The 115,343-nt window shown below is 45.2% G+C and carries 97 protein-coding genes and 1 other annotated feature (1 of these 98 only partly in view); of the genes, 17 read left to right on the top strand and 80 right to left on the bottom strand.

Features of this window, described 5'->3' with window-relative positions; genetic code table 11:
* A protein-coding gene (locus tag DW931_RS08395) for an aminotransferase class I/II-fold pyridoxal phosphate-dependent enzyme (protein WP_118468156.1) crosses the window boundary here: on the bottom strand, positions 1–1,068 show its 5' portion. 219 nt of this gene lie to the left of the window's left edge; the window shows 1,068 of its 1,287 coding nt (coding positions 1–1,068); the start codon lies at positions 1,066–1,068; the stop codon falls past the left edge of the window.
* Positions 1,069–1,337: 269 nt separating this feature from the next.
* Here DW931_RS08395 and DW931_RS08390 point away from each other — a divergent pair, with 269 nt between their 5' ends.
* Positions 1,338–2,258, top strand: coding sequence for a polysaccharide deacetylase family protein (locus tag DW931_RS08390; protein ID WP_243036933.1), 921 nt, complete (start codon positions 1,338–1,340; stop codon positions 2,256–2,258).
* Between the two features lie 2 nt (positions 2,259–2,260).
* Here the strand turns inward: DW931_RS08390 and DW931_RS08385 are convergent, their stop codons facing one another.
* The 10 genes from DW931_RS08385 to DW931_RS08340 all read right to left on the bottom strand — a co-directional run bounded on the left by DW931_RS08385 (position 2,261) and on the right by DW931_RS08340 (position 12,184).
* Positions 2,261–3,361 carry a zinc ribbon domain-containing protein gene (locus tag DW931_RS08385; protein WP_118468158.1) on the bottom strand — a complete coding sequence of 367 codons (1,101 nt, stop codon included), beginning with the start codon at positions 3,359–3,361 and terminating at the stop codon, positions 2,261–2,263.
* Positions 3,362–3,466: 105 nt separating this feature from the next.
* Complete coding sequence (locus tag DW931_RS08380; protein WP_118468160.1) at positions 3,467–4,300, bottom strand: RNA methyltransferase; 834 nt, start codon at positions 4,298–4,300, stop codon at positions 3,467–3,469.
* A gap of 533 nt (positions 4,301–4,833) precedes the next feature.
* Positions 4,834–5,793, bottom strand: coding sequence for a LysR family transcriptional regulator (locus DW931_RS08375; RefSeq protein ID WP_118468162.1), 960 nt, complete (start codon positions 5,791–5,793; stop codon positions 4,834–4,836).
* Between the two features lie 94 nt (positions 5,794–5,887).
* Positions 5,888–6,301, bottom strand: a complete 414-nt coding sequence (atpC, locus tag DW931_RS08370; RefSeq protein WP_107000516.1) for an ATP synthase F1 subunit epsilon — start codon at positions 6,299–6,301, stop codon at positions 5,888–5,890.
* Between the two features lie 6 nt (positions 6,302–6,307).
* Complete coding sequence (gene atpD, locus DW931_RS08365) at positions 6,308–7,708, bottom strand: F0F1 ATP synthase subunit beta (protein WP_117796308.1); 1,401 nt, start codon at positions 7,706–7,708, stop codon at positions 6,308–6,310.
* 41 nt (positions 7,709–7,749) lie between these two features.
* Positions 7,750–8,652 (bottom strand): ATP synthase F1 subunit gamma, encoded by a 903-nt coding sequence (gene atpG, locus DW931_RS08360; protein WP_107000517.1) that lies wholly within the window; start codon positions 8,650–8,652, stop codon positions 7,750–7,752.
* Between the two features lie 14 nt (positions 8,653–8,666).
* Entirely contained in the window at positions 8,667–10,736 is a 2,070-nt protein-coding gene (atpA, locus tag DW931_RS08355) for a F0F1 ATP synthase subunit alpha (protein ID WP_118468164.1), read from the bottom strand.
* Complete coding sequence (locus DW931_RS08350; RefSeq protein WP_118468166.1) at positions 10,723–11,211, bottom strand: ATP synthase F0 subunit B; 489 nt, start codon at positions 11,209–11,211, stop codon at positions 10,723–10,725. Before DW931_RS08350 ends, atpA begins: the two co-directional genes overlap by 14 nt.
* Positions 11,212–11,242: 31 nt before the next feature.
* On the bottom strand, positions 11,243–11,467 hold the full coding sequence (atpE, locus tag DW931_RS08345) for an ATP synthase F0 subunit C (RefSeq protein ID WP_022359062.1): 225 nt from the start codon (positions 11,465–11,467) through the stop codon (positions 11,243–11,245).
* A gap of 39 nt (positions 11,468–11,506) precedes the next feature.
* Positions 11,507–12,184 carry a F0F1 ATP synthase subunit A gene (locus DW931_RS08340; protein WP_107000520.1) on the bottom strand — a complete coding sequence of 226 codons (678 nt, stop codon included), beginning with the start codon at positions 12,182–12,184 and terminating at the stop codon, positions 11,507–11,509.
* 393 nt (positions 12,185–12,577) lie between these two features.
* Between DW931_RS08340 and DW931_RS08335 the strand changes: the two genes are divergently transcribed.
* Complete coding sequence (locus DW931_RS08335) at positions 12,578–13,522, top strand: LysR family transcriptional regulator (protein ID WP_118468168.1); 945 nt, start codon at positions 12,578–12,580, stop codon at positions 13,520–13,522.
* Between the two features lie 68 nt (positions 13,523–13,590).
* On the opposite strand, the gene DW931_RS08330 is transcribed toward DW931_RS08335, so the two are convergent.
* The gene (locus tag DW931_RS08330) at positions 13,591–14,256 is read right to left on the bottom strand and encodes a Crp/Fnr family transcriptional regulator (protein ID WP_182429129.1); all 666 of its coding nucleotides are present in this window, start codon (positions 14,254–14,256) and stop codon (positions 13,591–13,593) included.
* A gap of 244 nt (positions 14,257–14,500) precedes the next feature.
* Between DW931_RS08330 and DW931_RS08325 the strand changes: the two genes are divergently transcribed.
* Positions 14,501–16,447, top strand: coding sequence for a DEAD/DEAH box helicase (locus tag DW931_RS08325; RefSeq protein WP_118481954.1), 1,947 nt, complete (start codon positions 14,501–14,503; stop codon positions 16,445–16,447).
* Positions 16,448–16,456: 9 nt separating this feature from the next.
* Here DW931_RS08325 and DW931_RS08320 read toward each other — a convergent pair whose 3' ends face one another.
* Positions 16,457–16,774 carry an EamA family transporter gene (locus DW931_RS08320; protein ID WP_182426640.1) on the bottom strand — a complete coding sequence of 106 codons (318 nt, stop codon included), beginning with the start codon at positions 16,772–16,774 and terminating at the stop codon, positions 16,457–16,459.
* Positions 16,775–16,939: 165 nt separating this feature from the next.
* On the opposite strand from DW931_RS08320, the gene DW931_RS08315 reads away from it, so the two are divergent.
* Positions 16,940–18,307: an NAD(P)/FAD-dependent oxidoreductase gene (locus DW931_RS08315; RefSeq protein ID WP_118481955.1), complete on the top strand. Its 1,368-nt coding sequence runs from the start codon at positions 16,940–16,942 to the stop codon at positions 18,305–18,307.
* Positions 18,308–18,437: 130 nt separating this feature from the next.
* Here DW931_RS08315 and DW931_RS08310 read toward each other — a convergent pair whose 3' ends face one another.
* Both DW931_RS08310 and DW931_RS08305 read right to left on the bottom strand, forming a co-directional pair.
* Entirely contained in the window at positions 18,438–18,782 is a 345-nt protein-coding gene (locus DW931_RS08310) for an MGMT family protein (RefSeq protein ID WP_347472251.1), read from the bottom strand.
* A 20-nt stretch (positions 18,783–18,802) separates the two neighbouring features.
* A complete protein-coding gene (locus DW931_RS08305; protein WP_118481956.1) occupies positions 18,803–20,560 on the bottom strand; it encodes a SulP family inorganic anion transporter in 1,758 nt (585 codons plus the stop codon).
* Positions 20,561–20,873: 313 nt separating this feature from the next.
* Positions 20,874–21,128 (top strand) — a binding site (T-box leader).
* A 113-nt stretch (positions 21,129–21,241) separates the two neighbouring features.
* On the opposite strand from DW931_RS08305, the gene DW931_RS08300 reads away from it, so the two are divergent.
* Both DW931_RS08300 and thrH read left to right on the top strand, forming a co-directional pair.
* Positions 21,242–22,978, top strand: a complete 1,737-nt coding sequence (locus tag DW931_RS08300; RefSeq protein WP_117796188.1) for a carbon starvation CstA family protein — start codon at positions 21,242–21,244, stop codon at positions 22,976–22,978.
* 336 nt (positions 22,979–23,314) lie between these two features.
* Entirely contained in the window at positions 23,315–23,917 is a 603-nt protein-coding gene (gene thrH / locus DW931_RS08295; RefSeq protein WP_022359071.1) for a bifunctional phosphoserine phosphatase/homoserine phosphotransferase ThrH, read from the top strand.
* 105 nt (positions 23,918–24,022) lie between these two features.
* Here thrH and DW931_RS08290 read toward each other — a convergent pair whose 3' ends face one another.
* The 5 genes from DW931_RS08290 to DW931_RS08270 all read right to left on the bottom strand — a co-directional run bounded on the left by DW931_RS08290 (position 24,023) and on the right by DW931_RS08270 (position 29,111).
* Positions 24,023–25,048, bottom strand: a complete 1,026-nt coding sequence (locus DW931_RS08290) for an NrtA/SsuA/CpmA family ABC transporter substrate-binding protein (RefSeq protein ID WP_333489837.1) — start codon at positions 25,046–25,048, stop codon at positions 24,023–24,025.
* Between the two features lie 13 nt (positions 25,049–25,061).
* Positions 25,062–25,775 carry an ABC transporter ATP-binding protein gene (locus DW931_RS08285; RefSeq protein ID WP_118468179.1) on the bottom strand — a complete coding sequence of 238 codons (714 nt, stop codon included), beginning with the start codon at positions 25,773–25,775 and terminating at the stop codon, positions 25,062–25,064.
* Complete coding sequence (locus tag DW931_RS08280) at positions 25,762–26,559, bottom strand: ABC transporter permease (protein WP_227589725.1); 798 nt, start codon at positions 26,557–26,559, stop codon at positions 25,762–25,764. The genes DW931_RS08285 and DW931_RS08280 overlap by 14 nt, the downstream gene beginning before the upstream one ends.
* A gap of 64 nt (positions 26,560–26,623) precedes the next feature.
* Entirely contained in the window at positions 26,624–27,268 is a 645-nt protein-coding gene (locus DW931_RS08275) for a hypothetical protein (RefSeq protein WP_118468181.1), read from the bottom strand.
* A 445-nt stretch (positions 27,269–27,713) separates the two neighbouring features.
* Complete coding sequence (locus DW931_RS08270; protein WP_118468183.1) at positions 27,714–29,111, bottom strand: sodium-dependent transporter; 1,398 nt, start codon at positions 29,109–29,111, stop codon at positions 27,714–27,716.
* Positions 29,112–29,423: 312 nt separating this feature from the next.
* Here DW931_RS08270 and DW931_RS08265 point away from each other — a divergent pair, with 312 nt between their 5' ends.
* Positions 29,424–29,693, top strand: a complete 270-nt coding sequence (locus DW931_RS08265) for a hypothetical protein (RefSeq protein ID WP_118468185.1) — start codon at positions 29,424–29,426, stop codon at positions 29,691–29,693.
* A gap of 53 nt (positions 29,694–29,746) precedes the next feature.
* Positions 29,747–30,772 (top strand): transglutaminase domain-containing protein, encoded by a 1,026-nt coding sequence (locus DW931_RS08260; RefSeq protein ID WP_338126575.1) that lies wholly within the window; start codon positions 29,747–29,749, stop codon positions 30,770–30,772.
* Positions 30,773–31,006: 234 nt separating this feature from the next.
* On the opposite strand, the gene yqeB is transcribed toward DW931_RS08260, so the two are convergent.
* From yqeB to DW931_RS08225, 7 genes are all read right to left on the bottom strand, one after another.
* Positions 31,007–31,822 carry a selenium-dependent molybdenum cofactor biosynthesis protein YqeB gene (gene yqeB, locus DW931_RS08255; RefSeq protein WP_118468189.1) on the bottom strand — a complete coding sequence of 272 codons (816 nt, stop codon included), beginning with the start codon at positions 31,820–31,822 and terminating at the stop codon, positions 31,007–31,009.
* 114 nt (positions 31,823–31,936) lie between these two features.
* Complete coding sequence (locus tag DW931_RS08250) at positions 31,937–32,167, bottom strand: DUF3343 domain-containing protein (protein WP_118468191.1); 231 nt, start codon at positions 32,165–32,167, stop codon at positions 31,937–31,939.
* Positions 32,168–32,235: 68 nt separating this feature from the next.
* The gene (locus DW931_RS08245; RefSeq protein ID WP_118468193.1) at positions 32,236–33,375 is read right to left on the bottom strand and encodes an aminotransferase class V-fold PLP-dependent enzyme; all 1,140 of its coding nucleotides are present in this window, start codon (positions 33,373–33,375) and stop codon (positions 32,236–32,238) included.
* Positions 33,372–33,989 (bottom strand): sulfurtransferase-like selenium metabolism protein YedF, encoded by a 618-nt coding sequence (gene yedF, locus DW931_RS08240; protein WP_022359082.1) that lies wholly within the window; start codon positions 33,987–33,989, stop codon positions 33,372–33,374. Before yedF ends, DW931_RS08245 begins: the two co-directional genes overlap by 4 nt.
* Before the next feature lie 12 nt (positions 33,990–34,001).
* The gene (selD, locus tag DW931_RS08235) at positions 34,002–35,036 is read right to left on the bottom strand and encodes a selenide, water dikinase SelD (RefSeq protein WP_118468195.1); all 1,035 of its coding nucleotides are present in this window, start codon (positions 35,034–35,036) and stop codon (positions 34,002–34,004) included.
* 5 nt (positions 35,037–35,041) lie between these two features.
* Positions 35,042–35,878 (bottom strand): selenium cofactor biosynthesis protein YqeC, encoded by an 837-nt coding sequence (yqeC, locus tag DW931_RS08230; RefSeq protein ID WP_227589724.1) that lies wholly within the window; start codon positions 35,876–35,878, stop codon positions 35,042–35,044.
* Positions 35,857–36,207 (bottom strand): arsenate reductase family protein, encoded by a 351-nt coding sequence (locus DW931_RS08225; RefSeq protein WP_118468197.1) that lies wholly within the window; start codon positions 36,205–36,207, stop codon positions 35,857–35,859. The genes yqeC and DW931_RS08225 overlap by 22 nt, the downstream gene beginning before the upstream one ends.
* 417 nt (positions 36,208–36,624) lie before the next feature.
* On the opposite strand from DW931_RS08225, the gene DW931_RS08220 reads away from it, so the two are divergent.
* Positions 36,625–37,566: an ion transporter gene (locus DW931_RS08220; RefSeq protein ID WP_022359086.1), complete on the top strand. Its 942-nt coding sequence runs from the start codon at positions 36,625–36,627 to the stop codon at positions 37,564–37,566.
* Between the two features lie 231 nt (positions 37,567–37,797).
* Here DW931_RS08220 and pheT read toward each other — a convergent pair whose 3' ends face one another.
* From pheT to DW931_RS08205, 3 genes are read right to left on the bottom strand one after another with little or no spacing between them, the layout of a single operon-like run.
* Positions 37,798–40,218, bottom strand: a complete 2,421-nt coding sequence (pheT, locus tag DW931_RS08215) for a phenylalanine--tRNA ligase subunit beta (RefSeq protein ID WP_118468199.1) — start codon at positions 40,216–40,218, stop codon at positions 37,798–37,800.
* 20 nt (positions 40,219–40,238) lie between these two features.
* Positions 40,239–41,282, bottom strand: coding sequence for a phenylalanine--tRNA ligase subunit alpha (pheS, locus tag DW931_RS08210; RefSeq protein WP_022359088.1), 1,044 nt, complete (start codon positions 41,280–41,282; stop codon positions 40,239–40,241).
* Between the two features lie 16 nt (positions 41,283–41,298).
* On the bottom strand, positions 41,299–41,511 hold the full coding sequence (locus DW931_RS08205; protein ID WP_147353103.1) for a hypothetical protein: 213 nt from the start codon (positions 41,509–41,511) through the stop codon (positions 41,299–41,301).
* 352 nt (positions 41,512–41,863) lie between these two features.
* Here DW931_RS08205 and DW931_RS16085 point away from each other — a divergent pair, with 352 nt between their 5' ends.
* Positions 41,864–42,160, top strand: coding sequence for a transposase (locus tag DW931_RS16085; RefSeq protein ID WP_227589624.1), 297 nt, complete (start codon positions 41,864–41,866; stop codon positions 42,158–42,160).
* A 266-nt stretch (positions 42,161–42,426) separates the two neighbouring features.
* On the opposite strand, the gene iadA is transcribed toward DW931_RS16085, so the two are convergent.
* From iadA to DW931_RS08100, 22 genes are all read right to left on the bottom strand, one after another.
* Positions 42,427–43,575, bottom strand: a complete 1,149-nt coding sequence (gene iadA, locus DW931_RS08195) for a beta-aspartyl-peptidase (protein WP_118468201.1) — start codon at positions 43,573–43,575, stop codon at positions 42,427–42,429.
* Between the two features lie 86 nt (positions 43,576–43,661).
* Entirely contained in the window at positions 43,662–45,182 is a 1,521-nt protein-coding gene (gene yfcC, locus DW931_RS08190) for a putative basic amino acid antiporter YfcC (protein ID WP_118468203.1), read from the bottom strand.
* Between the two features lie 167 nt (positions 45,183–45,349).
* Positions 45,350–45,472 (bottom strand): hypothetical protein, encoded by a 123-nt coding sequence (locus DW931_RS16380; protein ID WP_022360385.1) that lies wholly within the window; start codon positions 45,470–45,472, stop codon positions 45,350–45,352.
* 25 nt (positions 45,473–45,497) lie between these two features.
* Positions 45,498–45,761, bottom strand: coding sequence for an acylphosphatase (locus DW931_RS08185; protein ID WP_182426641.1), 264 nt, complete (start codon positions 45,759–45,761; stop codon positions 45,498–45,500).
* Positions 45,762–45,764: 3 nt separating this feature from the next.
* Entirely contained in the window at positions 45,765–46,739 is a 975-nt protein-coding gene (locus DW931_RS08180; protein ID WP_118468207.1) for a Gfo/Idh/MocA family oxidoreductase, read from the bottom strand.
* A 25-nt stretch (positions 46,740–46,764) separates the two neighbouring features.
* Positions 46,765–47,799: an alcohol dehydrogenase gene (locus DW931_RS08175; RefSeq protein WP_118468209.1), complete on the bottom strand. Its 1,035-nt coding sequence runs from the start codon at positions 47,797–47,799 to the stop codon at positions 46,765–46,767.
* A 21-nt stretch (positions 47,800–47,820) separates the two neighbouring features.
* Positions 47,821–48,177, bottom strand: a complete 357-nt coding sequence (locus DW931_RS08170) for a hypothetical protein (protein WP_118481957.1) — start codon at positions 48,175–48,177, stop codon at positions 47,821–47,823.
* A 295-nt stretch (positions 48,178–48,472) separates the two neighbouring features.
* Positions 48,473–48,736 carry an IS66 family insertion sequence element accessory protein TnpB gene (tnpB, locus tag DW931_RS08165; RefSeq protein WP_227589623.1) on the bottom strand — a complete coding sequence of 88 codons (264 nt, stop codon included), beginning with the start codon at positions 48,734–48,736 and terminating at the stop codon, positions 48,473–48,475.
* A gap of 1,106 nt (positions 48,737–49,842) precedes the next feature.
* Positions 49,843–55,644, bottom strand: coding sequence for a serine protease (locus DW931_RS08160; RefSeq protein ID WP_118468213.1), 5,802 nt, complete (start codon positions 55,642–55,644; stop codon positions 49,843–49,845).
* Positions 55,645–55,657: 13 nt separating this feature from the next.
* The gene (locus tag DW931_RS08155) at positions 55,658–56,860 is read right to left on the bottom strand and encodes an MBL fold metallo-hydrolase (protein ID WP_118468214.1); all 1,203 of its coding nucleotides are present in this window, start codon (positions 56,858–56,860) and stop codon (positions 55,658–55,660) included.
* 319 nt (positions 56,861–57,179) lie between these two features.
* Entirely contained in the window at positions 57,180–57,644 is a 465-nt protein-coding gene (locus DW931_RS08150; RefSeq protein ID WP_227589622.1) for a hypothetical protein, read from the bottom strand.
* 24 nt (positions 57,645–57,668) lie between these two features.
* Positions 57,669–57,863: a hypothetical protein gene (locus tag DW931_RS16215; RefSeq protein ID WP_227589621.1), complete on the bottom strand. Its 195-nt coding sequence runs from the start codon at positions 57,861–57,863 to the stop codon at positions 57,669–57,671.
* Between the two features lies 1 nt (position 57,864).
* Positions 57,865–58,266 (bottom strand): ATPase, encoded by a 402-nt coding sequence (locus DW931_RS08145; RefSeq protein WP_118468216.1) that lies wholly within the window; start codon positions 58,264–58,266, stop codon positions 57,865–57,867.
* The gene (locus DW931_RS08140) at positions 58,256–58,708 is read right to left on the bottom strand and encodes a DUF4869 domain-containing protein (RefSeq protein WP_118468218.1); all 453 of its coding nucleotides are present in this window, start codon (positions 58,706–58,708) and stop codon (positions 58,256–58,258) included. The genes DW931_RS08145 and DW931_RS08140 overlap by 11 nt, the downstream gene beginning before the upstream one ends.
* A gap of 52 nt (positions 58,709–58,760) precedes the next feature.
* Entirely contained in the window at positions 58,761–61,511 is a 2,751-nt protein-coding gene (locus tag DW931_RS08135) for an ATP-dependent RecD-like DNA helicase (RefSeq protein ID WP_118468220.1), read from the bottom strand.
* 29 nt (positions 61,512–61,540) lie between these two features.
* Positions 61,541–64,978: an HsdR family type I site-specific deoxyribonuclease gene (locus DW931_RS08130; protein WP_118468222.1), complete on the bottom strand. Its 3,438-nt coding sequence runs from the start codon at positions 64,976–64,978 to the stop codon at positions 61,541–61,543.
* Between the two features lie 3 nt (positions 64,979–64,981).
* The gene (locus tag DW931_RS08125; protein ID WP_118468224.1) at positions 64,982–66,121 is read right to left on the bottom strand and encodes a restriction endonuclease subunit S; all 1,140 of its coding nucleotides are present in this window, start codon (positions 66,119–66,121) and stop codon (positions 64,982–64,984) included.
* Positions 66,108–67,715, bottom strand: a complete 1,608-nt coding sequence (locus tag DW931_RS08120) for an N-6 DNA methylase (RefSeq protein ID WP_118468226.1) — start codon at positions 67,713–67,715, stop codon at positions 66,108–66,110. Before DW931_RS08120 ends, DW931_RS08125 begins: the two co-directional genes overlap by 14 nt.
* A gap of 1 nt (position 67,716) precedes the next feature.
* Positions 67,717–67,938, bottom strand: a complete 222-nt coding sequence (locus tag DW931_RS08115) for a helix-turn-helix transcriptional regulator (protein ID WP_118468228.1) — start codon at positions 67,936–67,938, stop codon at positions 67,717–67,719.
* 146 nt (positions 67,939–68,084) lie between these two features.
* Entirely contained in the window at positions 68,085–69,788 is a 1,704-nt protein-coding gene (locus DW931_RS08110) for a relaxase/mobilization nuclease domain-containing protein (RefSeq protein WP_243036932.1), read from the bottom strand.
* Positions 69,789–69,793: 5 nt separating this feature from the next.
* A complete protein-coding gene (mobC, locus tag DW931_RS08105; protein WP_118468232.1) occupies positions 69,794–70,147 on the bottom strand; it encodes a plasmid mobilization relaxosome protein MobC in 354 nt (117 codons plus the stop codon).
* Between the two features lie 386 nt (positions 70,148–70,533).
* Positions 70,534–70,929, bottom strand: a complete 396-nt coding sequence (locus tag DW931_RS08100; protein ID WP_118468234.1) for a hypothetical protein — start codon at positions 70,927–70,929, stop codon at positions 70,534–70,536.
* Positions 70,930–71,211: 282 nt separating this feature from the next.
* Between DW931_RS08100 and DW931_RS08095 the strand changes: the two genes are divergently transcribed.
* Together DW931_RS08095 and DW931_RS08090 are read left to right on the top strand one after the other, a co-directional pair.
* Positions 71,212–71,796 (top strand): helix-turn-helix transcriptional regulator, encoded by a 585-nt coding sequence (locus tag DW931_RS08095; protein ID WP_118468236.1) that lies wholly within the window; start codon positions 71,212–71,214, stop codon positions 71,794–71,796.
* Between the two features lie 186 nt (positions 71,797–71,982).
* Positions 71,983–73,233, top strand: coding sequence for a site-specific integrase (locus DW931_RS08090; RefSeq protein ID WP_182426642.1), 1,251 nt, complete (start codon positions 71,983–71,985; stop codon positions 73,231–73,233).
* A 161-nt stretch (positions 73,234–73,394) separates the two neighbouring features.
* Here DW931_RS08090 and guaA read toward each other — a convergent pair whose 3' ends face one another.
* The 8 genes from guaA to ftsH form a co-directional block, all read right to left on the bottom strand.
* The gene (gene guaA / locus DW931_RS08085) at positions 73,395–74,936 is read right to left on the bottom strand and encodes a glutamine-hydrolyzing GMP synthase (RefSeq protein ID WP_107000558.1); all 1,542 of its coding nucleotides are present in this window, start codon (positions 74,934–74,936) and stop codon (positions 73,395–73,397) included.
* A gap of 667 nt (positions 74,937–75,603) precedes the next feature.
* Positions 75,604–78,456 carry an excinuclease ABC subunit UvrA gene (uvrA, locus tag DW931_RS08080; RefSeq protein ID WP_118481917.1) on the bottom strand — a complete coding sequence of 951 codons (2,853 nt, stop codon included), beginning with the start codon at positions 78,454–78,456 and terminating at the stop codon, positions 75,604–75,606.
* Between the two features lie 300 nt (positions 78,457–78,756).
* Positions 78,757–79,560 carry a formate/nitrite transporter family protein gene (locus DW931_RS08075; RefSeq protein ID WP_182427373.1) on the bottom strand — a complete coding sequence of 268 codons (804 nt, stop codon included), beginning with the start codon at positions 79,558–79,560 and terminating at the stop codon, positions 78,757–78,759.
* Positions 79,561–79,889: 329 nt separating this feature from the next.
* Complete coding sequence (locus DW931_RS08070) at positions 79,890–80,852, bottom strand: ABC transporter permease (RefSeq protein WP_022360158.1); 963 nt, start codon at positions 80,850–80,852, stop codon at positions 79,890–79,892.
* Positions 80,849–81,925, bottom strand: a complete 1,077-nt coding sequence (locus DW931_RS08065) for an ABC transporter permease (RefSeq protein WP_022360157.1) — start codon at positions 81,923–81,925, stop codon at positions 80,849–80,851. Before DW931_RS08065 ends, DW931_RS08070 begins: the two co-directional genes overlap by 4 nt.
* Positions 81,922–83,478: an ABC transporter ATP-binding protein gene (locus DW931_RS08060; protein ID WP_118481916.1), complete on the bottom strand. Its 1,557-nt coding sequence runs from the start codon at positions 83,476–83,478 to the stop codon at positions 81,922–81,924. The genes DW931_RS08065 and DW931_RS08060 overlap by 4 nt, the downstream gene beginning before the upstream one ends.
* Before the next feature lie 192 nt (positions 83,479–83,670).
* Positions 83,671–84,864, bottom strand: coding sequence for a BMP family ABC transporter substrate-binding protein (locus DW931_RS08055; protein ID WP_118626945.1), 1,194 nt, complete (start codon positions 84,862–84,864; stop codon positions 83,671–83,673).
* A 428-nt stretch (positions 84,865–85,292) separates the two neighbouring features.
* Positions 85,293–87,170 carry an ATP-dependent zinc metalloprotease FtsH gene (gene ftsH / locus DW931_RS08050; protein ID WP_118468261.1) on the bottom strand — a complete coding sequence of 626 codons (1,878 nt, stop codon included), beginning with the start codon at positions 87,168–87,170 and terminating at the stop codon, positions 85,293–85,295.
* 260 nt (positions 87,171–87,430) lie between these two features.
* On the opposite strand from ftsH, the gene DW931_RS08045 reads away from it, so the two are divergent.
* The 3 genes from DW931_RS08045 to DW931_RS08035 all read left to right on the top strand — a co-directional run bounded on the left by DW931_RS08045 (position 87,431) and on the right by DW931_RS08035 (position 90,002).
* Positions 87,431–87,931 (top strand): MarR family transcriptional regulator, encoded by a 501-nt coding sequence (locus DW931_RS08045; protein WP_118481915.1) that lies wholly within the window; start codon positions 87,431–87,433, stop codon positions 87,929–87,931.
* A gap of 211 nt (positions 87,932–88,142) precedes the next feature.
* Positions 88,143–89,081, top strand: coding sequence for a tyrosine-type recombinase/integrase (locus tag DW931_RS08040; RefSeq protein ID WP_118481914.1), 939 nt, complete (start codon positions 88,143–88,145; stop codon positions 89,079–89,081).
* Between the two features lie 21 nt (positions 89,082–89,102).
* Positions 89,103–90,002, top strand: a complete 900-nt coding sequence (locus DW931_RS08035) for a tyrosine-type recombinase/integrase (protein WP_118481913.1) — start codon at positions 89,103–89,105, stop codon at positions 90,000–90,002.
* 477 nt (positions 90,003–90,479) lie between these two features.
* Here the strand turns inward: DW931_RS08035 and DW931_RS08030 are convergent, their stop codons facing one another.
* The 13 genes from DW931_RS08030 to DW931_RS16475 all read right to left on the bottom strand — a co-directional run bounded on the left by DW931_RS08030 (position 90,480) and on the right by DW931_RS16475 (position 105,191).
* On the bottom strand, positions 90,480–91,232 hold the full coding sequence (locus DW931_RS08030; RefSeq protein ID WP_118468269.1) for an amino acid ABC transporter ATP-binding protein: 753 nt from the start codon (positions 91,230–91,232) through the stop codon (positions 90,480–90,482).
* Entirely contained in the window at positions 91,222–91,911 is a 690-nt protein-coding gene (locus DW931_RS08025; protein ID WP_022360148.1) for an amino acid ABC transporter permease, read from the bottom strand. The genes DW931_RS08030 and DW931_RS08025 overlap by 11 nt, the downstream gene beginning before the upstream one ends.
* Positions 91,912–92,085: 174 nt before the next feature.
* Positions 92,086–92,919 (bottom strand): basic amino acid ABC transporter substrate-binding protein, encoded by an 834-nt coding sequence (locus tag DW931_RS08020; protein WP_117796215.1) that lies wholly within the window; start codon positions 92,917–92,919, stop codon positions 92,086–92,088.
* A gap of 692 nt (positions 92,920–93,611) precedes the next feature.
* Positions 93,612–94,964: a TRAP transporter large permease gene (locus tag DW931_RS08015; protein WP_117796216.1), complete on the bottom strand. Its 1,353-nt coding sequence runs from the start codon at positions 94,962–94,964 to the stop codon at positions 93,612–93,614.
* A complete protein-coding gene (locus tag DW931_RS08010) occupies positions 94,961–95,587 on the bottom strand; it encodes a TRAP transporter small permease (RefSeq protein WP_117796217.1) in 627 nt (208 codons plus the stop codon). Before DW931_RS08010 ends, DW931_RS08015 begins: the two co-directional genes overlap by 4 nt.
* On the bottom strand, positions 95,541–96,602 hold the full coding sequence (locus DW931_RS08005; RefSeq protein WP_117796218.1) for a TRAP transporter substrate-binding protein: 1,062 nt from the start codon (positions 96,600–96,602) through the stop codon (positions 95,541–95,543). The genes DW931_RS08010 and DW931_RS08005 overlap by 47 nt, the downstream gene beginning before the upstream one ends.
* Before the next feature lie 15 nt (positions 96,603–96,617).
* Entirely contained in the window at positions 96,618–98,279 is a 1,662-nt protein-coding gene (locus DW931_RS08000) for a hydantoinase B/oxoprolinase family protein (RefSeq protein ID WP_118626944.1), read from the bottom strand.
* Positions 98,280–98,295: 16 nt separating this feature from the next.
* Entirely contained in the window at positions 98,296–100,374 is a 2,079-nt protein-coding gene (locus DW931_RS07995) for a hydantoinase/oxoprolinase family protein (RefSeq protein ID WP_118468272.1), read from the bottom strand.
* A gap of 19 nt (positions 100,375–100,393) precedes the next feature.
* Positions 100,394–101,473, bottom strand: coding sequence for an SIS domain-containing protein (locus DW931_RS07990; RefSeq protein ID WP_118468274.1), 1,080 nt, complete (start codon positions 101,471–101,473; stop codon positions 100,394–100,396).
* 38 nt (positions 101,474–101,511) lie between these two features.
* A complete protein-coding gene (locus DW931_RS07985) occupies positions 101,512–102,657 on the bottom strand; it encodes an ROK family transcriptional regulator (protein WP_117796220.1) in 1,146 nt (381 codons plus the stop codon).
* Positions 102,658–103,485: 828 nt separating this feature from the next.
* Positions 103,486–103,956, bottom strand: coding sequence for an LURP-one-related family protein (locus tag DW931_RS07975; RefSeq protein ID WP_118468278.1), 471 nt, complete (start codon positions 103,954–103,956; stop codon positions 103,486–103,488).
* Positions 103,953–104,552, bottom strand: coding sequence for a methyltransferase domain-containing protein (locus DW931_RS07970; protein WP_107000571.1), 600 nt, complete (start codon positions 104,550–104,552; stop codon positions 103,953–103,955). Before DW931_RS07970 ends, DW931_RS07975 begins: the two co-directional genes overlap by 4 nt.
* 393 nt (positions 104,553–104,945) lie before the next feature.
* Positions 104,946–105,191: a hypothetical protein gene (locus DW931_RS16475; RefSeq protein ID WP_338126566.1), complete on the bottom strand. Its 246-nt coding sequence runs from the start codon at positions 105,189–105,191 to the stop codon at positions 104,946–104,948.
* Positions 105,192–105,218: 27 nt separating this feature from the next.
* On the opposite strand from DW931_RS16475, the gene DW931_RS16470 reads away from it, so the two are divergent.
* A complete protein-coding gene (locus DW931_RS16470) occupies positions 105,219–105,641 on the top strand; it encodes a hypothetical protein (RefSeq protein WP_338126565.1) in 423 nt (140 codons plus the stop codon).
* Positions 105,642–105,798: 157 nt separating this feature from the next.
* Here DW931_RS16470 and carB read toward each other — a convergent pair whose 3' ends face one another.
* Both carB and DW931_RS16080 read right to left on the bottom strand, forming a co-directional pair.
* A complete protein-coding gene (gene carB / locus DW931_RS07960; RefSeq protein ID WP_118626943.1) occupies positions 105,799–109,011 on the bottom strand; it encodes a carbamoyl-phosphate synthase large subunit in 3,213 nt (1,070 codons plus the stop codon).
* A 60-nt stretch (positions 109,012–109,071) separates the two neighbouring features.
* Positions 109,072–109,215, bottom strand: a complete 144-nt coding sequence (locus DW931_RS16080) for a hypothetical protein (protein WP_182432162.1) — start codon at positions 109,213–109,215, stop codon at positions 109,072–109,074.
* A 206-nt stretch (positions 109,216–109,421) separates the two neighbouring features.
* Between DW931_RS16080 and DW931_RS07955 the strand changes: the two genes are divergently transcribed.
* The gene (locus tag DW931_RS07955) at positions 109,422–109,847 is read left to right on the top strand and encodes a DUF3842 family protein (protein WP_107000574.1); all 426 of its coding nucleotides are present in this window, start codon (positions 109,422–109,424) and stop codon (positions 109,845–109,847) included.
* Positions 109,848–109,868: 21 nt separating this feature from the next.
* On the opposite strand, the gene DW931_RS07950 is transcribed toward DW931_RS07955, so the two are convergent.
* The 5 genes from DW931_RS07950 to infB all read right to left on the bottom strand — a co-directional run.
* Positions 109,869–110,795, bottom strand: coding sequence for a bifunctional riboflavin kinase/FAD synthetase (locus DW931_RS07950; RefSeq protein WP_118468282.1), 927 nt, complete (start codon positions 110,793–110,795; stop codon positions 109,869–109,871).
* A 1-nt stretch (position 110,796) separates the two neighbouring features.
* Positions 110,797–111,774, bottom strand: a complete 978-nt coding sequence (truB, locus tag DW931_RS07945) for a tRNA pseudouridine(55) synthase TruB (protein WP_022360142.1) — start codon at positions 111,772–111,774, stop codon at positions 110,797–110,799.
* 82 nt (positions 111,775–111,856) lie between these two features.
* The gene (locus tag DW931_RS07940; protein WP_118468284.1) at positions 111,857–112,828 is read right to left on the bottom strand and encodes a bifunctional oligoribonuclease/PAP phosphatase NrnA; all 972 of its coding nucleotides are present in this window, start codon (positions 112,826–112,828) and stop codon (positions 111,857–111,859) included.
* Positions 112,821–113,213: a 30S ribosome-binding factor RbfA gene (gene rbfA, locus DW931_RS07935; RefSeq protein ID WP_022360140.1), complete on the bottom strand. Its 393-nt coding sequence runs from the start codon at positions 113,211–113,213 to the stop codon at positions 112,821–112,823. Before rbfA ends, DW931_RS07940 begins: the two co-directional genes overlap by 8 nt.
* 16 nt (positions 113,214–113,229) lie before the next feature.
* A partial coding sequence (infB, locus tag DW931_RS07930; RefSeq protein ID WP_243036931.1) for a translation initiation factor IF-2 occupies positions 113,230–115,343 on the bottom strand: 2,114 nt, incomplete at its 5' end.

The raw sequence follows: 115,343 nt of genomic DNA, 5'->3' as shown, positions 1-115,343 counted from the left end.
TGAATCAAAGGAAATGAAGTAGCCGCCGTGCGGTTTTGTCCAGGTACCGATCTCCAGTCCGCCCAGCTCACGGTCGAGAATGTTCTCAACTGCCTCGAATTTCGGGCGCAGGATGTTGGCATGCTTTCTCATGTGCTCTACCATGCCGTGGATATCCTTGAAGAAACGCACGTGGCGGAGCTGATTCACTTTATCATGACCGATAGTCTGAATCTTTAACTGCTTCTTGATATCATCCAGGTTATTGTGGGAGGTTGCGATTGCCGCAATGCCGGAACCCGGGAACGTAATCTTGGAGGTTGAAGAGAATTTGTAAACCATATCCGGGTTGCCGGCTTTCTTACATTCTGCCAGAATCTCCAGCACATGATCCTGCTCATCATCGTATAAATGGTGGATGCCATAAGCATTGTCCCAGTAAATACGGAAGTCCGGAGCTGCCGGATGCATGCGTGCCAGACGGCGTACCGTCTGATCGGAGTAGGAATTGCCGGTCGGGTTGGAGTATTTTGGAACACACCAGATTCCCTTTACGGTCGGGTCGGTGGTCACATACTTCTCCACCAGATCCATATCCGGACCATCTGCGGTCATCGGAATGTTGATCATCTCGATACCAAAATATTCAGTAATGGAGAAATGTCTGTCATATCCCGGTACCGGGCACAGGAATTTAACCTTGTCAAGCTTGCACCACGGGGTATTTCCCATAACGCCATGAGTCATAGAACGGGAGATGGTGTCGTACATTACGTTCAGGCTGGAGTTTCCATAGATAATGATATTGTCAGCCGGAACCTCGATCATATCCGCTAACAGCTCCTTCGCCTCGCTGATACCGTCCAGGCCGCCATAATTGCGGCAGTCTGTCCCATCTTCGCAGGTCAGATCACTGTCGCTGCTCAGTACGTCCATCATTCCCATCGATAAGTCAAGCTGCTCTGCACTTGGCTTACCGCGTGACATATCCAGCGTCAGATTCTTGCCCTGAAACTCCCGGTACTGATCGCTCAGATCACGCTTAAGCTCCAGAAGTTCTTCTTTCGTCATCTCGCTATAAGGCTTCATCCTTCAACATCCTCCTTGTTTCTCTTATTTATTTCATCATAATTTCATAATCTGCTTTTCATCCAGCTCCCCTTGTTCAAGGGTTCGGAGCATCTCATCTAAGCATCGTTATAATAATAACATAGGTACAAAGGGCATGACAAGCATTAATTTGTTATGTCAGCACATAAAATTTGTTATATGGTACCGCTTGGTTTTTCCGATTCGGTGCATTTCACGGACACCAAATTATAATAAAAACATGATGTTCCCCCTTCTTTCATATATTTATGAAAATATATCTTTCAGGTCACATCATGTTCATTCATTTTCCCATGCATTTTGTTCCATCACGTTTCCGGCACATCATTTCCCCGCTGCTGGTTCCCGCCCTGTTTGCCATTTCTTTCTTCGCCGGGCAGACTGCCGCACATTTCCTGCGCCGTCCATCCGGGCACACGGTTTCAGCGCCTGTTATCGCCTGTGGCTCGCTCCCGCCTGCCTTTGATTCCGATTCGATTCCGGTTTCCGCAGATGGAAACTGGGGACTTGGATTTCCCAGTCCAGGGCAGACACCGGTCGGCAATGCCTCCGCCGACACTTTAAAAAATTTTGATGCTTTCTATGTAGGCGATACCTCCAAGCCCGTCATCTATCTGACCTTCGACGCCGGATATGAAAACGGCTGCACACCTGCCATTCTGGAAGCACTGAAAAAACACCATGTCCCGGCAACCTTTTTCGTCGTCGGCAACTATCTCGAAACCAGTCCTGAACTGGTAAAACAGATGATCGCAGAGGGTCACACCGTCGCCAACCACACGTATCACCATCCCGATATGTCCCGCATTTCCGACAAAGCAGCATTTGAAAAGGAGCTGACTGCCCTGGAAACACTCTACCAGTCCGTCACCGGGCAGACAATGAAAAAATATTACCGTCCGCCACAGGGCAAATACAGTGAATCGAACCTGCAGATGGCAAAGGAGCTCGGCTACAAGACCTTTTTCTGGAGTCTCGCCTATGTGGACTGGATGCAGGATCAGCAGCCATCCAAAGAAGAAGCATTTTCCAAGCTTCTGACGCGCATCCACCCCGGCGCGATCGTCCTTCTGCACAGCACTTCGCAGACCAACGCTCAGATTCTCGATGAACTTCTGGCAAAATGGGAGGAAATGGGGTATCAGTTCGGGCAATTAGATGAATTATAAAATTATACCAGCAGCATTTTCCGGATAAACGAAAGGATCGCGCCTCCGATGCTGCAGAACAGCAGAAATCCGTGGTTCGCATTGATCGCCTCCAGCGCCGCATAGCCGCCGTCCACAATCGGCTGTAAGCTGCCCGCATTCTTCGGCATCAGGTACGCTGCCGGACCGGCTACTAATACCAGAACAAGGATGATTATAAACGGGATAAATCCGCGCCCCGTATCGTATTTTTGCAGCCGTACTTTACCACCCGCGTGCTTGCCTGAAAGAATCCACAGGCACCAAATCGCGCCCATCAGTACCAGAAATACGCCAATCCCTACATACAGCCCCAGACCATAATTTTCCTCGGTAATCATAGTTCCGATATAGCCCAGATCGTCGCCGCCATACCGAAATGCCTTCGCATTCGCCCAGGTGATTCCCGCCATCAGAAGAAAACTGGCTGCCTGCATCACGCGCGCCATCAGCACAACCACGCCGGTTACTCCGGCTGCCGTCACATCCAGCACGGACGGACCGTCATTTGAGTCACTCTGCGTATGCGCCTCACTGCGCTCCGCCGCCCGTCTGGTGCGCTCTGCCTCCCGGGACTGGCGTTCCAGTTCCCGCTGGTGGCTGCGCTCCATCCGATTTTTCTGACGCTCTGAGCGCTCCCGCTCCGACTCCAGAGCATGAAGGCGTTTTTCCATCTGCTTCTGCTGTTTTGCATCCCGCTTATCCTCTTTCGCGCTGGAAGAAGAACGTCTCGCGTCCTGTCGTCTGCGCGATGCCGCTTCACGGTCGCGGCGGGCATCCTCCTGTGCCTGGGATTGGCAGCGTTCATTGTCGCGGCGCTCTTCCTCACGCTTCTGTGCGTCCTGACTCTGGCTGCTCCGCTTTTCCTGACTGTTTCGTTTCGATCCAGAGCCAGATTCCGCCTTTTTCTCATCCGATTCCATCCGAGCTGGATTCCGCTGTTCTGAATCACCGTCGTCATAGCTATTTTCCAGCTTTCTTCCCACCGTTTCCTGTTCTCGGCGTACTGTATCATTTACAAGCGGAGTTCCGCAGTTACTGCAAAAATTTCCAACTGCTTCCTGTCCGCATTTTGGACACTTCATTCTATTTTCTCCTTCCTCCAAACGATTCTTTCCATCCATTTCCGCACTCATTTCTGGCATTTGAAACACATTTAAGCAATGTACATTTTTTACACAGCCAGAACTTTATTTCCTGTTTCCCATGCCCAGCTGCCAGAACGCCACTGCACTCGCTGCTGCCACGTTGAGCGAATCCACGCCGTGTGACATCGGGATTTTCACGGTGTAATCGCACGCCGCGATCGTCGATGCCGCCAACCCGTCACCCTCGGTTCCGAGAATGATTGCTAATTTTTCTTCCTGCGAAAGCGCCGGATCCGCGATACTCACGGAACGGTCACTGAGCGCCATCGCCGCCGTGCAAAATCCCAGCTTCTTAAGCGTTTCCATACTGTTCTCCGCCCAGTCGCCCTTCGGAATGTACGTCCACGGCACCTGAAACACTGTTCCCATACTGACACGGCTTGCGCGGCGGTACATCGGGTCACTGCATCCCGGTGTCAGAAGCACCGCATCCATAAAGAGCGCCGCCGCTGACCGGAAAATCGCCCCCACATTCGTAGGATTTTCTACATTCTCAAGAATCGCGATCCGTCTGGCACCTGCACAGATTTCCTCGATCCCCGGCATTTTCTTCCGTTTCACCGCACACAGCATCCCGCGCGTCAGTTTAAAGCCGGTCAGGCGCGTCAGCACATCAAATGGTGCCGTAAACACAGGCACTCCCGCACACACCGGGCGTTCCAGAATCTCCCGCCCTTCTGTCTCGATATGGCGTTCTTCCATCAGAAAAGAAACCGGCTCATATCCCGCGTCGAGCGCCCGCCCGATGACCTTAGGGCTTTCCGCAATGAAAAGACCTTCCTTTGGTTCATTATAATGAAATAACTGCCCCTCGCTCAGCCGGGCGTAGATATCCAGCTCTGGCGCTTCCAGGGTTGTAATTGAAATATGATTCATTCTGCTTTTCACCTTTTTTAATATGGTTTTCATGTTCTATCGAGTATACCACATTTCTTACAAAAAGGAAGTGCCGATTATGGACGCTGACATGAAATCATTCCTCTATTCTGCCGCATTCTATCATCCTCTTTCCGATTTCGTTCCTATTTTCATACAAATCTATCTTCGGCAAAAAATTTCGATTTGTCACGTTAAAAATGGCATCAAATAAAACGGTTTCAACAATAAATTTTCCTCTTTCCCCACATCTTTCTGTGACAGCAAATATAGGTTATGCACATTCCTTGAATATTTTCTGTAAGACTCTCGGATTGACTCATGTTTTCCCATTCCGGAAGACTTTATTTCAAAAGCATTTATTTTGCAACACACTTTTTAATGGCATTTTTATGAAATTTAATAAAAAATGCACCTTGTCACATTCTTTATGGAATAATAAAAAAAGAGCAGCAAAAACTGGATTTACGCTCGTTTGCTACTCGTTTCGGTATTATTATATTTCCTGTTTTAAAAAAAGTCAAACCAAAAAATCACCTGTCGGAAACAGGAATTCTGGTTATTGGTTCACGGGTAGACACTTTGGAAACCGGCACTCCCACTCTCCGCTTCAACGCCTCAATATATAGCCCCGCAAACCGTCCCGGTGTCACGCGATTGTGGGTAATGTAACCGATCTCCATATAATCGTCCACATCAAGCGGAATCGCTACAATATTCGGTCCGTTCAGTTCCTCATTGATGACACCGCTGCAGATCGTATACCCATTCAGCCCGATCAGAAGATTAAACAGGGTCGCGCGGTCGGACACCAGGATGTCCTTGCGGCTGTCCAGAGTGCTTAGGATCTCCTCGGAGAAATAAAAGGAATTGTGCTCGCCCTGCTCATAGGACAGACGCGGATAAGGTTCCAAATCCGACAGGGTGATGGAACTGCGGCTTGCAAGCGGATTGGCTGCACCGATAAATACATGCGGTTTTGCCATAAAAAGCCGCGTAAATTTGAGGTCGTGTTCCCGCAGCGTCTTGCGGATCACCGTCTCGTTAAAACGGTTCAGATACAGCACGCCAACCTCGCTCCTAAGCTTCGCCACATCCTCAATCAGCTCATACGTCTGCGTCTCGCGGATACGGAAATCGTACTCTTCTCCGCCGTACTCGCGGATCAGATCGACAAACGCCTCAACGGCAAAGGAATAGTGCTGGGTGGAGACGCAGAACTGGCGTTTCTGCGGCACAGCGCCAAAATAGCGCTCCTCGATCAGGTTTGCCTGCTCGATCACCTGTCTCGCATACCCCAGAAATTCTTCCCCGTCCGGGGAAATCACCACGCCCTTGTTCGTGCGGGTAAACAGGGAAAATCCAATCTCATGCTCCAGTTCCTTGATCGCCGCCGTGAGGCTCGGCTGTGCAATATAAAGTTTTTTTGCCGCCCCGCTGATGGTTCCGGCTGCCGCCACCTCCACCACGTATTTTAACTGAAGTAATGTCATGCCCTGTTCTCCATTCTTACTGATTTTCTGTCATTTCTTTCTGAACCGCATCTGCCACAAAATTACATCAGGCTCAAATCCGCCTCTAACGCACCTAGTCCACAAATTTTTCCGTCTCTTTCAGACGAACCAGCGCTCTCGCCATCGCCGCGCGGGTGCTGTAATACTCGGAAATACTCTGTTTCTGGCGCAGCCGCTCTTTCGCACGCTCTAATGCCTCCTGCGCCCGGATCCGGTCGATCTCCTCCGGTTTCTCGATCGTATCTGCCAGCAACATAACACGGTTGTTGGCGATCTCACAGAAGCCCTGCCCGACGACTGCCGCCTCCCACGGACCGTCCTCTGTCACCTGGAAACGCATTTCTCCCGCTTTGACTGCCACGATCTCGCTCTCATGGTGCGCCATGACAGCCATCTCACCGTCCACCGCCGGAAGGATCAGACAGTGGCAGACTCCCTCATAGAATGTCCGGTTGCTGGATATGATTTTTACATGAAAATCTGCCATCCGTTCCTACGCCTCCTGTTTCTCTAAAGCCTTCGCCTTTGCCACTACATCCTCGATCGTTCCGACATTGAAGAATGCTGCCTCCGGGTACGCATCCATCTCACCATCCAGAATTGCCTTAAAGCCCTTGACGGTATCCTTTAACGGCACATACTTGCCCGGTACACCGGTAAAGTTCTCCGCCACGTGGAACGGCTGGGATAAGAAACGCTGTATCTTTCTTGCGCGACCGACGGTCAGCTTATCTTCCTCAGACAACTCGTCCATACCCAGAATTGCAATGATATCCTGCAATTCCTTGTATTTCTGTAAAATCTCCTGCACCCGTCTGGCCGTCTCATAGTGTTCTTCTCCGACCACATCCGGTTCCAGAATACGGGACGAGGATTCCAGCGGATCGACCGCCGGGTAGATACCCTGTTCTACGATCTTTCTGGAAAGAACCGTAGTCGCATCCAGATGGGTAAAGGTAGTCGCCGGTGCCGGATCGGTTAAATCATCCGCCGGTACATAGACTGCCTGGATTGAAGTGACCGAACCATCTTTCGTCGAGGCAATCCGCTCCTGCAGCTCGCCCATCTCATTCGCTAACGTTGGCTGATAACCAACCGCCGACGGCATACGCCCAAGCAGCGCTGAAACCTCCGAACCTGCCTGTACATAGCGGAAAATATTATCGATAAATAGTAACACATTCCGGTGCATTTTGTCACGGAAATATTCTGCCATCGTAAGCCCGGTCTCTGCAACTCTCATACGAGCTCCCGGCGGCTCGTTCATCTGTCCAAACACGAGCGCTGTCTTTTCCAGAACACCGGATGCCTTCATCTCACTCCAGAGGTCATTGCCCTCACGGGAACGCTCACCGACACCCGTAAAGATAGAATAACCGCCCTGCTCCATCGCAATATTCCGGATCAGCTCCTGAATCAGGACTGTTTTTCCGACGCCCGCGCCGCCAAACAGACCGACTTTTCCGCCCTTGGAATACGGCGCCAGAAGATCAATAACCTTGATGCCCGTCTCCAGAATCTCCGCGACCGGGCTCTGATCCTCAAATGGCGGCGGATCCCGGTGAATACACCAGTGCTCCTCACCATCCAGCTTTTGTCCTCCATCTACCGTCTCACCTAAAACATTAAACAAACGTCCAAGCGTCTTTTCGCCAACCGGAACGGAAATGCCTTCTCCCGTCGGTGTTACCTTCATGTCACGGCTCAAGCCCTCGCTTGCCGACAGCATGATGCAGCGGACGATATTATTTCCCATGTGCTTGGCAGCTTCCATCACACACGTCTTTCCCTGATTTTCTACTGTGAGCGCGTCCCGGATCTCCGGAAGGGGACCGCTCTCAAATTTCACATCGACAACCGGACCGGAAACCTGGACAATCTTGCCTTCCGGCAGGCTGGTTTCGGTCTTTTTTGTCTTTGCCGCCTGTTCTCCCATCACACTCTCATCTCCTCTTCTCGTTCTCGTCTCTGTGCAGCCGCGCCGCCGCATACTTCGGTGATCTCCTGTGTGATCGCCGCCTGCCGCGCCCGGTTGTACATCGTATTCAAATCTTTTAAAAGTGCATCCGCATTATCCGTCGCCGCATCCATCGCCATCATACGGGCATTCTGCTCGCTGCAGAACGACTCAACCAGAGCGCCGTAGATAAATCCGGCTACATAGTTCGGAACGATCGCATTCATCGCTTCCTCCGGCGTTGGCCGGAGGGAAAACTCCTCCAGCCGCACATCGACCGGAATCGCCATTCCATGCATATCCGGCTTGGTAATCGGAAGCACTCTTTTATCCTTCGCCACACTCTGCATCACATTTTCCATTCTTGTATACAGGACATGGATCTCATCCAAATCACCCGACAAATATCGTTCCAGAAGCATTCCAGCAATCCACCTTGCCCGGTTAAACGTCGGATCCTGCGCCGTATACTGGAAATTTTCTTCAATCGGGATGTGCTGGGAGGCAAAAAACTGCCGCCCCGTCTCACCGATGACAAACAGATGTACCTCGCGGGAAGGATCCTTTAAAAATGTATCCGCCATCTTCATGATATTATGGTTATAAGCACCCGCCAGCCCTTTATCACCGGAAATAACCAGCAGCCCCGTTTTTTTCGACTGGTGTCCTTCTTTTTCAAAATAGGGGCTTTCCATGTTTGGCAGATGCCTCTGGATACGCCGGATGACATTTTGCAATGCATAGAAATACGGCTCCGTCTCTGCCAGTTCTTTTCTGGCTTTCTTTAATTTTGTCGAAGATATCAGGTACATCGCATTCGTGATCTTGCGCGTATCCTGAATACTCCGGATCCGGTTCTGGATCTCTCTGAGTCCTGCCATCTTCCATCACCGCCTTACTGCTTATCCGGTTTTGCATCCGCTGCTGCCTCCGGCGCATTTCCCTGTGCTTTCAGGAATTTTGCCTTGTACTCGCCCACCGCCTTCGCAATCTCTCGCTGGATATCATCGCTGAGTGTCTTCGTCGTGCGGAGTGCATCGCCCACCTGCGGGTAGAAACTTCTCATATATTCGTAGAGCCCGCCCTGGAATGCTTTCAGCTTTTCCTTCGGAATATCTACCAGCAGATGGCTCGTCGCCGCATACAGAATCACAACCTGTTCTTCCATCGAGAGCGGATGCTCAAGCGGCTGTTTTAACAGCTCCATCAGACCGCTGCCGTAGGTAAGCTGTGCCTTAGTTGCCGGATCCAGATCGGAGCTAAACTGTGTAAATACTTCCATCTCGCGGTACTGTGCCAGGTCGATACGTACGCTTCCGGCTGCCTTCTTCATAGCCTTGGTCTGCGCTGCGCCGCCGACACGCGATACCGAAAGCCCTACATTGACCGCCGGGCGCATGCCCTCGAAGAACAGCGAACTTTCCAGGAAAATCTGTCCATCTGTGATGGAAATAACGTTGGTCGGGATATACGCCGACACATCGCCCGCCTGTGTCTCGACAATCGGCAGCGCTGTGATTGAACCACCGCCCAGCTCATCCGAAAGCCGCGCCGAGCGCTCCAGCAGACGGGAATGCAGATAGAATACATCGCCCGGATATGCCTCACGTCCCGGGGAACGTTCCATCAGAAGAGACAGTGCACGGTACGCAACCGCGTGTTTCGATAAATCGTCATAGACAATCAGAACATCTTTTCCCTGATGCATAAAATATTCTGCCAGCGCCGTTCCTGCATACGGCGCGATATACTGTAAGGACGCCGGATCACTCGCCGTCGCTGCCAGCACGATGCTGTACTCCATCGCCCCGTGTTTTTCCAGTGTATGAACCAGTCTCGATACCGTTGAAGCCTTCTGACCGATCGCCACATAGATGCAGATCACGTCTTTTCCCTTTTGGTTCAGCATCGTATCTACCGCGATCGAGGTCTTACCGGTCTGGCGGTCACCAATGATCAACTCACGCTGTCCGCGTCCGATCGGGAACATCGAATCGATCGAGAGGATACCGGTCTCCATCGGGGTATCAACTGACTGACGCTCGATAATACCCGGCGCCGGTGATTCCACCGGACGGTATCCGGCTGCCTCAATCTCCCCTTTATTGTCGATCGGATTGCCCAGCGCATCTACAACACGCCCTAAGAATCCCTCGCCAACCGGGATACCTGCCATCTTGCCGGTCCGCATCGCGCGGCTTCCTTCTCCGATGGTGTTCGCATGTCCAAAGAGGATGCAGCCGATCTCCTTCGACCGGATATCCTGTACCATGCCTCTCACATCGCCGTCAAACGCCACAATCTCACCGTACATCGCATGGTCGATTCCATCCACATAGGCGATGCCGTCGCCCACCCGGCTGACCGTACCGATCTCACGGGCTGAAATGTCGATTCCATCCAGATTTCCTTTCAGAATCCCGATGATTCCCTTCTGGGTAAGGAAATCACCCGAATCCGGCTCTTTTACCAGATTCTTTAATTTATCTGCCAGTGCCCGTTTTCTTCCCTCCGTGCTCCAGTCATATTCCTCACTTCCGACCCGGAGGATAAAACCACTTCCAAGCTCCGGCTTTTCTTCCTTCACAATCCGGAGTTCCCGTCCCGGATATTTCTCCGAGAGAAATTTCCGGATTCCGGCTGCCTGTTTTTCATCCGGCTCTTTGACATATTCCAGCACACAGCGCAGATATTTATCCGGCTTTTCAAACGTCTCCGCTTCCTTAATCAGATCCGGCATCATTTTCATTGTCTGATCCTGTGCCAGCACCTCGATGATTCCCCGGACTGCCAGCGGAAACAGGCTACGAACCAGATCTTCCCGCTTCTCACGGGTCAAATCCGGATTTTCAAGCTCTGCCGGAAGCTGCGGTGTCGCAGCCAGTATCTCAGCCGCATGCTGCAGATCATCGACAGAAATCTTCTGCCTCTTTATTTCTTGTAAATAGACATCAAGTTTCTTCATTCTCCGTCGTACCCGCTTTCTTCAAAAACTCATCATAAAGAGCGCTGTCATCCGACTTCTTGTTCATCGAACCAGCCGCCGCGTCCAGAACCAGCGACAAAATTTCATGCTTCGCCTGTTCGAGCATCTTATCCTTCTCCCGGCGTGCATCCTCGCCCGCCTTACGGATGACTTTATCTGCCTCTTTCTGGGCGTTTTCAATCAGCTGGCGTCCTTCCTCACGTGCACTCGCACGCGCCGCATCCAGCACCTTGTTTTTCTCTGCTTCTATTTCATCCTGGCAGGCTGCGTATTTCTCTTTCTCCGCCTGCGCTTCTTCCTGCATCTTTTTTGCCTCATCATACTTTTCCTGAATGGCTGCATTCCGTTTATCGATCACTTTGTTGATCGGCTTAAAGAGGAAAATACGGATAATCGCATACCAGATTAAAAGGTTGATGATCGTAAAAACCAGGTTGATGTCCAACCGTAACATAGCCTTGCCCCACCTTTCGTTTTCTATCGTATCAGCTTAAAAGAATAATAATCAAAAGGGCAATAACGAAACCATAAATAGCAGTTGCCTCGGCAAGTGCCGCACCTAACAATAGAATCTTTGTGATTTTTCCCTCTGCCTCCGGCTGTCTTGCGACTGCCTCAGTCGCCTTAGATGTGGCGATTCCGATACCAATTCCGGCTCCTGCGCCTGCAAGAACTGCCAGACCTGCTCCGATTGCAATGATTGTACCCATAATAAAGTCTCCTTTTTGTAATTTTCTATTTCTCTTCTATTACTCGATTGATTCCTTGATAAAAAGCCCTGTCAGAAAGACAAATACATACGCCTGAATCAGACCGTCAAAAATATCAAAGTAAGCGCTGAACAATACCGGAAGCCCTACCGGAAGGATGTATTCAATCAATTTCATGATGACGAACGCGCCCAGCACGTTTCCGAACAGTCGCATACACAGCGACAACGGTTTGATAAATACCTCCATGATATTGATCGGTGTCACGATGGCGATCGGCTCTGTAAAGCTCTTTAACCATCCTTTTAAACCTTTGACCCGAATCCCTGCTGTCTCAATCAGCACAATACTCATCAGCGCCAGTGCTGCCGTGACGTTCAAATCCTTGGTTGGCGGCTTGAATCCCAGTATACCAAGCAGGTTCGCCACGCCCAGATACATCAGCACGGATGTCAGATACGGCGCATAGCCTTTTCCTTCCTCTCCGAGGATTCCCTCGCCAATGCCCTGCAGCCACGTAACAGCGTTCTCCAGAAGGAGCTGTCCGCGTCCGGGATGTTCAACTTTCAGACCGTGCGTCACAATCAGTGAAACCACGAGCACCACTGCCATCATGATCCATGTAACCACAACGGATTCTGATATGCCGATCCCGCCAATTGTAAAGGCTGTCTCACAGTTCAATTCCTTGATCAGGGTCGCACCCAGATCTCCCATACTGTCACTTCCTCTCTCCGGGTTGTTCTCCCGCGGCTGCCCCGGCTATTGTTCTTTCATTTCCCGATGCCGCCACGTGTTCTAGTTACTGTTCACGCATACGTGCCCAGTAACGTTTTCTCCTGTGTCTCCACATTCTTCCCGTCTGTTCCCGATCTTACTCCCAGAAATACAAATGGTAAAATTATATTTTTTTCCTATATCCATAGATAAAATGAATGGTGATAGTTATTGGTAATCGTTATTGCGGCTGGACATTTCTGGAAAAATACGATAAAGTGTGACTATATTTGGTAAATAGACATACAGATAAGTACAGATATAAAATCAGATAAACACTGTTTCAATCAGGCAGAAACAGCCCGACATACAGAAAGGATTTCAACTACATACATGGACATCAGTTTTGACTACTACAAGGTTTTCTATGAGGTGGCTCGGTGCCAGAATATTACCCAGGCGGCTTTGAATCTCTGCCTCACGCAGCCAACCGTAACAAAATACATTCATAATTTAGAAGATATGCTTCAGTGCAAACTTTTCAACCGCTCCCAAAAAGGCGTGACCCTGACCGATGAAGGGCGGATCCTGTTCCGCCAGATCAACCGTCCCTGCCAGCAGATGGGACGCGCGGAAGAGATTTTAAAAGAATATACGAACAGTCAGAGCGGCAGGGTTTCGATCGGTGCGAGCGAGCTGACGATGCGCTTCTTTCTGCTTCCTTATATTGAACAGTTCCAGCAGCGTTTTCCGAATGTGACCGTACAGATTCATTCCAACTCTGCGCCGATCACCGCTTCTTCCTTAAAGGCCGGGGAAAATGATTTTGCCGTCATCATCTCTCCGATCCACGAGATCATGAAGGAGCTGGATCTGGTTCACGTGATGCCGGTTGCCGAGTTCCAGGATATCGTCATCGCCGGAAACCGTTTTTCCGAGCTGCAGAACCGCACACTCTCCCTTGAAGAGCTCTGTATGCACCCGCTTGTCAGCATGGAGTCCGGCACGACGACGCGGCTTTTTTGGGACAATCTCTTTGAGGAACAGGGGCTGGATCTGCACCCGAGCATCGAAGTTTCTTCCAACGATCTGATCGCCCCGACCGTCTCCCACAATCTGGGAATCGGCTTTGTTCCCTCGGAATTTGCCCGGAACTACCTGCTCAACTACCGCGTGTTCCAGCTTCACTTAAATATCCCTATCCCGAAGCGCCAGATCCTCATCCTGCAAAACCCGATGCGCCCTCTGACGCCGGCGGCACAGGCATTTCTGGATATGCTGAAACAGCCGGTGCAGGAAAGTATAGGGAATGGACAGCCGGTCTTGTTACACCCATAGGGATTTTCACTAAAAATACCCTGTCGATCGGATTTTAATGCTCCTGACAGGGTATTTTTGTTTGTAATCTACAAGCTTCTAACCTCTTCATATAAATGAAAGTGATTTTTTCTAAATTCCAGAAGCCCTTCCCGCTGCATTTTCCCCAGCTCTGCCGACAGCGCCGATCGGTCCACGCCCAGATAGTCGGCGAGCTGCTGGCGGTTGAATGGGATATCAAATCTCTCGCTCTCATTTTTTACCGCCTGATCGGAGAGGTACGACAGAAGCCGTCCCCGGATGGATTTCGACGATGTATTGAAGATCCGGCGGGACAGCTGCAAGTTTTTCTGCGCCGAGATTGCAAGCAGGTTGCGGATAAGCTGCGTGTGATGTCCGCAAGAATTGGGACACTTCGACAGCATTTTTCCAACATTTAAAAACAGCACTTCCGTCACCTCCGCTGCAAACACATCGACCAGCAGCTTTTCCCCCGGCACGCACGCATATGTCTCCGCAAAAATCTGTCCCGGTTCTACCCGGTCTAGAATGCTGCGGTTGCCCCACAGATCATCGTTGACAATCATCACACTTCCGTGCATCACCACACCCAGAGATGTGACCGTATTCCCCGCGCGATAAATCATTTCTTCTTTTTCATAACTGCGTTCCTCCGCCCCCAGACAGGACAGCATCTCCCCGATTCCGGATTCGCCCGCGCCTCGAAACAGGGGGCTGCGGCTTAGAAGCTGCATTTCGAAGGGAGTTAAATTCAGGCTGGCGCCCGTTTTATAGTTTGATGCCATATAGATGTTGACCTTTCTGTTTTAACTAAGTGTTCTTATTATATCAAATATTTTTATATTTTTCTGCAATCTGATTTCCCGTTCTTGCACATCCATGCAACTTCTGCGATAATAGAAACATTCCTATATCAAATGAAGCTTTAAACCAGAAGATTTATCGGACAGGATATTTACATAAAGAGGAGACTTTCAAATGATCGAGCCAAACCAGCTTCTTCAGACATATATCCGCCAGTATCAGGCGGCAAGCAAGAAAAAAAGAAAGACCAGTTCCCGCCCCCGCGATCTGAGCGAGCGGACCAACCGGCTGTTTAAAACACTGAAACGCACCAAACCGACACAGGTCACCAGCCTCTCGCTGGAGGAATGGCACCGCCAGATCAAAAATCTGGCTTATTTTGCGTACCGTTCGCACAACGATGCTGTCACAAAGCTCATTGAAACCAGCCTGCTGCCACAACTCATCCGCCTGGATGAGGCAATGTTTCTGCCCGCCCAGCGTGATGATATTTCCGTGGATTTTCTGAATTATCTGGAAACAGAATTGGATGGTCAGCTCTGCACGCAGACACTTCTGGAGCTTTACCAGATCTATAAGCGCTACGTCATCCAGTATAAAATCATGGATCTCGTCCCATCCCGCCCAGAGCTGGAATTTCCGGAGACTATGGCGATGAACCGCCGTTTCATTCTCCACATCGGACCGACCAACAGCGGTAAAACATTTCACGCGCTGGAACGCTTAAAAACAGCGAAAAAAGGCACTTACCTCGGTCCGCTGCGCCTTCTGGCGCTTGAGGTATATGAAAAAATGCACGACTGCGGCGTTCCCAGCACCATGCTGACCGGTCAGGAGTGTATCGCCGACGATGACAGCCGGATCACAGCTTCGACGATCGAGATGGCAGATTTCTCCGAGGAATACGATATTGCCGTGATTGATGAGGCACAGCTGACCGCCGATCCAGACCGCGGGCATTGCTGGACAAAGGCGATTCTGGGACTGAAAGCCCACGAAATCCATGTCTGCATGAGTCCCGCCGCTGAATCTGCTGTCACACACCTGATCCATCTGTGCGGCGACAGCCTTGCCATCTGCCGGTATCAGCGCAAAACTGCGCTCATCTGTGAGGACACGCCATTTTCTTTCCCGGAAAGTGTTCTTCCCGGCGATGCACTCGTCGTATTTTCCAAAAAATCCGTGCTGGATGTGGCGGGACGTCTGGAAGAAGAAGGTATCAAGGCAAGTGTTATATACGGAAGCCTGCCGCCGGAGATCCGCCGCCGCCAGATGCAGCTTTTTACCAGCGGCAAAACCAAGGTGGTCGTCGCCACCGACGCGATCGGCATGGGACTCAACCTGCCTGTCCGGCGTATCGTATTTGTCCAGACCCAGAAATTTGACGGTACCACCCGGCGCGGTCTGTCCGTACCGGAGATCAAGCAGATCGCCGGACGCGCCGGACGCTTCGGACTCTTTGACACCGGCTACGTCAATGCGATGGGACAGGAATCCCTCGATTATATCCGGGAACAGCTTACTCAGGAGGAAGAACCGATCGAAAAAGTCAGCCTCGGTTTCCCGCAGATTCTCCTCGATCTGGACGAGCCGCTGGACGTTATCATCAAAGTCTGGAAATCCGTTGAGCCGACGCCTCCGTTTGAAAAGGTCAGCGTCGATGAGATTTTAAGCCTTTATGCGCAGGCAGAACGCTACAGAAACGATATCTACGGATTCGATGACAAACGGATTCTCTACCGCATGATCAGCTGTCCCATCGATATCAAGGATCATCAGGTTGTCCTGCAATGGCTGCGCTATTGCAAGGATTACCCGGCGGACAAGCGCCTGAAACACCCGGACAAAGGCGCCGGCTCCAAGCTGGGGCTGCAGAAATACGAAACATATTACCGCAAGCTCGACCTCTACTACCAGTTTTCCCACCGTTTTGACAAGATCATCGACGAGGACTGGCTCGAACAAGAACGCAGCCGCACTGAAGGTACGATCATGCAGTATTTGTCCAAGGGCAAAAAAAGCTACATCGCCCGCTGCCAGCGCTGCGGACGGATGCTGCCGGTTGGATATCCGTTTAAGATTTGTGATCCGTGTTTTCGTCACAGTTCCATTATCGCTTAGCCCCTGATTTTACCGTTTTACGTTCCGGCTGTTCAACACCACCAATGCCGTAAAAATCAAAAGAATGCCCAGCACATTTTCAACCCGCAGCATTTCTCCAAATACCACAATCCCAGCCACAGCTGCCACCATCGGCTCAGAGAACGCCAGAACCGAGGCTTTTCCTGCCTCCATCTGGCGGAGTCCCAGTGTGTAGCTTACAAACGGAAAAAAGGTAGATACAAGTCCCAGCGCCAGCCCTTTGCCAAGAAGCGCCGGAGAGGTCATCAAGCTCGAAAACACCTCCGGTAATTTTACAAAGGGAATCAGGCTGATGGTTACAGCCATAAAAAAAGCTTTATTCTGAGGTGATGATATGATAACGGAAGATGCCATGACGACATGGGGGATACTGTTTCGGGGCAGCGCATGACGCGCTGCCTATTTTTTCGAATTTATGCTATAATACAGAAAGAGGGAATCAAATTTTAGGAAAACAAGGAGAATTTCAATATGTATGATGTGTTAATTATCGGCGCCGGTCCCGGCGGTATCTTTTCTGCCTATGAGCTGATGGAACGTAAACCGGATTTAAAGATCGCTGTTTTTGAGGTAGGACATCCGCTGGAGCACCGTAAATGTCCCATTGATGGTGATAAAATCAAGTCCTGTATTCACTGCAAATGCTGCTCCATCATGAGCGGATTCGGCGGAGCCGGTGCATTTTCTGATGGAAAATACAACATTACCAATGATTTCGGCGGCACTCTCTATGAGTATATCGGAAAAAAGACAGCCATTGAACTGATGGAATATGTGGATGGAATCAATCTCCGTTTTGGCGGGGAGGGCACGAAGCTGTATTCCACTGCGGGAACAAAATTTAAGAAAACCTGTATGCAGCACGGCCTGCATCTTCTGGATGCTTCGGTCCGCCATCTGGGTACGGATATTAATTATATTGTTCTGGAGCACCTCTATGATCATCTGAAGAATAAGGTGGATTTCTATTTTGACTGTGCCATCGAAACCGTGGAGAAAACGGAGAAGGGTTACAAGGTTTACAGCGATGATACAACCTTTGAGGGTACGAAATGTATCATTTCCGCCGGCCGAAGCGGCAGTAAGTGGATGCAGAAGGTATGCAAGGACCTGGATATCCATACGAATTCCAACCGTGTGGATCTGGGTGTCCGGGTTGAACTGCCGGCTGAGATCTTTTCGGATCTTACAGATGAACTCTATGAGAGCAAGATCGTGTATCGTACGGAAAAATACGAGGATTACGTGCGCACCTTCTGTATGAATCCCAAGGGAGCTGTGGTAAATGAGAATACCAACGGCATCGTAACGGTAAATGGTCACAGCTACGAGAATCCTGCAAAGCAGACCCATAACACGAACTTTGCCCTTCTGGTAGCGAAACATTTTTCAGAGCCCTTCAAGAATTCCAATGAATATGGAGAGAGTATTGCAAAACTCAGCAACATGCTGGGCGGTGGCGTAATTGTGCAGCGTTTTGGAGACCTGATCCGTGGAAAAAGAAGCACGCAGCAGCGAATCAATGAATCTTTTACGGTTCCAACCCTCAATGCGGCTGCCGGTGATCTGAGCCTGGTTCTCCCAAAACGGATTCTGGACGGTATTATCGAGATGATTTATGCCCTGGATAAGGTGGCACCGGGTACGGCGAATGATGACACGCTTCTCTATGGAGTGGAGGTAAAATTCTACAACATGGAGGTGGAAGTGGATCACAACCTGATGACCTGTCATGATGGACTCTACGTCATCGGTGACGGCAGCGGTATTACCCATTCCCTTTCCCATGCATCTGCCAGCGGTGTCTATGTGGCACGGCAAATCGCGGAGGCAATTTAATAATAAACGGTCAGAAATGTCTATTAAAAATGGATAAGATGCAGCCCCTATCGTCTGCCATCTTATCCATCTCATTTCACTTCTTTCGCTTACCAACATCTCATTCAGATGCATTTTCCTTGATTCCCACTCAGATCCCCAACTTCCGAAACAACGCATACAATTCTTCTGCCTCGTCCATCGAAGGTTTCCATCCATATTGTTTCAAATCGACGCGGTCGCCGTCCTCGGTGGAGTCCACCCGTATTCCATCCTGTTCCAGCAGTTTTTTCTGCTGTCCCGGATAGTCGAATGCCGCCGCGCCGCTTAGAAAGCCCTTGGAATTAATCACCCTGAATGCCGGGACATCGCCCAGGCGGTTGGTGCGGAGTGCATATCCCACCTGGCGGGAATGGCGCGGCGCACCGCACAGGAGCGCGACCTGACCGTAAGTCGTCACGCAGCCGTCCGGAATGCGCCTAAATACTTCTTCCATTCTCCGATAGATGTCCATAATTATTTCCCCATCACCTCGTCCGCATGATCAAGTGCTGCCTCGATATTCGGGCAGAAATGATCGCGTCCGATCATATCCACAAATCCTGCCTTCTCCATCACGTGCATCGGCTGCTCGTTGACATGGGACAAAATCAATGTAACGCCGTTCTTCTGGCAGCGCTCATAGAGGGCAACCATCGAATTCATCGCTGTACTGTCAACCGCCGGAACGGCACGCATACGAAGAACCAGGCATTTCGTCTCCTCGCGGGTTTCAATCTGGTTGATGCGGTCTGCTGCACCGAAGAACAGCGGTCCCGTAATCTCATAAACAGCCAGTTCTCTCGGGATCTCCCGCAGACGTGCCTGTTCTTTCATGGCTGCTTCTTCATCTTCTGCAGCTGCCGCTAAGAGCTGTGCCTCTTCCACTGAAAGCTCTTTTCCGGCTTTTTTCGCTTTTCTTGCTTCCTGCTCTTTGCGCTTCTGCTCCTCTACTTCTTCGACATAGAGCCAGCTTCTGACGCCCGTCTCATCGCTCATCCGCTTCATAAACAGCAGGCAGGATAACAGCATACCGATCTCGATCGCTACAACCAGATCGAAGATAACGGTTAAGAAGAAGGTCATCACCAGAACCGCAATATCACTCTTCGGAGCCGTCTTGGTCAGACGGACGAAGGTTCTCCACTGACACATATTGTAGGCAACCATAAACAAGATTGCCGCGATGGTCGGCATCGGGATCCAGCTTGCACACGGCATCAGAACTACCAGAATCAGAAGCAGGACAACCGCATGAACCATGCCTGCAACCGGGGTACGGCCGCCATTTTTGACATTGGCTGCGGTACGCGCGATCGCGCCCGTCGCCGGAATACCGCCAAACAGGGCGGAAATAATATTACCCGCGCCCTGTGCCACCAGCTCCGTGTTGGAACGGTGTTTTCCGCCGATCATGCCGTCCGCTACCACGCAGGAAAGCAGAGACTCAATCGCCGCCAGAACTGCAATCGTAAACGCATCCGACAGGGAACCCTGAATCACATCGTAGCTGAACACCGGCAGACGGAACGCCGGAAGCTTGTTGCTGACCGTGTAAAGGTCGCCGATCGTATTCACATGCAGCGGCAGGAATTTTACCATTAAAATACCTGCAATAACCGCTACCAGCGATCCCGGAATTTTTTCCGTGATCATCGGCATCACGATCAGAATCGCCAGACACACCACGCCGACGATGATCGCGTGCAGGTTGACACTTCCGAATCCAGCCGCGAACGCTTTCAGCTTCTGCATCGTCTCGATCGTCTCCATGCCTGCCGGATAGGTTACGCCAAAGAAATCCTTCAACTGACCGATGACGATCGTCACCGCGATACCGGAGGTAAAGCCGGTCGTGATTGTAAACGGAATAAACTTAATCAGTGAACCAAAATGGCAGAATCCCATGATAACTAGGATGATACCTGCCATGATCGTCGCAACTGCCAGTCCTTCCACGCCGCTCTTCGCCACGATACCTGCCACGATCGTTGCAAATGCCGCCGTTGGACCTGCAATCTGTACCTGGCTGCCCCCTAAAAATGAAATCACAAATCCGGCTGCAATCGCCGTGTAGATACCCTGTTCCGGACCTACCCCCGAAGCCAGCGCCAGCGCGATCGAAAGCGGCAGCGCGATGATCGCCACGATGATACCCGCTACCACATCTGACATCAGCTGTGCGCCGGAATACTTCTTCAATGTTGTAAACAACATTGGACGTATTTTTTCCATACCCAAAACTCTCCCTTTTTCTTCCCAATTTAAATAAAAAGTAATTGCCAGCCCTAAAAAGAACCGACAATTACCTATTATACAGCAAAATAAGGGTGTGTCCAGTTTTTTCGAAGTTTTAACACAGGAATGCTTCCGACTTGTTACTGGGCACGTATGCGTAAACAGTAACTCAGACTTCTAGATAAGCAGTTGTTAAATTTCTTAGTTGTGATTTTTTTGTCAAAATGACGGATTTGTAAAATTTCTGTCACAAACTTCCGGCTATTTTTTCGATTGACTTTCCTTCAAAAAAGTCTATAATTCGTACTTGTAAAAAGCATTGAGCAGGACACGATTTCCAATTTTCCACGTTTTCAGAGAGCTGTCGGGCGATGAAAGACAGTAACGCCGATGGAAGTTATCCCCTGTGAGCTGACCGAACAAACGCATGTAGGATACCAGTAGTCCGGTCCGGATTCCTACCGTTAAAGAGGAACATATTCAGAATGATGGATATGGCTGAGAGATCGGCTTTACAGCCGGTAAAAGAAGTGGTACCGCGGATGCTTATGCCTCCGTCTTCTTGAACTTTTAAAAGTTTCAGGAGGACGGAGGCTTTTTTGTTTCCCCGCTCCCGAAACTCCGGCAAACTGCCGGGACACTAAAAACCATTTGACCTATGGGAATGGAGGTATCTTTATGAACACATTAGTTATCGTAGTTATCGCAGCCTGTTGTCTGGCGGCTGGTTATCTGCTCTACGGCAGATGGCTCGCCCATAAATGGGGCATTGATCCAAACGCAAAAACACCGGCCGTCACAAAAGAAGATGGTCAGGACTATGTTCCGACCGATGGCTGGGTTGTATTTGCCCACCAGTTTTCATCCATCGCCGGTGCCGGTCCTGTCACCGGTGCTATTCAGGCGGCTGTCTTTGGATGGGTTCCGGTCTTTCTCTGGATCATCCTCGGCGGCATCTTTTTCGGCGCTGTTACCGATTTTGGTGCCCTGTACGCCAGCGTTAAAAATGAAGGCAAATCGATGGGACTTCTGATTGAACAGTACATCGGCAAAACCGGTAAAAAGCTGTTTCTTCTGTTCTGCTGGCTCTTTACTTTAATTGTAACCGCCGCTTTTGCCGACATGGTTGCTGGTACATTCAATGCATATGAGACGGTAGACGGCGTGACCAGCTTATCCGCCGCCGCAACTGTTAACGGCGCAGCCGGAAGCATTTCCCTTCTGTTCATTGCCTTTGCCGTTGTATTTGGACTGATTCAGAAAAAGGCTCAGTTCCATGGCTGGAAACAGACCTTGCTCGGACTTGTCTGCACGGTAGCTGCTTTCGTCATCGGCATGAACTGCCCGCTCATTACCACCAAGGCGAACTGGTCCTACATGGTATTCGCTTACATTTTCCTCGCAGCCGTTCTTCCGATGTGGCTTTTGATGGAACCGCGTGACCTGATGACAACCTTTATGTTTGCCGGTATGATTATCGGTGCCGTCGTTGGACTGCTTGTCGCACATCCGGCAATGAACCTGGCGCCTTACACTGGTTTCCACAATGAGAAATCCGGTGACCTGTTCCCGATTTTGTTTGTAACCGTTGCCTGCGGCGCCGTATCCGGTTTCCACAGCCTGGTTTCCTCGGGTACTTCCTCCAAGGCAATCACCAATGAAAAGGATATGCCGAAAGTTGGCTTCGGCGCTATGCTTTTGGAAAGTTTACTGGCTGTCCTGGCTCTGTGCGTTGCCGGTGCTGCCGCTTCCGCTGATGGCACGCCTGCAACCGGTACTCCGTTTGCTATCTTCTCCTCCGGTGTTGCCGGATTCCTGGAGATGTTCGGCATCCCGGTTTACGCCGCCCAGTGCTTTATGACGATGTGCGTCTCCGCACTTGCCCTGACAAGCCTGGATTCCGTTGCACGTATCGGACGTATGTCCTTCCAGGAGCTGTTCAGCGTTGATGACATGGAACACGCCGAAGGATGGAGAAAACTTCTTTGCAACAAATATTTTGCAACGGTTATCACCCTGGTATGCGGCTACATTTTAACGCAGATCGGCTACTCCAACATCTGGCCGCTGTTTGGCAGCGCCAACCAGCTGTTAAGCGCCCTGGTTCTCATCACCCTGTGCGTCTTCTTACGCGTCACCGGTCGTGAAAACCGCACGCTGCTGGTTCCACTGGTTGTTATGCTGTGCGTTACCTTCACCGCACTCGTTGAGCGCTGCATCGCACTGGTAAAGGCTTACAATGCCGGAACCGCTGTCTTTATGGTAGAAGGACTGCAGCTTATCATCGCGGTTCTGCTGATGGTTCTGGGTGTGATTATTGTGGTTCATTCCGGTAAAGTACTGTTTTCGAAATCGACTGCTTCGAAGACAGAAAACGATAAAAGATCTGAAATGAATAAACCGGCGCATTGCTAATGATTTCATCAAAATCAAATTATAACCCGACTATAGGTGCCAAAAAGGGTGTCTCTCGCTCACGAAAAGAGACTCCCTTTTTTGGTATTTTTTAATTCTATTGATAACCACTCTGCTGCTATATGATGCCAACTCTTCACTTCTGAATCTTTCTCACCGCGAATAATTGGTACTTTTGTTACTGTTCACACATACGTGCCCAGTAACGCACTTTTTTCTATTCTTTCATCTTTTCTCAAATTTCTCTGGTATTTCCCCTGCATTTCGTCTATAATAGGAAGCAAATTTTTCAACCGAGCACAGCGCTGACAGGCGTTGTATCAGACAGGAGGAGACATGGATATTGTATGTTTAGATCTAGAAGGTGTATTAGTGCCGGAAATCTGGATCGCATTTGCTGAAGAAACCGGAATCCCGGAGTTAAAACGCACCACCCGCGATGAGCCGGATTATAACAAACTGATGAATTACCGTTTAAACATCCTGCGCGAGCACGGACTGGGACTCAAGGAAATTCAGGAAACGATCTCTAAAATTGATCCGCTTCCGGGCGCAAGGGAGTTTTTAGACAAATTAAAAGAAATCACTCAGGTAATCATCATCAGCGATACCTTCTCCCAGTTTGCCGGACCTCTGATGAAGAAACTTGGCTATCCGACCATCTTCTGCAACTCTCTGGTTGTCAGCGAAAATGGTGAGATTACCGATTTTAAGATGCGCTGTGAGAAATCCAAATATACCACCGTCAAAGCACTCCAGTCCTGCGGCTTCGAGACGATCGCCAGCGGCGACAGCCACAACGACCTCGCCATGATTGAGGCAAGCAAGGCGGGCTTCCTCTTCCGCACGACGGAGGAGATCAAGGCAGAATATCCGCAGATTCCGGCCTATGAGACGTATGATGAGCTGTTAGAAGCGATTAAAAAGGTATTAGCGTAAACATTCCGTATTTTCATAATTGCATATGCAATCGTAAAAGCAGCCCCCGGAATCCACACTCCGGGAGCTGCTTTTCAATCGTTTATCCTCTCAAATGTTCACTGATTATTTTTCAATAAATAACTGTTTTACATCAAATGCCTCGTCGATCATGCCGGATTCATACATGAAATCAGCGGTCTTCTGGAAGCCTTCTTTGTCATCATCTGTGATCTCGGTAGAGAAATCATAGAGATCGTACATGCTTTTGACTGCATCGGTGTCCAGATCCAGCTCATCGGCTACGATCTGCATCGTCTCATCCGGTTTTTCTTCCATGAAATCAGCAATCTCGGTCTGTGCTTCTTCCAGCTTCTCGATGATCTCCGGGTGCTCGTCATAGAATTTCTGCGTCACTGCCACTGCAATGATCGCCTTAATCAGGCCTTCGCCGTCGGCTACCAGGTGGTAACCCTGCTTCCCTGCATTGTAAGCAGTTGCGCCAGCAACCAGAGCCACGTCTACACTGCCGCCGTCCAGACCTGCTTTTGCATCCGGGATCGACATATTGACATAGTTGACATCGTCGATCGTCATGCCAGCCGTTGCCAGATAGGAAACGAGAAGCTCATGCAGGTTGGTTCCGGTCGGTCCTGCGATTGTCTTTCCTCTCAGGCTTTCCGGCGTCGTCAGGGACTCATCCTTAGAATACATACAGAATGCCTTCGGAGAACGGCTGTACATATTTAATACCTTGATATCCGCTCCATTTGCTGCAGACAGAATCACCGAAGTACCGCCAACCGCATACAAAACCTGCACATCGCCGGAAGCCAGCGCCTGTGTCTGATCTGCCCCGGAGGTCAGCTCCGCATAATCAACCTCAATCCCCATATCGCCAAATGTTTTTTCAAAAATACCCTGATTTTTCTCGATGATCGTCGGCACATTGAGCGGAGAAGTTACATACGTAAAGGTCAGCTTATCCAGATCAGATTCTTTCGCTGTCTCCTCCTCGGCTGCCGCCTCCTCTGCGCTGGTTTCTGCCTCTGCCTGCGTGCTCTCAGCCGCATCTTTTGTACCGGAGCAGCCTGCCAGGGAAGCTGCGGTAAGGCAGAGTGCCATTCCCATTGCCATCCATCGTTTCATCATAATCGTTCCTCCTCTAAATAAAATGTAAATTATTTATAATATCCCTTTTCAGGGTTATCATCTCATCCTCCAAAAGATTCCTCTCTTCCTGCGGCGTCTTGACCTCATAGAGCGCCTTGACCATGCCCTTTTCAATGACCGCAATCTGGCTTCCCAGAATCAGTGCCTCATCGATGCTGTGCGTCACAAACAGAATGCTCGCACTGCGCTCCTGCTGGACGCGCAGAAGCTCTTTCTGCATCTGTTCCCTTGTAAAATAGTCAAGCGCGGCAAACGGCTCATCCATCATGATAAAGGTCGGCTCATACGCCAGCGCCCGCGCGATCGCCGCCCGCTGCTGCATTCCGCCGGAGAGCTGTGCCGGATATGCTTTTTCAAATCCAGATAATCCGACCGTGCGTATAACCGCCTCTATTTTCCCCGGATCTGTCTCCTTTTTTGAAAGCCCGAACACCACATTTTCCCAGACGGTCAACCACGGCATGAGGCGCGGTTCCTGAAAGACAAATGCCGTCTTGTGGGCGCTCTCCCAGCGGATCTCTCCGCTGTCCGCCGTCTCCAGTCCTCCGGTCAGCCGCAGAAGCGTCGTTTTCCCGCATCCGCTCTGCCCCAGAATCACGGTGATTCTCCCCGCCGGAAGCGACAGGTTGATCCCGTTTAAAACGGGAATCTCCCGGTTATCCACCCGGTATGTTTTATGAATATCAATCAGTTCAATTCCAGCCATTTTCCCCGGATCCTTTCAGCACAAATCCTATCATCCATCCAAACAGGCGGTCCGTCACATATCCGACTGCCCCGATCGCCAGAATCCCCACGATCACCTTGTCGGTCCGCGACATCTGCTGTGCAAATAAAATCATATGTCCAAGCCCGGTGGACGCCGCCACCATCTCCGCACCGATAATGGCGCGCCAGCTATATCCAAGCCCGATCCGCATTCCGACCAGAATATCTGCCATCGCATAGGGCAGAATGATGCGGAAAAATTTGCGGCGCTTCGAGTAGCCGAACATATCGCCCACTTCCAGAAGTTTCGAATCGCACCCGGTAAATCCCTTCACGATATTTAAGTACATCGGGAAAAATGACGCCAGCACAATAATCACCGTCTTCGTCGTCTCTCCGATTCCGCACCAGAGAATCAGCAACGGAATCATGCTGAGCGGCGGGACATTGCGGAAAAACTGCACAATATACTCATAGTAAACGCTGCTGCCCGGAAACAGCGCCCGGAACATTCCCAGCACAAAGGCAAACAGGAACGCAATCGCAAATCCCTTCATGACACGCAGGAAACTGATTGAAATATCCCCCCACAGTTCCCCGGTTTTCACCATTTTTAAAAAGCTCGTCCACACCCGCGCCGGGGACGGCAGCACATACGCACTGACCATCTCCATGCGGCAGACCAAACACCAGATCAGAAATACCGCTCCGATTCCCAGCGCCGGACCGAAGTATTTCTGCCAATTATCCTTGAATTTCTTCGTTTCTTTCATTCTTCCCATTCTTTTGCCGCAATTCATGCATTTTCCGCTTCCTCAAGCGTTTTCCATGAACCGCAGATTTCTCTCACTCTGTCTGCACGCCATCCCCGTGATGGCATCCATCCTTACAATACAAAAGTTCCAGCAGATCCGCCTGCTTCCAGCTTCCGCTCTCCACATATGCCCGGATTTTCTCCGGACTGCTGACACTCTCTACCTTCGCCGCCTGCCCATCTTTCCGGCAGATTCCCGCAAAATACCCCGGCGGAATCGGGCTGTCTTCGATCGCCCGGACGCGCACCTCACCGCCTGCCAGACGATTCCATGCGATAAACCGCGTATTCTCAAGTCCCAGCGAATTTCCAAGCACCGCAAGACTCTGGCATGGCGTCGTGATGATCTTCTCCCCATCCGCCAGATCCGGACGCGTGCTTAATTCCCGCGCACAGTGAAGTAAAATCGGCTCGATCGGGGCAACTTTCAGGTTTTCAATTCCAGATTCGTTTTCCGGCTCCTTCTGTATCTCTTCAAGCAGCCGAACCGCCTCCGGACAGCGCGCATCCGCAAGCGTCACGCCCGCCCGCAGACTAGCTTCATATCTTTCCCGGACGATCCGTCCCCAATCGCCCCGGCACTCGACCCGCGTCAGACCATGCCGTTCTAAAAAACGCTTCAGCGAATCTTCCTCACACATCCCGGCAGAAACCGGATTTATCCACAAATACCGCATTGTTTCTCCACTCTATCCAATCAGGCTGCCTAGCTTTCACACCTATGCACCTAATTTACTGCGTTTTCACGTTTCCTGCAAGTTAGTTCTTTCTAACTAGCTTATCATAGCAAAAAATCGATATATTGTCCAGTTTTGATTGTAAACTTTTACAATTTTATAAGTTGACACTAGCCGGTAAAAATGATAAAATCGGTTTTAATAGTTCCTATTTTCCTACGTATTTAATAGGTTTTATTCCGAACAGATTCCTGTTTTTATTGAATCCTATAAAAAAAGCAGGCGGACAGGGCATCAAGGATACAATTCAGGCGATCGAAAATGCCGGATATACCTATGAGATCGAGTCGGATGACCGTGAAGAATAATGGGACGCATTTTTCTATAAAAAAGGTTTTAACCAATTCTCGCACTTTCCGTGAAAATCGGCTAAAACCATTTTTCATTACAGCATATTAATAAACCCGGTCGATACCAGGAAAAGAACCAGCATGACAGCCGGCACAATATACCGGATTAAGAAGCTGTACATACCTGCTCTTGAAAAATGTTCCCCATTTTTCTCGACTTCTTCCACGATCCACTTCGGTCCGACCACCCATCCGATCAGGATGCTGGTTAAGAAGGAAATGATCGGCATAAGGAAGCTGTTGCTGATATAATCCATCACATCAAGCAGCTGTCCGGTGGAACCGTTCGGCAGCTTCAACTCAAAATACAGAACATTGTAGCCCAGACAAATGAGAACTGCCGTGATCAGGGAATAGATTCCGACCATCACACACATCTGTTTTCTCGTCTTTCCAAACACTTCCATGCAGTTGGCAACCAGCGTTTCCATGACAGAAACGCAGGATGTCAGCGCCGCAAAGCCAAGCATCAGGAAAAATGCAAGTCCCACGATATGACCGGCGCCGCCCATCGCCTGAAATACCTTTGGAAGCGAAATAAAGGTCAGACTCGGACCGGACGCCATGCCATCGCGTCCTAAAAATACAAAGACCGCCGGAATAATCATCATACCGGACAGAAGCGCCACACCTGTATCAAAAAATTCAATCTGATTGGTCGCCTTGTTCAAATCGATCTCATCTTTGACATAAGAACCATATGTTACCATAATTCCCATCGACACACTCAGTGAGAAAAAGAGCTGGCTCATCGCATCCAGCAGTACTTCCAGAAATCCTCTTACCGTCAGTCCCGTAAAATCCGGGCGCACGTAGACGAGGAATCCCTGTATTCCCGTCCGGACCGTCCCATCCGCGTCCGTGTAGGAAAGCGTCAATGAAAAAATCGCGATTCCGATGACTAACAGGATCAGTCCCGGCATGATAAAACAGGAAAATTTCTCAATTCCCTTCTCTACACCTCTGTATACAACCCAGATTGTGAGCGCCAGAAAGATTCCCGTGAAAATCAGCGGCGCATTCTTTTCCGTGATAAACGATGTAAAATATCTGTCCTCCGCCACATCCCTGCCGGATGTCGTCAAATACTCAAAGAAATATTTCGTGATCCATCCGCCGATGACCGAATAATACGTCATAATTAACATCGGAACCAGAAACGTCAGGTATCCGACAAACTTCCACTTCGGATGCAGCGTTCCAAACGCCTGCAGCGCATTCTCCTTCGTTCTTCTGCCGATCGCCACATCCGTCGTCAGAAGTACAAATCCAAATGTCGCCACCAGCACCAGATACACCAGCAGGAACAGTCCGCCTCCGTCTTTCGCACATAAATACGGAAAACGCCAGATATTTCCTACACCGACGGCACTTCCGGCTGCTGCCAGCACAAACCCCAGCGAACCGCTGAAGCTGTTTTTCTTTTTTGCCATTTACTTATAACCCCCGTGATTGTAACTTTTATGTCCGTCTCCCGAGGACATAGACAGCTTCTATTCTACCTGTTTTTATTAGAATTACAAGTATCTGCCGGCAATTTTCTCCTCAAATTTCTCCCCCTCCCGCTTTTCTTCCCAGCCGCCCCATCGTTACTGTTCACGCATCATGCCCAGTAACGGAATTTGCCGTGGCTTCGCATTTAATTTATTTTCCCCCCTTCATCTCTACTTGCCTGCCTTATCATCTTCTGCTAAAATTAAAAAGACAAAAACAGGAATTTTCCCATGGAATGAGGCATATACACAATGAACAGCAATCAAACATTCCTGCGTCTTTGCCGGGTTTTAGAAATATACGAAGCCGATTTTGGCTGTGAAGAACGCCCGGACGGACAGGAAACGATGGTCTGTGTCCGTCTGCTGGACACAACTGAAAATGCAAACCTCTCAGAGCATCCAGAATACACGATACGCACCGCGGATCAGGCACTCTATGATGCCGGAATCAATGAGGGCGATCGCGTCTGGTTTGACCCGGAATCCGGGCAGATTGAGAAAGCGGCTGAATCACACTAAAATATAAAGAGTTACAAAGGAATATCAAAATGGAACCATTTTACTATAATCACATGAACAAGAACCAGCAAGCCGCCTACCGCGCCATGCAGCAGGGACTTACCAATCTCTCCGACGAATTTCAGATTCCGCGCCTGGAGGGAAAGGATTTAAGCAATGTATTTTTTGAACTGCGGCTCGATCACCCGGAGATTTTCTGGGCTTCCGGCTTTAAATATAAGTATTACCCAGATTCCCCGAACCTGATCCTGATACCGGAATACCTCTTTGACAAGGGCAAGATCCGCGAACATCAGAAAGCGATGGGCGCCCGCGTCGAAAAACTTGCCCGCCCGGCAATGAAGCTGACTGAACTGGAAAAAGAACGCTATATCCACGATTTTATCTGCGAACACGTTCACTATGACAAATTAAAAAAGCCCTACTCCCATGAGATCATCGGACCTCTGGGACAGGGCGTCGGCGTCTGCGAGGGCATCGCCAAATCGGTCAAAATTCTTTGTGATACGCTCGGCATCTGGTGCATGATCGCGCTCTGCGGCAATAACCCTGAAAAGGGCATCAAATACCGCCATACCTGGAACATCGTCAAGATCGGGAAAACGTACTACCATCTGGACGCTACCTTCGACAACAGTCTCGGCAAATGTCTCCAGACCGGCGAGGAAATCCGCTACGATTACTTCAATCTCGACGACAAGGCGATCTTCCGCGACCACGAACCGCTCATCGCCCCGGCGCCTGCCTGCACGGACAGCGACCATTTCTATTATAAAGAAAAGAAGCTCTCCTTTACCAAACAGGAGGACGTTTACAAGCGCTCCTTACAGGCGGCCAAAAAAGGAAAAACACTGACGTTTCACTGGCGCGGCGGCTATCTGACAAAGGAAGTTCTGCGTGAACTGCTCGACCTAATCGAAAAAGCCGGAAAAGGACGGCAGAAAACAGCCCTCATTAAGCTTAACTGGCCGCAGGCAGTTCTGCGCGTCCGCTACACCGATGAGGCCATCCAGCCGATTGTCACCATGGAGGAAGCAAATGAAGGGGAAGAAACCCCGGAAGGCACAGCGTCTTTATAGTTCGCTGTGCTTTTCCGCGGAGCATTTTTGTGTCATAGGACGAAGTTTCCTATGACATGAAGATTCTAACAATCATAGAGATCATCTTCCAAAACCAGATCCTGATGTTTATCAAAGCTGCCTGCCAAAGGAGCTTATCCAGAAAGTTTTACGCTGTTTTTTTGCTATACGTCAATGATTAGGATGAAATTTCTTAGAATTTTTCTCAAAGGAACTATTGCTATAGTCTCTCTTTTACTTCCATAACTGGGCACACACCAACTCCAGTACACTTCCCGCGATACATCTCGCCTTGTCCGAGATCAGAAAACAGTTGGAAAGTTCCTCTTTTCTCGGATCGACATCTGCTACCTTGAAATGTTCCGTCACCAGATAACCATCCCGCAAAAGACCTCGCAGAATGCCCGTGATCTGTGTCTGAACCAGAAGTTTCGTTCCGTCCTCCTGCCAAATCTCCGCGATCGTGTCCCCGGCTTCGACGATATCACCGATCACACGCACATTTTTGAAAATACCCGCTGCCTGTGCGTGAATCACTCGCTCTGCACCGTATCCACCGATCACGCCCGGAATCCCCGTATTCGGGATTGCCGCACCCTCGCGGATAATTCGCCCCAGCCGGTGACCGCGCTTTGTCTCCACCACAACATCCACATCCTCACCTGCCGTAAAGCCCGGACCAAGTGCAATCGTGAGCGGTGCCATATCCCGGCGGGTTCCAAGATTTCGCTTTGCCAGAATCGCATCGATCACAACAGCCGGTTTCAGCGCTCCAATCGACACGCCTTTCGGATCAATCAAAATCGGCACGCTATTTTCCCGCCAGACCGCTTCTGCCTCCTCATATCGATCAATCCGGACAGCACGAAGCCCCTCGACCTCAGTTGTTTTTGTATAAACCGCCTCACACAGAGCTACCTGTCGCCGGATCGCTGCCGGATTTTCGATCTCCAGCACCAGCACCCGAAGCCCTGCCGCCCAGAGCCGATGAATCGTCCCAGTTGCCAGGTCACCGCCGCCGCGTACAATAATTAAATCATCTCGTTTCATGAGGATGCCTTCTCCTATCTCACTTTTGTTACTATTATTTCCATTACCTGTTTATGCAGCTTCTTCTTCAAATAATTCTTTTGATTGTGTTTTCTGCTTTTAGAGTAATTCTTTTTACTGCCACACACACGACACCTTATCATAAACAGAAGTGTCTATCCGTCCGCTCCACTGCTCCCACTCTTCCGGACGCATCCGCCACGCAAGACCACAGCCAGCAGAAATCTCCCTCGGAAGTGGAATTAAACGTCCCGGAATGCCCGTTTCCATACATCGTTTTTCCCATTCCATCGCCGCCACGGTCGTGTGAAAAGATAGAACAATAAATGGATGTTTTTCTCTCATACTGCCGCTTTCTCCTCATTCCCTACTTTTTTGCAGACCCATTGAAAACCCGATTTTTTCCCCAGTTTTTACGCTTCCTCTGCCAGTGCCCGAACTGCTTCTGCTGCCCTCTCAATCTCCTCTTCCGTATTAAAATGCGAAAAACTGAACCGCACCACTCCCTGACCTACCGTTCCAAGCGCCCGGTGCATGAGCGGCGCACAGTGTGCCCCCGCGCGGACGCAGATGCCGTATTCTTCCCAGAGTGCATCCGCCACACGTGCCGAATCTTCCCCGGCAAGGTTGAGGGAGACGATCGGCGCATGACATTTTGCCGCCGGATCTCCATACACAATGATGCCCGGAATTTCCTTCACCTGTTCGTAAAAACGGCGTGTTAAATCCCGCTCCCGTTTCTGCAATTTCTCGATCCCCTGATCCATCCGGTAACGGATGCCTGCTGCCAGCCCCGCCAGACCATGGACATTGAGCGTCCCGGCTTCGAGTGCCGTTGGCATTTCCTTCGGATGGTGTTCATCATAACTGTGAATGCCGCTGCCGCCAACCAGAAGTGGTTCCACCGAAAGTCCCGGCTTCACATACAGCCCGCCGGTTCCCTGTGGTCCCAGAAGCGCCTTATGCCCGGTAAAACAGAGCACGTCGATTCCGAGCTTCTGCACGGAAAACAATTCTTCCCCTGCAGTCTGCGACGCATCCACAATCAGAAGCAGTCCATTCCGTTTAACAAACGAAGAAATATAGGAAAGATCCGTCACATTTCCTGTCACGTTGGACGCGCCGGTAATTACCACCGCACGCGTCTCTGGGCGCAGACATGCTTCCAACTCTTCATATTTTAGATTTCCACGCGCATCCACACCCACAAAACTAAGCATCGCTCCCTGATCACGCAGACGATAAAGAGGGCGCAGCACCGAATTATGCTCACAGACCGTCGTGATCACGTGATCGCCCGGACGAATCAGCCCGGAAATGGCTATGTTCAGCGCCTCCGTTGCGTTTGCCGTAAAGGCAATCCGCGACGCATCTTCCGCATCAAACAATTCTGCTGCTGCCGCACGTGCCCCGTACACCAGTCTTGAAGCATGTAAGGTTGCCTCATGCGCGCCGCGCCCCGGATTTCCTGCGGTGCGAAGCGCCTCAAGGACTGCCTGTTCCACCTGCAGCGGCTTTTGACGCGAAGTCGCCGCATTGTCCATATAAATCATGGTTTTACCACATTTCCAGCGCCCAGCATTTTTTCAGCGATGACATACATGTTGGTTACACCGCCGACTGCCAGCTTCTCGGTCAGACCATAGAAATTCAGGCAGGTGCCGCAGGTCAGGATCTCCACACCTTCTGCCTCCAGTGTCTTCAGATCCTCCAGCATCGGAGATCCTTCACAGGTCAGACTGGCTCCGCCGTTATAGAAAAGAATGGTTTTCGGCAAGTTGTCCTGCTGGGTCAGGGCAAATGTAAATGCCTTCAAAAGCGTCTTTCCAAGTTCCTCACTGCCCTCGCCCATCTTATCATTGGCAATCACAACCACGGTATCGGTACGGCTGTCCGGAATACAGGCTTCGCATCCGGCTCCTGCCTGTGCTTTTTCCTCTTCTGTCTGTTCACCCACCGTAAAGATAACCTGATATTCCTGATCCGCCAGCTTCTTTGCACTGCTCTGATAGCCCTTCTGCTCTGCCATTTTCGTCAGATTCTGAACTGCAATCTCATTATCCACCAGCACTTCCACCTGTCCGGCACCCGAAAGTTCCTCTATCGCGTGTTTTGCCTTTACGACCGGAATCGGGCATGCGTCTCCTCTTGCATCTACTTTCTTCATTTCTGTTTCCTCCTATCCTCGTACAAAAATTTCAATCTCTCCCGGTTCCGTGATCGTTCCCACGATCCGCGCCGGAAGCCCGGCGTTCTGCAGCTCCTGTTCCAGTTTCTCCGCCTCATCCGGGGCAGCTGCCATCAGAAGTCCGCCGGAGGTCTGCGGGTCAAACAAGACCTCTTCCATTGAAAACGGTACATTTTCAAACTGCACCGCCGCCCCGACATGGTTGCGGTTTCTCTGTCCTGCCGCCGTGTATAAAAACGCATCTGCCGACTCACGTGCGCCCGGAAGCACCGGAATATGGTTCACATCAATCTCGCACGACAGCCCGCGCCCCATCATTTCATGCAGATGCCCCAGAAAACCAAACCCAGTCACATCTGTGCACGCGTGAACCGTGTACTTCCGGCTGATTTCCGCCGCTGTTTTATTGAGCGTCGTCATCGACTGTACCGCCCCGTCCATCTGCTCTTTTGTCACTTCTCCGACGCGGTTTGCCGAACAAATCAGCCCAACCCCCAATGCCTTTGTCAAAATCAGGCGGTCGCCCGGCTGTCCGGCATCATTGGCGTACAGCTTTTTCGGATTTACCAGTCCCGTCACGGACAAACCGTATTTCACGCCCGTGTCCGCGATCGAGTGACCGCCCGCGAGAATGCCGCCTGCTTCTGCCACCTTCTCCGCGCCGCCCTGTAAAATCTGTCCCAGAACATTCAAATCCATTGATTCCGGAAAACACACCAGATTCAGCGCCGTCTTGACCTCACCGCCCATCGCGTACACGTCGCTCAGCGCATTTGCCGCTGCAACCTGTCCAAAAATATACGGATCGTCCACCATCGGCGGGAAGAAATCAACCGTCTGCACCAGCGCCAGATCCTCTGTGACCTGATACACTGCCGCATCGTCCCGGCTGTCATATCCGACTAAAAGATTCGGATCCTTCTCGCCGCGCGGTAGTTTTTCCAAAATGCGGCTTAAAACACCGGCTCCCAGCTTTGCCGTACAGCCGCCGCCCGTACAAAATACGATATCCCTTTTCTCACTCATCTCTCTCACTCCTGATTTCGTTCTGGTCCTGAAAAGGAAGTTAAAATTCCCTGAATTCCGTAGCTATGTTTCAGGATATCCAGTACCTTTCTGCCATCCTCCCGGCGCTCTGACGTGTCCGCCTGGTTCAGAACCACAAAAAACAAACGCCCCGATATATCTTTTCTGGCACCGTTTTCGCTACCAAGAAGCCACGCCAGAAGTTCTGGGGTCAAAGGCGTATCTTTCGAAATGGGCACTTCTTTGAGCAGTCTTTTTCCTTCTTTGGGATAAGCTGCGTCCCCATACTCGCACACATCCCTGTTCCACGCCTCAATCGCCAGCTCCGCCCGGAAGCACACCTCCCCCAGCGGACGATACAGGGCACTCAGCCCCGCGACCGCCAGCACGATATCGCTCTGCGGCAGTATCACCGGCTCATGCGCCGCCGGAAATTTACACGGAAGACATTTCGCGCCATCCGCCTCCAGAAATGTGATATCTGCATCCGAAATCCACTCGCTTCGAATCGCTTCTGGCAGAATTGTCAATTTTTCGTGTGGGGCTGGGGTTCCGGCTACGACGTAGGTTCCCTGCTGCCAGAGACGATCGCGCTCTTTTCCGGCATTCTCCCACGCGGTATTTTCTTCCTCATTTACCGCAATCCACGGCACATTTACCGGCTTCCGAATATGCGTCGTCGTCGCCATCAGCACCCGCCATCCCTTCGCCGTGCAGTACGCCGACAGCGCATACAGAAGCGTCGTCTTTCCGCCTCCGCCAATCAGCGAGACCACGTGTCCTTTTTCACGTAAGAAAGGAAACTTCTGCTCCCAGTCCATCACCGCAGCTTCTCTTCCCATTCCTTCTCCCGAAATCCCGTTAAAACAGTATCTCCATCCACAATGACAGGGCGTTTTACCAACATCCCATTGGTGGCAAGCAGCTTCAACTGTTCGTCCTCGCTCATCTGCGGCAGCTTATCCTTTAACTGCATTTCCTTATATAGCATCCCGCTCGTATTGAAAAATTTCTTGATCGGCAGCCCGCTTCTCGCCTGCCACTTCTTCAATTCCTCATACGTCGGATTTTCCTCCACGATATGGCGCTCTGTATATGAAATTTCCTGTGTATCCAGCCATTTTTTCGCTTTCTGGCAGGTACTGCATTTTGGATAATAAATAAACAGCATCGTATTCCTCCTTTGTGAGCATGCTTGCTATTATACGGCACCTTCTATTTTAAATGCGGCCGTTTTAAACAAAGCATTTTACCTTTTTAAATTACCTACAGAAATTATACCCAGACACCAGAAAGATTGCAAGGGATGCCTGAAAATGATACAATAATAATATCTGCAACTATATTCAAGTCGAACGTCCGTGAGACTTGGCGCGTGATCCTGGTCAGCGAAGCTGACATATTCCTATCAGAATCACTGCGCAACCTCGCGGAGCGTTTATCTCAGTCGGAGACAAGGCTTCCACTGAGATAAATTTGCTATTACTCACCACCTGAAGAGGTGGGAGTCTTCTCGACTGAGATACCCCCCTCTTTTATACCAACAGGGAAACACATTCACCCAAAAATTATTATAAAAATATCCACTATGAAAGAAAAAATATTTAACATCATCCAGATCGGCGACAAAAGCAACCGTATCAGCCGTGCATTCGATATTTTCATCACCTTCACGATCATCTGCAATATCATTGTCACGTTTCTGGAAACATTCGATCAATTAACATCCTTCGGTGGTCTGTTTACCATGCTGGAACATGCCAGTGTCCTGATTTTCTGTATTGAATACGCGCTGCGCATCTGGACTGCCGACTATCTCTATCCAGAAAAAACGCCGGGACGCGCCCGATTCTGCTTTCTCATTTCCTTTGATGGAGTGGTGGATCTGCTGACGATCATCCCGGTCTTTTTTCTTTCGGGCTTCATCATTTTCCGTATGCTGCGCGTGGCGCGGATTTTCCATCTGTTCCGGCTCAATGCGAAATACGACTCGTTCAACATCATTACCACCGTACTCTATGAAAAACGGAACCAGATCATTTCCTCTGTGTTCATCGTCATGGTGCTGATGCTGGCGAGCAGCATGTGCATGTATAGTGTCGAGCACAACGCTCAGCCGGACATTTTCCGCAATGCATTCAGCGGCATCTGGTGGAGTATGTCCACGCTGCTGACCGTCGGTTACGGCGATATTTACCCGGTCACAACGCTTGGGCGCGTGATGGCGATCTGCATCGCCTACCTCGGAGTCGGTGCCGTCGCGATCCCAACCGGTATCATCAGCGCCGGTTTCGTCGAACAGTACCAGCGCAAGAGCAGCCTGTCCAGCATGAAGGACGCGGATATTCAGGAAATTGCCGAGGTTTTCGTCGATAAACGATATGCCGGAAAAACCATTGAAGAGATGGAAGAAGAGCAGAATATCAAGATATTTCTGGTGCTGCGCGATGATCTGTCGGTGCTTCCGCAGAAAAATATGGTTTTGAAATTAAATGATATTGTGATTATACGAATAGAAAATGAAGCGTAATCAAACTTATCATCAAACATTTTTTTATGAACGTGAAAAAGAATGTGCCTTGGCACATTCTCGCGCCGAGCGCGGTCGCTTGCGACATGTTTCTGCTTCGCGCGAGTGCGCATCATTGGCACGTTAGTGCCTTTTTGTGTAATAGGGAATTCCAAGGAATTTCCTATTACACAAAAAGACTGCCGTCCAAATTTTCTCTCTCTGGACAGCAGCCTTTTCTTTCCTTCAAAATCAGCTTCTCAGCTCAATTCCATACATCTTATTCAGCTGTTTCAGCACTTTCTTGACATATCCGTCAACGGTATCTGCCTTGAACGCCTCTTCCTTCGGAGTGAAGAGAACGGTAAATGCCATCGATTTCTTATCGGCTGCGATCTGTCTGCCCTCGTATACGTCGAACAGACTAACATCCTTGACGTAAGCACAAGCCTCGCGGATACAGCCCTCAACCTGTCCGCAGGTGATGTTTTTGTCCATAACCAGCGCCAGATCACGTTTTTCCTCCGGGAATTTTGGAAGCGGCTCAAATACTTTGGCTTTTCCATACCATTTCTCCAGCGCTTTCATGCTGATCTCCAACACATACGCATCTTCGCGCATTGCCTCTTCCTTCATGATCTCATATTTTACCTTACCGAGGTAACCAATCTCCTCGCCCTCGCAGAAGATCGCTGCGGTCTGATACGGATGCAGGAACGGTTTCTCTGCTTTTTCATAGTTAAAAGTAATATTTAAAACATCGGCAACTGCCTCTGCCATTCCCTTTAAGGTAAAGAAGGACTCTTCCTTACCAAATGCACCGATGCACAGCGTCTCTCGCTCTTCCGGATATTCCGTCAGAGGTAGGGACTTCGGAATAAATGCATTTCCAATCTCGAAGATACGTCCCTCGAAGATGCCTCTCTTCTGGTTGCGTCCCATTGCATGAATCATCTGCGGTGCCAGTGTTGTTCTCATCAGGGACAGATCCTCGTTGATCGGATTCATGATGCGGATCGCCCTGCGCTCTGGCGCGTCCTCTGCAAATCCCATTTCATCCAGATCCGACGGGGAGAAGAAGGAATAGTGTATTCCCTCAAATGCGCCAACACTGCACAGCGTTCTCTTTACTTTCAGAATTGTTCTCTGACGCAGGTTGCTTCCACCGATCGTCACCTTAGCACTCGGCATGAAGGTCGATGTGATGTGATCGTAGCCGTACATACGGATCACTTCCTCGGCAACATCCGGATAATCTTCCATATCCTCGCGGTATGCCGGGAAATGCATGGTCAGTTCGTCGCCGTTGATCTCCGGCTGGAAGTTTAAGCCAGTCAGGATGCGTAAAATATCCTCGTCCGGAACGGTAATACCCAGAACAGCGTTTACTTTCTTAACACTTGTCTTGAAGGTAGCCGGCTCTAAGGAGTTTCCGGTATTTACATTTTTATGGGTCTTGGAAATCTTACCAACTCCCAGCTCCTCAACCAGGTGCAGGGCACGTTTCATCGCCATCTCGGTTGTGTACTCATCGACGCCCTTAGAATATCGCTGGCTCGCGTCGGATCCCTGTCCTAATGCACGGGAGCTTCTGCGGATGTTGTCACGGGCAAATTTAGCTGCCTCGAACATCACTTCCGTCGTGGTATCACGGATCTCAGAATTTAAACCACCCATGATTCCGGCAAGTGCTACCGGCTTTTTGCCGTCGCAGATAACCAGATTGTTCGGATTTAAGGTAAATTCTTTCTCATCCAGCGTCACGATCTTCTCGCCCTCGGCCGCGCGTCTTACGTTGATCGCATTGCCCTCCAGATAATCGCAGTCAAACGCATGAAGCGGCTGACCTAACTCACGCATGATATAGTTTGTAATATCAACAATATTGGAAATGGAATTATTCCCTACCAGAGCCAGACGGCGTCTCATCCATGCTGGGGACTGACCCAGTTTTACGTCATATACATAGTGTGCAATGTAACGCGGGCAAAGATCCTGTGCCTCTACCGTTACGTTGAAGCCTTCTTTCTCAACTTCTGTCTCAGTGTAATCCAGTGCCGGTGTCTTGAGCGGCTCGCCCAGTGCGGCGGCAACCTCTCTTGCCAGACCGAAAATACTCTGGCAGTCCGGACGGTTTGCCGTGATAGAAACATCGAAGATCCAGTCATTTAAGCCGGTCAGCTCTTTGACATCCGAACCAATTTCCGCATCCTCCGGCAGAACCAGCAATCCGTTGTAACCAGCACCCGGATACAGATCCTCGTTTAAGCCAAGCTCGGTACCGGAACACAGCATACCCTGGGACTCATAACCTCTCAATTTACCCTTTTTAATGGTGGCCACGCCCTCGATCGTCACATGGTCTTTTGCAGTTGCATATACTTTCGCGCCAATCATGGCAACTGGGAATTTTCCGCCAGTTTTTACATTGTCAGCGCCACAGCAGATCTGTAAGAGTTCCGGACCACCTACATTGACCTGGCACACATGAAGATGTGTTTCCGGAATCGGCTCACAGGAGTCAACATAACCAACGACGATGCCGCTGATATCCTTGCCAACCTGCCATTTTTCTTCTACCTCAAATCCACAGTCAAAAAGCTTCTTCTCCAGCTCATCTGCGGAAATATTAATATCTACATAATCTTTTAACCAGCTTAACGGTACAAGCATTTCTAATCCTCCTGTCCTGATCAGTCATCGATCTGATCCAGCACACGCAGATCAGACTCAAAAAGCATCTTGATGTTGTTGATGCCGTATTTCAGCATTGCGATACGCTCCAGACCCAATCCGAATGCGAATCCACTATATTTATTGGAATCAATGCCGCAGTTTTCCAGTACCTTCTTATTTACCACACCAGCGCCGAGAACCTCGATCCAGCCTGTTTCCTTGCACAGACGGCAACCCTTGCCGCCGCACTGGAAGCAGCTTACATCGACCTCAACAGACGGCTCCGTGAACGGGAAATAGGACGGACGAAGTCTCGTTTTTGTCTGCTCACCGAAAATTCTCTGAACAAACATATCCAGCATACCCTTTAAATCACACAGGGTGATGCCCTCATCAACAACCAGACCTTCCATCTGGCTGAACATCGGAGAATGGGTCGCATCATCGTCAGAACGGAATACTTTACCCGGGGAAACAACCTTGATCGGCGGTTTTTTCGCTTCCATGACATGAACCTGTCCAGCCGATGTCTGGGTACGGAGCAAGAATTCCGGAGACAGATAGAATGTATCCTGCATATCGCGCGCCGGATGATCCTGCGGCGTATTTAATGCTGTAAAGTTATAATAATCGGTCTCGATCTCGGTTCCCTCATATACCTCAAATCCCATAGAGGTGAAGATATCCGTCAGCTGATTGCGGACCGTCGTAACTGGATGCAGATTACCGTAACGGATTTTAACCGGCGGCATCGTGATATCAATCTTCTCCGATTCATAGCGCTGCTGCTGCTCTTTCTCTTTTAATTTCTGATCCAGCTCGTCAAAGAAATTGTTTGCCCACTCCTTGGCGCCGTTGATAGTCTTACCAAATTCCGCTTTCTGGTCATTGGCAACATTGCGCATTTCTTTCATCAGCAGACCAATTCTGCCCTGCTTATTATCCAGAAAGGTCTTCTTAAACTCATAGACACTCTTGGAAGTCGTCAGAGCATCCGCACCCTGGCGGATTTCCTCTTTGATCGCAGTGATCACTTCATTCAGTTCTTTTAAATCCTGCATGATTTCTCTCCTTCTATTACTTTTGTTGCTTTTTATCTTGATATTGCTTTAACTTGTGGACACGAATTTGTGCATAAAGAATGTTCTCTGGCACATTCGGGCGTCTCGCGCGGTCGCTTGCGACATGACATAAAAAAATCCCTTCGCACAAAACGTGCAAAGGGACGATCATATCTATACCGCGGTACCACCCAGCTTCCTGTCGGCAGGTCATTTCTTCGTCTGCCACAGACACTTTCCGGTATGTAACGTACACCAGACGGCAATGCCTACTCTAAATTTCAGCAATGCAGCTCCCGTGGGAAATTCGGATATCTGTCTGAACGGAAAAAGGCTCACAGCCGCTGACCTCTTCTCTCTGACCGGAAACAGTATCTTATAAAACACGATCATAGCTTTTGGTTTGTTTGGTTTGATTGATTTCATGTATGCAATCTGTTTATTATTTTAGGCATGTTGGTGGGAAATGTCAAGGGATTTCTTTCCTTGATATTTTCATCTTGGTATTTTCAAATTATAAGAAATTTTACTTACTGCAAGCATTTTGCAAGCACAAAGCCCAGAAACCTCTAAAAAAGCAGATGTTTCAGTTTGAAAACTTCCGTGTAAGGAAGCTCACTGCAATCAATGCCCTAAATTTTTATATTACCCTGTGCATGGCATTTCTGGCACATATATCCATGAAATCAGAAACGCATGCCCTGAAGGTTGCAATCATACAGAAAGCAGACCCTATAAAAGAAAAAATCCATTTCAGCTATTATCGGCTGGCTAAAGGTATCTCAGGCATACTGTCGTATGTAAAAGAAGGGATCAGGCTATGGTTTCGGACAAAACGTCCGATATACCGTCAACTTTGCCTTAAGTTGGTCGCTTAAATAGATAAAAGAATAACTCTCCCAAGTAGTGAAAGGAATCATCCATTTATTATTTATCTCCTTCTTCTATCATATAGAATAATTACAATTCAAACATTTAGAATGTGTAATTATATTTGTGGTGTATGTCAACAACTTTTTTTCTTTTTAATTCTACCAGTAGACAGCATCTCTTTTTATGCAAGGTTATCATTTTATCAACTGTATAAGCACGCAAAAAAGCACCAGCCAACTAAGTGACTGATGCTTCTCACATCTGATATCCTTTATTTTTTATAAACTGTATTCCCTTTTGCAATCACTTCAACAAGCTGAAGTTCCTGGTCGAGAATACAAAGATCCGCATCATAGCCCTCTTCAACCTTACCTTTTTCCTTAAGACAAAGAATATCTGCTGGATTCGATGTAATTGTAGAAATTGCTATTTCTAAAGGAATTTCTGTTTTAAATACACATTCCTTTACTTCCTTCAGAAGGCAGCTGGACTGTCCAACGCCCATTCCAAGGAATTTGCCATCACTACTGTACATCGGAAGGCTTCCCTGCCCGTCAGAAGAAATTGTTATGCGGTCAGGATTTACTCCTGCATCTAACATCCGTTTGATACCATTACATACACGTACCTCATCACAGATAGTTTCCCAATAGTCCATATCTTCATTTCCAGTAAAGTCTACTGCTCCGCCTTTCAGTGCATACTCAATCGACTTGCCAAAAAGCATCTCATTTCGATTGATATGTGTTGGCAGTATTTGAGTTGCCGGTATCTCTGTCTCATCGACTACTCGTTCAATCAGATCTAAGCATCTCGGACTATCGCCCAGATGAACATTTACAATGCCAGCTTTCCCGGAAAGAACACCACCAAGCCTTGTATCCGCAATGACACGTGCAAATTCCTCGAAAGTCGGCTGTGAAGAACGATGATCAGAGATCGCGATTTCTCCCGTTCCAATGATTTCCTGAATCATCATAATATCTTTCACAATACTGTCAGTCAACGTGCGGACCGGAATCTGATAACTTCCGGTATAACAGTATGCAGACATTCCCTGCTCATTCAATCCTTTTGTCTTTGCAACCAGTGCACACATATCACGACCGATTCCATCTGTTCCAAGGCAGCCAACAACGGTTGTCACTCCAAACTTCGTAAGTCCTTCCATGGTTGCTTCCGGAGTACGATTGGCGAATCCGCCTTCGCCACCGCCTCCGAGTACATGAACATGACTATCAATGAATCCCGGAGTTAAAAGTAGCCCCTCTCCATTGATCCTTTCTGCCTCAGAAAGAAATCCGTCTGCGGATATAGAACCCGCATCTTTAATCTTAACAATCTTATCATTGATTATAAGTACATCTTTTTTCCCCAGATGCTGTGGAGCATAAACATCAATATCCTGAATTAATTTCATCACAAATCACTCCCACTAAGACAAATTTGCTATTACTCGCCACCAAAAGAGGTGGGAGTCTTCTCGACTGAGATAAAATACATATTTTAGAATCCAATTCCAACTGCAACAAGAACTGTAATGATTGCACCAATCATTAAGACACCAAGGAATTTCCACATGAATTTAATCCAGTTAGACCACTCAATCTTTGCAATTGCAAGAGATCCAATCAAGCATCCGGATGTAGGAACAATCAGGTTTGTAAATGCATCACCAAGCTGGAATGCAACTACAGCTGTCTGACGCGAAACACCTAACAGGTCTGACAGCGGAGCCATGATAGGCATTGTGATGGCAGCCTGTCCTGTTCCGGATACAACGAAGAAGTTAAATACGGACTGGAACAGATACATAAGTACGGCTGCAACTGCTCCGGAAACTCCAGACAATGCATTTGAAATATTATACATAATTGTATTAATAACTGTAGGTGTTGTCGGATCAGAACCACCAAGAACCTGCATGATTCCCTGTGCCATAGCAACGACAAGGGCAGCACCGATCAGGTCTTTTGCTCCATCTTTGAAAGATGTTGCAATATCATTCAGTTTCATATCATTCAGTTTAAAGATAACTCCAAACACACCGGAAACAATTCCCATAATAAAGAACTGTGTTGCAATCTCCGGCATGTAGTATCCCTGAGTCATAACTCCCCAAACTACCCATACTACTGTAACAGCCAGTGTCAGAAGGACTAAAATGTGTCCAAGACCAAATGAATGTCCTTCGTCAATTCCTGTTGTTTCATTCTGCTCACGGAAATATGAATCCGTCTTATATGCGATTGAGATTGTCGGATTCTTTTTAATCTTTGATGCATAGAACATAGTCATTCCACAGCCGAGTGCTGTAAATACGACCCACATTACCATACGGAATCCTGCACCGGAGAATACGTCAATACCTGCAATACCCTGTGCAATGCCTACAGAGAACGGATTCATCCAAGATGAACCGAAACCAATCTGTGTGGCAACATAAGTAACAAGAACTGCGATAACTGAATCATATCCAACTGCTACAAACAACGGACAAAGAATCATAGTAAACGGAAGCGCTTCTTCTCCCATTCCGAAAACTGCTCCACCAAGAGAAAACAGTACGAAAAGTATCGGAATCAGTAGTTTTTCTGCTCCCTTGGCCTTACGGATCAATCCGATCAATCCAGATTCAATCGCACCTGTACGGATCATGATACCAAATGCACCACCTACTACCATAAGGAATGCGATAATCTCGATTGCAGAACTATTTACGATTCCGTTATACATATAGTTGAAGAATCCTGTTCCACCATCTCCGCTAAAGAGTGCTACTCCTTCTGTTACTACATTTCCTGCATCATCTGTCAGATACTGGAAACTTCCGTCCTTGATTACTGTACGGGTTTTCTCAACACCATTGATCATATATGAAATATCCTGTGTTTCGTAAAATCCCTTTGGTACAAGAAATGTCAGAAGTGCTGCGATAACGACTACTAAAAAGATAATAATGTAGGTATCTGGCACTTGGAATCCCTTGTTAAAGGACTTTAGCCCTTTTTCTTCTTTTTTGCTCATTTTTGAGTCTTCCTCCCATTTTTTGATGTACCATATTAGTGTACCATAGAATGCTAAAAAGCCAACTAAAAATTTACATGTTTTTTGTCATTTTCCTGTATTTTTATACACCCAAAAATGGAATTGGCTCTGGTAATGCAAATCATGACCACTGGCTTAGCCAGTGATTAGACTGCGCCTTCCGGAACCTGCGGAAAGGCCAGATCCTCAATCGTTCCATACTGAAGAGCCGCATTTCTCTCTTCCTCTGCCCAAAGTCTGCTTGGATGATTGGAAAAATTGATAAACATAGTAACATCCCCCTCATTTTTATCTCTATCTTATCTTAAATCCTCTTTCTTCTTCACAGGGAATCTCTGTGATCTCCATATCCGCCACGTTGATCCATCTCTGTTGCTGAATCCGATCTAACATTTCCCGAATGGAAGCTTCGCTTCCCTGCACTTCCATCTCCACTCTTCCGTCCCACAGGTTCTCCACCCAGCCGGCCAGGCCAAGGGACTGGGCGATATAAAAGGAGCGGTAGCGGAAGCCGACGCCCTGGACATCACCTGAAAAAAAGATGTGTTTTCGTACCATAATTTACATCTCCTCCGGATACTGAAATTCCCATTCTTTTCTGAATTCCGTCATCATACCCATCACATCTTTTGTATAATCCAAATGCATGCATTCTGCATCCCCACGGATGGCTTTCTCCATATCCGCCAGCTCATAGGCCAGCGCATCTGCATGCTCACCGGTCTGAATCACTTCCGTTTCTCCGGAATCTGTATAGGTGATTCTCGCTTCCCAGGCTCTCGGATATTCCATGATTTCTATATATCCCTTTTCACAGGATACCATGCCTCTTTTCGGCTGCTTGGAATGCAGCGACAACATGACAGATGCCATCTGGCCTTCCTGATTCATCAGCAGCAATCCTGCCTGTTCATCCACTCCTGTAGGTGCCGGTTTTACCTGGGATAAAAGCTGATCCGGCTTGGAATCCATAAACCAACGGATAAAGGAAAGCGCGTACACCCCGATATCCAGCATGGCACCTCCTGCCAGGTTTTTATTAAAAAAGCGGTTGTTCATATCATATTCTTTGAAGCTTCCAAAATTCATAGTAATCAGATTCACCTTTCCAAGTTTCCCTGACTCAAGAATTTCCTTCAGTTTTTTATAAATCGGCATATGATAAATCGTCATGGCCTCACCTATGACAACACCCTTTTTATCCGCCAGAGCAATTGCCTCATCCAGTTCCCGGCTGTTTAAGGTGATAGATTTTTCGACCAGAATGTGCTTTCCATTCTCAATTGCCCTGCGCATAAAATTAATATGGGTATTATGGGGAGTTGTGATATAGATTACATCAATATCCGGGTCTGTAAACATGTCATTATAATTATCATATACCTTTTTTATCCCATATTTTTCTGCAAATGCAACCGCTTTCTCATGGGTTCTGTTACCCACCGCATCGATGTTTCGCCCGTTTTTCTTTAAGGCCACGGCCATTTCATTTGCAATCACTCCGGTTCCAAGAACTGCCCATCTGATGTTCTGCATGTATCTCTTACCTTTCTTTATCCAACTAGCACTCCACCGCTACCTTAATCACTCCATCTTTCTTGTTCTCAAAAAGCTCGTATGCATCTTCGATCCGGCTAAGCGGATAGGTATGGGTAATAAGCGGTTCCGTATCGATCTTGCCCTCTGCAATGAGGCGAAGCGTCTCCTCACAGTCGCATCCATCTACACCGCCGATTTTAAAGGTAAGATTCTTGCCATACATATCCGGAAGCGGCAGCGTCTGGGCTTCGTCATAGAGCGCTACCACCGTGACGATTGCATTAGGCCTTGCACATTCCCAGGCTAACCGGAAAGTAGAGGATGCTCCTGCCACCTCAAGAACCACATCGGCTCCGTCATGATCACTGTTTTTCTGAACATATTCCAGACATTCCTCCGGTAAAACGGTGTATACATCCGGATAGTGCTCCTTTATAAAGCGGACGCGGTTTTCATCTTTCTCGCAGACAATAATTCGTTTCGGTTTCTTTAACATTACGCAGAGAAGGGTACAGATACCCGTCGGACCGGCACCGATGATCAGAACTGTATCTTTCTCCGTGATCTCAGAGATTCTCGACGCCCAATAACCGGTCGCCAGCACATCTCCCACAAACAGTGCCTGCCGGTCTGTCACTCCATCCGGAATCTTATTTAATCCCTGATCTGCAAATGGAACCCGCACATATTCGGCCTGTCCGCCATCGATACGGCATCCCAGGGCCCAGCCGCCATTCTCGTCCGTACAGTTATTTACATATCCATTTTTACAGAAAAAGCATTCACCGCAGAAGGTCTCTACGTTTACAGTGACCCTGTCCCCCGGCTTCACATGGGTCACCGCTGCCCCAACTTCTTTCACAATTCCTACCATCTCATGGCCGACTGTAATTCCAGGGACCGCCCGCGGCACACTTCCGTGTTTGATATGCAGATCACTGGAACAGATGCTGGCCAGTGTTACCTTTACAATCGCATCCCGTTCGTGCATAAGCACCGGTTTTGGTTTTTCCACTAATTCAAACTTTCCCTTAGAAATATATGTATATGCCTGCATTGCTTAACCCCCTTCTTTCTATTATTCATACTGAATCCTATTATAGGCGAAACCTGGGGTTATTAGCAAGATTTGCCGTAAAAAACATGCTTCTGCTTCATTGAAACATTCCGCGTACATGATGGCTAGTTCCAACTGCTGGCAGGCTCCGGTATCATATGTCATTTTTTCAGAAGAACGTCCAAAGCGAGTTGCCTGCGCAAGGTTCCATTTTTCAAGGATCACCTGCATCTGCTGGTTTGTCCGTTTCAACTCATCCGTAAGAACAGCCAGCTGGCTACGTAATTCTTTTTCCTGCTCCATGCTTTCAAGCAAGAGCTGCAGGATATCTCTTTTATTCAGTTTTGCCAGCTGTTCTTTTGATAACGCAAGTGCCATACGGACGATCAGTCTCCTTCGCTTTTATGGATCCAGTATAACAGAAGAAGCGAAAAAACACAAAAATCAGACCGATATCTTTTCGGTATTTTGACGGTGGAAAACTCCTGCTCCAAAAGCAGTTCTTTCTGTAGAGAATACCTTCCAGGCTGCCTGAAAACAGGTGGATCCGGCTTACTTTTCATGTAGCAGAGAAGACTGTCCACAATTCATGTTAAGCGGATAAAAAACAGAACTTTTTATCCCCATACAGGCTTTCGAATCAAACAGAAAACTTCTCTGTTTTGTACCAAAGTCACACTGGATGTTTTGGATCGATCTTATGGACAGATGGAGCTATGGAGTATCCGCTCATGAGCAGATGATACTGCTCCGAAGTGATGTTCCGGGCTTCCGCTTCCGATCGGGGCCATTGAAAAGTTCCCGCCTCCAGCCGCTTATAAATAAGCAGGAAGCCGTCTTCCTCCCAGACCAGCCCTTTGATCTTCCGGTTACTGGAACCACAGAAGAATTTGAGCGTTAACATTTCATTTGGATCAGCTGTTACAGACCTCTGCACAGGGAACTGCTTTGGCTGCGTTACTTCAGCAAAGCCGCTTTCTACAAGCAGGGCCTCTTTCACTTTGCGGAGCCAGTAATAATAAGAGTCTCATGAAAGCTGATGCTGTGCACAATAATCTTTGACAGACAGACCAGATTCGTTGCGCTCCTGAATAATAGCAGCCCAGTTTTTTACACGGATCTGTGCTGTGGCAAGTTTGGTGTTCATAATTGACCTCCTAGTGTGAAAAATGGGAAAAGTGTATTGTACAACTTTTCCAACATTATCTCAAACTTGGAGGTGTAGTTCTAGAGATGTGTGGTTTACTATTTACGATCGAAATGTTCCAAGACAAACTCAAACCAGATAAATAAGCACGACAAAAGCCCTTAGCTATGAGTTTTATACCCACAGCTAAGGGCTTTTTAGATAAATATGGATTTATTTGTTGCACAACCACCTGTCAATCATTCTCTAACCCTAAAACCACTGGATTACAAGAATAATGGCTCTCATGCAACCGTTATCAAATTGTTATCAAAAGACTTTTAAAAGTGCTGCAAACCCGCATAAACGCTGGATTTACTAAACATTTTTGTTTATTCAAACTCAATATGTCCCAGGTCGCACTTAACTTATTTTGTTTAAGTTTTAGTCTTATATGGGGCATATTTATATATCAATTACACTATTTATTTTGACCTACTGAATGGTTGTTGCCAAACTGTTGCCACGAGGATATTATAGTGTGGATGAGGATGAAATGCAACTGAATTATTTAGAAATTATCTGTTATCTTTACCCATTGGTATGACGTTAATGCAAAAGCATTATCACCAATTTTCGCCTTAAACCTATTGAATTAAATAGATTTAGAATTAGAATTATTCGTTTACTATCACATGCTAAACAAATCCGCTAGCATTCCTATATCAATCAAGGTCAGCGTCAAGACATCTTCTTCATATGTAAAGCTTGCTTCACACCGCTTACACGGCAAGATCTTGACAAATGAAGCCAATATAAGTTTATGTCACCTAAGCAGAATTAAGTTGGTTTCTAACATCCGGAATATCGGTTTCCAATTTTCCAGAATTGTGGTTTCTTGAATCAAGAATATTCATTTACCTTTGTAAACTTATCTTTTCAATAATTTTTCTCATCCTTATTCCTTGTTCGAAACTAAAACCCGTAATACATCTTCGAAGTATATACATCGAGCTCCTTGACAGTTCAATATGAATACCTTGATTTAAAATTTCCTCCCATAATTCAAGATAGCTATTAACAATTTGATTTGGCTTTTCTTTATTTACAACACACACATAATACTCCATAACACTTAGGAGTTCCTTTTCCTCATCTACTCCTTCTTTTTCTTTTTTACAATGTTCTATTATCCATTCTTTTATTAACAATAAATATGTTTGTAAATCCTCGCCTTCAAAAAAATACATTTTTTTACAAATACTTACTATCTCATTACCACTTGCATGTTGTAAATTGGTTAAACTAAAATACTCAGTTATCTCTTGTTCTATTCCAGCTTTTTCTTCTTGTGAGATGACATTATTTTTAAAATTATCAAGGAATCCCATACTATCATTTAGCTGTAACAACCAATTTGACAATTCTTGTAAAGTATACTTTAGCCTCTTGCTTTCATTTAATTGAGTAATTTGTGTTAGTACAATATCTGAAAAATAATTTGCAACAACAAGAGAATCTTTTTCTGTAAAAGTCAAATAAGTCTCACTTCTCCTAAAATAATTATATATGTATATAATCAATTGACAAAATATATTAAGGACATTTTTGTCACTATCTTGTAACCATTGATTCCCCCTTTTAAATACATCATCCTCTGAATTATTCGCTAGTACATTCTCAAATAATTCTATACTATCCGGAAATAAATCTTCTATGGAAAACAATTGAGTTTCATTTTCCAACATATAACGAATGATGTATACAATATAATCTTCTCTCGATTTTATTTCTGACACAACCTTATCAACTATCTCTCCCCAATTTTTGCGATTTAGATTTCTCTGGCATTCTTTCATATCTAAATCCGTAATAAAGCTACTCAGAGAGAGCAATCCTTTTGTTCTCAACAGAGCATCTTGACAGAGTAACATTGCTTGATCAATTCTAAAGTAATATATTCTCTTATTTCTAGCATCGTCAATGTATTCAATCCTAAACCCTTGGTGAAACAACTCATTTACAATGAATGTTATTGTATATTCTCTCTTCGTTGTTTCGTTTGTTCTTATGATACTACAATCAATTCCCTGTTTCATTGCATCCTCAAGCCATTGATTAAAATGTTCTCGTAGAATAAAATCTTTTTCTCCTAAATAAACAAAATTATCCTCAAATTTTTCTATTATTGGTGCTATTGATGCATTTTTTCTGATCAGATTTCTATAGTATTCTGGCATATCAGCTGTTACAGATAAAACTAACATTCCAATCCCAATATCTTTATATGGAGTGCCACTTTCATGTCTATATACTTCACTTATAAGATTAGCTAATGATTGTATTAGTCTATCCTCTAAACCATTTTTCCATTGATTATTTTTGCTAAACCAGTTAAATAACCAACTATAATATTCTTTCCTATATGAATTACCCGGAATTTCACAAAAACCTGAAAACAAGAAATTTGAAAGTTCTAACTCATAATAATTTTGATTACCACTGTCAACACTCTCGTTCATCACTGTGCGATATGAAAAGACAGAATAATTAGCTAATAACCAATCTGATACTTGGCATTTCCATAACTCACCTCGTTCAGTACACCATACATATTTCATAAGCTTTGTTAATTCTCTTTGCAGGTTATACATGTATCCGGCAGATTCTGGCATTACACCCTGATGTATCATATCATCATCTAATTTGCTTTCTGATGCCGTTATATAAACCAAATAATCACACATTATAGAGAGTTCTTCTGGAATCTCTTGACTAACATCCTTTCCATCTGGCACTTGTTCCAATAACAATTTCATATATTCAAATGGCGGAACAATATATGCATAACCTTCATTAAACATTTGTGTAATAACATTAATATACTTCTCATCCGAAATAATTCTTTGCTCATGTAGTAACTCTACAATATCAGTAACGGAATAGATAAAACAATCATTAAAATTATTGTAACTATTTGCCCATCTATCATCACAAACAAGTATATGGCTATTTAAAGATGCATAGTGAAATAAATCCAGAAAATCATTAGTAAATATTTCATTCTTTCTTTTATGTTCATCTTCGTAGAAGCCATAATAACCAATATATCCAGCTTCTTTATTCTCTTGAATATCGTTTTTTAAATCTTCCAAAAAAACATAAGCTTCCTTTGCCAATTCGACTCGCTTCATTTCACTCTCAATATTATCAAAAATATTGCTAATTACATGAATATTACATTTATGCGAAATAACTGACACTCCATCCATTTCGAACATTTCTCGCAAAAAATTTTCACCAACTAAAATAGGCAACTTTCCATTATAGCCAACAAGTGTATCAATTAATTCATTTCCTTCTCTTAGTTTTCTACCTCCCTTATATTTATTTTTAAATTCACTATTAATATCTCCTCTCTTTTCTAAAATGGCTAATAATTCATAGGGCGAAATAACATCATTTCTCATTTCGTCTGTTATTTTATATGACTCTTCTAATAAATCAGATATAAAATTATCAGAAACTAAAATCAAATTATTACACTTTGCAAGCTCATACGGAACAATATCACCCAGATTAATTCCAGTTTCAACCCAGTTTTTCAAATCGTTTTGTGAAGGTAATTCAATGTAATTAAGCGTTTTTCTTCTCCATGTAGCCACCATTTTTTCCTTTGCTGCTAACATATCAGGTTGACTTGGCAAACATTTATTTTGTTCTGAAGCAATAATATTGCTAATATTTCCCGATATAACTATTGGGTTCCAACACGATTTAATATCATCTAATATCTCAAAATGTTTCAAATGAATTAACGAAGAGAAATCAATAGTTATTGCTTGTCCCAATGTTTTCTTTATTTCTTCAATTGAAGCATGATGCCCTCCGAACGTTGTTAATAACAATTGTTTTCCTACTGAATTATTAATATTGTTACTCCATAACTGCTGACAATACAATGTATAACTAGCATTCCCTGAGTGGTCAAAGAATAAGTGATATGGGAATTGACACTTCATATACATTTCATATCGTTTTTTACTTTCTTCCTCAACTTTCTCAATCCATTCCTTAGCTTCTTTAAAAGTCAATGTTCTAAAGCAATCCACTTTGTCTAAAGCTTGTAGTTTAACAAATAATTTGGATGCACTATCACTCTTTCCAATTGAATAGAGGAAATTCATTGCCCACATCATTACATTAGGATCGTTATCCGATTGTATCAACGCTTTTTTTACATATTTCTCAGACTCGCTAACACTAATTCTTTTATTGAATTCCGCATACATCTGATATACTTCAACATTTTTTATTCCCTTTTTAATGCCGTCTCTTAAAGTGTAAATTGCCTCTTGTTCCTGAACATTCAAATAATAACATTCCGCCAGCAAAAAAAGTATTTTAGGAGACACTTCTTTACTCCATAAGTTTTCACCTTTTTCTATCGCTTCACTATATTTTCTCAAAATTTTAAGTGCCTGAACTTCATAAAACAAGACCTCTTTTGTAAGACATTCTTCCTGTCCAGATTTTCTAAGCTCGCATACCTTATTCAAACATTCTTCTTGTCTATTTTGTAATGCAAGATATCTTACTATTTTTATGTTTGCCATAGGATTATGAAATTTTTTTAACCAATCGTTGCAATAATATTCAGCATTCTTCCAATCCTGATTTTTTTCATAACAATTAATAAGATTTATCAAATCTATTTCTAGATTTGTTTGCTGATATAATGACAATGCATGATTTATGAGCTTTTCATTTTCCCCAAGCGCCTCTAAAATCATTCCGTCAATTCTCTCTTTTGTAGTTAAATCCATGTCGAATTTATCTAAACTATCTTGCATTTGGCTCAACTCTTTTGAATCATCACAGCATCGTACCGCCAGTTCAAACCAATGACTCATCATGTGCATCTCTTCAAATTTAAAACGATACTCTTTTAACTTTTTATATGCTGACACATAATCCTTTTTGTTCATGAACAAATACACACAAGAAATCATTGATTCAATATTGTTTCCTTTTTTTTGAACAATCTCTGTTGGGTTAAAATCTTTTCTAAGTGGTATTTCCTTTCCAGTAACGCAAAAGAAAATAACTGCTTGACACTGATATGGTTCTAATTCCATTAGTTTAGAGGCAATTTTATAACCTTCTTCTCTATATTCATCAGATATCGAAAGTGTATTCAACCATACAGCTAATATCTGTTTCTGTAATTCCGTGTTTTCTGCAATTTCAGCCAGTTCATATGCTTTTTGATATAAAGACACTATTTCATCGACTTTTTGCTTCAATTCGCTATTTAGCAAAAGCATTGAATTTACATACATAGAAGGCAACAGACTATCTCCATATATCATATTTGACGGAAGTAACTCCCAATACAAAATTACTCCTTCCATCATAATATGAAGTGGCATATCCTTATCTTCTTCATTTGCCTTCTTCATATACTGATGCGCTAATGCATAATCTCCGTCCAAGATACATATTAAGGACATCAAATAGTAAGTCCCATCATTAGCCAAGTGTTTACTACTTTCAAAAACTTCATACGCATCTTCAATTTCGATATTATATACACATAGTTGTATGTATGTATTTAATATAGATACATTATCAATTGGATAGAGCTCTTTCTTGACTTCAACAACATTTCCCTCTTTAAAGAGTTTTTTCGCATTATAATTTCTACAATCATAATCCGGGTTTATTTCCAAAGCTTTCTTGATATATTTTTGTGCATTGCCACTATCCTCATAATCATCAAGATACCAACATGCTTGTAAATAATATAAACGTGATAGCATTTTAGATGGTTTACTTTTACTTCCTCTCACCATCGCTGTCAACTCTCGCAATTCATCCCAGGCCTTTTTTATATTGCCCTTATTCTTAATTGAGAAAATACTTTTCAATTTAATTTCAATTGATTTTTCATAATCTTCAATAGCACCATCTAATTCACAGTAATCCGCAACGTATTTTTCTTTGTAATTCTTTTTTCTTTCATCATAATAACAACCATCTTCACGATACTCCTTTGGTTGTTGCATCTTTCTTAATTCATCTTGTAATTCCGCGTACTTTATTGATAAATACTGAATTCTAACATTGTCGAGCAAATTTTGTATTCTTTTAATACTAATCATTTTTACATCGACAGCTTTTCGGTTATTACCTATTGATTCTATTCCCTGCTCAATCAATATTCCTATCACATTGTTTCTATAAACAACTGGACTTCCAGACATTCCTGCAAAGTTTTCTATTCGAATTTTAGGATCAATTACTAACGTCACATCACCATCATTGACTACATTTTCACTCAAATAGTCATTGATAAATATATTAATAGGATATCCCTCATCCCCTTTTACATGAGGATATCCATACGCTATAAGTTTTTCTTCTTGACTAATGTGATCTTCATAACAAGATATACCCAATGGTTCAATTTGAATTTCATTATCCAATCTTAAAACTGATACAGGATAATCTTCTTCATATGATACAATAGATGCCTTTATATTTATTTCATCTTGACCAGGAATATTTTTAAAGGCAAGTTTTATATCCTCTCCATTTTCAATTGCATCCTCAACACAATGTGTCATCGTTAGTGCTAATATGTTGCTAATTAGAAATGCTGTACCTTGTTCTTTTCCACAGATGAGTAAAGCTACAGCAGATTTTAAATTATCCATTTCAGTTCACCTTCTACAGATATATTTTCTGCCCTTCCCCTAAATAAACAAACTCTATATCATTCATTCCATAAATTTTCTTTTCAAAATCTGCAACTTTGTCAATTTTATAATTAAAATATATTCTCTTAACATACTCTGTTCTCTTACATGCAATCTTTGCCAATGTTTCTATATCAGGATGATTATACTTTTCTGAATTTGTTGAAACCAAATATGTATCGGATTCTATACATTCAACAAAATCATCACTAATATTATTTGCGGAACCATGATGTGGTAATTTTACTAATGAATACCCCCTGTCTTCTTGTGATAAATACTCTAGAACATCATCAGCTATATTGTCCGCCAAAAACAAGAGCTTCTTATTTCTATATCTAATTATTACTGAAATAGAAGACCTATTCGTAATAGAATTATCTTCACTCATTGGTTCCCTAGAAATTTCTTCAATAGTCATTTCTTCTGTATTATGGTTCGAGTAACATATCTTTTCATTATTTCCATTTCCATCTGTTGGCATACAACGACAATAGTATTCGAAAGCGTCATCAAATAACTTATCTTCCGAAAATACAAATGAGTATTTTGATTTCTTTAAATCTATCTTCCATTTCTTACCAAGTTTCTCTAAGTCAGAAATATTGGGTTTTAATACTGATATAAAACATTCTTTTCCAAACTGATAATTTATTCCATTATTAATGATAGCCTGCCCTTCAGATTGTTCATTCCAATGATAGTAGCCTTCAAATATTAACCCAGCAAGTGTTGTTCCCTGTATTGCACTAATCGGACTACTCTTACCAACATTGTAATTTAAGGAAACTTCCCCATTAGCAATAATCTTATTCAATATATTTTTTTCAGATTTACCTAACGTCTGATTTTTATCAAACTGTAAATGCCTGTAACTATTATGCCATATATTTTTAATTCTGATTATTTTGGAATCCATATCTGAGCCATTTTCCTTAAGCAGCTCAATTATTCCTCCTATATGATCGTTATCAATATGTGTAACAATTAATAAGTCAATTTCCTTTCCTTCATTTCTTAACTGTATCAAACGAGTTTTTAAATAATTTCTATATGTCTCTGCAGTTCCACCATCTATAAGTATATGTATATCTTCTTTTTCAATTGTAATTAATATACAGTCCCCCTCATTCGCTGGTAATACTTCTATTTCTATTTCACTTTTCTTATACATATATAAATTTCCTCTAGATAATAATCACATGAAATGCAATATCTCATACTTGCAAACAAATACTACAATCCGTGTAATTACTATTGTTGCTATAATTTGTTTCACTTTATATTGATGTATTGACTCTAATCTTCTTTATAAAGTATACCTCCATATATATCAAATTAAAAACTTCAGTCTTCTTCCATAGATAGTGACAAAGCTCCCCCTCTGCACTCTTTTCAATGCTTCATAAAGAAGGTACTTCTCTGATTTCATTGCATCTTCTTTTGTTACTGGACCCAAAATCAAAACTACATTTTTCAAAGTACGCCTATCATCAACAACTACTACAGATAGCCTTTATTTTCCTCTGTACTTCCTCCGACTCTATCAACGCCCTCATCTTCTCACTTCCATCCTCAACCTCTGGCTTTCCACACCTAAGACTATCCATATGTTCAGATACACAACAATCCTTATACCAGCATTCACCCATAAGCTGCCCCTTAACAGACCACTTCTCGTTTTGTATAAATTCACCTACCAACGTTTTCATCACTCGTTCTGTAGAATATCTCTTAAATCCAAACAAATACTGCATTGTCTTCTGATTCTCAATCTTCGACAAATCTATTCTGTGATCTTCTATTGCTGCAAGAATATCTTCGCGCATTTTTATCTTATCCGTCTTACCGGTTCCAGTCCAAGACACCAACTTATCGAATGCCAATATAAAGTATTCAAAGCAAATCATATCAAGAATAATAATCTTTGCTTCTGACTTTTCCACTAATTGTTTCAACTGGCGATACTTATTTCCAATATCCTAATTATCTGGCACATAGTCAAATGCTATGTAATATTCATCTTCTTCCTTTGCATTCAATGATGTCAAGGAATACAAGACGCCTTGGTTACTCTCTTTACTTTCAACTACAAGTGCATTATCAAAGAAAAGCTGATTGACTAACTTCCAGAAGTGGAGTCCAGCACCTGTGTCCTCTGTCCATAAATACTTCATATCACAACTCCTCTTCTAAAGTAATCCTATTACTCTTAAACTTCATTACCTTAAAACTCTTATCTGAGACGTTCAGTCCATCGCAATTTCTTAGGAATAACATATACTGATTCGAAAATTCAAAATTGATGAATCGCCTTACCTCGTCATCCATCAAAATATCAGCATTATCAATAACAACAAAATTGTTTCTGCACTGTTTCAATTTCTCTAATACATCCTCAGATTTATAATTGAATAGTTTAATTGCATTATATTCTTCGGTTTGCTTCAAGTCCTCCAACATGTCATAAAGTACCGTCTTTCCAGTACCACTATCTCCGCCAACAAGAGTAATACGATCTTCGAACACCAAATCATATGAAAAAGGATCTGCTTGAAATGCTATTTTATTATAAATCATTCGCCTCTCTCCTTTCATATTCCTTACTCCACCACGCATTGTATCCAGCACTTCCTGTCACAACATCCGTATCATTAAATCTAATAATTGCATCATCCGGAATATCTGCAAGAGATGGTCGTGACATATAAATCTTTATTTTATCCATGGCAAATATCACCTTAAGCACATTCGGTCCACATTCCTCTACGCACACCACTTTTTCGGGATGCTTTACTATATTGAGCAATGTCTTACATCCAGAAGAAAGATTACGGATAGTTCCCAATCCATACTTGGTTTCTATATGCTTGTCTGGTTTCAATTTTGCATCATCGATTTGCTTAATTAATGCTACTTCATTATCAGACATTTCTTCATTACTTGTATTTAAATTAAAGAATAAATCATTCTTGATAATCCAATCTTTTGTATCCTTTTTTTCTGTGTATATATCAATCATTCGGTGTCACTCCTTTAACAAATTATATTCTTGATTATTTACACTGACTCACTTATGAGGACAATTTATTCTTCAATTTCAATCCAGCATGTCCTGCAAATAATTGTGCCTGCTGCAAGCCTACATTACTTTTTACAAACTTCTCTGCCAGTTTATTCTGTGTTTCTTTACTCATATATATTTTAAGCCTATCTGTTGTCCTTGTAATTGCAGTATAGAAAATATTATGTGATATTCTTTCGTCAACATCCTCTGTAATTACAACCTTCACAGATTCATATTCCAAACCCTGTGCTTTATGTATAGATACCGCATAAGCAATTTGAAATGGTACGATTTCTTCAGAATAATCAGCATCAGAATCACGCTCAACTCGCCTTTTCACATTAAACTCAACAATGGATTTATCATCATAAGCACACTCAACAAGTTTAATACCTGCAAAACCAGCCTCTGTCTTATCAATAACTTTATCAACCAATACTTGAAATACTATTTCATCCGTTTTCTTGTCAATTGATAGTATACGGCCTTTCAAATTGTTATATAAGACGTTTCCAAATCTTCTACTCTCATTGAACAAAACTTTATCTCCGATCTTATATGTCCAATTCCCCCATTCAATCGGCTTAGACGGGTTGATTTTCTGCATATATCTATTAATATTATTGACTCCATACAATCCATCATATCCTAAACATAAAATGATTTCCTCATCATCTTTTTCAAAAATAGATTCATTTAAAGTTGATATAAATCCATTTGCTTGTAGTCTTTCAAACATATTTTCATCAAATTTCCTCACGCAAGTCCACATATCAAGCAAAATTGCTTTATCCTTTGCCCTGTACGGAGTTGATAGCTCATAAACAGATTTTTTATCAACAAAATATCTTGCAAAACTAAACCAATTTCCAAACTTTATTGCTTCTATCTGGTATATATCTCCAAGAAGTAAATATGCTTCCGCATTACACTTTTCAAACAGATTAAAAACATCTTCATTACATACTGTACTACACTCGTCCAAAATAACCAGATCATACCTTTTCCAGCTATATCCATTTTTCAAATAGTCATATACTGTGTAGCAATCACAAGAAGAATTTATTCTTCTCTCCAAATTATTTTTCGCAGCATTTGTGTTAGCAAGCAAAAGAATATTCTTATCATCAAATAATTTCGCAATATACTCTGCTACTCTTGTTTTACCTGTTCCTGCTGCACCATAAACCATTCCTAATCTAGAATTTATAAAGATATTTTCTAATATTTTTTGCTTTTCAACATCATCAATTTCATTCATAAATTCTGCTTTGTCTGCAAGCATATCAGAATAACCATCGACAGCTTCCGAAGTATATTGCTGTAACTTTTCTATAACAGATTTGGTTATCTCATAATAATTCTTAACATACAAATGGTTTGTAAATGTCTCAATTTTTCTAAGTTGCTGTTTCGTGCTTTCATACAAGTTTTGATTAAATTTCTCCACCTCATACTGATAATAATCCAATTGATTTTCATCCACCGTTACATATAATGTATTACTATCATATGCTTCTCTATTGACCATTGCCGACACATATTGATGTTCGCAATTATATATCTCTAAACATTTATTCAATCTTGATTTTAGTAAATTATGTCCACATAAACTTGAAGCATACGGCATTTCATCAAATGGTATTGCCTCATTCTTCAGATATAAATACGATAGACGATTATTTGAACGATCCGACAACTGGTCTCTAATTACATCATTCTTCAAATAAGCGGTGATGTATCTTAAAATGTTACTTCCTGGTTTTTCACCAATGATAATCTCTCTTATTTTATCAAAAGTTTCTTCCAATTCAGGTTTCTTACTCAGTTCCACTTGCTGAATATAAATCTCATAGTCCCCCTCATCTGCCAAAAGAATGTCCATCAGATTCATTCCAGTTCTACTAAGAAATTTCATCAATGCTTTGTAATACAAATCATCAGATCTTACTTTAATTTCATATCCACATATTGCAGCTAACTTCTCCAATTCGCACGGACGTATAGAAACATTCCAAGCAATGAGGCACTTTATGTCAATATCAACTCCGTTAAAATCTACATTTGCTTGAGCGAAATCACATTGAATAGAATAATTATCCGGAATATCATTAAATGAATATGCAACAAATCGATCAAATTTAGTTATTTCTTCCTGTGCATATGACAGTGTATATTCAAAAAAGCCTTTTCCATTTACCGTTCGGTATTTTTTCCTTGTAATGTAATATCTATCGTTAGTATGTTTTGTGCCATATTCCAAATGTATACCCTTTAATGCAAAATAAATTTTTTCATAATATGGATCTAATTCAGAATTCTTCTCCTGCGGATACTCGTCGAGATTACTCATCAGAACTAATCCAAACTTTTCTCTCATCTGATCTCTTAACTGATATAATTGAGATAAATAACCATCCATTAAACGAATAGCCCCATCCTCTGCAGGTACATAATGAGATGTCGTAATCTGGAGTGAATGATGTAAATTCCATATATATCCATATTCATTATTCTCTTTGAGCGGTTTCATATATTGGGTATACCATTTATCTTTTCCTCTAATTGGTACTTGTTTATTAGGATTTTCATGAGCATATATACGTGCTGCAATATGTTCTAAATAAGTGCGAAAAAATTGAATTACATAGTCTGCAACTTTTTGAGAATCTTGCAATACTTTATAGTCATCAATTATTCCACAGATTTTTGAATCAATATTATATATACTCTTTTCAATAATATCTATGTAATCCAATTTAACTCCTCCTAGAAATAATACTTCATTTAATCTTTTCCATATTTTGCCGAATCTTCCGCAACCTTCATCACCCTATACTCTGGCTCATATTGATAAATCTTTGCAGAATTATCTACTTCATTTCCTATATCTTCTGTTATGGAATACTCCTCAAAATTCTCCACCTGTTCCATAACTTTATTGAATACTTCCGGACTATACTGTGGTGGATAACCATTCTTCACCAAGCAGATTTTTATATCAAGTTTTAATTGGTTACGAACATTCTGATTATTGAGCCAATCAGCAAATGAGGATTTTGTATCAATAATATCCTTTATCTTCTTAGCTAATGCTTTACATTTATCATTGACTGCAACACCATCTACCTCTTTATCTGTTCCGTACTCAAAGTTATATTGGTCACGCAGAGAAATCAAAATATCATAGAATGCTTTTTCCTCAAATGTTAAGCCAATTTTTCGAAAACTCTCTCTATTTTCGTTCATCTGACGAAGAATAGCTAAAGCCTGTTCCGTTGCAATCTTAATGATATCCTCTGATGCCTTTTCCTGTGTCTCACCGGCTTCTTCAGCAGTAAGATGTTTACGTCTTTCATGATATTCTGCAATCGTCTTTTCCAACATTTCCTGAAATGATTTTGCAGCTAACTGATTAACTTTTCCATATTCCTTAATTTGTTTACGGAGCATTTTCACAAGAAGTTCCAATTTAGTTGCTGGCATTTTGACATCAGATAATTTTTCAAAATATTCCGGAGAAAAAATATCTTCTTCCTCTCCGCTTTCAAGAACACTTTCCACCTGATTATATTTTAATGCTTCTTCAACCATCTTTGAAACTGCACGATTCATCGTATCAGTGTCTACTTCACTTGTTCCGCTCATCTTACGAACAAAACCTGCTATAGCCATAAAGCATTGTGCAAGTGCAGATTCTTCTTCCCCAAGATAACCGGAAGGCTGACAAATATCAAAAGCTGCCCTCATTCGTTTTACTGTCTTTAAAAAATAGGTTTTAAATGAAACCTTCTGAGTCCCCTTATTTCCTTCTGTTTGTAATTTCTGCGTTGATGCAAATACATACTCGGCAGCTTTAGCAAGAAGTCTGTAACGCTCGATAGGAGCACAATCTGGATTTAAGAAAGGTGATAAATCATAATCACTAAACAGCGTTTTTAAAATTTCTAACTCTTCCCTGAACACTGATGTAGCCTGTTCGACATCATCAGATGTAGGTGCAACAGAAGTATCTCCACCATAAACCTTCATTGCTTCACGCATATTGTTGCGAATGCCGATATAGTCAATTACCATACCAAATTGTTTTCCAGGATATTTTCTGTTTACACGACTAATCGTCTGTATCAACAAATGCTTCTTAAGAGGCTTGTCATTATATAAGTATGTAAGACAAGGAACGTCAAAGCCTGTAATCCACATATCTACAACAATAACAATATGGAAGTTTGATTTTTCCTGTTTAAAAGCAGCGTCTAGTTCTTCAGAACGCTTATCATTCTTAACACCGCCCAAATAATTATACATATCTTTTTCATCGTTACTACCAACACTAGACACCATTGCGATAAATGGCATTGGCTTCAATTCTTTCAATTCTTCTTCGGTTACAGCAACTCCGTCAGGTGATTTCTTTTCTTCAAACCATTCTGGATATTTATCCTTGAATTTCTGAAGTAACGCATACGCAATCTTTCTGTTTGAACAAACAACCATTGCTTTCTGTATTCTATCCGGATCACCTGCACAGGAAGAAATATAATGATCATGAATGTCTGTAGCAAGACGTTCTAATCGTGAAGGTTCTCCGAGAATTACCTCCATAGAACTCATTGCTTTTTTACTTGCTTCGATATCCTCATATGTTGCACCATCATTAGCACATTTTTTATAGTAATCTTCAATCTCTTTTACTTTTACTTTATCAAGTAAAACCTTTGCAATACGAGGATGATATTTGATAGAAACAGTCAATCCGTCTGCAACTGCCTGATCCATGGTATATCTATCAATTTCATCACCAAAAGTCTGATAAGTCTCTGCAATAGGAGTACCGGTAAATCCAACAAAAGTAGCCTGTGGGAATGCTTCTTTCAAAACCTTTGCGTATGGCTTTGAAACCATAGCTTTCATATTTTCATCAGCATCCTTGCTGAATTGAATCTTCTTAGAATGTTCAAGCTGAGTTCTGTGTGCTTCATCAGAGAAACATATAATATTCTGTCGGTCATTAATAAGACCGATTTTGTCATCTTCCCGGTCGCAGAACTTCTGAATTGTGCAAATGTAAAAGCCGCCACTTTGCCTTGCGCCAAGTTCCTGTCTTAACTGTGCTCTGTTTTTTACAACAGCTACTTCACCAAGGTTCAAAAATTCCTTACTCTTTGTAAAAAGCTTTGCTCCCTGCTTTTGAAGTTCATCTCGGTCAACAATCAGGATAATTGTCGGTGAGCCGATTTCCGGTATATCTGTACAGCGAAGTGCAAGCTGACGGGCAAGAAAAGCCATAGTATATGTTTTTCCGAATCCTGTCGCACCAAAATATGTTCCACCTTTACCGCTTTTTTGAACAACAGAATTAATAATACTTTGCCTGAGTAATCTTGCAGCAAAAAACTGTGGATAACGACATACAATTTCAACTTCGTCACTATCGTAAATGCTATCTTGAAAATAAATATAATCTCTGAAAATCTCTAAGAATCGCTCAGGTGCATAAACACCCTTTATCATTGTTTCGGTTTCTTCAAAAGGCAAAGTATATACTGCATCACCATCATTCACACGCCTCCATGCATAAAAATGCTCATAAGGAGTATGGACTGTTCCCAGTCTTGTTTTAACACCGTCGGAGATACAAGCCAAAGTACAGTAATGCAAAAGATGTGGAATATCTCTCCAATAGCGGATATTAATTTGCTCCCACGCATCATAAATGGTCGCATTTGCATCCGCAGGATTTTTTAACTCAATAACACACAGTGGCATACCATTTACAAATAAGAGTACATCCGGTCTACGATTTTCTTTCTGACCGTTGTTTGTATATTCCACTGTGAACTGGTTTACTACTCGAAAAATATTCTTATTGCTATCTTTTTTAAAATCGATGAGAGGTATCATCCTTGCAATACCATCTTGAGGTGTAAACTGAATGCCATTAACCATCCAGCCATAAACCTTATGCAAGGTAGCAAAGTCACTTTCGCTTCCGACAAGTCGAACATTATCAAAAATCTGAGTCACCTCATCTTCGGTTAAATCTGGATTTGTATCGACTATGAACTTCTTGAAATCATCAGCAATCAGCACATCTCTCTTGGTTACGCGAGAAATGTTGTTACCAGAAGAATATATCCAGCCCTCAGTCTCCAAAAAACCAATGAAGGCATACTCATATTCCGATTCACAATAGTAACCATTGTATTCTTTTAACCTAGCCATAGATTACGCCTCCTTTGTTTTTCTCGCCTCTTCGATAGAACCCTTAATAAGAATCGGGCAGATATCTTTTATTTGCGCTTTGAGTTTTTCGTTAATCTCTTTACGCGTTATATATGCTTCGTGTATCTCCACAATAGATTTCTGAATCTCCAAATTTGGTATTGGAATCGATACATCTTTCATGTCCTCAAAACTAAATGTTTCTCTTGCACTCCCCCATGAATGAAAACGAGCATAACGATCAAATTCAGCTCTACAAAAGAATAAAAACAAATACTTAGGAAGTAGCTTAGCACTATCAGTTTGCATTACAGTTGATATTGAGGATACCAAATAGTTCTCATCTGACTGATTCAAGGCTAGCGACATTTTATCTGCTCTTCGCGAAGTGTCAGAAATAAAAGCAATCATCCCAGGCTCTACTACTTTATAATTATTCAGAGAAACTCCATCCATATTAGCTTTAGTATTTATAAATTCTTTACTTGTTGCAATTCCTCTTACAGAATCTAAAGTCAGACCACCTCCATTTTTCTGATTAAATTCCTCAATATACGCACCAATAATCTCACAAGGCAATTTTCGTCCTAAATTTTCAATATACGCATCACAAACCAGTTTTAAATCCTCCAACCCACGCTCATAGCTTTGCTGATTTGCAAGCATAGCATTGTAAATGTCAACATACTTTTGCTGAATTGGAAGTGGTGGGAGGTCGATTTCTATATCACACATATCTTCCCAACTAAAAGTTTCTCTTGCAGACCCCCAAGAATTAAATCGTGAATAACGATCAAATTCAGAACGATTAAAAAACATAAATAAATAGTCGGAAAGGAGTAATTCTGGATTACTTACATAAAAAACGGTATATATTGAGGAAATCAAAATATTGCCTTCATTTCTATTAAATGCAACAGCAATCTTATCACCACGCCTTGAGGTATCTGCTACATAAGCAAATTCATTCTCTTTAACTATCTTATACGATGTTAAGCTAACTCCATCCATATTAGCTTTAGTTTCAATGAATTCCTTACCTGTAGAGATTCCCCTAACATCATCAGCCGTATATTCTTCATCGGTATTTCGATTATCACATTGTTCAATCAGTTTCCCAAGTTTATATTTAGTCAATTCCATAACCAATCCCCCTAAATGCATCTTCCAGCATCTGCTGGGATTTCTTTTCCTGCGCCAAAACTTCTTTCATTTCCGCCTGAATACGAGCCATTTCCTTTTCATAATCTATATCCAAATCACGGTCAATAAATTCTATATATTTGCTCGGAGTAAGTGTCCATCCCTTGCTTTCAATCTCATCAATACCCACACTACGACAAAGTTCAGGCACTTCATAATTCGTACCATCAGTGCCTTCGCTCTGCCATGTATGGTATATGTCTGCTGCTCTTTCAATCTGCTCCGTTACCAAACGTACCTTCTTTTTGTTCTCGCCTTTAACTGGGTTTTCCCTCCACTGACGTAAATCCATAAAAAGAATTTCATGTTCACGATTACGAAGATTTCTACCGTGATATTTACCGCCTTTTTTATTCTGATTCAGTATCCAAAAGGTAACACTGATATCAGTAGTAATGAACAATTCTCTAGGAAGAACAATAATAGCTTCCACCTTATCTTTCTGAATTAATTTTTTACGAATTTCTAAAGTGTCACTGTCGTTTAATGCACCATTTGCAAGAAGAAAACCGGCAACTCCGTCAGCTTTCTTCAAATGCGAAAGCATATGCAGAATCCAGGCATAGTTAGCATTACTTTCCGGTGGTGTTACATAGTCTGTCCAACGAGCGTCATTTTTTAAATTGTCGTTATACCAGCCTTTAAGGTTAAATGGGGGATTTGCCATTATATAATTAAAATACAATCCCTTATGCAAGTCATGAGTGAATGAAGAATCAGCTTCATCACCAAGATTATGGCTAATTCCTCGAAGTGCAAGATTCATTTTTGCAAGACGATATGTTGCTGGTTCTTTTTCCTGACCATAAATATTGATGCCATTTAAGTTTCCCTGCTTTGACTTTACAAGTTCAGCACTCTGAATAAACATTCCTCCCGAACCACAGCAAGGGTCATATAAAGTGCCATCATAAGGCTCAATCATAGTTGCAATCAATTGAACCACGTCATGCGGTGTATAGAATTCTCCTTCTTCTTTTGTTGCATTTACTGCAAATTCTTTAAGAAAATATTCGTATACACGACCAATAAGATCCTTCTCTTCGCCAAATGCCTTATGGTTGATTTTGTTTACCTCATCAACAATTTTCTTTATATCATTGGCAGCTAGATTTCGTGCAATAAATGTTCCTTTAACAAAACACCCCTTTAATTGTGAATCTTCTTCCTCGAGTCTTTGCAAAGCAGTATCAAGTGCAACATTTAATCCCGGAGCCGGTGTATTAATGATTGTCGACCATCTTGCTTCTGGTGGTAAATTATATGTTCCATCTGCGAAAGTAGCATCATCAAAAAAGGCTGCTCTTATATTTTCATCTTCCGGGTCTAATCCCTGTTCTATCAGCGTTTGCTTTAACCTTTCAATTCCGTCTTCATACTTTTCTCCAATAAATCTTAAGAATACAAGTGTAAGCATCATATCTCTCTTTTCAAAGAATGAGCCTGAGTTACGTGCCGCACGTAGGTAATCCCTACAATTAAATAAAATACTATCTAAGTTCAATGCTTTTTCAACTGTTTTCTTCTTAGCCATATTACTTTTCTTCCCTTTCCTCATCTGGAACGAATTCCATAATGTCTTGTATCTCACAATGCAATACGTTACATACTTTTTCCAATACTTGTGTACTCACATGTTCATTCTTCCCTAGTTTTGCCAACGCATTTGTTGTAATTCCTGCCTGGTCTCTAAGGTCAACTTTCATCATATTTTCATCTATTAATCGTTTCCATAATTTATTGTATCTGATTGCCATTATTAATCCCTTTCATGACATCACAACTATTTATTACTTCTTTAGTATATCATTTGAATTATTCTATTTCAATCTCAAATTGATTTTTTCAATCTGTAGTATATTTGACCTGCTCCACCTATCCTAATAGAATAAGAGCAGAGGAATCATCTCCCTCTTCCCTTATTCCACAACCTATTTTCGGCCTTTACTTTATCAGCATTTCTAATAACACACTCATCGTAAATTCTCTGAAACTCCTCATAAAGCTCATCTCCGTCTAGTTTTATCCCCAGCCTTTTCATTACATCCGAGAACAACCTTATGCTTCCACTAACATCAGCAATATCAAATCCGAATATATCAGCCTTAACGGAATCACTGACATTCTCATAATCACCAAGTTCTGATATTTTCTTAACAATCCAACTTGCTTTGCCCACAGGCACAGTTTCTTTTGTTCCCCCAAATTCACTTTTACCCGTTATATTAGTTTGCTCCTTCTGCCCATTTCCATCATTATGAATATTGGCAGAATTCATTCCCGTTACATTTATATCCGGATAAACAACTGCTCCTGTTACTTTCTCAACCTCAGTCTCTTCTTCCATCCCCGGTATCTCAATTTCCCTATCACCAACAATCTCCTCATCCTCCGATACCACATAATATGCCGTATACAAATCCTCTTGCATAATACCTTCCACAAGCTGTATCTGCCTCTTAATTTCCCTTTTCTCCTGCTTCAACTCGTCCAGTTCTTCCTGCACTCCCACATGCCATATCTGATACTCGCGATACTGCTCATCCGTCTTAATCTTCCGTTTCCGGCTAGAACTTTCTCTGTATATCTCATGCTGTCTGTTCTCAATCTGCTGAATCTTTTCTTCCTGCTGACTTATGAAATCCACAAGCTCCACAACACTTTTGATGTCATTATTCACAAGCAGCAGATATTCATCCTGTAACTGATGAAACCTCTTCAAATCCTCTGTGTACTTTGCTCCACCAACTACAAAGCGCTTCTGCTCTACAATCCTTAACTGATACAGCTTTGCATAAAATCGTTTCTGGTATGGTGATAGTTTCTCCCTATGCAATCCTCTAATATCCGACGAATAAAAATAAGGCTTTGCCATCCAAGGCATATCCACATGATGTCTAAGCCTATCCTCTGCAAACATTTCATCCATCTTTGCCAGACTATGATAATATCGGAATCCCGGTGCCTGCACCTCCATCCACGCATCTTTCTTGAATACATATCCAAGTCTTTTCATCAGATATTTAAAATGCTCCACATTCCCGGCAGCATATGCACGCATCTTAGCATCTCTGAGAATTATCTCTTTCATTGACATTTCCTTTTCCCATTTGTCCCTGCTGATATTCTTTGGGTTTCTGCTGTACTCTGCCGGCATGACGGAAAGTCCCAGCTCATCACAATATTTATTTGTAATAGGCTGGAGATGATTTTTCCAATTGTTTTTAGGTGAATTGTATTTCTTACCGGTTGTCATGCTGACACTGTTCCAGATCAGATGCCCATGCATATGTTCCCTGTCAGTATGGACTGCATACACCGCCTCATAATCATCACCAAGCACATCCTTTGCGAAATGCTCGAGTACATACATTGCCTGCTCTGCTGTTACTTTTTCCTCCGGTGAAAACGATATAATCACATGATAGCCCTGCCTTTTACCTGTCTTATGAAATATATTCTTTGTCTCTTCCATCTGCTCAAATGCTGTATCCGGCAGGCAGTTAATACCGCCCACCAGTACACATTCTTCTGTCTTATCCGGATTCTGAATATATTCCAAAGCATTCTTCAGGTGCGATGCCGGATTTCTGCCTTCCGATTCCATGATATTCAGGATCTTTGTAATCGCCATATTTCCAGCACTGTTTTCTTTACATCATCCAGACCGCTCTGCAGTTTATCAATATCGCTGTAATATAACTTTCCCTGTGAATTGCCAAGCTTTACTGCCTGATTAATATTATTTGCAATACCGGCAATAACACGGATTACTCTTGCCCTGTCCTCTGGATAACTTGTATCTATATTGCCACCTGTCCGTATTAATTCTCTTATATAAACACTTGCTGTCATTCCTGTCCGTTTAAGTGCCTCTTTTAGAATATCCATATCTTTCTCCGACAGCTTCACAGATACCTTATAATCTTTCCTGTCAGACTTGTATCTTCTCTTTCCATCTGCCATGCGTTTCTCCCCTTTCGTAGTTTTCTAATGCTGTATCAAACCAATCTCTTTTTATCTGTACCATTGCTTTTCCAACCTTTCTTAAAAATGTGTTCATAGGTTTTGCAAGATGTGGAAAAGGTCGGACCTTTTCCCGAAAAAATATAAACGCATCAGCGTTTACACAGTTTTCCGTCTTGGCAGGAGCACCTGCACCCTGTATATAATATGTGGTGGTTAATATCCCACCACAATTACTGATATGGTGGCGTTTTTTGCCATCATTTTACTGTTTTAGTGGCGTTTTCCGCCACCACTTTTCCATTTTGATGGCACTTTCCGCCACCATGACTTTTTTCTCGCTTATCTGAGTGGTGGCGCTTTTTGCCCCCACTCGCTGGATTCACCTATTCAGTTGTCTCTTTCACCATTACATCTGCATCCAACATCACATTTTCTGCTATCTCAGCACCATCTTCCGACAATTCATTTGTTTCAGGCGGTATATCCACTTCATCCTGTTCACTTATCACAGAATCCCCAACTGCCGCTTCATAATCCATTTCTTCTACAACCTTGCTTCGGTTACGCTGTGGCTCATAATCCGGATTGTAATAATCTTCGTAACCATAGATTTTCTGTTCAAAGTACTTCCTTGGACATTTGCCCCGCATGGTGAAATAACCTTTTGCCTCAAGCTCTGCATTATATTCCTTTATAATCGCATATGCCTTTGTCATCCCGATACCAAGCATCTGGCTTATCTCACCTGCATCTATGAATGCTTCCTTTATACCCTTCATGCAGCTCCTCCTTTCATAAATTGTTATTTTAAATACGTTTTTTCACAAAGTCACTATCCTGTTCTTTATCTAATCCGCATTTCTAATTCGTGTTTATCTTAATATCCTTTTCAAAATTTGTCAATAAAATTTTTTGTAATTACGCACTTGCAATTCGTTTTTGCTTATGATAAAGTAATCTTACAATCATAAATAAGTCACTTACTGATACGTATTTCATTTATTATCAATCTTATACGCATCTTTACAACGGACTATTTCATATAAAGGAAGGTGGACAGAATGACTAATTCTCATTCCATTAAAATCACTATGTCTTCTCCAGAAGAAATCGGGAAGGCAATACAGAAACAGCGCAGAGCACAGAAGATTACTCAAAAAGAGTTTGCACAGCATCTTGGTAAATCAGAACGCACTATCCAGAAATATGAGTCTGGTGAAATACTAATGAAGATAGATGTTTTAAAACAGATTGCTAATGAATTAAATGTTCCATGGCAGGAGCTTTTATCTCCAGAAGATAATAATATTCCCAAAGATAATACGACTACTAAATATCCGGCATATGAATTCCACACTATGTCAGATGTTATCAACGCTCTCTTTGCCATAACTGAACTTACTGATTTTTCATTTGAGCTGACCAACACCAAACCTCCTGAAAATCCTGAATGGACTGCCGGGATCAAGGTTAATGGCAAAGGCAATGGAAAATATGATGCAGACTTCTGTCTCTTTATGGAAAACTGGATAGAAAAGAAGAATATGCTTCAGACAGGAAAAATTTCAAAAGAAAAGTTTGATTCATGGAAATCAGATATGTTGGCATATTATAAGGATTCCAGACTGGATAATGAAGCCGATTAAAAACTGAATAATTGCAGGCTTACACCTTTAGTAAAGAAAAAGCTCCGGCACACTCCTTCTCGCAAAAGGAATAACCGAAGCTATGTAAGTGATTGACCCGAAGGCTTTATAATCACCCTGAACAAGTAGATTATATCATAGCCTTTGATGATTGCACAACAATTTTACAAAAAGGAGATGATATTTATGCCAGCTTACAAAGATGAAAAAACTGGTAAATGGTTCGCCAAGTTCTATTATACGAACTGGCAGGGAATCAAAAAACAGAAGTGGAAAAGAGGCTTTGCCACCAAAAAGGAAGCCTTAGGATTTGAAAGGGATTTTCTGGAAAAACAGTCTGCCAACCCTGACATGACATTTCAAAACCTTTATGAAATTTATATGGAGGATATGGTTGCAAGACTTAAGCAGTCAACTCTTCTGACAAAAAAGGCGGTACTACAGACGCATATTCTTCCATTCTTCGGTAGCAAGCCGATAAATGAAATCAAAGCCTCTGATGTACGAAGATGGCAGGCGAAGCTTATGAGTTCGCCGAATAATTACTCCCAGACCTATCTGAAAAAGATTAACACGGAGCTTAACAGCATCATCAATTACGCCAAGCGTTTCTATGACCTTAACACCAATCCCTGCAGCAAGGCAGGCACCATTGGAAAAGCAAAGGCTGAGGAAATGGATTACTGGACTTACGATGAATATATTGCTTTCCGTGAGGGTGTAAAAGACAAGTCGCTATCGTATATATGCTTTGAAGTCCTGTACTGGACTGGTATGCGAGAAGGTGAACTGCTTGCTCTATCACCTGTTGATATTGACCTTGATAACAAGACAATATCCATCAACAGAACATATCAGCGGATAGAAGGAAAAGATGTATTTACATCACCTAAGACAAGAAAAAGTAAGCGAAAGATTCCGATTCCGGATTTTCTCTGCCAGGAGCTATCAGACTATATCCAGTCAAGGTATATGCTTGACGCAGATGAAAGGCTGTTCCCGGTAACAAAATCATATCTCTCACACGAGATGATAAGAGGTTGCAAAAAAACAGGTGTAAAGAAGATACGAATCCACGATATCAGGCATTCGCACGCCAGCTTACTTATTAATCAGGGCTGTGATGCGCTGATGTTAGCAGACAGGCTCGGACACGAGAAAGTATCCACAACACTTAACACATACTCTCATCTGTTTCCACATAAACAGCAGGAGCTTGTGCATAGTCTGGAATCATTGCAGGCGACAGATTCGCCAACACCTGAACCACCATCTGATAACCCTCTGCTTAAAGCAGCAGGTATCACATGTGAAGTGTCTCAGACTCAAGACAACGGCTCAGATGTAACAATCCGACCTCAGTTTGGACCTGCGTTAGTACCACCAAATACCGCATCAGGGAAAATCATCCAGATGCCACAAAGAAAGATCATATAAAAGAAACCCAGCAGTCATCAGGGTTTCTTGCTATTAAAGTTAATGACAACCAACTGAAAACGATAGAAAAAGAGTAGTTGCTATTAGTAGCAAATTAGTAGCAGAGCAAAAGAAAAAGTCTCGGAATCCGCTTGTTTAGCGGATTCCAAGACTTGTGGCTCTTATTCAAACTCAATCGTAGCCGGCGGTTTCCCCGTACAATCATACAGTACGCGGTTTACACCTTTTACCTCATTGACAATTCGGCTTGTGACTTTTCCAAGTACTTCCCACGGAAGTTCTGCGGATTCTGCGGTCATGAAGTCGGATGTGAGGACGGCACGAAGTGCGATGGCATAGTCATAGGTTCTGACATCGCCCATGCAGCCTACGGAACGCATATTGGTCAGGGCTGCGAAGTACTGACCGAGTGTGCGGTCGATACCTGCTTTTGCGATCTCCTCGCGGTAAATAGCGTCTGCATCCTGTACGATGCGTACCTTCTCTGCGGTTACCTCACCGATGATACGAACGCCAAGTCCCGGACCCGGGAACGGCTGACGGTATACCAGATTTTCCGGAATACCAAGCTCCAGACCGGCGCGGCGGACCTCATCTTTAAACAGCATACGCAGAGGCTCGATGATCTCCTTGAAATCTACGTGTTCCGGAAGTCCGCCTACGTTGTGGTGGGACTTGATAACAGCGGATTTTCCAAGACCGGACTCAATCACATCCGGGTAAATCGTACCCTGTACGAAGTAATCTACTTTGCCAATCTTCTTTGCTTCCTCCTCAAATACGCGGATGAACTCTTCGCCGATGATCTTACGCTTGCGCTCCGGATCGGTTACACCTGCCAGCTTATCGTAGAAACGCTGCTGTGCATTGACACGGACGAAGTTCAGCTTGTACGGACCGTTCGGACCAAATACTGCCTCTACCTCGTCACCCTCGTTTTTACGAAGCAGACCGTGATCGACGAATACGCAGGTCAGCTGGTCGCCGATCGCTTTCGCCATCAGGACGCCTGCTACGGAAGAGTCTACACCGCCGGACAGAGCCAGAAGGGCACGACCATTTCCTACTTTTTTACGGATTTCTTCGATGGATTTCTCTACGAACGCATCCATCTTCCAGTCACCTGCACAATGGCAGACACTGTATACGAAGTTATGCAGCATCTTGGAGCCTTCCTGTGTATGAAGTACCTCCGGATGTGCCTGGATGCCGTACCAGCCTTTTTCTTCATTTTCCATACCTGCAATCGGGCAGACCGGAGTATGGGCTGTCACACGGAAACCTTCCGGCATCTTGGAAATATAGTCGGTATGGCTCATCCAGCATATGGTCTTCGGGGATACACCCTCATACAGCTTAGATGTTGTGTCTACCTCTACCTCAGTCTTTCCGTATTCGCTGACCGGTGCTGTGGCAACCTCGCCACCTAACAGGTAGGACATCAGCTGTGCGCCATAGCAGATACCCAGTACCGGGATTCCCAGATCAAAGATTTCCTTTGAACATCTCGGAGATTCCTCCTTGTATACACTGTTCGGTCCGCCGGTGAAAATGATACCCTTCGGGTTCATCTCTTTGATTTTTTCCAGCGGCAGGGTGTAAGGATGAACCTCACAATATACGTTACACTCTCTTACTCTTCTGGCAATCAACTGATTGTACTGTCCGCCAAAGTCCAGTACAATGATCATCTCTTTCTCCACGAGTATTCCTCCTATAATTTTATGCTGCGATCCGTACTTCATCAACTTGTAGCTTCGAATCAACTTCCAGGATTTATGGTCACACGCTTGCACAACATGTGAACTGTAACAGTCATACTGCTGCCGCAGGTAATCACTCCGTTCCAGCCCCATCGCCGCCAATCGAAAAATAACCGGTCGCAATCTGTTCAGCAGCTATACCACGTTCTCTTCCTGTCAATTCCTGTAACTTTTATTATAAAATACCCGGCAATTAAAGACAAGCCATTTTTACGGTATTTTCAGGCACTTTTTTCAGAAAAATGCTTTTCGATTCAATTCAAGTCGAACATCCGTGAGACTTGGCGCGTGATTCTGGTCAGCGAAGCATCGGCAAAATCCGCTACCAGTATGATATCGTACGGAATTTTCAGTGCAGAAAATTCCTATCCGCAAGTAAAAATGCATATTCTATGCAGAATCACTGCGCATCCTCGCGGAGCGTTTATCTCAATCGGAGACCTAACTCCCACTAAGACAAATTTGTTATTACTCGCCACCTAAAGAGGTGGGGCTTCTCAACTGAGAGCAAAGGATGAGAATTATTATACTATTTGCATTGTGCAGATATGCACACCCTGCGCTTTCATATCGGTAATTGAATTGCCGAGGATTCCCGCTTATTGTCCTAAACATTTAAATATTTCTTCACATACTTCCCCGTATACGATCCCGGCGTCGCTGCCACCTCTTCCGGTGTTCCTTTCGCAATCACGGTTCCGCCGCCCTCGCCGCCTTCCGGTCCGATGTCGATCAGGTAGTCAGCAGTTTTGATGACATCCAGGTTATGCTCAATGACAACCACGGTATTTCCACCATCCGACAAACGTCTTAATATCTCAATCAGACGGTGTACATCGGCAAAATGAAGTCCCGTAGTCGGTTCGTCCAGAATATAGATCGTCTTGCCGGTTCCACGCTTGCTCAACTCCGTCGCCAGCTTGATTCGCTGTGCCTCTCCACCGGACAGCTCGGTGGATGGCTGTCCCAGACGGATATAGGAAAGTCCTACATCGTAGAGTGTCGCAATCTTCCGGTGTATGGACGGCACATTTTCGAAGAATTTCATCGCCTCCTCGACCGTCATATTGAGGACATCATAGATGCTTTTCCCCTTATATTTGACCTCCAGCGTTTCCCGGTTATAGCGCTTGCCGCCGCAAACCTCACACGGCACATAGATATCCGGCAGGAAATGCATCTCGATCTTGATGATTCCATCGCCGGAGCACGCCTCACAGCGTCCACCTTTTTTATTGAAGCTGAAACGGCCTTTATTGTAACCTTTAGCTTTCGCATCGGTGGAAGCGGCAAACAGATCGCGTATCAAATCGAATGCCCCCGTATAGGTCGCCGGATTGGAACGCGGTGTCCGTCCGATCGGAGACTGATCGATCGCGATGATCTTGTCAAGCTGCTCGACGCCCTCAATGGACTTATGTTTTCCCGGAATCGTGTGTGCGCGGTTCAGCTTCTTTGCCAGCGCTTTATAAAGAATCTCATTGACAAGTGAGCTCTTTCCCGAACCAGAAACGCCCGTCACGCAGGTCATCACGCCCAGCGGAAATTTAACATCGATATTTTTCAGATTATTTTCTGCCGCTCCTCTGACAGTAAGCCATCCCGTCGGTTTCCGCCGCTCGGACGGCACCGGAATCTGAATACGCCCGCTCAAATATGCACCGGTAATCGATTTTTCATTTTTCATGATCTCTTCCGCTGTGCCGATCGCCACGACCTCGCCGCCGTGTTCGCCCGCGCCCGGACCGATGTCCACGATACAGTCTGCCGCGCGCATCGTGTCTTCATCGTGCTCAACCACCAGAACTGAATTTCCCAGATCCCGCAGGTGTTTTAGGGTATCCAGAAGCTTGTCGTTGTCCCGCTGGTGAAGTCCGATACTCGGCTCGTCCAGAATATATGCCACACCGACCAGACCGGAGCCGATCTGGGTTGCCAGGCGGATTCGCTGCGCCTCGCCGCCGGACAGCGTGCCAGTCGCACGCGACAGGGAAAGGTATTCCAGACCGACATTGATAAGGAAGCTGATCCTCGCCCGAATCTCTTTCAAAATCGGCGCACCGATCGCCTGCTGCATCGGCGTCAGCTCCAGCGCATCGATAAATTCGCGGAATTTGACGATCGACATATCGGTCGCCTCGAAAATATTTTTCCCGCCAACCGTGACTGCCAGAGATTCCTTCTTTAATCGCTGCCCCTTGCAGGCTGGACACGGCGTGATCCGCATAAATGTCTCATATTCCGCCTTCATTGAATCAGAGAACGTCTCACGGTATTTGCGGTTCATGCTCTGAATCAGCCCCTCAAAGGCAATATCATAAATTCCCTCGCCACGCTGTCCACGGTAATACACCTTCACAACCTTGCCGCCGGTTCCGTAAATTAAAATATCATGGATCTCCTTCGGATAATCTTCAAACGGGGTATCCAGACTGAAATCGTATTCTTTTGCCAATGCATTTAAGATCGCGCCGGAAAAGCTCGTTTTGTCCGTGCAGGACTGCCATCCCATCGCCGTGATCGCACCCTGATTGATGCTCAGGCTCTTGTCTGGAATCATCAGATCCTCGTCAAACTCCATCTTATATCCCAGACCGAAACAGTCCGGGCACGCACCAAATGGGTTGTTGAAAGAGAAGCTGCGCGGCTCGACCTCATCCACGCTGATACCGCAGTCCGGGCAGGAAAAATTCTGGCTGAACGTCAGGGTATCGTGCTTTTCTTCGCCATTTTCATCCCGCACCGCCGTATCGGTCAGCATCAGACCATTGGAGAGACCCATGACCGTTTCAATCGAATCCGAAAGGCGTTTCTCAATCCCCGGCTTGACCACCAGGCGATCGACCACAATCTCAATATTGTGCTTGATATTTTTATCCAGCGTGATCTCCTCGGAAAGCTCGTATAAGCTGCCGTCCACCCGCACACGGACATAGCCGCTCTTCTTTGCCTGCTCCAGCACTTTCTCGTGGCGTCCTTTCCGCCCGCGCACGACCGGGGCAAGAAGCTGGATCTTCGTGCGCTCCGGCAGCGCCATGATCTGGTCAACCATCTGATCGACCGTCTGGCGGCGGATCTCACGACCGCACTTCGGGCAATGCGGAATACCGATCCGTGCGTACAAAAGACGCATATAATCATAGATCTCCGTCACTGTGCCGACCGTCGAACGCGGATTCCTGTTCGTCGATTTCTGGTCGATAGAGATCGCCGGGGACAAGCCCTCGATGCTCTCGACATCCGGCTTTTCCATCTGACCTAAGAACTGACGCGCATAGGACGACAGGGACTCCATATACCGCCGCTGCCCTTCAGCATAGATCGTGTCAAATGCCAGAGATGATTTACCCGAACCAGAAAGTCCGGTCAGGACGACCAGCTCATTTCTCGGAATATCAATGGAAATGTTTTTCAGATTGTGCTCATTGGCACCTCGTATCTTTATATATTGCTTCGCCATATCTGTACCTCAATTATCATTGACTCTGCTCTGTTTTATCATGTCGCTGCTGACTTAATTTATAGTCATTATAGTCACAGTCTTCCCTGTAATTATGCTTAGTATAACACATTCCAAAAGTCTTTGCAAACATTTGTTCTGTTTGATAAAATTGAATCAGCTAAACATAGATATTCCTTGGGAGTAGAAGTCAAACTTTTCATCAATTCTAATACAAAAAGGGCACCTCCGCCCGGCTCCAAACCTAGCATGGAGACCAGACAAAAATACCCTTTCGCCCTATTTCATTTTTTCACGCATTCATTTTATTTCACGATTTTTCGTTCCCCGAAGATACACCAGCCAGTATCCGCCTCCAATCACCAGCATCCCGCCGATCATATTTCCGATCGTAGCCGGAATCAGATTATTGAGAATAAATGTTCCGATCGTCAGCCCTTCCGCTGCCAGACCGTACTCGCCCATGATCATCAGCCCCGCCGGGATGTAAAACATATTGGCGATGCAATGCTCGAAGCCGCAGAGAATGAAAATCGCCACCGGCGGATAAAGCGCCAGAATTTTGCCAGATACCTGCTCGGAGCTCATCGCCGCCCAGACTGCAATACAAACCAGCACATTACAGAGGATCGCACGGCACAGCACCTCCGGCAGAGTCAGGGTCACCTTGGAAACGGCTGTATTCAGAAGAACCTGCGCCAGATCGCCACCGTACAGGCTTGGAATATGCCCGTAGACAAATAAAACCGCCACAAAGATCGCGCCAATCAGATTTCCCAGATAGACAAACAGAAGATTTTTAAACAGCCCGCCCACGGAAATCCGTTTCTGCAGCGCCGAGATCGTCATCAGGCAGTTCCCAGTGAAAAGTTCCGCCCCGGTGCAGACCACCAGCGCCAATCCTGCCGGGAATACAAGTGCCGAAGCAATCCGCGATGCCGAGGCATTTGTCATTGCTGCCGAGGCGACCGAAGCCCCCGCGCCTGCCAGCGCGATGAACATTCCGGCGAAAAAGCCGAGTATCAGCATATGAGACACCGGAAGTTCCGCCTTTTTTCTGCCCGTCTCCACATAATTTTCTGCAATCTGTTTCGATGCAATCATAGATTTTCCTCCCATCAGCCTTTCTATGTCCAAAATTCATTTTTCAAATTCTTCCTTTTATCTTCTGAATTTCCGAACCTGCCACATCGTTTTATAACCTTTCCTTCCATTTCAAACAGAAAAAGACGGTTTTCGTCCGATCTTTCTGTTCTATCCCTTTAAAACCTTTGACAAACAACCGTCTTTTCTATTATTTCTATATCATTTCTGATGTCGTCCTATCATCTCAAGCCGCCATCTGACATCACCTATCAAGGGCTTCCCTTATTATTTCATGTAACTACTTTTTGCAGCCCTCCCACAAATCCTATAAGTTCCCCTTCATTTTCCTACCGTTCCTCCCGGAAATAATTCTCGCCCAGATGCGCCGGGATATGTGCCCCTTTATTCTTACGCATCGACGCGATCACCAGCACCAATGCGGTGATAATGAACGGAAGGGCATCGAAAAATGCCGTTGGAATCGCATACGTGTTTTTCGGCACATAGTATTTCAGCACGCGCAGAGCCCCGAAAATAAAGGAACCGTAAATAACATTGATCGGCTTCCACGCCGCGAAGATAACGAGGGCAACGGAAATCCAGCCAAGACCACCGACGCTGTCGCGCAGCCACACGCCGCCGTTGATGATCATCGAACAATACGCTCCGCCGATACCGCAGATCGCACCGGATAGCAGGATATTAATGTATCTCCACTTTGTAACTTCGATACCTGCCGCATCTGCTGCGCCCGGATTTTCTCCGATCGCCTGCACATTTAAACCAACCTGTGTTTTATATAAGTAGAAACTCGCCACAATCGCGATGATGATTCCAAGATAAACGAACGGGTTATAGGAAAATAATAATTCTCCGACCACCGGCAGATCACTGAGTCCCGGGATGTGGATGTTACGCATCTGTGCTGTCACCGCATCCGGAAGTTTCAGGGTGCCGTTCTCTGATTTTTCCAGCATAAAGACGCCGATAAAATTGGCTAATCCGACGCCGAAAATCGTCAGGGTCAATCCCGTTACGTTCTGATTTGCCATAAATGTGACAGTCAAAACACCGTAAATCAATGCCGACAGCATTCCAGCCACCGCCGCAGCTAACAGCGCTGCAACAAAGTTATCCGTCTGATAGCCGACCATGAATCCGGCGCACGCGCCAATCGACATCATGCCCTCGACGCCCAGATTCAGGTGTCCGACCTTCTCACTCAAAATTTCGCCAACCGTGCCAAACAGGAAAGGCGTACCCGCCAATACAGCCGCCACCAGAAATTTAATTACGATCTCGCTGCTCATGCGCGTGTACCTCCTTTTCCGCGAAATACAAATTGATACCGTATAAACAGTTCACATCCCAGAATGAAGAACAGGATGATTCCCTGCAGCACATCCGCGCAGTCCGAGGACAATCCGAATGAAGACTGAACTACGCTGCTTCCTTTTTCCAGCACGCTGAACAAAAAGGTAACCAGCAGAATCACAGGCGGATTCAACTGTGCCAGCCATGCCACGATGATCGCCGTAAATCCGACCCCTCCGGCAACTGCCGTCGTCAGCGTGACATCCGAACCGGTCGCCTGCACCATGCCGCCGATGCCGCAGACAGCGCCGGACAGAAACATCGTCCGCAGAACCACTTTTTTCACATTCATGCCGGCATAGCGGGCCGTCTCCTGGCTCTCTCCCACGACGCTGATCTCATATCCCTGCTTGGAACGATTTAAGTAAACCGCTATCACTACCACAAGAATCAGCGCAATCACCCAGCCGAACTGGATGCCGAACACCTTATCGAGCGCCGCGTTCTTATTGAAACGGGCAATCTTCGCATATCCCTGGGAACCTGGGTCACGCCATGCGCCCTCTCTCAAAAATACGATGACATTCAGCGCGATATAGTTTAACATCAGCGTAAACAGCGTCTCGTTCGTATCATACCGGGTCTTAAACCACGCCGGAATGAGTCCCCACAGACCTCCGCCGATCGCGCCTGCCAGAAACATCACGATCACCAGCAGCCAGTGATTCCAGTTCGCATGGAACAGTGCAAAATACGAGGCAAAAATACCGCCCATAATGATCTGTCCCTCGGCTCCGATGTTCCAGAATTTCATTTTAAATGCCAGCGTCACGCCCAGCGACGCAATCAAAAGTGGAATCATGATTTTGACCGTCGCCTGTATCGCCATCTCGCTTCGCAGCGCTCCGGTTACAATCGTCTGATAAATGACAAATGGATTCTGCCCAATCAGCAGGATAAAGAATCCGCCTGCCACCAGAGCCAGCACGATCGCCTCCAGACGGAGGATCAATGTTTCTCTTTTTCCAAGTTCCGCCTTTTTTACAACGCGGATCCACGGTTCTTTCATGCCTGTTCCCCCTTCTTTTCGGATGCCATACTCTTATCCAGCCCCAGCTCGCCCGCTTCGGTACCGGTCATCATCAGTCCCAGCTGTTCTTTCGTGAGCTTCTTAGCATCCACGATACCCGTGATCTTTCCATGGCAGAGTACCATGATCCGGTCTGAAAGCTCCAGAAGCACATCCAGATCCTCACCGATATAGACAACCGCCACGCTCTTTTTCTTCTGCTGGTTCAGGAGGTCGTAAATCAGATAGGAAGAATTAATATCAAGCCCTCGCACCGGGTAAGCCGTGATCAGCACCTGCGGGCTCGACTCAATCTCACGTCCCAAAAGTACCTTCTGGACATTGCCCCCCGACATCATACGCACCGGCGTATCAACGCCCGGCGTCACGATTCCCAGTTCTCCGATCAGGCGTTCTGCCATCTCCCTTGCCGGTTTCCGGTCTACAAACAATCCTTTCCCTTCCGAATAGGACTTGAGCAGCATATTATCAACCATACCCATTGAAGCAACCAGTCCCATGCCGAGACGATCCTCCGGCACGAAACTCATGCTGATTCCGAGGCGGATGATCTCCGCCGGAGTCTTACCGATGATATTTTCCTTACGGTACAAAATAGCGCCCTTTTTCGCGTCCATCAACCCGGTCAGCGTCTCGCAGAGTTCTTTCTGGCCGCTTCCGGCAACACCGGCAACGCCCAGAATCTCGCCTGTTTTAATCTCAAAAGAAATATCATCCAGCGCCACGCCGCCGTCACTCTTATCGACGGTCAGATCGACAATCTTCAAAATGGTCTCTCTCTTCTCCATCTCCGGGCGCTCGATATTCAGGCTGATTGGTCGTCCAACCATAAGCTCCGTAAGTTTCTTCTCATCACATCCGGCAGTTTCCACCGTCTCGATGCTCTTTCCTTTTCGCAGAATCGTGACACGGTCACTGATAGAAAGGACCTCATTTAATTTATGGGTAATAATAATAATCGCACAGCCCTGTTCCCGCATCCGGCGCAGGATTTTAAACAGCCGCTCCGTCTCCTGCGGCGTCAGGACTGCCGTTGGCTCGTCCAGAATCAGGATCTGGGCGCCTCTATATAATACCTTCAGGATCTCGACCGTCTGCTTCTCGCTGACCGACATGTCGTAGACCTTTTTCTCCGGTTCAATTTCAAGTCCAAATGACTGTCCAAGCGCTTCAATTTTTTCCCGCAACGCCTTTCTTCCCAGCCGTTTTCCCTTGGTTCCCAGCACGATATTATCCATCGCACTGAACACATCCACCAGTTTGAAATGCTGATGAATCATACCTATTCCTAAATTTCTCGAATCTACCGGCGAATTTATGGAGACTTCTTTTCCTCCAACCAGAATCGAACCGGCATCTGGGTGGTAGATACCGGAAAGCATGTTCATGAGCGTTGTCTTACCGGAACCATTTTCTCCCAAAAGTGCCATAATCTCGCCGTACCGGACGGTCAGATCAATCTTATCGTTCGCCACGACGCTTCCGAATGCTTTCGTGATCTGCCTACACTCAATGGCATACTGTTCTGTCATATCGTCACCTCAAATGAATATTTAACCAATTTTTTAATCAATTTTCTAAAAAAGAAAAAAGAGGTGCCGCAAATGAAAGTGGATCCATTTGAAGCTGCCTCCTTTTATCTGTTATATACTCTTGGAATCTGCAACACCCGGAAGCGTTTCCGAACCTGTTTCAGCATCGCTTCCAGGTATATAATTCCGTGATTATTTCTCTACGATGTTCTTGAAGTACCAGTGGATATTGCCTGTGATATCTGCATCGGACATATGCTCGCCCTCGGTGCCAACGGTGGTTCCGTCGTTGCACTCGATCACGCCATCAAATACATCCCAGTCGCCAGACTCGATCTTCGCACGTGCCTCATCGATCTTCTCCTGCGTACCATCTACGCACAGGTCAGATAACGGGGAAATGTCTACCAAACCTTCCTCCAGACCGCCGAAGTAGTTCTCGCCTGTCCATGTACCATCAATCAGATCCTGTACAGCTTTGGTATAGTAAGCGCCCCAGTTCCAAACGGTGGAGGTCAGAACTGCCTTCGGAGCATCCTTGCTCATATCAGAGTTGTAACCAACACCAAATACGCCAGCTTCCTCAGCTGCCAGCTGCGGGTTCGGTGTATCGCAGTGCTGTCCAATGACATCACAGCCCTCGTTGATCAGGGCTACGGCTGCCTGTTTCTCACCTTCCGGATCGTACCAGCTGTTGGTGGTCTTGATGTAAACGGTTGCATCCGGGTTTACAGAATATACACCCATTGCAAATGCGTCACATCCGCCGGTAACCTCGGCATTGTCCTTGCCCCAGGCGCCGACATAACCGATCTTATTGCTCTCTGTCTTTAAACCAGCCGCGATACCAGTGAGGTAACGGGACTGATAAATCCGTCCAAAATAATTGTTAAAGTTCACACCGTTGGATTTGTAGCCGGTTGCATGGGAGAAGATAACGTCCGGATATTCTTCTGCCAGTGCCTCGCATGCATCCATGTAGCCCCAGCTTGTCGCGAAGATAATCTGGCATCCTTCCTCGACACACTCGCGCATTGCTGTCTCGATGGCAGTCTGATCATCGTCCGCTACGTTGTTCTTGCGGATAATCTGATCATCCTCCAGACCAACGGCTTTCTGCATCGCTACGATACCCTGATCATGCGTATAGCTGTAACCGGAACCATCCGCCGGATTTCCAATATGAATCACTCCGACCTTCAGATCCTCTTTAGCAACTGCCGGCATCACGCCCTCTGCTGCCTCGCCTGCTTCTGTGTCTGCCGCGTCAGCTCCCTTTTCCTCCGCTGCCTTCGTATCTGCTGTATTAGAAGACGAAGAAGAACAGCCTGCACACAGGGACAGCGCCATGGCAGCGCTCAGTAACACGCTTACTACTTTTCTCATAACATTTCCTCCTAAGAATGCCTGCGAATGCGGTTCTCTCCCTTTCTCATCGTTTGTCAGAATTCCCTCGCAGAACCTGAAATCCGAAAATAAAACCGCATTCCCGAAAATTTAGATCGATACAGGAGATATTATTGCATATTTACAGACGCTTTTCAAGGAATTTGCCTGATTTTTACTGTGATATTTATTAATCTCTTTTCATAAGTTTTACTTATTTCTTTTTCTCTCCTGTAATCCCCCGATATGCAGGAAGGGAACACCGGAGGAATCAGCTGCCAGCATCTTTTTTCGACGCAGACAACACAAAAACAGGCACCAGACATTTCCTTTCAAAATGCCTGATACCTGCTCAGCTCACTGTAACTGATTTCTCTTATAACTTCGGCAAACACGTAACCGTCCACCTTATAATACACGGCTCTGTTTTAAGCCTCTGCCTCGCCATCTTCTTTCTTCTCTTCCAGAATCTTCATAAACTCCTCACCGGTGATCGTCTCCTTATCCAGAAGATAGTCTGCCAGCTCATGAAGCTTATCCTCATGCCCGGAAAGAATAGCTTTCGCTTTCTCATACGCGCTCTTTACCAGCGCAATCACTTCCTCATCGACCCTCGCCGCCGTCTCTGCCGAACAAGCCAGGGAAGTATCGCCGCCTAAGTAGGCGTTGTTGACCGTCTCGAGCGCTACCATGCCGAAATGGTCACTCATGCCGTAACGCGTCACCATCGCACGGGCGATCTTGGTTGCCTGTTCGATATCATTCGAAGCCCCTGTCGTGATAGAATGGAAGATCAGCTCCTCCGCCGCACGGCCGCCGGTCAGTGTCACGATCTTGTTGAACGCCTCTTCCCTGCTCATCAGGAAGCGCTGATCCGCCTCCACCTGCATCGTATATCCGAGTGCCCCGGAGGTTCGCGGCACAATCGTGATCTTGTGGACCGGAGCCGAGTGCGTCTGCAGCGCCGCTACCAGCGCATGACCGATCTCATGGTAGGAGACAATCTTCTTCTCATCCCCGGAAACACCGGCATCCTTCTTCTGATATCCGGCAATAACCGTCTCGACACTCTCTTCCAGATCCTGCTGGGACACGGTCTTTCGTCCCATCCGGACTGCCCGCAGCGCCGCCTCATTGACAATGTTTGCCAGCTCCGCGCCGCTCGCACCGTTGGTGGCACGGGCGATCTCATTGTAATCCACACTCTCATCCACTTTAACCTTTTTGCCATGGACTTTCAGAATTGCCTCACGGCCTTTCAGATCCGGCAGCTCTACCGGAATCCGGCGGTCAAAACGTCCCGGACGAAGCAACGCCGGATCGAGGGATTCCGGACGGTTGGTCGCCGCCAGAATGACAACACCCTTCTTGCCGTCAAAACCATCCATCTCAGTCAGAAGCTGGTTCAGCGTCTGCTCGCGCTCGTCATTGCCGCCCATGCCGGCGCCGTCACGCTTCTTACCAATCGTATCGATCTCGTCGATAAATACGATACACGGCGCTTTTTCATTGGCCTGTTTAAATAAATCACGCACCTTCGCCGCACCCATGCCGACAAACATCTCAACAAATTCCGAACCGGAGATCGAGAAGAACGGAACGTGTGCTTCCCCGGCAACGGCCTTCGCCAGCATCGTTTTACCGGTTCCTGGAGGTCCGACTAACAGGGCGCCCTTCGGCAGCACCGCACCGATCTCCGAGTATTTTTCCGGCTTATGCAGGAAATCGACAATCTCTTTTAATGCATCCTTCGCCTCTTCCTCGCCAGCCACATCTGCAAATGTGATACCCGTCTCGGATTCTGCATAAATCTTCGCATTCGACTTGCCAAACGTCATTGCGTTGCCAGGTCCGCCACCCATCCGTTTCATCAACGAACGTCCCATGAGCTGTCCGATTCCCACAAAGAGAACCAGCGGCAGGATCCAGGTCAGCAGGAAATTCAGCAGCGGTGACGCCTGTGTGTTGATCTCCGCACTGTATTTCACATCCTTACCATCCAGCAGATCATACAGGTTGACACCCGGAATCTCGCCGGTTTTATAGGTGACATTCCACGCTGTGTTTTTATTGTCATTTTTTAGCGTATAAACGATCTCATTGTTCGTCGTCACATACACTTCATCGACATTATCTTCCTTCAACTGATCGCTGAACTGGTCAAACCGCACCTGCTGCGTCCGATCCATCATAGATGGAAAGAGGAAAATATTTAACAGCATGACAATCAGCATAACCAATCCATAATAATATAAAAATGATTTTCTGGGCGGCTGCTTTCCGCCGCCGTTCGTGTTCTCTACCATAGATTGTTCTCCTTATTGTGAGTCTGTGACAGATGGTTTCTGTGTTTCTGTCACATCGTTTCGTGATACATTAACATATACAGCATTCTTTGTTATTTGTCAATCCAAAACAGTAAATATTTATTTACTTTTTATATTTGTTGACCTTTTTGTCTGAATGTGCTAGAGTACAAGTAAATTGATGTTTCCTTGTTTGCAATTTATGTTTGTGAAATGAACCGCATTTTATTACTTTGATATTTAAATTTGGAGGTTTTCCTATGAATCCAGGCAAAAAAAATTCAAATCTTTTAAAAAACACCGGTATCCACTTCCTGGAGTTTGCACTCGGCTTTCTCTCCCTGGCGAAATGCCACTACCAGCCAAGCCATGATATGAAAGTCAACTCGCTTCCATTTTTTGCCCTGATCGCGCTCGACAGCTGGGCAGATCAAGACTATACCATGTCTGAGCTGGCGGACAAGCTGAGTATCACAAAGCAGCAGCTCTCCCATATGATCAAGGTTCTTGAGGAACGCGGTCTGGTCGAGCGGATCCACGATACAGCCAACCGCCGCCGCGTCTACATCCGCATCTGCGATTCCGGTCGTGAGATGATGAACCAGATGAAGCAGGAAATGCTGTCTTCCACCCTGTTTGGGCTGCGCGCTTACACCCCGGAAGAACTGGCATCGATGGACGAGTGCCTGTGCCGCCTGATGGAATTAATGAAGAAATTCAACTGTGAAACCGATGAACCTGTAAAGAATGTATCCGTATGATAAAGACACCGGAGACACTTTTTTCTCCGCTTTCTTTTAAATCCTGTATAATTGACTTTTGTAACGTCCAGCAGCATTCCGGATTGATTTCTCTGCCATTTCATCCTTTCATCCGTTCCGGTGTGTTCCACGCCTCGGCAGAGTTTTCTTTCTGTGCCAATGGACGTTTCTCAATGATACAGAAAGAAGGTTCCTACATATTATGCCACAAATGATAGAAAATCATATTTTTCCACACGCTGCTCATAGCAAACACACTCTCCCCCTCTCATCCAGGCAAACTTCTGCTGCCATTCCACGCCTTTCCGGTCAAACGCGTGCTGCCGCACCTGCAAGAGCCCAAAAGGCCGCGGACGAATTTGCCCGCTACCTGCTCACGCGCAACCTTGCCGATGAGACACTCCGCGCTTACACTTATGCTGTACGGCAGTATTTTACCTATTACCGTGACATTACTTACCCCAATTTAAAGCTATACAAAATCTTTCTGCTCGAGCACTACAAGCCGCAGACCATCAACCAGCGGATCCGGGCTTTGAATGCCTACCTGGATTTTAAAAAGCTCTATCCCGGGCATCTTCCCATGGTAAAAATCCAGCAGAAAACATATCTGGATCACATGATCAGCGAGGCGGATTATGAATACCTGAAACGCTGCCTGCTTCGGGATGAACGGTACACTTACTATTTTCTCATCCGTTTCATGGCGGCAACCGGCGTCCGGGTCAGCGAGGTGATTCAGTTCCAGGCAGAAGATATTTTCTCCGGCTATAAGGACATCTATTCCAAAGGAAATAAAGTCCGGCGCATCTACATTCCACAGTCACTCCGAACCGATACCCTCAAATGGCTTTCCTTTCTCCACAAATCCCACGGTCCCATCTTCCTCAACCGCTTCGATTCCCCCATCTCTCCAGGCGGCATCCGCAGCCAGCTCAAAACCATCGCCCTCTCCTACCACATGACACCGGAAATGGTACATCCGCATGCATTCCGCCACCGGTTTGCCAAGAGTTTTATCGAAAAATGCGGCGATATTTCCCTGCTCTCCGACCTGCTTGGACACAAAAATCTCGAAACAACCCGGATTTACCTGCGTCGTTCCAGCGGCGAGCAGTATGAGATTGTCAACCGGGTAGTCACCTGGTAGAGAGGAGTAAATGAAGCACATATGAATTTTGAAACACTTATTTCCGACTTTGGCATTTACCTTGAAAAACAGGGGCACGCCGCCATCACCATCCGGGTCTACAGCTGTTCCGTCCGGCTGTTTTTTTCGCATTATAACAGCCTTTCAGTCGAGCACCTGCAGTCGTACCGGCGCTGGCTGCTGGAATGTTATAAGCCATCGACAGTGAATACGCGGATTCTGGGGATGAACCGGTTTCTGGATTTTATGCAAAACAGAGGATTGTTGGATAATGAAAAGGCGAATTTTCAATCCCCCATATCCGCCCCCACAGATTCACTCCGCATCACTCCCACGGGTCACTACCGCTTGCGCCCCATCCGGGAGCAGAAGCACACCTACCTTGATACAGTGATCTCCCAGAAAGATTATGACCGGCTCAAACGGCGGCTAAAAAAGGATGAAAATTACTTCTGGTATTTCATCGTGCGTTTTCTCGCCTCCACCGGCGCGCGCGTCAGTGAACTGCGCCAGATCAAAATGGAGGATCTGCAGCTTGGCTATCTCGATCTCTACTCCAAAGGCGGCAAGATACGGCGATTGTTCTTCCCCCTCTCCCTCTGCGGGGAAGCAATCCCCTACTTTGCCTCTCGCGGCATCGACAGCGGCTTTCTCTTCCTGACCCGCCGCCGCACCTGCATCTCCGCACGCGCCATCGAGATGCAGTTAAAAAATATCGCAAAGCGCTACCGCATCAATCCGGCAACAATGTACCCGCATTCTTTCCGGCACCGCTACGCCATCAATTTTTTGAAACGGTTCAATGACATTTCCCTGCTGGCGGATCTGTTAGGACACGACAGCATCGAGACAACCCGGATTTACCTGATGAAATCGAGTCAGGAACAGCAGACAGTGATTGACCGGGTGGTGACGTGGTAGGCACAGGCGTGTGAAAACCATAAAAGGGGAAAGAACTGCCATTTTCCACAATTCTTTCCCCTTTATTATAGATTTATTTTTTCTCTGCCTCCACAATCACGAGCTCATATGGAAGTGCTTCCTCAGCGCTATCGGTTCTAATGTTTTCACCCGACCGTTCTACCGCATTCTCTTTTTTCTCCTGCTTCCCACTGTCCAGCTTTGTCTCAACATTCTGTTCCGCCTTCTTTTCAGAATCTTCCTCCTTTTCTGCTGTTCTACTAATAAGACGATGGGAGATTTCATTTGGTTTTATATATTTGCAATTTTTTTAACAACTTTTCTTTCCAAATAAACATTTTTCAAAACGGAAGTTAGAAGAACCAGATGGATAATAGAAAACGCATAAAGATATTACAGGCATAAAAAAAGCCCGGCAGAAAGAAAATGTGCTATGACATTCTCTCCCTACCGGACTTTTCCTAATATTAAATTTCCTTACAGCACCTTACTCAAAAATGCCTTCAATCTTTCGCTCTTTGGATGCTCGAAAAACTCCTTCGGTTCGTTTTCTTCGATGAAGTTGCCGCCCTCCATGAACATGACGCGGGTTGCCACCTCGCGGGCGAAGCCCATCTCATGGGTAACCACGACCATCGTCATGTGCTCCTCGGCAAGCTGGCGCATTACATTTAATACCTCACCTACCATCTCCGGGTCAAGCGCGGAGGTTGGCTCGTCAAAGAGCATCACATCCGGATGCATCGCCAGGGCGCGGACGATCGCCACACGCTGTTTCTGACCGCCAGAGAGCTGTCCCGGATAGGCGGATGCTTTTTCCTTTAATCCGACACGCTCCAGAAGCTTCAGTGCCTCCGTCTCTGCCTCGTCCTTTGGGCGTCCGAGCAGTTTCATCGGTGCCAGCGTCATATTATCAAGAATCGTCATGTGCGGGAACAGGTTGAACTGCTGGAATACCATTCCCATTTTCTGACGAAGTTTATCAATGCTTGTCTTCGGATCCGTGATATCCGTTCCCTCAAAATAGATGTGTCCGCCGGTCGGGGTTTCCAGCAGGTTCATGCAGCGCAGAAATGTGGATTTACCGGAACCGGATGGTCCGATCACACAGACAACATCCCCCTTGCGTATCTGGGTAGAAATATTAGTCAGGACCTTTAAATCACCGAATGCCTTGGAAAGATCCTTGATGTCAATTATCACTTCTCCGTTTTGTACTTTATCGTTCATTCTTTCTCAGGCTCCTTTCCAGATTCTGTGCAAAGTGGTTGAAGATCATCGTCAGCGCCAGATAAACAGCAGCCACTATCAGAAGCGGTGTCCACGCGTCATACGTTCTGGAACGGATGATATCGCCGCCCTTCGTCAGATCCTGCACCGCCACGTAACCGGCTACCGAAGTCTCTTTCAGAAGAACAACAAACTCATTGCAAAGTGCCGGAAGTACGTTTTTAAATGCCTGCGGCATAATGATATAGCGCATCGTCTGCACATAGTTAAAACCAAGGCTTCGACCTGCCTCCATCTGTCCCTCGTCGATCGACATGATACCGGAACGGAAGATCTCCGCTACATACGCTGCCGAGTTAAGACCAAACGCGATCACACCGACAAAGACGCCAGCAAATACACGCGATACAAAAATACAGTAGTAGAAAATCATCAGCTGGATGACAACCGGCGTTCCCCGGATGACCGTCAGATATACCTGGCAGACACCATTTAAAAATTTCATTTTTCCAGTTTTGTCGTGAGTTGCACGAACAATCGCAATCAGCAGACCAAGGGCAATGCCGATCAGGGTCGCAAATAACGTGATGATCAGGGTATTTTTCAGGCCCCCTGTCAGATACTGCCACCTGTCATCCTTGATCAGGTTTAAATATAAGGCCTGCTTGAGTTTCTCCAATCTGTTTTCCTCCTTGTAAGGTGATATAGACTTGAAAAAGGGCTGCCGCCGAACCGTGTTTTCGCCATTCTGCAGCAACCTTTTTCCGTTCCGTCAGATACCGGAAGCACTCTGGGTGTTTTCCGGATCACCTGAATCCATCCATCTGACGATTCATTTCAATTCTCTTTTATATTACTCAGCGGTAATGTATTTTTCAACGATCTCGTCCAGTTTTCCAGACTCTTTCAGGTTTGCGATGGATGCGTTGATAGCGTCCAGAAGCTCTGTATTGCCCTTCTTAACTGCGATTGCGTACTCTTCTTCTGCATACGGTGTTTCCAGAAGCTTTAAGCCTTCATTCTCGTCTACAAATACCTGTGCCGGTTTGTTGTCAATGATAACTGCATCGATCTTGCCAGTGGACAGCGCCTGTACTGCATCGGCGCCCTTGGAAAATCTCTGTACGCTCTCCTCGCCGAAATCATCGGTGGAGTACAGGTCGCCGGTGGTACCCTGCTGAACGCCGATCTGCTTGCCCTTTAAATCATCCAGGGATGCGATGTCGCTGTCCTCTGTTACGATAACAGACTGAACGCCGATTGCGTAAGTGTCAGAGAAATCCACCTGGGTCTGACGATCCTCGGTAACAGTCATGCCTGCTGCTGCGAAATCAGCTTTGCCAGACTGAACCTCCGGGATGATAGAATCGAATGCTACGTCGGTGATTTCCAGAGATGCTCCCATATCCTCGCAGATAGCGTTTGCAATATCTACGTCGATACCTACGATATCATTTCCATCGTGGTACTCATACGGTGCGAACTCAGCGTTGGTGGACATAACCAGAGTCTTTCCTGCAAATGCGCTGTCGCCAGCCTCTGCTGCCTCGCTGCCCTCTGCTGCCTCTGCGGTTGTCTCCTCATTCTCCTCTGCGGCTGCGGTTGTCTCTGCCGGTTTGGAAGAGCATGCTGCTAACGATGCTGCCATAGCAGTTGCCATAGCGATTGCTGCTAATTTCTTTTTCATAATAAATTCCTCCTCATTTCTATTCGCTGCTTTTGTATTTTTATGCAGTAAATACGAATATTCTTACTTTTATTACTGTATCTAGGAATACATTATACCGCATTTTTATAAATAATCAAGCCTGAATTCCTGTTTTTTACATGGTTTTGTATGATTATGCATTCTTTTCCAATTTGTACGGTTCCAGTTACGGACAGATCTGGTTGTTAATTCTTGGCACGGGAGTTTAATAGTTGCATAATCAGGTTAGTGAAATTTTGAAAGTAAATGAAAGCAGATGACAGCTCGAAGAATGTTTCCGGTTTCCGAACGGATTATCAATTCATAACGAACAGTAAAATGAGAACAATTCCAAAAATGGACAAGGAAGAAAAAAATACTATAGTCTGCAACAGCAACAAAAATCGCTGCACCCCAGCAAATACAAGGGTTACAGCGATTTTATTTTCACTCAACTGCCAAAGACTGGATATATATTTTTTTCAATAATCCAAATTTTTGTTTTTTCTGTGTTTCCTGTTTTCAAACTTCACGTTCTCTCCACAGGCAATATCATTTACTTAGAGAATTTCTTTGAAAAAAATTTCCTTTTTTCTACCAATAACTCAACAAGCACTTGACAACACCTTGATAGTTCAGCGCCTCAGCTAAAAAAACGCATAAAAGCAATCCATTCGTTATAATAGCGTTGACTAGAAACTATAAAACAAGCCCGGCAACCAGGTTGATACGACAGGAACAAACGATACCAGCAGCAAAATAGGTAATGCACCAAAAAGCAAAAATGGAAGAATAGGTTTAATAAGTTTATGAATCGGAACATCACAAACTCTGGAACATGCCATCAGACAAGTAGCCATTGGCGGTGTAATTGAGCCAATACCGATCGAAACAAAAACGATTACTGCTAACTGAATTGTATCAATCCCACATGCAGTAGCAATCGGTGTAAGAAGCGGCACCAGCGTCAAAATAATAACATTTCCATCCAAGAAAAAACCTATAAAAAACAGCAGAAGATCTATTAACAGGATAAGACCAATACGATTATTGGTAATTCCCAACATTAACTCTGCCACCAACTCAGGAATATGGTTAAGTGTCATCAAGCGACTGAAAATCAAAGTCATTGGAAACATTATAACCAATGCCGAAACATCCTTGACTCCCTTAGAAAAAACGCCCATCAATTGAACCAGAGAAAGCTTTTTATAAACTACCACTCCCATGATCGCTCCATATAAACAGGTAATTGCACCTGCTTCTGTCGCTGTAAAAATGCCGCCATAGATACCCCCTAACACAATTACCGGCATTAAAACTGCTACAACAAGCTCTAAAAAAAATCTATTCCGGCTTATAGTCTCACGCGCATTTTTTTCTGATTCTTCTTTAGGCTCATTATCTTCAGTACATGCAGAAACGGATGCAACTGTTTTACCCGCATATTCTGGATGATAATATTTTATATAAATAATCCGATTAATGATCAAATAGAGCCCTGCCCATATTAATCCCGGCACAATCGTAGCCATAAATAAAGCACCAACCGATGCCGAGGACACGGATGCAAAAATAATAGCATTTACATTTGGTGGAATCATAAAGCCAAAAGGACTGGAAGCTGCAATTAATGCCGCTAAATATGCTTTATCATATCCTTTCTTTTCCAATTCTGGCACCATAGCTGTTGACAGTGTATTAGCCGTTGCCAATGCCGAACCGCAAAGGGCTCCAAAAAAGCAGGAAACTACTGGAATTGTGGCCGTCAATCCTCCCTTTACATTATGTAGCATCTTATCCGCTACCCGAATCAGCACATTTGCAATTCCGCTTCGCTCAATCAAAGAACCTCCTACTATAAAAAGCGGAATCGCCAACATAGAAATAGAGTTCAAAATGTAAAACGCATTCGTTGCAAACGTTCCTGTACTTCCAAGCCCCATATATGCCACAAAAAAGGAGCCGCCCAAAAATGCTAACGGAACTGCAACGCCGGAAAAAATCATGAGTAAAATTAATACTGCAGCTATTCCAAATATCATAATGTGCGTAACCTCCTTATAGATTTACAAACATTCACCACATAATAAACCATCATCCCCAAAGCTCCTAAAAATACAGAAGCATATACCCACCACATGCTAAATCCAACAGCTGGAGACACCGTATTACGTTCAATATGTGTCATCATTAAATTAAATGTTAATGGCATAAATAATCCACATATTATAGTAGAAATAATCAAACTAAACAAATGAAGTGCTTCTTTTGACTTTTCCGTCTTACACAGATTCAAGAAGAAATCGACTTTTAGCATATTGTCATCACGCACAACCAGTATTACTCCAAGCCATACAAATACAATAAATAGAATTGTTGGCAATTCCTCATAGCCGTGCATATTAATATTAAATACCCAACGACTGAAGATTGTCAGATTAACCATAATCATCATCACAATCAACAAAATACCCGCTAAATTTCCAACCACAAATTCAACTATATGATCTAATTTTTTTAAAAATTTCACCACGTTCCTCCTCTCTTTAACGGTAAATAAAAAAGCAGGGGATACTACAAACATAGATATCAATCCACTTGCAGCATCCCCCATACCATTAATAATTAAACAGCTCAGATACCTGATTGTATAATTCTTCTCCAATCAGTTCTCTCCACTTATCCGACAGAGAAGCCGCATACTCTTTCCATTGATTCAATTCCTCATCTGTTGGCTGATAATATGTAATTCCTTTTTCATCAAAGAATTTTTCTGCGTCTGCTTTCATATCTTTATAAGATTCATATTCAGCCTCTGAACACGCCCAGGCAGCATCCACAAATATCTTTTGATCCTCTTCGCTATACTGATTAAACTTATCTAAATTCATCATCAAACTATACGAAGTCCACTGAGCTCCAACATATGAATAAAATGGTGCTACTTCATAATAATTTTCAATAATATATGAAGGTATCTGCTGATCCGTAGCCGTAATCAAACCATTCTGCAGCGATGTATATAACTCTCCGTATGGCATAATTGCGATATTTCCCAAACCGCCATAAAATTCGTTAACAATAGCATCTTCATATGTTCGAAACGTTTCATTCGCCAGATCCTTCGGCACTTTAATCAATTTATCTGTCGAAAAGATGTGGCGCTGTAAGCCACTGTTTTGTGCCAAAAGTTTAATTCCATTTTCTTCATAAAGCTTTGTATTAATAGCAAATCCTTCTGCATTCGGATTAGCAAGCTTTTCCCTCACTGTGTCTAAATCAGGTAATAAAAATGGAATTCTTTGCCATGCAAATCTCTTATCTACATTAGACATTCCGGCACCAAAGTTAAAATCCGTCTCCCCATCCTGAATCATCTGAAAGGATTCCGCATCGCTGGCATAACTGGAATACCAATAAATATCTACTACATAACGGCCATTACTATTTTTCTCCACCTCTTCTTTAAATTTCAGTAGTCCATCAGCCCAGGGATTATAATCCGGGGCAACCTCTGGATCTAACGCTGATGTTGTCAAAACAAGATGAGTTGCATCTGAATCTGCTTTCGTAGTTTCTTCCGCTTTATCGCTCTGCAGTGCAACTGTATTATTACCTCCACATCCAACTATAGTTAATGCCATCATTGCTGCCATTGTCGTTGCAATTAATTTTTTCATTGTACTCCTCCTTTTTCAACATCCACCATATTCTTTTTCTGCTCGTTCCTGGCTGATCAAGCCATCTTTCACATCACACTTTAATGCTTTTTTATCTCTCTCAAGCGGATTACCCCAACCTCCGCCGCCACTTGTCTGAATATAGAGTCTATCTTTCTTATAAAAACGCACCCTTGCTTTCGAAGGCAAATGTTCTTCCGTTCCATCAGCTCTATTTACTGTAAAACGAGCTCCTAATGCTGCTTTTCCACCATTCAATCCCCACGGTGCCGTATTAACACGATCAGAGGCAATAAAGCAGTCCACCTCATCTGTCTGGAATTCCAGGACTCGCTCAATTCCAAATCCACCCCTGTGCTTACCAGGTCCTTCAGAATTTGGAGCTAAACCATATCGTATTACCTTAACCGGCATGATTCTTTCAAGAACTTCTACTGGTGTATTTCTGGTATTAGTCATATGCGTATTAACTCCACTGGTTCCATCTTGATCGCACATTCCACCATATCCTCCTCCAACAGTTTCACCATTAGCAAAGAACGAATGTGTTTCTGGATTATAACCACCCAGCTGAATTCCATTCATAGATCCACAAGCAGCCGCACATACTTTTTCTGGAACCACTTGAGCCAGTGCACCAAGCAGTACATCTACCAAACGCTGACACGTAATAGAATTTCCAGAACCGGTAGCTGCTGGATATACCGCATTTACCAAGGAACCTTCCGGTGTTATAACCTCAAAGCGGCGATATGTTCCAGAATTCGGTGGAATCGTGGGATCCGTCACTGCTCGAACAACATAATAAATGCAAGCCAACGCCATCGGACGAACACAATTCAAAGGTCCTCTTACCTGAGGGCATGTTCCCGTAAAATCAATTTTAATATGTGGACCTCCTGTAGTAATTGTTACCTTGATTTTTAATGGCTCTGTTGTAGTAATTCCATCTCCCTCTAAGAAATCCTCAAATTCAAATGTCCCTTTCGGAAGTTTTTCTAACTCTGCTCCCATTCGCCGGTCACAGTAGTTCTCTAACTCTGCAATTGCCTCAAGAACTACTTCTACGCCCATCTCATCACATAATTCCTCAAACCGCTTTTCTCCTACATTATTTGCTGCAATCTGAGCCATCAAATCTCCACTACTTTCGTATTTTGTTCGGATATTAGAGCGAAACATAGCAAAAATCTCAGGATCTACTTTTCCTTCTTTTTTTATCTTTACTGGTGGGAAGCAAATCCCTTCATGGAAAATTTCCGTTGCATCTGGTGTTAACGAACCCGGAACCTTTCCTCCCACATCTACATGATGCGCCAGATTTCCTACAAAAGCTACTAGCTCTCCTTTATAAAAGATCGGAGAAAAGATAATAATATCTGGCAAATGAGTTCCACCAATGAATGGATCATTGTGCATGATAGCATCTCCAGGTTTCAGTTCTTTTTTGTTAATATGCTTTAAAGCTCCCTTTACTCCCCAAGGCAACACTCCTGAATGAACAGGTATATGCTCTGCCTGTGCAATCGTCTCTCCATTTACATCAAATAACGCACACGAACAATCTCTTCTATCTTTAATATTTGTGGAATAGGCTGTCCGAATTAATGCTGCTCCCATCTCTTCTGTAATTGCAAAAAAGCGATTTCGCATAACTTCCAATGTGATTGCATCCATCTTTTCATTCCTCCTTTTAGTTCTCTTCTAATGCTTCCATCTTCCCAGTCTCATGATTTGCAATCTTCACAACCAAATTCATTCTCTCATCTACTGTCACCTTATCGCCAGGCCCTACTACGGACGTAGCTCCTGTTTCCTCTATGATTGCCGGACCGATAAAGCTGTTACCTGCTTTTAAAGCATCTCGCTTATATACGGCTGTATCCAGCCACTCTCCCATAAAATAAGCTTTTCGAATTTCTTCTGGTTTTGGAAGTTCCTTGCTAATTTCTCCTTTTGAATACAAGTTACTTTTGTCCATTTCCCCAACTACAGAAAGACGCAAACTAACCAACTCCATGGGATCATTCTTCTTAAATCCATAAGAACGCTCATGTGCATCACTGAAATCATTCACAAGCTTATCCCAAACCAGCTGATTCACCGGGCTATTGGGTACCGAAATCGTTAATTCGTAGGCCTGACCAAAATAACGGATATCTATTTTTCTCTCAAAACTTACGCTACTCTCTGATACGCCATCTCGAGCCATTTCTTTTCTTGCTTCAGCCTCTAATTTTTCAAATTTTTCTTCCATATGGTCGAAAGAAACATCTTTTTCATGTTTATGATACGTGCATACTTCATCATATCTAATTGGTGCAACTAATAATCCAAAAGCAGAAAAGTTTCCAGGTGCGATAGGAATAACAACTGTTCCTATATCCAGAGTTCTTGCCAGTTCAACCGCATGAAGTGCTCCCGCTCCTCCATATGGCAGAAGCACAAACTTTCTCGGATCGATTCCTCTTTCTACCGTCATAACTCTAATTGCTCTGACCATGTTGGAATTCGCTACACGAAGAATTCCCTCTGCTACTTCCTCCACTGTCATATTTAATTTTACGGCCAATTTTTCTTCTATCGCTTTCCGTGCAGCCGCCACATCCAGGTGCATTTTTCCACCTAGCAATTTTTCACCCACACGACCTAACACAGCATGAGCATCTGTTACTGTTGGTTCTGTTCCTCCTTTGCTATAACAAACCGGTCCCGGTACTGCTCCTGCACTGCGAGGACCAACCCGAAGCGCTCCGCCAGCATCCAGCCATGCTATAGAGCCTCCTCCTGCTCCAATCGTAGTAATATCTATATGTGGGAATTTTACCGGAAATCCCTCAATCACTCCTTCACCTGTGATACCAATAGAACCATTCTGCACAATTCCTACATCAAATGACGTTCCTCCAAGATCTCCAGTAATAATATTATGATAATCCGTAATCTTGGAAAGAAATTCGGCAGCCAAAACACCTCCAGCCGGACCAGATAATAACGTATTCACACTCTTCTGAGCTGCAATCTGATCGGTCATCATACCTCCAGAAGATTGCATAATAGTCAATGGAGAATTAATCCCATTTTCATCTAATCGTCTACGCAACTGGGATACATATTTCTGCATTCTTGGCTGAACATATGCATTCATAACGGTTGTATTCATTCGTTCAAATTCACGAAACTCCGGCAAAATTTCACTAGATACAGACACTGGAAAATCTGGTGCGATTTCACGAATAACTTCCAACGCTTTTTTCTCATTTTCATCATTCGCATAAGAATGAAGAAAACAGATTGCAATGGATTCCGCTCCCTCTTCCATTAATTCATGAATCGTTTTCTTTAATTCCTCCATATCCAACTGCACCAATACAGTTCCCGTATAATCCATTCTTTCGTCTGCCTCCCGACGAAGATATCGGGGAATTAATGAAGCTGGTTTTCTAGCATGTAAATCATAAAGTTCTGGTCTGCTCTGGCGACCAATATCTAAAACATCTCTAAATCCTTTTGTTGTTATTAATGCTGTTACAGCGCCGTTTCGTTCCAAAAGTGTATTTGTAGCCACTGTCGTTCCATGTGCAACACCCGTCACACAATCTGGTGCTACTCCCAACTCTTCTAAAAGTGCTCTAATTCCGTTCAGAACACCTATACTTTGATCTTCAGGTGTAGAAGGCGTTTTTGCAAAATACACCTTACCATCTTCATTTATTCCGACTACATCGGTAAACGTTCCTCCTACATCTACACCTAATTTCAATTTAGCCATTTTTCATCCTCCTTTATCTCTATCCCTGGTAATAATTTACTTTCGGCATATATTTACTTCCTAGCATCTTATGAAATTCTGGGTATCTTGATTGTTCCGGGTGACGTCCTTTCTTTTCTGTTACATCATTAGCCAGCCATTGTAATGGAATAATGTAAAATAATGGAGTTAAAATTTCATCCATTCCTCCTGGAAGCGAGATAAAACGACCTTTTATTTCAATCTCTTTTTCAAAGCCCTCGTAACCAATAACTGTCACGTGATCCGAATGCTCCTGAGCAAATTGAATCATTCTCTTTATTCGCTCTACTCCAGGTCCCTCGTTTACCAAAAAAATCAAATATGACCACTTTTCAAGACAATGATACGGACCATGCATGTACTCTTCCACATCATATACCTCTACCGGGATTCGCACTCCTTCTAATACCTTAAGAGCCCCTTCTTTAGCTGCAGCTGTTAAAGTACCACCTCCGATAATTGTCACAGATGGAGCAGATTTATACTCCTCCGCAAAATCTTCAATTTCTTCAGATGTACATCTCAAACTTTGCTCCATCCATTTTGGAACTAACGAAATGTCTAATTCCTTACCAGCTAATCCCGCAGCATATAAATACAACATTGCTATAGTCGAAGTAAATCCCTTCGTTTTGGCCCCTACCAGTTCTTCTCCTGTACATGTATCCAAAATCGCCTCAGCACTTTTTCCGCCAGGATTATCAGGCTCGGCTGTTACCATAACGGTTCTAGCCCCATACTCTCTTCCTTTTTCCAAACAATGTATCGTCCCAATACTACGTGCCGTCTGTGAAATTCCTAAAATCAGCGTTTTCTCATCTAGTCGATAATGTGGATAGTAATACAAAAAATCAAATGGGGTAAACACCTGAACCTCTGCATTGAACCATTTTGTAAATGCATATTTAGCCGCAATTGCTGTATGAAGTGAGGTTCCAGAACCAATTAAATAGATTTTATCAAATGGACCTTTTCCCACTATAGAATACACACTATCACACACTTTTTCTGCATTTTGGCAAACTCTTCTAATTGTGTCTGGCTGTTCCAATATACAGCTCTTCATGGTTTGCTTCATTCTATGTATGCCTCCCAACTCTTGTATTTTTCTCTATTTTATTTTTTTACCTGTATATCCTGCTCTTCGATTTTTTTTGAAGCAAAATTAATTGCTCCTAGAGCTCCTGCTTTTCCTCCCAAGTTTGCCAAACAAATATCCGCCTGAATTGGCGTAAGCCTGCCAACCTCCTCTCGAATCCGCTGAATCACAGATCCCATAGAATCAGAAACTCCACCGCCTATTACAACCTTCTCTGGATTTAAAAGACTAATCGTATTGGCTATCGCAACTGAAAAATCACGAACAAATTTGTCTATTACCGGTATTACTGAGGCATCTCCTCGGCTATATGCTGTAAATAATGCTTCTGCCGAACCAACAATTTGATCCAGTGCCGAGCCAGAACATTTTTTTTCTAAAATTCCCTGTTGTCCTAATTTATTAATTTCCCCTTTTTCCACATCAGAACTTTCTAAATAATATCCTAATTCTCCTGCTCTTCCTTGAGCCCCCAATACCAACTGTCCACCACATACTAATGCTCCGCCAATACCTGTTCCCAATGCAATAAACAACATATCATCCGTCTGTTCACCTGAACCTATCCAACGTTCACCTAATGCTGCCAGATTCACATCATTTCCGACATACACTGGAAATGAAAAATATTCATTCATTAAACTTTGCAAAGGAAATTGATTCCACGATAATGCTTTGGCACGCACCACTGTTCCATCTGAATCCACCGTTCCCGGGACTCCAATTCCCATGCCAAATATCATTTCTCGTTTAATTCCTGCTGCTTCTAATGACTCCTCTACAATCTGGACTAATTCCTCAAACTGATTTTTGGTTGGTATTTTTTTTTCGTACACAATATTACCCACCAAATCTGTTATCAAAAACAAAAGTTTTGTTCCGCCAATATCCATGCCAATACAATACGCAGATTTTGGATTAAATCCCAACATAGTAGATGGGCGTCCAACCCCTGATGGAGACATACAGTCTCCATACTCAACTAGGAGCTTTTTCTTAATTAATTCATCTACAATCGCACTAACTGTTGTTTTACTTAAATTTAATGCCTTTGATATCTGTGCACGGCTAATCGGCTGTTTCTCCTTGACCATATTCAGAATCAATGTCCGATTAATTTTTCGTATTAATTCTAAATGCCCTAAATTTCCATTCTTCTCCATATTACACCCCTTACTCACTTAATTAGTTCAGTGCACTTACTAATTCTTTTAAAAATTACCTCTCGTATTAAGCAAGAGGATTTATATATAAAATACACTTTTATTATTCTGTTTTCAATAGGATTTTTCAACAAAATATCTTTATATTTTCGTAAAAATTACCAAAACGCGTTTCACATAATTTGTTTCTTCAGAAAACTAAATGTCATTTTCAAGATACACGTCTATATATGCTGAACTCTTTTTGCAATGCAATTGATAATTCATAAAATCAATTATATCTAACAAAAATGCAATTACAAACCAAAGATGACAGTAACTGTCAACCTGTAACGAATCAACAATTTCAAGAATGTTTTTACTAACCTTCTATATGGTTCCACACATACCCATGCAGTAGAACTTTCAACATTTCCTTATCTCGCTCTTCCCAGGCGGCTTGTACATTCTCCATATCGAACATGGGCATTCTTCGTAAATCTGATATGCTGAAATCTCCCAAGAGCAGGCGTGGCAAAGGCAACTGAAAGAAACGATAGCAACAAAAAACAGGTCCGGACGCACGGAGAGTAATCAGTGTATCTGAACCTAGCTTTTCTATGGTCTTTCCGATGAATAGCTTGGCTGGCTTTTCATTGAAATTTCTTATGCTTTTTTTCGTTGACATTTAATACTGTTCAATGTATCATATAATCAAGAAATGGGTTTGTTACCGTACAGCTATTGCTTAAGCGGGATGCTCGTTTCTTTTTTGTGTTCACCATATCGTCCTGTCATTATTCAAGAATGCCTCGGTGCTCTTGTAGCAAAAAGCAGACGCACCCTTTCTTACGTCCTCGAACATTTTTCCGCATCGATCGCCAGCACAAACATTAATGCATCCAGTGCATATTCCGGCTCATTTACCTGAATAACATACGTGTCCGTCATATGGAACAGCTCTTTGCTGACACTGGCAACCGAATATCCCCTTTGATCGAGGATATTATAATCCCATTCCATAATCGAACCGTCGATATGCCAGCCATTGTAATCAATATTGTAATGCGGTGTCAGAAAAGAGATTTCTTTACTCAGACATCCGATATAGGTGCCGTTTTTATATATCTCAAATTTGGGCAGAAATGTCAGTACACGCTGAACAACCATTCCAATTTCATTGCCGTCTGCATCATATATCACCAGCTTATGGCCCCAGGATAACTGGCCTTTTACCACATATACTGTATTGCCAAACTCATCATAAATATCATAACTGTCAAACCACGAAAATAACCGCTGTTTAAATAAAAGCTTCATAAAATCACCTCAAATATCATAATCCGTTCTCTTTTGTCCTCGCCCGGAAACAAATCCGATGTGTCGATCTCATCATAAAACATTAGCTGTTCCTCCGTCATCAGACAACTGATATATTCCTCCGATGGATAATAAAAAAACAGCAGTATCTCTCTCTGATTTTCGTAATAGGACTCATATATCCTGGCAAGAACAGAATGCAATATCTCTAACGAAAATGGATTAAAAAAATAACACCGGTTCACTTCTGGAGGAAGCTCATAGTTCTCCGCACTGCTTAAGATAAAGGAAGTACGGTTTCCGGACACTGCCGTCTCCTTATTTTCTGTTGCCCCCTGATAAATACGTTCATCGTATTCGATTCCGATTGTTTTACACCTTGTCTGATAGGACAAATAAAAACAGACTCTTCCCTTGCCGGTCCCATAGTCCAATAAGGTATTATTCTTACGGATTAATCCGCTGTTCGCCAACCGTTCCAGGACCACGTATGCCGTCGGTTCGTATGGGTATCGGTATTGATCCGCATGCGAATCGTCTCTGCCGCTTGTTCGGATTTTCAGGAATCTATCCCATTGAGTTTCATTTTGGTTCATGGTATATCTCCCGTATCATTTACTCGATTCTTATATCTACAGAATATAGGAAATTGGCAGCGCTTGTCAACTTGCAGCTTTGGAAAGAAAAAAATTGCAAATATGTAAATCTCCCATCGTCTTATTACGCACAGATCTGGTTGTTAATTCTTGGCAAATCTAATATTTCGTACTATAACTATTCTGTACCGTTTTCTCTGTACTGGGCATCGGCTTCGCGTTTTTTGTTTCATAGGACACAATTTCCCATGGAACAAAGAAATCGCACCTGATTCACAAGATACGGAACCATTCCTTAGGTTTTATTACGAAAGAAGGCTTTTTATGATTTCCCATCTCCTTACCTTAACTGCCTGGTCTATGACGCCGCCCGCAGTCTGGTCTCCCTTTCATTTAGTATTTATGCTGATCGGCATCCCACTCGCCGCCTTTGCCGCCTGGAAGCTGCGGACGCGCTCCGAAGCGTTCCGTCTGCATCTGCTCTTTGCCTGCGGTGTTTTTCTGGCATTTTCCGAGGTCTACAAACAGCTTTTTCTCTATTACATAGAAAACAACCGGCACTACGACTGGTGGTATTTTCCATTCCAGCTCTGTAGCCTGCCGATGTACCTCTGCCTGCTGCTGCCCTTTGTTCCGCATAAATATCAACGTATTTTTTGCACTTTTATGTATAATTACAACCTGCTCGGTGCCGTCATGGTGTTCGTCGATCCGTCCGGTCTGATGCACCCGTACTGGACGCTGACCCTGCATGGATTTATCTGGCATATCCTTCTGATCTTCATCGGGCTGCTCATCGCCTTTTCCCGCATGGTGCTGCCAACCGCCAAAGGATTCTGGCAGTCTACAGCTGTATTTGCGGTCGGATGCGTCATCGCAACTATCATCAATGTTACCTCGCATCCGTATGGAAACGCGGATATGTTTTATATCACGCCGTACTACGCGACCACGCAGATTGTGTACTCCCAGATCGCTGCTAAATTTGGAATTTTTGCCGGAAACACGGTGTATGTGCTTTCAATCATTTTGGGCGCATGGCTGCTGCATCTCGTATATGAAATTCTCTCCCACAGAACCTGCCACTGACAGCCTCTTCCAGATGCATGGCAACTTTAAAAGAGCGCCAGCCCCGCATTCACAGCCGGGCAGACGCTCTTTTCTATAATAGCTCAATTAATTCACTGTCACGGTAAAATCCACTGAAACGACTCTGTAACAATGGATTTTACCCTTTTATTTTTATTTACTGAATCTCGCTATGGAACTCCTGCAGGGACTTAACCTCCAGATGTCCGTTCTTCTTGATACTTCTCAGAGCCTGTACGGTAGCCTTTGCTGCTGCCATGTTGGTGAAGTACGGAATCTTCGCCTTTACAGCTGCCTTACGGATGTAGCTGTCATCGCCTCTGCCCTTCTTATCGTTCGGGGTATTGATAATGATTGCCACTTCTCCGTTGGTAATCTTATCTAAAATGTTCGGACGGCCTTCGTTGATCTTGCATACCTTCTCAGCCGGAAGTCCTGCTGCTACCATCACATCACAGGTTCTGCCTGTACCCATCAGGGTAAAGCCACACTCGTAGAAGCCTCTTGCAACCTCGATCAGCTCTATCTTATCCTTGTCATTGACACTCAGGAGGACAGTTCCTGAGGAAGGAAGACGTGTCTGGGTTGCTTCCTGTGCCTTGTAGATAGCCTCACCAACGCTGGTGGACATACCAAGAACCTCACCGGTGGAACGCATCTCCGGTCCAAGTACCGGGTCAACCTCCGGGAACATCTTGAACGGGAATACCGGCATCTTAACACCGTAGTGCGGAATCTTCTTCTCTTTCAGTGCCGGAACCGGTGACGGACGACCTGTTAAGTAGGAAGTCATGATATCCGTTGCCAGTTTTACCATCTTGATGTTGCATACTTTAGATACCAGCGGCACGGTACGGGATGCTCTCGGGTTTGCCTCCAGCACGTATACTTCGCCGTCCTCGATTGCATACTGCATGTTCATCAGACCTACAACGTGCATCTCTTTTGCAATACGGCTTGTGTAATCACGGATTGTCTCTACCTGATCCTTGGTCAGATTTCTGGACGGAAGGATACAAGCGGAGTCACCGGAGTGGATACCTGCCAGCTCGATATGCTCCATAACAGCCGGAACAAATACGTTCTCGCCATCGCTGATAGCATCTGCCTCACACTCGGTTGCATGATGCAGGAAACGGTCAATCAGGATCGGACGATCCGGAGTTACACCGACAGCTGCTCTCATATAGAAGGTCATCGCTTCATCGTCATGAACAACCTCCATGCCGCGGCCGCCAAGTACATAGGACGGACGAACCATAACCGGGTAACCGATCTTATTCGCAATCTCTAATGCGTCATCAACGGTAACTGCCATGTCTGACTCCGGCATCGGAATCTGCAGTTTATCCATCATCGCACGGAACAGGTCACGATCCTCTGCCATGTCGATGGTTTCCGGAGTTGTACCCAGAATATTGACACCATATTTCTTCAGGTCTGCTGCCAGGTTCAGCGGTGTCTGGCCACCAAACTGTGCGATAACTCCCAGCGGTTTCTCCTTATGATAGATGCTTAATACATCTTCCAGAGTCAGCGGCTCGAAATACAGTTTATCGGAGGTATCATAGTCTGTAGATACGGTCTCTGGGTTGCAGTTAACGATAATTGTCTCAAATCCAAGCTCTTTCAGAGCGATAGCTGCATGTACGCAGCAGTAGTCGAACTCAATACCCTGACCGATACGGTTCGGACCGCCGCCCAGAATCATGATCTTCTTGTTGTCGCTGCACGGACTCTGATCCTTGATGTGATAGCTGGAGAAGTAGTATGCAGAATCCGGTGTGGCACTTACGTGTACGCCCTCCCAGCCTTCTACGATACCTTCTTTGGTTCTTGCATCGCGGATCTCTTCCTCTGTAACGCCTAACAGCTCGCTTAAATATTTATCTGCAAAACCGTCCAGCTTCGCCTGGCGGAGAACCTCAACCGGCGGAACCTCGCCCTTATACTGCATCAGGCTTTCTTCCTCTTCTACCAGTTCTTTCATCTGCTGGATGAAGTAATGTTTAATCTTGGTTAATTCGAACAGCTCGTCTACGGTAGCGCCCTTACGAAGTGCCTCGTACATAATAAACTGACGTTCGCTGCTCGGAACATGCAGCATCGCAAGCAGTTCTTTTTTTGTCTTCTTATCGAAGTCTTTCGCATGACCAAGACCGTAGCGGCCTCTCTCCAGGCTTCGGATTGCCTTCTGGAATGCCTCTTTGTAGGTCTTTCCGATACTCATAACCTCGCCGACTGCCTTCATCTGGGTTCCCAGCTTGTCCTCTGCGCCTTTGAACTTCTCAAATGCCCAGCGTGCAAACTTGATAACGATATAGTCGCCGGACGGAACATACTGATCCAGAGTACCGCTCTTGCCGCATGGAATCTCATCCAGAGTCATACCGGTTGCCAGCATCGCTGATACCAGTGCAATCGGGAAACCAGTTGCCTTGGATGCCAGGGCGGACGAACGGGAGGTTCTCGGGTTGATCTCGATAACAATATCACGGTCTGTCTTCGGATCGTGTGCCCACTGTACGTTGGTACCGCCGATTACCTGGATTGCTTCTACGATCTTGTAGGATTTCTCCTGCAGACGTTTCTGTACTTCTTCCGAAATGGTTAACATCGGAGCAGAACAGAAGGAATCTCCGGTGTGTACGCCCAGCGGATCAATATTTTCAATAAAGCAGACAGTGATCATGTTGTTCTTCGCATCGCGGACAACTTCCAGCTCAAGCTCTTCCCATCCAAGGATAGACTCCTCTACCAGAACCTGACCAACCATGCTGGCCTGCAGGCCTCTTGCACACACGGTCTTCAGTTCTTCTACGTTATATACAAGACCGCCGCCTTCGCCGCCCATGGTGTAAGCCGGACGAAGAACAACCGGATAACCCAGTTTATCTGCGATTGCCAGTGCATCCTCAACGCTGTAGGCAACCTCACTTCTAGCCATCTCGATGCCCAGGCTTTCCATTGTATGCTTAAACTCGATACGGTCCTCACCACGCTCGATAGCATCAACCTGAACGCCGATTACTTTAACATCATATTTATCCAGAACACCTGCTGCTGCCAATTCGGAGCAGAGGTTCAGTCCGGACTGTCCACCCAGGTTCGGGAGCAGCGCATCCGGGCGCTCTTTTTCAATGATCTGAGTCAGACGGTCTACGTTCAGCGGCTCAATATAAGTCACATCTGCTGTCTCCGGATCCGTCATAATCGTAGCCGGATTGGAATTGACCAGCACAATCTCATAGCCGAGTTTTCTCAGTGCCTTGCACGCCTGTGTTCCCGAATAATCGAACTCACACGCCTGTCCGATAATGATTGGACCGGAACCGATAATCAATACTTTGTGAATGTCATTTCTCCTCATGTTTTCTCCCTCTCATTGTCTGCTGTTTTTTTGCTTTAAAAAAGCGGCCTCCCGGATCAACTAAAAATCAAGCACCCCCGCGGTGCCTTCACGCGCGTCTGTCTGATCTTCCGTCACCCTGACAGCCTCCGCCAATCGCAGCTCTGCCAGACCCCAGTTAGCCATTATCAGCATTATAATAGAAAGCGCTTTATTTGTAAACAAAAAATTTTACAAAAATCGATCTTTTTCGCTTTTCAAATTTGATCTTCTATGATATTATAGTAAAGATATACTGGGGTGTTTATTTTGTCCAAAAGGCAGATTTAGACCCTCTTATTTTCGTTCCTGCGCGAGAATGTGCCAAGGCACATTCTTTTTTATTATCTTGTCCTACGAAAATCCTACGAAAAGGAAAGGGGTTATCCATTATGAAAAAAGTTGTCATCATCGACGGTCAGGGCGGACGCATGGGGCGCGCTCTCGTAGAAGAAATCCAGAAACTCTGTCCCGGACAGCCGCTTCTCGCGCTCGGTGCCAACACCACTGCCACTGCCGCGATGATGAAAGCCGGAGCTGCCATGGGCGCCACCGGAGAAAACCCCGTTCTCGTCGCCTGCCGCGATGCCGACCTAATCATCGGACCAATCGGCATCGTCATTGCAGACTCCCTCTTAGGAGAAATCACCCCTGCCATGGCAGCCGCCATCGGACAAAGCCGCGCCCAGAAAATCCTGATTCCTGTCAGTGGAAGCTCCTATTGCCGCCATATTTTAGTAGGAACACAGAATTTACCAATGAATGAATATATCCATTTGGCGGCAGAGGAAGCAGCTGCCTACCTGAATCATATTTAAAAAATGCACGAAGCTGAACTCTCATCGTTCCGCTCCGTGCATTTTTCTCCCGGTCTCTTTATCCTTCAAAACCTGCATCTTCAACTCATCCACCCCGGAAAATTTCATCTCCGGCCGCATAAAATCCAAAAAATGAACCTCTATCTTTTTCCCATACAGGTTTTCATCCAGATCATAGATATATGTCTCCGCCCCCGCTGGTCGTTCTCCGGCAATCGTCGGTTTTTTTCCAATATTCGTGATACTTCCATAAGAAGCACCATCAATCACCGTCCGGGAGAGATATACCCCGAACGCCGGAAGATGTTTCTGGATTCCCGGCAGGATATTCGCCGTCGGAAAACCTAGGGTGGAACCTAAATGCTCCCCGTGTACTACCTGTCCGCTGATCCGGTACTCGTATCCCAACAGTTCATTCGCCTTGCGGATATTTCCCTTCGCCAGCTCTTCCCGGATATAGGTGCTGCTGATCTCGCGATCGCCGTCCATCGCCTTTTCAACGATCGACACCTCATATCCATATTTCGGTGCCAGTTTCCGAAGCAGTTCAGCATCGCCCTTCCGCTGGTAGCCAAAATGGCAGTCCGGACCGGACACGATCGCCTTTGCGCCCATCTTGCCGACCAGAATCTCGGCAACAAACTGTTCCGGGTCCATATGTGCGACTTCCTGGTTGAACGGATATTCCACCAGATACTCCACCCCCGCCTCGCGCAGGTTCTCCTCGCGCTCCTCGTTGGTCGTGATCATCGTCTGCAGCTTTCCCCGGATCAAGGTTCCCGGTGCCGTCTCAAAGGTAAACACCGCTGGTTTATATCCTTTTTCCCGATACCGCATCACTTCCCGCAGCAGCTTCTGATGCCCTCTGTGAAGACCGTCAAACTTACCGATCGTGACCGCAGTCGGCTCTTTTATCTGAAATTCTCTGGTTCCGGCAAAATACTGCATCTTACTCTCCTCCCAGAAAGATCTTACGTGGTTTCCATTGTTTCTTCTCCGGCTGATAGGCATAGAGACCGATAAACTGGTTTGCGCTGTCATAGACGCGGATTATTCCAGAATCCGGAAGTACCATCTCTGAGTTTCCATCCGCAGAAACCTGGTGTTCAGCCAAACTGCTTCCGATCTGCACCAAGCAGCCGTCTCTCGGTCCCAGCCCCTTCGGGAATGGATTTCCATTCTGCAGAAGCTTATCCAGAACTTCGCTCTCCGATACATACGCCGGGCAGTCCTCAAACATTCCATCCACCGGCACGATCCTATCCTCGATCTGACCGGCTTTCGCCAGCGCTTCCACCTCGGACAGGCGCAGGCTGTCCCCGATCGCAAATCGATCGACGCGGGTGCGGATCAGTTTTTCCATACAGCCGCCGCATCCCAGCTTTTCACCGATGTCATGGCACAGGGTACGGATGTAGGTTCCCTTGGAACAGGTCACGGTCATCGTCACACGCGGCAGTTCCACCGCATCTATCTGAAGATCATAGATTTCCACCGGACGCGCTGCCCGCTCTACCTCTTTTCCGGCTCTCGCCAACTCGTAGAGCTTCTTTCCGTTGACCTTGAGCGCCGAATACATCGGCGGTACCTGCATATATGGACCAACAAAGCTCTCCGCCGCCCCGCGGACTGCCGGTTCTGTCAGCTGTTCCGTCGGTTTCTCCGAAAGAATCGTTCCTGTCATATCCTGCGTATCGGTTTCGGTTCCCAGCAAAAGAACTGCCTGATACGTCTTCCTCTTATCCGTCAAAAGGTCGCACAGCTTCGTTCCCTTCCCCAGACATACAGGGAGTACGCCCTCCGCTGCCGGATCGAGCGTACCCGTATGACCGATCTTTTTCTGTCTCAAAATGCCCCGGAGCTTCGCCACCACATCGTGGGACGTAAACCCCGGTTCTTTATAAATGTTTATCACACCGTGAAACATAAAATCTCCTAAAAAATCAGAACTATTACCGTCCATGCGCTGTGCACCTGAAAGCAGGCAGCGCAATCAGCAACAGAACCTCCTATTCCTCCCTACGGGCATCCATCTGTTTCTCAATATGTCCCGTCAGGTTGTTGATCACATCCCTCGGATGTCCCTGCATCGTGCAGCCCGCCGCGTGGATGTGTCCGCCGCCGCCGAAATACGCCGCCACCTTGCTCACATCGACATAGTCGTTGGAACGAAGGCTGACCTTGTACTCGTTGAACGCCTTTTCATAGATGAAAATGGCACATTCCACTCCTTCGGTAATCCGGAGCTGATCGATAATGCCATCCAGATCGTTCGTATCGACACCGTAAAACTCCATTTCTTTCTGGGAAACCACACTGAAAATACATCTTCCATCCAGAATCCGTGTACTGCTAAGCAGCGCTTTTCCGAGAATCTGGTTCTGTGCGTAGGTCTTGCGGTAAAAGCTGTCGTCGATGATCTTCGCCGCGTTCACGCCTTTTTCCATCAGCGCGCCCGCGATTTCCATCGTTTTCCGGGTCGTTGAATTGTACTTAAATACACCTGTGTCATGCACAATTCCGGTATAGAGACACTCTGCCGCCTCCCTGCTGATCTTTGCCTCATCAAGAAGCGTGTATAACACTTCGCTGCAGGAGCTTGCGTCCGGAATGATGTAATTTTGTTCAGCAAATCCTGTATTGGTTCTGTGATGATCGATACAGAGTGTCTTGGCGGCGCTGTCAAAATAGACCGCGTAGGCGCCCAGACGCTCTTTGTCGCTGGCATCCAGCGTAATGCACAGATCAAACTGTTTTTCCGGCACAATCTCGGTATGAATTTTCTCAAAATCATTCATATAAGAAAATTTAGCAGCCGGATGGTCGAGAAACAGTTCTGCCTCTATCTGCGGATAATTCTCCCGCAGATAGTTAAGCAGTCCCAGAGTCGTTCCGATACAGTCCCCGTCCGGATGGATGTGACCAAGCAGTACGATGTGCTCCGCCCCTTCCAGTGACGCCTCTAAGATATTTTTACTCATTTTCTTCCTCATCTCCCGATTCTGAGTCTCTGAGGTTTTCAGTTACTTCATCGATCAGGCGGGTCATGTGTACACCGTACTCAATCGACTGATCGAGAATAAATGTAATTTCCGGCGTATTCCGTAAATTAATGCGTTTTGCAAGCTGGGTGCGGACAAATCCGACAGCACTTTTCAGTCCCTGGATCGTATCCTTCGCCGCTTCCTCGTTGCCTAACACGCTGATATACGCCTTGCAGTACTTGAGATCCGGAGTTACCTCCACGGAGACAACCGTTGTCATCGGATGAATCCGCGGATCTTTCAGCTCACGGCTGATGATGGAACTCAGCTCTCTCTGTACTTCACTGTTAATTCTTGTATTTTTAATGCTATTTTTACGCATGAATCCCTCTGCCTTTCTAGCGCGGAACCTCTACCATCGCATATGCTTCGATCATATCGTCTTCCTGCAGATCGTTGAACTTCTCAAATACAAGACCACACTCGTATCCGGAAGCAACTTCCTTCACGTCGTCCTTGAAACGCTTTAAGGATGCCAGCGGACCATCGAAGATCTGCTCGCCGTCACGGGTAATACGTGCCTTGCAGCCTCTCTGGAATTTACCATCCAGGACGTAGGAACCAGCGATAGTACCAACGCCGGAAGCCTTGAAGGTCTGACGTACAACGGCGTGACCGATTACCTGCTCCTCGTAAATCGGGTCAAGCATACCCTTCATCGCTGCCTCGACATCCTCGATTGCCTGATAGATGACGCGGTAGAGACGAACGTCTACTTTCTCACGCTCTGCGATGGACTTCGCGGTTGCGTCCGGGCGCACATTGAAACCAATAATGATCGCGTTGGATGCGGCTGCCAGACTGACGTCGGACTCGTTGATCGCACCAACACCGCCGTGGATGACCTTGACTACGACTTCCTCGTTGGACAGCTTCATCAGGCTCTGTTTTACTGCCTCGACAGAACCCTGTACGTCTGCCTTGACGATCAGTGGAAGTTCCTTTACATTTCCTGCCTTGATCTGGGAGAACAGATCGTCCAGGGAAAGCTTCATCTTTGTATCTTCAATTAACTTATTCTTGCTCTCAGAGATAAAGGTTTCTGCAAAGCTTCTTGCCTCTTTCTCGTTCTCCGGCTGTACAAATACCTCGCCGGCGTTCGGCACGTCATTAAGACCCAGAATCTCAACCGGAGTGGACGGACCAGCCTCTTTGACGCGGCGTCCTTTATCGTCCATCATCGCACGGACACGACCGTAGCAGGCACCTGCCGCGATCGGATCACCGACATGCAGGGTACCTTTCTGTACCAGGACGGTCGCAACCGGACCTTTACCCTTATCCAGCTCCGCCTCGATGACAAGACCTCTCGCATTACGGTTCGGGTTTGCCTTTAACTCTTTGACCTCTGCGGTCAGAAGGATCATCTCAAGCAGTTCCTTGATACCTTCCTTGGTATGTGCAGATACCGGAACGAAGATGGTGCTGCCGCCCCAGTCCTCCGGAACCAGTTCGTACTCGATAAGCTCCTGTTTTACCTTCTCGATATTGGCACTCGGCTTATCGATCTTGTTGATCGCTACGATGATCTCAACACCTGCTGCCTTCGCATGGTTGATCGCCTCGATGGTCTGCGGCATAACACCGTCATCTGCTGCAACAACGAGGATTGCAATATCAGTGGATTTTGCACCACGCATACGCATTGCGGTAAATGCCTCATGTCCCGGCGTATCGAGGAATGTGATCTTCTGTCCGTTGATCTCTACCATGTACGCACCGATGTGCTGGGTGATACCGCCTGCCTCTTTTGCAGTTACATTGGTCTGGCGGATTGCATCCAGAAGGGAGGTTTTACCATGATCGACATGACCCATAACGCATACAACCGGCGGACGGGTTACCATGTCCTTCTCATCCTCTTCTTCCTCTTTCAGAAGTTCCTCGATGACGTCAACCTTGACCTCTTTCTCACAGAGTACGTCAAACTCCATCGCGATCTCTTCTGCCTGCTCGTAATCTACTTCCTGATTAATGGTGACAACCTTGCCCTGTAAAAAGAGCTTCTTTACAATCACAGACGGCTGAAGTTTCATCTTGTCTGCGAGATCCTTGATGGTGATTACCTCCGGGATCGTGATTGTCTTGATCTCCTCAACCTTTGCCTCCTTCTTCTGCGGCGGCTGAACAGCGCTCTTTACGTTCTTTCCGCCTCTTCCCTTGGAGTGCATCTCTTCCTCATGGTCGATCTTGCTATATTTATCGTTCTTGTAATTATTCTTATTCTGCTTGTTGTTCTGCGGTTTCTGTACAACCGGGCTGTCGAAGGATGGCTTCGGAATATTTAAACCGCCGCGTCCATCGCGTCCGCCTCTCTGACCATCACGGCCGCCCTGATAGCCGCCGCTTCTCTGTCCGTCACGGCCGCCCTGATAGCCGCCGCTTCTCTGTCCATCGCGGTTTCCCTGATAGCCGCCGCTTCTCTGTCCATCGCGGTTTCCCTGATAGCCGC

This window comes from Clostridium sp. AM43-3BH (genome assembly GCF_003479985.1).
In the GTDB taxonomy this organism is placed as follows: domain Bacteria; phylum Bacillota; class Clostridia; order Lachnospirales; family Lachnospiraceae; genus Otoolea; species Otoolea fessa.
Note: the sequence above shows the minus strand (reverse complement) of the source record. Positions and strands in the feature narration are given on the sequence as shown.

Excerpts from the sequence above, each read along its gene's own strand:
- DW931_RS08040 (WP_118481914.1), top strand. The coding sequence starts at position 88,143 with ATGATAGAAAATCATATTTTTCCACACGCTGCTCATAGCAAACACACT.
- atpA (WP_118468164.1), bottom strand. The coding sequence starts at position 10,736 with ATGAAGAAACTTGATGTCTATTTACAAGAAATAAAGAGGCAGAAGATT.
- DW931_RS08310 (WP_347472251.1), bottom strand. The coding sequence starts at position 18,782 with ATGGAAGAAGTATTTAGGCGCATTCCGGACGGCTGCGTGACGACTTAC.
- DW931_RS08300 (WP_117796188.1), top strand. The coding sequence starts at position 21,242 with ATGAACACATTAGTTATCGTAGTTATCGCAGCCTGTTGTCTGGCGGCT.
- yedF (WP_022359082.1), bottom strand. The coding sequence starts at position 33,989 with ATGAAGAAAGTAGATGCAAGAGGAGACGCATGCCCGATTCCGGTCGTA.
- DW931_RS08175 (WP_118468209.1), bottom strand. The coding sequence starts at position 47,799 with ATGCAGGCATATACATATATTTCTAAGGGAAAGTTTGAATTAGTGGAA.
- thrH (WP_022359071.1), top strand. The coding sequence starts at position 23,315 with ATGGATATTGTATGTTTAGATCTAGAAGGTGTATTAGTGCCGGAAATC.
- DW931_RS08315 (WP_118481955.1), top strand. The coding sequence starts at position 16,940 with ATGTATGATGTGTTAATTATCGGCGCCGGTCCCGGCGGTATCTTTTCT.
- mobC (WP_118468232.1), bottom strand. The coding sequence starts at position 70,147 with ATGGCAGATGGAAAGAGAAGATACAAGTCTGACAGGAAAGATTATAAG.
- DW931_RS08110 (WP_243036932.1), bottom strand. The coding sequence starts at position 69,788 with ATGGAATCGGAAGGCAGAAATCCGGCATCGCACCTGAAGAATGCTTTG.
- DW931_RS08035 (WP_118481913.1), top strand. The coding sequence starts at position 89,103 with ATGAATTTTGAAACACTTATTTCCGACTTTGGCATTTACCTTGAAAAA.
- truB (WP_022360142.1), bottom strand. The coding sequence starts at position 111,774 with ATGTTTCACGGTGTGATAAACATTTATAAAGAACCGGGGTTTACGTCC.
- DW931_RS08005 (WP_117796218.1), bottom strand. The coding sequence starts at position 96,602 with ATGAAAAAATTAATTGCAACGACAATGGCAGCAATGATGGCATTAACT.
- DW931_RS07970 (WP_107000571.1), bottom strand. The coding sequence starts at position 104,552 with ATGAACCAAAATGAAACTCAATGGGATAGATTCCTGAAAATCCGAACA.
- DW931_RS16215 (WP_227589621.1), bottom strand. The coding sequence starts at position 57,863 with ATGAAGTATTTATGGACAGAGGACACAGGTGCTGGACTCCACTTCTGG.
- DW931_RS08185 (WP_182426641.1), bottom strand. The coding sequence starts at position 45,761 with ATGGTACGAAAACACATCTTTTTTTCAGGTGATGTCCAGGGCGTCGGC.
- DW931_RS08120 (WP_118468226.1), bottom strand. The coding sequence starts at position 67,715 with ATGGCTAAGAAGAAAACAGTTGAAAAAGCATTGAACTTAGATAGTATT.
- DW931_RS08060 (WP_118481916.1), bottom strand. The coding sequence starts at position 83,478 with ATGACAGAACAGTATGCCATTGAGTGTAGGCAGATCACGAAAGCATTC.
- selD (WP_118468195.1), bottom strand. The coding sequence starts at position 35,036 with ATGAGTGAGAAAAGGGATATCGTATTTTGTACGGGCGGCGGCTGTACG.
- pheT (WP_118468199.1), bottom strand. The coding sequence starts at position 40,218 with ATGCTTGTACCGTTAAGCTGGTTAAAAGATTATGTAGATATTAATATT.
- DW931_RS08275 (WP_118468181.1), bottom strand. The coding sequence starts at position 27,268 with ATGCGGTATTTGTGGATAAATCCGGTTTCTGCCGGGATGTGTGAGGAA.
- DW931_RS08095 (WP_118468236.1), top strand. The coding sequence starts at position 71,212 with ATGACTAATTCTCATTCCATTAAAATCACTATGTCTTCTCCAGAAGAA.
- DW931_RS08290 (WP_333489837.1), bottom strand. The coding sequence starts at position 25,048 with ATGATGAAACGATGGATGGCAATGGGAATGGCACTCTGCCTTACCGCA.
- DW931_RS16085 (WP_227589624.1), top strand. The coding sequence starts at position 41,864 with ATGTTTCAGTTTGAAAACTTCCGTGTAAGGAAGCTCACTGCAATCAAT.
- atpC (WP_107000516.1), bottom strand. The coding sequence starts at position 6,301 with ATGGCAGATTTTCATGTAAAAATCATATCCAGCAACCGGACATTCTAT.
- carB (WP_118626943.1), bottom strand. The coding sequence starts at position 109,011 with ATGAGGAGAAATGACATTCACAAAGTATTGATTATCGGTTCCGGTCCA.
- DW931_RS08045 (WP_118481915.1), top strand. The coding sequence starts at position 87,431 with ATGAATCCAGGCAAAAAAAATTCAAATCTTTTAAAAAACACCGGTATC.
- DW931_RS08250 (WP_118468191.1), bottom strand. The coding sequence starts at position 32,167 with ATGAGAGAAAAACATCCATTTATTGTTCTATCTTTTCACACGACCGTG.
- DW931_RS16475 (WP_338126566.1), bottom strand. The coding sequence starts at position 105,191 with ATGCGGAACAAAGGGCAGCAGCAGGCAGAGGTACATCGGCAGGCTACA.
- DW931_RS07975 (WP_118468278.1), bottom strand. The coding sequence starts at position 103,956 with ATGAAGCTTTTATTTAAACAGCGGTTATTTTCGTGGTTTGACAGTTAT.
- DW931_RS08280 (WP_227589725.1), bottom strand. The coding sequence starts at position 26,559 with ATGGGAAGAATGAAAGAAACGAAGAAATTCAAGGATAATTGGCAGAAA.
- DW931_RS08385 (WP_118468158.1), bottom strand. The coding sequence starts at position 3,361 with ATGAAGTGTCCAAAATGCGGACAGGAAGCAGTTGGAAATTTTTGCAGT.
- DW931_RS08170 (WP_118481957.1), bottom strand. The coding sequence starts at position 48,177 with ATGGCACTTGCGTTATCAAAAGAACAGCTGGCAAAACTGAATAAAAGA.
- yqeB (WP_118468189.1), bottom strand. The coding sequence starts at position 31,822 with ATGAAACGAGATGATTTAATTATTGTACGCGGCGGCGGTGACCTGGCA.
- DW931_RS08270 (WP_118468183.1), bottom strand. The coding sequence starts at position 29,111 with ATGGCAAAAAAGAAAAACAGCTTCAGCGGTTCGCTGGGGTTTGTGCTG.
- DW931_RS08350 (WP_118468166.1), bottom strand. The coding sequence starts at position 11,211 with ATGTTACGGTTGGACATCAACCTGGTTTTTACGATCATCAACCTTTTA.
- DW931_RS08180 (WP_118468207.1), bottom strand. The coding sequence starts at position 46,739 with ATGCAGAACATCAGATGGGCAGTTCTTGGAACCGGAGTGATTGCAAAT.
- DW931_RS08130 (WP_118468222.1), bottom strand. The coding sequence starts at position 64,978 with ATGGCTAGGTTAAAAGAATACAATGGTTACTATTGTGAATCGGAATAT.
- DW931_RS08070 (WP_022360158.1), bottom strand. The coding sequence starts at position 80,852 with ATGAGCAGCGAGATCGTAATTAAATTTCTGGTGGCGGCTGTATTGGCG.
- DW931_RS08225 (WP_118468197.1), bottom strand. The coding sequence starts at position 36,207 with ATGCTGTTTATTTATTATCCAAAATGCAGTACCTGCCAGAAAGCGAAA.
- DW931_RS08340 (WP_107000520.1), bottom strand. The coding sequence starts at position 12,184 with ATGGGAGATCTGGGTGCGACCCTGATCAAGGAATTGAACTGTGAGACA.
- pheS (WP_022359088.1), bottom strand. The coding sequence starts at position 41,282 with ATGCAGGATTTAAAAGAACTGAATGAAGTGATCACTGCGATCAAAGAG.
- DW931_RS08160 (WP_118468213.1), bottom strand. The coding sequence starts at position 55,644 with ATGGATAATTTAAAATCTGCTGTAGCTTTACTCATCTGTGGAAAAGAA.
- DW931_RS16380 (WP_022360385.1), bottom strand. The coding sequence starts at position 45,472 with ATGTTTATCAATTTTTCCAATCATCCAAGCAGACTTTGGGCAGAGGAA.
- DW931_RS08155 (WP_118468214.1), bottom strand. The coding sequence starts at position 56,860 with ATGTATAAGAAAAGTGAAATAGAAATAGAAGTATTACCAGCGAATGAG.
- DW931_RS08015 (WP_117796216.1), bottom strand. The coding sequence starts at position 94,964 with ATGATATTTGGAATAGCTGCAGTATTAATTTTACTCATGATTTTTTCC.
- DW931_RS08245 (WP_118468193.1), bottom strand. The coding sequence starts at position 33,375 with ATGATTTATATGGACAATGCGGCGACTTCGCGTCAAAAGCCGCTGCAG.
- DW931_RS07990 (WP_118468274.1), bottom strand. The coding sequence starts at position 101,473 with ATGAAGCAAACCATGAAGAGCTGTATATTGGAACAGCCAGACACAATT.
- DW931_RS07940 (WP_118468284.1), bottom strand. The coding sequence starts at position 112,828 with ATGAGTAAAAATATCTTAGAGGCGTCACTGGAAGGGGCGGAGCACATC.
- DW931_RS08065 (WP_022360157.1), bottom strand. The coding sequence starts at position 81,925 with ATGAAAGAACCGTGGATCCGCGTTGTAAAAAAGGCGGAACTTGGAAAA.
- DW931_RS08325 (WP_118481954.1), top strand. The coding sequence starts at position 14,501 with ATGATCGAGCCAAACCAGCTTCTTCAGACATATATCCGCCAGTATCAG.
- DW931_RS08320 (WP_182426640.1), bottom strand. The coding sequence starts at position 16,774 with ATGGCTGTAACCATCAGCCTGATTCCCTTTGTAAAATTACCGGAGGTG.
- DW931_RS08075 (WP_182427373.1), bottom strand. The coding sequence starts at position 79,560 with ATGATTGCATCGAAACAGATTGCAGAAAATTATGTGGAGACGGGCAGA.
- yqeC (WP_227589724.1), bottom strand. The coding sequence starts at position 35,878 with ATGGGAAGAGAAGCTGCGGTGATGGACTGGGAGCAGAAGTTTCCTTTC.
- ftsH (WP_118468261.1), bottom strand. The coding sequence starts at position 87,170 with ATGGTAGAGAACACGAACGGCGGCGGAAAGCAGCCGCCCAGAAAATCA.
- DW931_RS08125 (WP_118468224.1), bottom strand. The coding sequence starts at position 66,121 with ATGGAATTGACTAAATATAAACTTGGGAAACTGATTGAACAATGTGAT.
- DW931_RS08055 (WP_118626945.1), bottom strand. The coding sequence starts at position 84,864 with ATGAGAAAAGTAGTAAGCGTGTTACTGAGCGCTGCCATGGCGCTGTCC.
- DW931_RS08100 (WP_118468234.1), bottom strand. The coding sequence starts at position 70,929 with ATGAAGGGTATAAAGGAAGCATTCATAGATGCAGGTGAGATAAGCCAG.
- DW931_RS08380 (WP_118468160.1), bottom strand. The coding sequence starts at position 4,300 with ATGAATCATATTTCAATTACAACCCTGGAAGCGCCAGAGCTGGATATC.
- DW931_RS08030 (WP_118468269.1), bottom strand. The coding sequence starts at position 91,232 with ATGAACGATAAAGTACAAAACGGAGAAGTGATAATTGACATCAAGGAT.
- DW931_RS08390 (WP_243036933.1), top strand. The coding sequence starts at position 1,338 with ATGAAAATATATCTTTCAGGTCACATCATGTTCATTCATTTTCCCATG.
- DW931_RS07955 (WP_107000574.1), top strand. The coding sequence starts at position 109,422 with ATGAAAAAAGTTGTCATCATCGACGGTCAGGGCGGACGCATGGGGCGC.
- DW931_RS08260 (WP_338126575.1), top strand. The coding sequence starts at position 29,747 with ATGAACAAGAACCAGCAAGCCGCCTACCGCGCCATGCAGCAGGGACTT.
- DW931_RS08265 (WP_118468185.1), top strand. The coding sequence starts at position 29,424 with ATGAACAGCAATCAAACATTCCTGCGTCTTTGCCGGGTTTTAGAAATA.
- DW931_RS08335 (WP_118468168.1), top strand. The coding sequence starts at position 12,578 with ATGGACATCAGTTTTGACTACTACAAGGTTTTCTATGAGGTGGCTCGG.
- atpE (WP_022359062.1), bottom strand. The coding sequence starts at position 11,467 with ATGGGTACAATCATTGCAATCGGAGCAGGTCTGGCAGTTCTTGCAGGC.
- DW931_RS08375 (WP_118468162.1), bottom strand. The coding sequence starts at position 5,793 with ATGACATTACTTCAGTTAAAATACGTGGTGGAGGTGGCGGCAGCCGGA.
- DW931_RS08220 (WP_022359086.1), top strand. The coding sequence starts at position 36,625 with ATGAAAGAAAAAATATTTAACATCATCCAGATCGGCGACAAAAGCAAC.
- DW931_RS08285 (WP_118468179.1), bottom strand. The coding sequence starts at position 25,775 with ATGGCTGGAATTGAACTGATTGATATTCATAAAACATACCGGGTGGAT.
- DW931_RS08330 (WP_182429129.1), bottom strand. The coding sequence starts at position 14,256 with ATGCAGCTTCTAAGCCGCAGCCCCCTGTTTCGAGGCGCGGGCGAATCC.
- atpG (WP_107000517.1), bottom strand. The coding sequence starts at position 8,652 with ATGGCAGGACTCAGAGAGATCCAGAACCGGATCCGGAGTATTCAGGAT.
- DW931_RS16470 (WP_338126565.1), top strand. The coding sequence starts at position 105,219 with ATGTATAATTACAACCTGCTCGGTGCCGTCATGGTGTTCGTCGATCCG.
- DW931_RS07995 (WP_118468272.1), bottom strand. The coding sequence starts at position 100,374 with ATGGCTAAATTGAAATTAGGTGTAGATGTAGGAGGAACGTTTACCGAT.
- uvrA (WP_118481917.1), bottom strand. The coding sequence starts at position 78,456 with ATGGCGAAGCAATATATAAAGATACGAGGTGCCAATGAGCACAATCTG.
- DW931_RS08090 (WP_182426642.1), top strand. The coding sequence starts at position 71,983 with ATGCCAGCTTACAAAGATGAAAAAACTGGTAAATGGTTCGCCAAGTTC.
- iadA (WP_118468201.1), bottom strand. The coding sequence starts at position 43,575 with ATGAAATTAATTCAGGATATTGATGTTTATGCTCCACAGCATCTGGGG.
- rbfA (WP_022360140.1), bottom strand. The coding sequence starts at position 113,213 with ATGCGTAAAAATAGCATTAAAAATACAAGAATTAACAGTGAAGTACAG.
- DW931_RS08145 (WP_118468216.1), bottom strand. The coding sequence starts at position 58,266 with ATGATTTATAATAAAATAGCATTTCAAGCAGATCCTTTTTCATATGAT.
- DW931_RS08305 (WP_118481956.1), bottom strand. The coding sequence starts at position 20,560 with ATGGAAAAAATACGTCCAATGTTGTTTACAACATTGAAGAAGTATTCC.
- DW931_RS07950 (WP_118468282.1), bottom strand. The coding sequence starts at position 110,795 with ATGCAGTATTTTGCCGGAACCAGAGAATTTCAGATAAAAGAGCCGACT.
- DW931_RS07985 (WP_117796220.1), bottom strand. The coding sequence starts at position 102,657 with ATGGAGAAGAATGGAAATTTAGGGCATTTAGAATTAATACGAAAAATT.
- DW931_RS08020 (WP_117796215.1), bottom strand. The coding sequence starts at position 92,919 with ATGAAAAAGAAATTAGCAGCAATCGCTATGGCAACTGCTATGGCAGCA.
- yfcC (WP_118468203.1), bottom strand. The coding sequence starts at position 45,182 with ATGAGCAAAAAAGAAGAAAAAGGGCTAAAGTCCTTTAACAAGGGATTC.
- DW931_RS08000 (WP_118626944.1), bottom strand. The coding sequence starts at position 98,279 with ATGGATGCAATCACATTGGAAGTTATGCGAAATCGCTTTTTTGCAATT.
- DW931_RS08115 (WP_118468228.1), bottom strand. The coding sequence starts at position 67,938 with ATGGCAATCAGATACAATAAATTATGGAAACGATTAATAGATGAAAAT.
- DW931_RS08140 (WP_118468218.1), bottom strand. The coding sequence starts at position 58,708 with ATGATTGATATATACACAGAAAAAAAGGATACAAAAGATTGGATTATC.